Annotated in this window: 104 protein-coding genes and 1 tRNA gene (1 of these 105 running past the window's edge); 56 read left to right on the forward strand and 49 right to left on the reverse strand. The window is 60.2% G+C overall.

Annotation, left to right across the window (positions count from 1 at the left end; translation table 11 throughout):
* Positions 1 to 228: 228 nt before the first annotated feature.
* Complete coding sequence (tyrS, locus tag FJD34_RS22080) at positions 229 to 1,428, reverse strand: tyrosine--tRNA ligase (RefSeq protein WP_090292188.1); 1,200 nt, start codon at positions 1,426 to 1,428, stop codon at positions 229 to 231.
* Positions 1,429 to 1,637: 209 nt separating this feature from the next.
* Between tyrS and FJD34_RS22090 the strand changes: the two genes are divergently transcribed.
* Together FJD34_RS22090 and FJD34_RS22095 are read left to right on the forward strand one after the other, a co-directional pair.
* Positions 1,638 to 3,050 (forward strand): peptidoglycan DD-metalloendopeptidase family protein, encoded by a 1,413-nt coding sequence (locus tag FJD34_RS22090; protein ID WP_032858493.1) that lies wholly within the window; start codon positions 1,638 to 1,640, stop codon positions 3,048 to 3,050.
* 3 nt (positions 3,051 to 3,053) lie between these two features.
* The gene (locus FJD34_RS22095) at positions 3,054 to 4,145 is read left to right on the forward strand and encodes an anhydro-N-acetylmuramic acid kinase (protein ID WP_032858495.1); all 1,092 of its coding nucleotides are present in this window, start codon (positions 3,054 to 3,056) and stop codon (positions 4,143 to 4,145) included.
* Between the two features lie 67 nt (positions 4,146 to 4,212).
* On the opposite strand, the gene erpA is transcribed toward FJD34_RS22095, so the two are convergent.
* Positions 4,213 to 4,563, reverse strand: coding sequence for an iron-sulfur cluster insertion protein ErpA (erpA, locus tag FJD34_RS22100; protein ID WP_003176443.1), 351 nt, complete (start codon positions 4,561 to 4,563; stop codon positions 4,213 to 4,215).
* A 163-nt stretch (positions 4,564 to 4,726) separates the two neighbouring features.
* Positions 4,727 to 5,761: an N-acetyl-gamma-glutamyl-phosphate reductase gene (argC, locus tag FJD34_RS22105; RefSeq protein ID WP_032858497.1), complete on the reverse strand. Its 1,035-nt coding sequence runs from the start codon at positions 5,759 to 5,761 to the stop codon at positions 4,727 to 4,729.
* A 136-nt stretch (positions 5,762 to 5,897) separates the two neighbouring features.
* Here argC and hemJ point away from each other — a divergent pair, with 136 nt between their 5' ends.
* The 6 genes from hemJ (at position 5,898) to coq7 (ending at position 10,350) form a co-directional block, all read left to right on the forward strand.
* Positions 5,898 to 6,326 (forward strand): protoporphyrinogen oxidase HemJ, encoded by a 429-nt coding sequence (hemJ, locus tag FJD34_RS22110; protein WP_032858499.1) that lies wholly within the window; start codon positions 5,898 to 5,900, stop codon positions 6,324 to 6,326.
* Positions 6,327 to 6,361: 35 nt separating this feature from the next.
* Positions 6,362 to 7,324, forward strand: a complete 963-nt coding sequence (locus FJD34_RS22115; protein WP_032858500.1) for an NAD(P)H-dependent flavin oxidoreductase — start codon at positions 6,362 to 6,364, stop codon at positions 7,322 to 7,324.
* A gap of 69 nt (positions 7,325 to 7,393) precedes the next feature.
* Positions 7,394 to 8,356: a DUF805 domain-containing protein gene (locus FJD34_RS22120; protein ID WP_090292190.1), complete on the forward strand. Its 963-nt coding sequence runs from the start codon at positions 7,394 to 7,396 to the stop codon at positions 8,354 to 8,356.
* A 63-nt stretch (positions 8,357 to 8,419) separates the two neighbouring features.
* Complete coding sequence (locus FJD34_RS22125) at positions 8,420 to 9,205, forward strand: SDR family NAD(P)-dependent oxidoreductase (RefSeq protein ID WP_032858504.1); 786 nt, start codon at positions 8,420 to 8,422, stop codon at positions 9,203 to 9,205.
* A gap of 46 nt (positions 9,206 to 9,251) precedes the next feature.
* On the forward strand, positions 9,252 to 9,590 hold the full coding sequence (locus FJD34_RS22130) for a histidine triad nucleotide-binding protein (protein ID WP_032858506.1): 339 nt from the start codon (positions 9,252 to 9,254) through the stop codon (positions 9,588 to 9,590).
* A gap of 112 nt (positions 9,591 to 9,702) precedes the next feature.
* Positions 9,703 to 10,350, forward strand: coding sequence for a 2-polyprenyl-3-methyl-6-methoxy-1,4-benzoquinone monooxygenase (gene coq7, locus FJD34_RS22135; RefSeq protein ID WP_029296753.1), 648 nt, complete (start codon positions 9,703 to 9,705; stop codon positions 10,348 to 10,350).
* A 120-nt stretch (positions 10,351 to 10,470) separates the two neighbouring features.
* On the opposite strand, the gene FJD34_RS22140 is transcribed toward coq7, so the two are convergent.
* Entirely contained in the window at positions 10,471 to 10,893 is a 423-nt protein-coding gene (locus FJD34_RS22140) for an OsmC family protein (RefSeq protein ID WP_005792019.1), read from the reverse strand.
* A 234-nt stretch (positions 10,894 to 11,127) separates the two neighbouring features.
* Here FJD34_RS22140 and crp point away from each other — a divergent pair, with 234 nt between their 5' ends.
* Positions 11,128 to 11,775 (forward strand): cAMP-activated global transcriptional regulator CRP, encoded by a 648-nt coding sequence (gene crp, locus FJD34_RS22145; protein ID WP_032858510.1) that lies wholly within the window; start codon positions 11,128 to 11,130, stop codon positions 11,773 to 11,775.
* Here the strand turns inward: crp and FJD34_RS22150 are convergent.
* The 4 genes from FJD34_RS22150 to FJD34_RS22165 form a co-directional block, all read right to left on the reverse strand.
* Positions 11,772 to 12,467, reverse strand: coding sequence for a lipoate--protein ligase family protein (locus FJD34_RS22150; RefSeq protein WP_032858511.1), 696 nt, complete (start codon positions 12,465 to 12,467; stop codon positions 11,772 to 11,774). The two genes, crp and FJD34_RS22150, sit on opposite strands and share 4 nt — an antisense overlap.
* Positions 12,468 to 12,624: 157 nt before the next feature.
* Positions 12,625 to 13,461, reverse strand: coding sequence for an indole-3-glycerol phosphate synthase TrpC (trpC, locus tag FJD34_RS22155; protein WP_090292193.1), 837 nt, complete (start codon positions 13,459 to 13,461; stop codon positions 12,625 to 12,627).
* The gene (gene trpD / locus FJD34_RS22160; RefSeq protein WP_090292195.1) at positions 13,458 to 14,507 is read right to left on the reverse strand and encodes an anthranilate phosphoribosyltransferase; all 1,050 of its coding nucleotides are present in this window, start codon (positions 14,505 to 14,507) and stop codon (positions 13,458 to 13,460) included. Before trpD ends, trpC begins: the two co-directional genes overlap by 4 nt.
* A 9-nt stretch (positions 14,508 to 14,516) precedes the next feature.
* Entirely contained in the window at positions 14,517 to 15,110 is a 594-nt protein-coding gene (locus tag FJD34_RS22165) for an aminodeoxychorismate/anthranilate synthase component II (RefSeq protein ID WP_032858516.1), read from the reverse strand.
* A gap of 420 nt (positions 15,111 to 15,530) precedes the next feature.
* Here FJD34_RS22165 and estP point away from each other — a divergent pair, with 420 nt between their 5' ends.
* Positions 15,531 to 17,453, forward strand: coding sequence for an esterase EstP (estP, locus tag FJD34_RS22170; protein ID WP_090292198.1), 1,923 nt, complete (start codon positions 15,531 to 15,533; stop codon positions 17,451 to 17,453).
* Between the two features lie 136 nt (positions 17,454 to 17,589).
* On the opposite strand, the gene trpE is transcribed toward estP, so the two are convergent.
* From trpE to FJD34_RS22220, 10 genes are all read right to left on the reverse strand, one after another.
* Positions 17,590 to 19,071 (reverse strand): anthranilate synthase component I, encoded by a 1,482-nt coding sequence (trpE, locus tag FJD34_RS22175; protein ID WP_065942664.1) that lies wholly within the window; start codon positions 19,069 to 19,071, stop codon positions 17,590 to 17,592.
* Between the two features lie 68 nt (positions 19,072 to 19,139).
* Entirely contained in the window at positions 19,140 to 19,958 is an 819-nt protein-coding gene (locus tag FJD34_RS22180; RefSeq protein ID WP_065942665.1) for a phosphoglycolate phosphatase, read from the reverse strand.
* On the reverse strand, positions 19,955 to 20,629 hold the full coding sequence (rpe, locus tag FJD34_RS22185; protein ID WP_032858521.1) for a ribulose-phosphate 3-epimerase: 675 nt from the start codon (positions 20,627 to 20,629) through the stop codon (positions 19,955 to 19,957). Before rpe ends, FJD34_RS22180 begins: the two co-directional genes overlap by 4 nt.
* A gap of 84 nt (positions 20,630 to 20,713) precedes the next feature.
* Entirely contained in the window at positions 20,714 to 21,862 is a 1,149-nt protein-coding gene (locus FJD34_RS22190; protein ID WP_065942666.1) for an iron-containing alcohol dehydrogenase, read from the reverse strand.
* Between the two features lie 216 nt (positions 21,863 to 22,078).
* Entirely contained in the window at positions 22,079 to 22,906 is an 828-nt protein-coding gene (locus FJD34_RS22195; protein WP_032858524.1) for an ABC transporter permease, read from the reverse strand.
* Between the two features lie 12 nt (positions 22,907 to 22,918).
* Positions 22,919 to 24,166, reverse strand: coding sequence for an ABC transporter permease (locus FJD34_RS22200; RefSeq protein ID WP_032858526.1), 1,248 nt, complete (start codon positions 24,164 to 24,166; stop codon positions 22,919 to 22,921).
* Between the two features lie 140 nt (positions 24,167 to 24,306).
* On the reverse strand, positions 24,307 to 25,347 hold the full coding sequence (locus FJD34_RS22205; protein WP_032858528.1) for an ABC transporter substrate-binding protein: 1,041 nt from the start codon (positions 25,345 to 25,347) through the stop codon (positions 24,307 to 24,309).
* Between the two features lie 46 nt (positions 25,348 to 25,393).
* Complete coding sequence (locus FJD34_RS22210) at positions 25,394 to 26,506, reverse strand: ABC transporter ATP-binding protein (RefSeq protein ID WP_065942667.1); 1,113 nt, start codon at positions 26,504 to 26,506, stop codon at positions 25,394 to 25,396.
* Positions 26,507 to 26,758: 252 nt separating this feature from the next.
* Positions 26,759 to 27,388: a response regulator gene (locus FJD34_RS22215; protein WP_029296794.1), complete on the reverse strand. Its 630-nt coding sequence runs from the start codon at positions 27,386 to 27,388 to the stop codon at positions 26,759 to 26,761.
* A gap of 21 nt (positions 27,389 to 27,409) precedes the next feature.
* Entirely contained in the window at positions 27,410 to 29,803 is a 2,394-nt protein-coding gene (locus tag FJD34_RS22220) for a PAS domain-containing sensor histidine kinase (RefSeq protein WP_090292200.1), read from the reverse strand.
* 58 nt (positions 29,804 to 29,861) lie between these two features.
* Between FJD34_RS22220 and FJD34_RS22225 the strand changes: the two genes are divergently transcribed.
* Positions 29,862 to 30,839 (forward strand): alpha/beta hydrolase family protein, encoded by a 978-nt coding sequence (locus FJD34_RS22225; RefSeq protein WP_090292203.1) that lies wholly within the window; start codon positions 29,862 to 29,864, stop codon positions 30,837 to 30,839.
* Positions 30,840 to 30,952: 113 nt separating this feature from the next.
* Here FJD34_RS22225 and FJD34_RS22230 read toward each other — a convergent pair whose 3' ends face one another.
* From FJD34_RS22230 to FJD34_RS22240, 3 genes are read right to left on the reverse strand one after another with little or no spacing between them, the layout of a single operon-like run.
* Positions 30,953 to 31,720 carry a TerB family tellurite resistance protein gene (locus FJD34_RS22230; RefSeq protein WP_090292205.1) on the reverse strand — a complete coding sequence of 256 codons (768 nt, stop codon included), beginning with the start codon at positions 31,718 to 31,720 and terminating at the stop codon, positions 30,953 to 30,955.
* Position 31,721: 1 nt separating this feature from the next.
* A complete protein-coding gene (gene murU / locus FJD34_RS22235) occupies positions 31,722 to 32,396 on the reverse strand; it encodes an N-acetylmuramate alpha-1-phosphate uridylyltransferase MurU (RefSeq protein ID WP_090292206.1) in 675 nt (224 codons plus the stop codon).
* The gene (locus tag FJD34_RS22240) at positions 32,393 to 33,418 is read right to left on the reverse strand and encodes an aminoglycoside phosphotransferase family protein (RefSeq protein ID WP_090292208.1); all 1,026 of its coding nucleotides are present in this window, start codon (positions 33,416 to 33,418) and stop codon (positions 32,393 to 32,395) included. The genes murU and FJD34_RS22240 overlap by 4 nt, the downstream gene beginning before the upstream one ends.
* Before the next feature lie 130 nt (positions 33,419 to 33,548).
* Here FJD34_RS22240 and FJD34_RS22245 point away from each other — a divergent pair, with 130 nt between their 5' ends.
* The 11 genes from FJD34_RS22245 (at position 33,549) to FJD34_RS22295 (ending at position 47,634) form a co-directional block, all read left to right on the forward strand.
* On the forward strand, positions 33,549 to 36,326 hold the full coding sequence (locus FJD34_RS22245; protein WP_090292210.1) for an LPS-assembly protein LptD: 2,778 nt from the start codon (positions 33,549 to 33,551) through the stop codon (positions 36,324 to 36,326).
* Complete coding sequence (locus FJD34_RS22250; protein WP_174553293.1) at positions 36,307 to 37,641, forward strand: peptidylprolyl isomerase; 1,335 nt, start codon at positions 36,307 to 36,309, stop codon at positions 37,639 to 37,641. The genes FJD34_RS22245 and FJD34_RS22250 overlap by 20 nt, the downstream gene beginning before the upstream one ends.
* Entirely contained in the window at positions 37,638 to 38,627 is a 990-nt protein-coding gene (pdxA, locus tag FJD34_RS22255; RefSeq protein WP_090292214.1) for a 4-hydroxythreonine-4-phosphate dehydrogenase PdxA, read from the forward strand. The genes FJD34_RS22250 and pdxA overlap by 4 nt, the downstream gene beginning before the upstream one ends.
* Entirely contained in the window at positions 38,624 to 39,436 is an 813-nt protein-coding gene (gene rsmA / locus FJD34_RS22260) for a 16S rRNA (adenine(1518)-N(6)/adenine(1519)-N(6))-dimethyltransferase RsmA (protein WP_065942675.1), read from the forward strand. The genes pdxA and rsmA overlap by 4 nt, the downstream gene beginning before the upstream one ends.
* A 137-nt stretch (positions 39,437 to 39,573) precedes the next feature.
* Positions 39,574 to 39,954, forward strand: coding sequence for a Co2+/Mg2+ efflux protein ApaG (gene apaG / locus FJD34_RS22265; RefSeq protein ID WP_032858544.1), 381 nt, complete (start codon positions 39,574 to 39,576; stop codon positions 39,952 to 39,954).
* Positions 39,954 to 40,805, forward strand: coding sequence for a symmetrical bis(5'-nucleosyl)-tetraphosphatase (locus FJD34_RS22270; RefSeq protein WP_032858546.1), 852 nt, complete (start codon positions 39,954 to 39,956; stop codon positions 40,803 to 40,805). Before apaG ends, FJD34_RS22270 begins: the two co-directional genes overlap by 1 nt.
* Before the next feature lie 32 nt (positions 40,806 to 40,837).
* Positions 40,838 to 41,167 (forward strand): thiosulfate sulfurtransferase GlpE, encoded by a 330-nt coding sequence (glpE, locus tag FJD34_RS22275; RefSeq protein ID WP_032858547.1) that lies wholly within the window; start codon positions 40,838 to 40,840, stop codon positions 41,165 to 41,167.
* A 283-nt stretch (positions 41,168 to 41,450) separates the two neighbouring features.
* The gene (locus tag FJD34_RS22280) at positions 41,451 to 43,373 is read left to right on the forward strand and encodes a PrkA family serine protein kinase (protein WP_017739508.1); all 1,923 of its coding nucleotides are present in this window, start codon (positions 41,451 to 41,453) and stop codon (positions 43,371 to 43,373) included.
* A gap of 137 nt (positions 43,374 to 43,510) precedes the next feature.
* The gene (locus FJD34_RS22285) at positions 43,511 to 44,782 is read left to right on the forward strand and encodes a YeaH/YhbH family protein (RefSeq protein WP_016977872.1); all 1,272 of its coding nucleotides are present in this window, start codon (positions 43,511 to 43,513) and stop codon (positions 44,780 to 44,782) included.
* Entirely contained in the window at positions 44,779 to 46,341 is a 1,563-nt protein-coding gene (locus FJD34_RS22290; protein ID WP_032858548.1) for a SpoVR family protein, read from the forward strand. The genes FJD34_RS22285 and FJD34_RS22290 overlap by 4 nt, the downstream gene beginning before the upstream one ends.
* A gap of 63 nt (positions 46,342 to 46,404) precedes the next feature.
* Complete coding sequence (locus FJD34_RS22295; RefSeq protein WP_090292216.1) at positions 46,405 to 47,634, forward strand: multifunctional CCA addition/repair protein; 1,230 nt, start codon at positions 46,405 to 46,407, stop codon at positions 47,632 to 47,634.
* Positions 47,635 to 47,724: 90 nt separating this feature from the next.
* On the opposite strand, the gene folK is transcribed toward FJD34_RS22295, so the two are convergent.
* Complete coding sequence (folK, locus tag FJD34_RS22300; RefSeq protein ID WP_065942678.1) at positions 47,725 to 48,243, reverse strand: 2-amino-4-hydroxy-6-hydroxymethyldihydropteridine diphosphokinase; 519 nt, start codon at positions 48,241 to 48,243, stop codon at positions 47,725 to 47,727.
* Complete coding sequence (gene folB / locus FJD34_RS22305; protein WP_032858551.1) at positions 48,234 to 48,587, reverse strand: dihydroneopterin aldolase; 354 nt, start codon at positions 48,585 to 48,587, stop codon at positions 48,234 to 48,236. The genes folK and folB overlap by 10 nt, the downstream gene beginning before the upstream one ends.
* 74 nt (positions 48,588 to 48,661) lie before the next feature.
* Between folB and plsY the strand changes: the two genes are divergently transcribed.
* The gene (gene plsY / locus FJD34_RS22310) at positions 48,662 to 49,231 is read left to right on the forward strand and encodes a glycerol-3-phosphate 1-O-acyltransferase PlsY (RefSeq protein ID WP_090292218.1); all 570 of its coding nucleotides are present in this window, start codon (positions 48,662 to 48,664) and stop codon (positions 49,229 to 49,231) included.
* Between the two features lie 33 nt (positions 49,232 to 49,264).
* On the opposite strand, the gene tsaD is transcribed toward plsY, so the two are convergent.
* Positions 49,265 to 50,290: a tRNA (adenosine(37)-N6)-threonylcarbamoyltransferase complex transferase subunit TsaD gene (gene tsaD, locus FJD34_RS22315; RefSeq protein ID WP_032858553.1), complete on the reverse strand. Its 1,026-nt coding sequence runs from the start codon at positions 50,288 to 50,290 to the stop codon at positions 49,265 to 49,267.
* 203 nt (positions 50,291 to 50,493) lie between these two features.
* Between tsaD and rpsU the strand changes: the two genes are divergently transcribed.
* The 16 genes from rpsU (at position 50,494) to pqqE (ending at position 69,271) form a co-directional block, all read left to right on the forward strand.
* The gene (gene rpsU, locus FJD34_RS22320) at positions 50,494 to 50,709 is read left to right on the forward strand and encodes a 30S ribosomal protein S21 (protein WP_002551877.1); all 216 of its coding nucleotides are present in this window, start codon (positions 50,494 to 50,496) and stop codon (positions 50,707 to 50,709) included.
* A gap of 446 nt (positions 50,710 to 51,155) precedes the next feature.
* Positions 51,156 to 53,126 (forward strand): DNA primase, encoded by a 1,971-nt coding sequence (dnaG, locus tag FJD34_RS22325; RefSeq protein ID WP_032858554.1) that lies wholly within the window; start codon positions 51,156 to 51,158, stop codon positions 53,124 to 53,126.
* Between the two features lie 67 nt (positions 53,127 to 53,193).
* A complete protein-coding gene (gene rpoD, locus FJD34_RS22330; protein ID WP_032858556.1) occupies positions 53,194 to 55,044 on the forward strand; it encodes an RNA polymerase sigma factor RpoD in 1,851 nt (616 codons plus the stop codon).
* A 124-nt stretch (positions 55,045 to 55,168) separates the two neighbouring features.
* The gene (locus FJD34_RS22335) at positions 55,169 to 58,912 is read left to right on the forward strand and encodes an EAL domain-containing protein (protein WP_032858558.1); all 3,744 of its coding nucleotides are present in this window, start codon (positions 55,169 to 55,171) and stop codon (positions 58,910 to 58,912) included.
* 15 nt (positions 58,913 to 58,927) lie between these two features.
* Positions 58,928 to 59,004 (forward strand) — tRNA-Ile (locus FJD34_RS22340).
* Positions 59,005 to 59,248: 244 nt separating this feature from the next.
* Complete coding sequence (locus tag FJD34_RS22345; RefSeq protein WP_170233110.1) at positions 59,249 to 59,749, forward strand: hypothetical protein; 501 nt, start codon at positions 59,249 to 59,251, stop codon at positions 59,747 to 59,749.
* Positions 59,750 to 59,759: 10 nt separating this feature from the next.
* A complete protein-coding gene (locus FJD34_RS22350; protein WP_032858560.1) occupies positions 59,760 to 60,002 on the forward strand; it encodes a hypothetical protein in 243 nt (80 codons plus the stop codon).
* Between the two features lie 233 nt (positions 60,003 to 60,235).
* A complete protein-coding gene (locus FJD34_RS22355; protein WP_032858561.1) occupies positions 60,236 to 60,697 on the forward strand; it encodes an Lrp/AsnC family transcriptional regulator in 462 nt (153 codons plus the stop codon).
* 146 nt (positions 60,698 to 60,843) lie between these two features.
* Entirely contained in the window at positions 60,844 to 62,535 is a 1,692-nt protein-coding gene (locus tag FJD34_RS22360) for a flavin monoamine oxidase family protein (protein WP_032858563.1), read from the forward strand.
* An 11-nt stretch (positions 62,536 to 62,546) separates the two neighbouring features.
* Complete coding sequence (locus tag FJD34_RS22365) at positions 62,547 to 63,341, forward strand: carbon-nitrogen hydrolase family protein (RefSeq protein ID WP_032858564.1); 795 nt, start codon at positions 62,547 to 62,549, stop codon at positions 63,339 to 63,341.
* Positions 63,342 to 63,391: 50 nt separating this feature from the next.
* Entirely contained in the window at positions 63,392 to 65,791 is a 2,400-nt protein-coding gene (pqqF, locus tag FJD34_RS22370; RefSeq protein ID WP_032858566.1) for a pyrroloquinoline quinone biosynthesis protein PqqF, read from the forward strand.
* Positions 65,792 to 65,953: 162 nt separating this feature from the next.
* Positions 65,954 to 66,028 carry a pyrroloquinoline quinone precursor peptide PqqA gene (pqqA, locus tag FJD34_RS22375; protein ID WP_003194766.1) on the forward strand — a complete coding sequence of 25 codons (75 nt, stop codon included), beginning with the start codon at positions 65,954 to 65,956 and terminating at the stop codon, positions 66,026 to 66,028.
* Positions 66,029 to 66,103: 75 nt separating this feature from the next.
* Positions 66,104 to 67,015, forward strand: a complete 912-nt coding sequence (gene pqqB / locus FJD34_RS22380) for a pyrroloquinoline quinone biosynthesis protein PqqB (protein ID WP_032858567.1) — start codon at positions 66,104 to 66,106, stop codon at positions 67,013 to 67,015.
* A 108-nt stretch (positions 67,016 to 67,123) separates the two neighbouring features.
* On the forward strand, positions 67,124 to 67,876 hold the full coding sequence (gene pqqC / locus FJD34_RS22385) for a pyrroloquinoline-quinone synthase PqqC (RefSeq protein WP_032858569.1): 753 nt from the start codon (positions 67,124 to 67,126) through the stop codon (positions 67,874 to 67,876).
* On the forward strand, positions 67,873 to 68,148 hold the full coding sequence (pqqD, locus tag FJD34_RS22390; RefSeq protein WP_032858571.1) for a pyrroloquinoline quinone biosynthesis peptide chaperone PqqD: 276 nt from the start codon (positions 67,873 to 67,875) through the stop codon (positions 68,146 to 68,148). The genes pqqC and pqqD overlap by 4 nt, the downstream gene beginning before the upstream one ends.
* Entirely contained in the window at positions 68,141 to 69,271 is a 1,131-nt protein-coding gene (gene pqqE, locus FJD34_RS22395) for a pyrroloquinoline quinone biosynthesis protein PqqE (protein WP_229752130.1), read from the forward strand. The genes pqqD and pqqE overlap by 8 nt, the downstream gene beginning before the upstream one ends.
* 4 nt (positions 69,272 to 69,275) lie before the next feature.
* On the opposite strand, the gene FJD34_RS22400 is transcribed toward pqqE, so the two are convergent.
* From FJD34_RS22400 to FJD34_RS22415, 4 genes are all read right to left on the reverse strand, one after another.
* A complete protein-coding gene (locus FJD34_RS22400; protein ID WP_032858573.1) occupies positions 69,276 to 69,434 on the reverse strand; it encodes a YqaE/Pmp3 family membrane protein in 159 nt (52 codons plus the stop codon).
* Positions 69,435 to 69,532: 98 nt separating this feature from the next.
* Entirely contained in the window at positions 69,533 to 69,853 is a 321-nt protein-coding gene (locus tag FJD34_RS22405) for a helix-turn-helix domain-containing protein (protein WP_032858574.1), read from the reverse strand.
* The gene (locus FJD34_RS22410) at positions 69,837 to 70,202 is read right to left on the reverse strand and encodes a type II toxin-antitoxin system RelE/ParE family toxin (RefSeq protein WP_032858575.1); all 366 of its coding nucleotides are present in this window, start codon (positions 70,200 to 70,202) and stop codon (positions 69,837 to 69,839) included. Before FJD34_RS22410 ends, FJD34_RS22405 begins: the two co-directional genes overlap by 17 nt.
* 233 nt (positions 70,203 to 70,435) lie before the next feature.
* A complete protein-coding gene (locus FJD34_RS22415; RefSeq protein ID WP_090292220.1) occupies positions 70,436 to 71,716 on the reverse strand; it encodes an aspartate aminotransferase family protein in 1,281 nt (426 codons plus the stop codon).
* A gap of 206 nt (positions 71,717 to 71,922) precedes the next feature.
* On the opposite strand from FJD34_RS22415, the gene FJD34_RS22420 reads away from it, so the two are divergent.
* Entirely contained in the window at positions 71,923 to 72,843 is a 921-nt protein-coding gene (locus tag FJD34_RS22420) for a LysR family transcriptional regulator (RefSeq protein WP_032858579.1), read from the forward strand.
* Between the two features lie 226 nt (positions 72,844 to 73,069).
* Here the strand turns inward: FJD34_RS22420 and FJD34_RS22425 are convergent, their stop codons facing one another.
* The 10 genes from FJD34_RS22425 to bioB form a co-directional block, all read right to left on the reverse strand.
* Positions 73,070 to 74,848, reverse strand: a complete 1,779-nt coding sequence (locus FJD34_RS22425) for an acyl-CoA dehydrogenase C-terminal domain-containing protein (RefSeq protein ID WP_032858580.1) — start codon at positions 74,846 to 74,848, stop codon at positions 73,070 to 73,072.
* Positions 74,849 to 74,990: 142 nt separating this feature from the next.
* The gene (locus tag FJD34_RS22430) at positions 74,991 to 76,775 is read right to left on the reverse strand and encodes an acyl-CoA dehydrogenase C-terminal domain-containing protein (RefSeq protein WP_090292222.1); all 1,785 of its coding nucleotides are present in this window, start codon (positions 76,773 to 76,775) and stop codon (positions 74,991 to 74,993) included.
* Positions 76,776 to 76,865: 90 nt separating this feature from the next.
* Positions 76,866 to 78,158 (reverse strand): GGDEF domain-containing protein, encoded by a 1,293-nt coding sequence (locus FJD34_RS22435; protein ID WP_032858583.1) that lies wholly within the window; start codon positions 78,156 to 78,158, stop codon positions 76,866 to 76,868.
* Between the two features lie 207 nt (positions 78,159 to 78,365).
* Positions 78,366 to 80,171, reverse strand: coding sequence for a phenylacyl-CoA dehydrogenase (locus FJD34_RS22440; protein ID WP_029296902.1), 1,806 nt, complete (start codon positions 80,169 to 80,171; stop codon positions 78,366 to 78,368).
* A gap of 286 nt (positions 80,172 to 80,457) precedes the next feature.
* A complete protein-coding gene (locus tag FJD34_RS22445; RefSeq protein WP_029296904.1) occupies positions 80,458 to 80,739 on the reverse strand; it encodes a hypothetical protein in 282 nt (93 codons plus the stop codon).
* Positions 80,740 to 80,846: 107 nt separating this feature from the next.
* Positions 80,847 to 81,527 (reverse strand): dethiobiotin synthase, encoded by a 681-nt coding sequence (bioD, locus tag FJD34_RS22450; RefSeq protein ID WP_032858585.1) that lies wholly within the window; start codon positions 81,525 to 81,527, stop codon positions 80,847 to 80,849.
* Positions 81,524 to 82,336 (reverse strand): malonyl-ACP O-methyltransferase BioC, encoded by an 813-nt coding sequence (gene bioC / locus FJD34_RS22455; protein ID WP_090292224.1) that lies wholly within the window; start codon positions 82,334 to 82,336, stop codon positions 81,524 to 81,526. The genes bioD and bioC overlap by 4 nt, the downstream gene beginning before the upstream one ends.
* Complete coding sequence (locus tag FJD34_RS22460) at positions 82,329 to 83,060, reverse strand: alpha/beta fold hydrolase (RefSeq protein ID WP_090292226.1); 732 nt, start codon at positions 83,058 to 83,060, stop codon at positions 82,329 to 82,331. The genes bioC and FJD34_RS22460 overlap by 8 nt, the downstream gene beginning before the upstream one ends.
* The gene (gene bioF / locus FJD34_RS22465) at positions 83,053 to 84,231 is read right to left on the reverse strand and encodes an 8-amino-7-oxononanoate synthase (RefSeq protein ID WP_065942688.1); all 1,179 of its coding nucleotides are present in this window, start codon (positions 84,229 to 84,231) and stop codon (positions 83,053 to 83,055) included. Before bioF ends, FJD34_RS22460 begins: the two co-directional genes overlap by 8 nt.
* Before the next feature lie 145 nt (positions 84,232 to 84,376).
* Positions 84,377 to 85,432, reverse strand: a complete 1,056-nt coding sequence (gene bioB, locus FJD34_RS22470; RefSeq protein WP_029296913.1) for a biotin synthase BioB — start codon at positions 85,430 to 85,432, stop codon at positions 84,377 to 84,379.
* A 92-nt stretch (positions 85,433 to 85,524) separates the two neighbouring features.
* Here bioB and FJD34_RS22475 point away from each other — a divergent pair, with 92 nt between their 5' ends.
* From FJD34_RS22475 to rarD, 4 genes are all read left to right on the forward strand, one after another.
* On the forward strand, positions 85,525 to 86,262 hold the full coding sequence (locus FJD34_RS22475) for a ComF family protein (protein WP_032858592.1): 738 nt from the start codon (positions 85,525 to 85,527) through the stop codon (positions 86,260 to 86,262).
* Between the two features lie 65 nt (positions 86,263 to 86,327).
* The gene (locus FJD34_RS22480; protein WP_090292228.1) at positions 86,328 to 87,092 is read left to right on the forward strand and encodes a TOBE domain-containing protein; all 765 of its coding nucleotides are present in this window, start codon (positions 86,328 to 86,330) and stop codon (positions 87,090 to 87,092) included.
* Positions 87,093 to 87,268: 176 nt separating this feature from the next.
* Entirely contained in the window at positions 87,269 to 88,243 is a 975-nt protein-coding gene (locus tag FJD34_RS22485) for a serine/threonine protein kinase (RefSeq protein WP_032858595.1), read from the forward strand.
* A gap of 209 nt (positions 88,244 to 88,452) precedes the next feature.
* Positions 88,453 to 89,337 (forward strand): EamA family transporter RarD, encoded by an 885-nt coding sequence (gene rarD / locus FJD34_RS22490; RefSeq protein WP_090292230.1) that lies wholly within the window; start codon positions 88,453 to 88,455, stop codon positions 89,335 to 89,337.
* 222 nt (positions 89,338 to 89,559) lie between these two features.
* Here rarD and FJD34_RS22495 read toward each other — a convergent pair whose 3' ends face one another.
* Complete coding sequence (locus tag FJD34_RS22495) at positions 89,560 to 90,078, reverse strand: glycine cleavage system transcriptional repressor (RefSeq protein WP_065942689.1); 519 nt, start codon at positions 90,076 to 90,078, stop codon at positions 89,560 to 89,562.
* Between the two features lie 533 nt (positions 90,079 to 90,611).
* On the opposite strand from FJD34_RS22495, the gene FJD34_RS22500 reads away from it, so the two are divergent.
* The gene (locus FJD34_RS22500) at positions 90,612 to 92,789 is read left to right on the forward strand and encodes a malate synthase G (RefSeq protein WP_032858601.1); all 2,178 of its coding nucleotides are present in this window, start codon (positions 90,612 to 90,614) and stop codon (positions 92,787 to 92,789) included.
* 66 nt (positions 92,790 to 92,855) lie between these two features.
* Here the strand turns inward: FJD34_RS22500 and FJD34_RS22505 are convergent, their stop codons facing one another.
* On the reverse strand, positions 92,856 to 93,245 hold the full coding sequence (locus FJD34_RS22505) for a hypothetical protein (protein WP_032858602.1): 390 nt from the start codon (positions 93,243 to 93,245) through the stop codon (positions 92,856 to 92,858).
* A 129-nt stretch (positions 93,246 to 93,374) separates the two neighbouring features.
* The gene (locus FJD34_RS22510) at positions 93,375 to 93,821 is read right to left on the reverse strand and encodes a response regulator (protein WP_032858604.1); all 447 of its coding nucleotides are present in this window, start codon (positions 93,819 to 93,821) and stop codon (positions 93,375 to 93,377) included.
* Positions 93,822 to 94,067: 246 nt separating this feature from the next.
* Here FJD34_RS22510 and FJD34_RS22515 point away from each other — a divergent pair, with 246 nt between their 5' ends.
* From FJD34_RS22515 to FJD34_RS22555, 9 genes are all read left to right on the forward strand, one after another.
* Positions 94,068 to 95,990 (forward strand): putative nucleotidyltransferase substrate binding domain-containing protein, encoded by a 1,923-nt coding sequence (locus FJD34_RS22515; protein WP_174553294.1) that lies wholly within the window; start codon positions 94,068 to 94,070, stop codon positions 95,988 to 95,990.
* On the forward strand, positions 95,987 to 96,697 hold the full coding sequence (locus FJD34_RS22520) for a 3'-5' exonuclease (protein ID WP_090292236.1): 711 nt from the start codon (positions 95,987 to 95,989) through the stop codon (positions 96,695 to 96,697). Before FJD34_RS22515 ends, FJD34_RS22520 begins: the two co-directional genes overlap by 4 nt.
* Positions 96,698 to 96,825: 128 nt before the next feature.
* Positions 96,826 to 97,344: an RNA polymerase sigma factor gene (locus FJD34_RS22525; RefSeq protein WP_032858607.1), complete on the forward strand. Its 519-nt coding sequence runs from the start codon at positions 96,826 to 96,828 to the stop codon at positions 97,342 to 97,344.
* Positions 97,341 to 98,321, forward strand: coding sequence for a FecR domain-containing protein (locus FJD34_RS22530; protein ID WP_065942693.1), 981 nt, complete (start codon positions 97,341 to 97,343; stop codon positions 98,319 to 98,321). Before FJD34_RS22525 ends, FJD34_RS22530 begins: the two co-directional genes overlap by 4 nt.
* A gap of 146 nt (positions 98,322 to 98,467) precedes the next feature.
* Positions 98,468 to 100,906: a TonB-dependent siderophore receptor gene (locus FJD34_RS22535; protein ID WP_032858610.1), complete on the forward strand. Its 2,439-nt coding sequence runs from the start codon at positions 98,468 to 98,470 to the stop codon at positions 100,904 to 100,906.
* Positions 100,907 to 100,970: 64 nt separating this feature from the next.
* On the forward strand, positions 100,971 to 102,074 hold the full coding sequence (locus FJD34_RS22540) for a PepSY-associated TM helix domain-containing protein (protein WP_032858611.1): 1,104 nt from the start codon (positions 100,971 to 100,973) through the stop codon (positions 102,072 to 102,074).
* Positions 102,071 to 102,250 carry a hypothetical protein gene (locus tag FJD34_RS28515; RefSeq protein WP_090292238.1) on the forward strand — a complete coding sequence of 60 codons (180 nt, stop codon included), beginning with the start codon at positions 102,071 to 102,073 and terminating at the stop codon, positions 102,248 to 102,250. The genes FJD34_RS22540 and FJD34_RS28515 overlap by 4 nt, the downstream gene beginning before the upstream one ends.
* Positions 102,251 to 102,939: 689 nt before the next feature.
* On the forward strand, positions 102,940 to 105,411 hold the full coding sequence (locus tag FJD34_RS22550; protein ID WP_090292240.1) for an Ig-like domain-containing protein: 2,472 nt from the start codon (positions 102,940 to 102,942) through the stop codon (positions 105,409 to 105,411).
* A gap of 339 nt (positions 105,412 to 105,750) precedes the next feature.
* On the forward strand, positions 105,751 to 106,380 hold the full coding sequence (locus tag FJD34_RS22555; protein WP_032858615.1) for a glutathione S-transferase family protein: 630 nt from the start codon (positions 105,751 to 105,753) through the stop codon (positions 106,378 to 106,380).
* Positions 106,381 to 106,548: 168 nt separating this feature from the next.
* Here the strand turns inward: FJD34_RS22555 and creD are convergent, their stop codons facing one another.
* Genes creD through rloA2 form a run of 4 tightly spaced genes read right to left on the reverse strand, consistent with a single transcriptional unit; the run spans position 106,549 to position 110,649 of the window.
* Entirely contained in the window at positions 106,549 to 107,922 is a 1,374-nt protein-coding gene (gene creD / locus FJD34_RS22560; protein ID WP_090292244.1) for a cell envelope integrity protein CreD, read from the reverse strand.
* A gap of 51 nt (positions 107,923 to 107,973) precedes the next feature.
* Positions 107,974 to 109,413, reverse strand: a complete 1,440-nt coding sequence (creC, locus tag FJD34_RS22565) for a two-component system sensor histidine kinase CreC (protein WP_032858619.1) — start codon at positions 109,411 to 109,413, stop codon at positions 107,974 to 107,976.
* The gene (gene creB, locus FJD34_RS22570; RefSeq protein ID WP_032858621.1) at positions 109,413 to 110,090 is read right to left on the reverse strand and encodes a two-component system response regulator CreB; all 678 of its coding nucleotides are present in this window, start codon (positions 110,088 to 110,090) and stop codon (positions 109,413 to 109,415) included. Before creB ends, creC begins: the two co-directional genes overlap by 1 nt.
* 58 nt (positions 110,091 to 110,148) lie before the next feature.
* Entirely contained in the window at positions 110,149 to 110,649 is a 501-nt protein-coding gene (gene rloA2 / locus FJD34_RS22575) for a retropepsin-like aspartic peptidase RloA2 (RefSeq protein ID WP_032858623.1), read from the reverse strand.
* Positions 110,650 to 110,824: 175 nt separating this feature from the next.
* Between rloA2 and FJD34_RS22580 the strand changes: the two genes are divergently transcribed.
* A complete protein-coding gene (locus FJD34_RS22580) occupies positions 110,825 to 111,703 on the forward strand; it encodes an acyltransferase (protein WP_090292245.1) in 879 nt (292 codons plus the stop codon).
* Between the two features lie 41 nt (positions 111,704 to 111,744).
* Here FJD34_RS22580 and FJD34_RS22585 read toward each other — a convergent pair whose 3' ends face one another.
* Together FJD34_RS22585 and FJD34_RS22590 are read right to left on the reverse strand one after the other, a co-directional pair.
* Positions 111,745 to 111,990, reverse strand: coding sequence for a hypothetical protein (locus FJD34_RS22585; RefSeq protein ID WP_090292247.1), 246 nt, complete (start codon positions 111,988 to 111,990; stop codon positions 111,745 to 111,747).
* Between the two features lie 141 nt (positions 111,991 to 112,131).
* Positions 112,132 to 112,701 carry a DUF2780 domain-containing protein gene (locus tag FJD34_RS22590; protein WP_032858628.1) on the reverse strand — a complete coding sequence of 190 codons (570 nt, stop codon included), beginning with the start codon at positions 112,699 to 112,701 and terminating at the stop codon, positions 112,132 to 112,134.
* A 181-nt stretch (positions 112,702 to 112,882) separates the two neighbouring features.
* On the opposite strand from FJD34_RS22590, the gene FJD34_RS22595 reads away from it, so the two are divergent.
* Entirely contained in the window at positions 112,883 to 113,341 is a 459-nt protein-coding gene (locus tag FJD34_RS22595) for an anti-sigma factor domain-containing protein (RefSeq protein ID WP_032858629.1), read from the forward strand.
* A 62-nt stretch (positions 113,342 to 113,403) separates the two neighbouring features.
* Here the strand turns inward: FJD34_RS22595 and fdhA are convergent, their stop codons facing one another.
* Entirely contained in the window at positions 113,404 to 114,603 is a 1,200-nt protein-coding gene (gene fdhA / locus FJD34_RS22600; protein WP_032858631.1) for a formaldehyde dehydrogenase, glutathione-independent, read from the reverse strand.
* 198 nt (positions 114,604 to 114,801) lie between these two features.
* Positions 114,802 to 115,343, reverse strand: the 3' portion of a protein-coding gene (gene purU / locus FJD34_RS22605; RefSeq protein WP_029296961.1) for a formyltetrahydrofolate deformylase. Its footprint extends 316 nt past the window's final position; 542 of the gene's 858 nt are visible here — the last part of the coding sequence; its start codon lies off the right edge, out of view; it ends in the stop codon at positions 114,802 to 114,804.

Raw genomic sequence — 115,343 nt, forward strand, 5'->3', positions numbered from 1 at the left:
AACCACTTGCGCTTTCGATCTCTCGTCAGCGGGAGGCGAATTCTACAGCGTTACACGCTGCTGTCAACACCTCTTTTTCAACTTCCTTTTGGCTTCGATGAACTGAAGCAACCTGCTGCCGAAAACTTCGTAACTCATTGTTTACCAAGGAGTTTTCCGTTTCGACTGCGCCGGAAGTGGGGCGAATTATAGACAGATATAAATCGCCGTCAACCGTTAATTCCAGGTTTATTCGGATTTAAGCGTAATACGCGCAAATGCCTTCTTGCCGGCCTGGCAAACGTGGGTAGCACCCAGTTCGTATATAAAGGTGCGATCGACAACCTCACCATCTATACGCACACCGCCAGACCCCAGAAGGTCGCGCGCCACTGCCGAATTCTTCACCAGGCCCGCCTTATTAAGGACAGCAGCAATCGGCATCGCCTCGGCAGCAGTCAATTCAATCTCCGGCAGATCATCCGGCAACTCGCCATCCTTCATGCGATTGCCCGCAGCACGGTGAGCGCTGGCCGCAGCCTCTTCACCATGGAAGCGCGCAACAATCTCTTCCGCCAGCTTGATCTTGACGTCCCGCGGATTCGCACCCGCCTCTACGTCAGCACGCAATGCGTTGATCTCATCCATCGAGCGGAAACTCAACAGCTCGAAGTAACGCCACATCAACGCATCAGGAATAGAAACCAGCTTGCCGTACATCACACCCGGCGCCTCCTGGATACCGACATAGTTACCCAAGGATTTGGACATTTTCTTGATGCCGTCCAACCCCTCCAGCAAAGGCATGGTCAGAATGCACTGGGCCTCTTGCCCATACGCACGCTGCAACTCACGCCCCATCAACAGGTTGAACTTCTGGTCGGTACCGCCCAACTCGACATCGGCACGCAACGCCACCGAGTCATACCCTTGAACCAGCGGGTACAGGAACTCATGAATGGCGATAGGCTGATTGGTGGAGTAGCGCTTATCGAAGTCATCGCGCTCAAGCATGCGCGCAACGGTGTACTGGGACGTCAGGCGAATGAAGTCCGCCGGCCCCATCTGATCCATCCACGTGGAGTTGAATGCCACTTCAGTCTTGGCCGGATCGAGAATCTTGAAGACCTGGGTCTTGTAGGTTTCGGCGTTTTCGAGAACCTGCTCACGAGTCAGCGGTGGGCGCGTAGCGCTCTTGCCGCTCGGATCGCCGATCATCCCGGTGAAGTCACCTATAAGGAAGATCACCTGATGCCCCAGCTCCTGGAACTGGCGCAGCTTATTAATAAGCACCGTGTGACCCAGATGCAGATCCGGCGCCGTCGGATCAAAGCCAGCCTTAATACGCAGGGGTTGGCCACGCTTGAGCTTTTCGATCAGCTCGGCCTCGACCAACAGTTCTTCCGCACCACGTTTGATCAGCGCTAGCTGCTCTTCAACCGACTTCATAACAGACCCGCAAGGCTCAGATTCAAAGGGAACCAACCATACAAGATCAGGGACTAATTACAAGTTTTGCCCTGCAAACGGACACCATTCGGCGAGCCCGGCATTCGCAAGCTTGCGCCACAGATGATTTGGTTATATTTTATACAGTTATTTCATCTTCATCATGTCATTCATCTTTTCCATTTCATCTTTTCAAAGTCAAATTACCTATGACCACTGAACCGTCTAAAGCGCCGCCGCTTTACCCGAAGACCCACCTGCTCGCCGCAAGTGGTATCGCCGCCCTTCTCAGCCTGGCACTCCTGGTATTCCCTTCCAGTGACGTAGAAGCCAAACGAACGACTCTGAGTCTTGACTTGGAGAGCCCGATTGAACAACTGACACAAGATCAAGACGCTTCTGACGCGCAGCAAGCCACAACCGCAAGCGTCGAGTCTCCCTTTGCACAGATTGAAGACAGTGCGGACGAGACCAAGGAGACCGCCCAGGCAGCACCTGCACCCCAGGTAGCGAAAGGCCCGGAGCACCGCGAAGTGATCGTGGCCAAAGGTGACACGCTGTCGACGCTGTTCGAGAAGGTCGGCCTTCCCGCCACGACCGTTAGCGACGTACTGGCCAGCGACAAGCAAGCCAAGCAATTCACCCAGCTCAAGCGTGGCCAGAAGCTTGAGTTCGAGCTGAACCCGGAAGGTCAACTGACCACCCTGCACACTAAACTCAACGACCTCGAAAGCATCACCCTGACCAAAGGCGCCAAAGGCTTTGCCTTCAATCGTGTGACCACCAAGCCGGTGATGCGCTCTGCCTATATTCATGGCGTGATCAACAGCTCGCTGTCCCAGTCGGCGGCACGCGCAGGCCTGTCCCATAGCATGACCATGGACATGGCCAGCGTATTTGGCTACGACATCGACTTCGCTCAGGATATTCGCCAGGGTGACGAATTCGACGTGATCTACGAGCAAAAGGTGGCCAACGGCAAGGTCGTCGGCACCGGCAATATCCTGTCGGCGCGCTTTACCAACCGCGGCAAGACCTACACCGCCGTGCGCTACACCAACAAACAAGGCAACAGCAGCTACTACACCGCCGATGGCAATAGCATGCGCAAGGCCTTCATTCGTACTCCTGTTGACTTCGCCCGTATTAGCTCGCGTTTCTCCATGGGCCGCAAGCATCCAATTCTGAACAAAATCCGCGCGCACAAAGGCGTGGACTATGCCGCACCGCGCGGCACGCCGATCAAGGCTGCCGGCGATGGCAAGGTACTGCTGGCCGGGCGCCGCGGCGGTTACGGCAATACTGTGATCATCCAGCACGGCAACAGCTACCGGACGCTTTACGGCCACATGCAAGGCTTTGCCAAAGGCGTGAAAACCGGTGGCAACGTCAAGCAAGGCCAGGTGATTGGCTATATCGGCACCACCGGCCTGTCTACCGGCCCGCACCTGCACTATGAGTTCCAGGTCAACGGCGTGCACGTCGACCCGCTGGGTCAGAAGCTGCCAATGGCCGACCCGATCGCCAAGGCCGAGCGCGCGCGCTTCCTTCAGCAAAGCCAACCGCTGATGGCACGCATGGACCAGGAACGCGCCACCATGCTGGCTTCGGCGAAGCGTTAAGCGATGGCGCTCTATATAGGTGTGATGTCCGGGACCAGCCTTGATGGCCTGGACATTGCGCTGATCGAGCAGGACACCGCGGTCAAACTGATCGCCACGCATTACATTCCCATGCCTGAAACTCTGCGTGCGGAGCTGCTGGACCTTTGCGCCAGCGGCCCGGACGAGATTGCCCGCTCGGCGATTGCCCAGCAAAACTGGGTAACACTCGCCGCCCATGGCATTCATGCCTTGCTGAAGCAACAGCAGCTCACTCACCACGACATCCGCGCGATTGGCAGCCATGGGCAAACCATTCGCCATGAACCTGCCCGTGGTTTTACCGTGCAGATTGGCAACCCCGCACTACTGACCGAACTGACCGGGATAACCGTCGTCAGTGACTTTCGAAGCCGCGATGTGGCTGCCGGTGGCCAGGGCGCGCCACTGGTGCCAGCCTTTCACGAAGCACTGTTCGGCGAGGCTCGCGGCAACCGGGCAGTACTGAATGTCGGCGGCTTCAGCAACTTGAGCCTGATCGAGACCGGCAAACCGGTAGCGGGTTTTGACTGCGGTCCGGGCAATGTCCTGCTGGATGCCTGGATTCATCAGCAACAGGGCGTAACTTTTGACCGCGACGGCCAATGGGCAGCTGCAGGCAAGGTCGAGCCACTGCTGCTCAACGCCCTGCTCAGCGACCCTTTCTTCCTGACCCAAGGCCCGAAAAGCACTGGGCGCGAAGTGTTCAACCTGCCCTGGCTGCAACAGCATCTCGGCCAACTGCCAACCTTCAAGGCGCAAGATATCCAGGCCACGTTGCTGGAGCTGACAGCGCAGACCATCGTCGAATCGCTGAAAACCGCACAGCCGCAAACCGAAACCCTGCTGGTGTGCGGCGGCGGCGCTCATAACACGACACTGATGAACCGCCTCGCAGCCATGCTACCCGCCACCCACGTCAGCAGCACCGCCACCCATGGCGTAGACCCCGACTGGGTTGAGGCCATGGCCTTCGCCTGGCTGGCGCATTGCTGCCTCGAAGGCATCGCCGCCAACCGCCCAAGCGTGACAGGTGCCCGCGGCCTTCGCGTACTTGGCGCGATCTACCCCGCCTGAAACGCAGATAGCAAAACGCCGCTTGACCCCATAAGAGTCAAGCGGCGTTTTGCCTAGACGCTATCGATCAGATCGAGAACGACGAACCGCAACCACAGGTCGTGGTGGCATTCGGGTTCTTGATCACAAAGCGCGAGCCTTCCAAACCTTCCTGGTAATCCACCTCGGCACCTGCCAAGTACTGGAAGCTCATCGGATCCACGACCAGGCTTACGCCCTCGCGCTCGACAATGGTGTCGTCATCGGCCACATCTTCATCGAAGGTAAAGCCGTACTGAAACCCTGAACAACCGCCGCCCGTAACGAATACGCGCAGCTTCAAGCGATCATTACCCTCTTCATCGACCAGGCTCTTCACCTTGTGCGCAGCACCGTGGGTGAATTGCAAAGCCGTGGGGGTGAAGGATTCAACGCTCATGCTGATAATCTCCCGGCGTAGCGCCGCCATATGCGTGATGGCGGCCATTATCCGCTTCTCCTAGAAAAGCGGTCAACTATTGTTACGGTATATCAATCTGCGCAGCCGCCCTTAAAAACACAAAAGGCCCGATCAACGGGCCTTTTGCACAGCAGCCAACGTCTTAAGGCAGCATGCCGGCATGGGACAAGCCGAGCTTCTCATCGAGGCCGAACAAGATGTTCAAGTTCTGTACCGCCTGGCCTGACGCGCCCTTGACCAGGTTATCAATGACCGACAACACCACCACCAGGTCGCCATCCTGCGGACGATGCACGGCAATCCGGCACACGTTGGCGCCGCGAACACTGCGGGTTTCCGGATGACTACCAGCCGGCATCACATCGACGAACGGCTCATTGGCGTAACGTTTTTCAAACAATGCCTGCAAATCCACCGAGCGGTCCGTGACGGTTGCATAGAGTGTCGAGTGAATCCCACGGATCATCGGGGTCAGGTGCGGCACGAACGTCAGGCCGACGTCACTGCCGGCAGCCCGACGCAGGCCCTGGCGAATTTCCGGCAGGTGGCGATGCCCCTTAACGGCATACGCCTTCATGCTTTCCGAGGTCTCGGAGTACAAGGAACCTACGGCCGCACCACGACCAGCGCCGCTGACGCCCGATTTGCAGTCGGCAATCAGGCGCGAGGCATCTGCCAGGCCGGCTTCGAGCAGCGGCAGGAAGCCCAACTGGGTAGCCGTCGGATAGCAACCTGGCACGGCAATCAGGCGCGCCTGTCTGATCTGCTCGCGATTGACCTCAGGCAAACCGTAAACTGCCTCTTCAAGCAGCTCTGGAGCGCCATGGGGCTGGCCATACCACTTGGCCCACTCATCGGCATCCTGCAGGCGGAAGTCCGCCGAGAGATCAATGACCTTGGTCCCGGCGGCCAACAACTCGCCCGCCAACGCATGGGCAACGCCGTGGGGAGTGGCGAAGAACACCACATCGCAGGCGCCCAGGGTCTTGATGTCTGGCACGCTGAATGCCAGGCCATCGTAATGACCGCGCAGGTTGGGGTACATATCGGCAACGGCCAGGCCGGCCTCGGATCGGGAGGTGATGACCACCACCTCTGCCTGCGGATGCTGAGCCAACAGACGCAGCAATTCGACACCGGTGTAACCCGTGCCGCCGACGATACCGACCTTGACCATAAACCTGCCCTCAACGAACCCACTGGAAAGCCGTCGATAATAGGGGCCGTATCGTTCTGCGACAACCGTCAAGGTGACGCTTGGGCGCTCTAACCTCTACTATCTCCAGTTACCGTGAACCTGGGAATAACTAAAAATGCTTTATCTATGGCTCAAAGCTTTTCATATCGTCAGCATTGTCTGCTGGTTTGCCGGGCTTTTTTACCTGCCGCGCCTGTTCGTCTACCACGCACAAAGCCAGGATGCTGTCAGCCAGGAACGCTTCAGTATCATGGAGCGCAAGCTGTACAAGGGCATCATGCTGCCGGCGATGATCGCTACGCTGGTATTCGGCATCTGGCTGATCAGCCTTAACCCGAGCGTTTTCAGCCAGGGTGGCTGGATGCACGCCAAGCTGACCCTGGTGGTGATCCTGATCGGCTACCACCATATGTGCGGCGCCCAGGTAAAACGTTTTGCCCGTGGCGAAAACACCCGCAGCCATGTCTTTTATCGCTGGTTCAATGAAGTGCCAGTTCTGATATTGCTGGCTATTGTAATTTTGGTCGTCGTAAAGCCGTTCTAACTCTAATCAGCCGCACTTAATCCGGGGTACTTCCAATGTCGCTGCCCGCTCTGCTTGAACAACGCCTGCGCCTGCCTGTAGTGGCTGCGCCGATGTTCCTGATTTCCAACCCGCAACTGGTCCTGGCGTGCTGCCGCAATGGCGTGGTCGGGAGCTTCCCGGCACTCAACCAACGCGAAAGCAGCGGTTTCAAGGCCTGGCTGGAAGAAATCGAAGCGGGCCTGGCGCTGCTGGACAACCCCGCGCCCTACGCGGTCAACCTCATTGTGCACAACAGCAACCCGCGCCTTGAGGCTGACCTGGCGATCTGCGTCGAGCACAAGGTGCCGATCGTCATCACCAGCCTGGGGGCGGTCAAGGAGCTGGTAGACGCGGTACACAGTTACGGCGGCCTGGTGTTCCACGACGTCACCACCCGACGCCATGCCGAAAAAGCCGCCGAGGCCGGGGTCGACGGGCTGATCGCCGTAGCCGCAGGGGCTGGTGGCCACGCGGGCACCTGGAGTCCATTCTCACTGATCGCGGAAATTCGCCAGTTCTTCGACAAGACCCTGCTGCTGGCCGGCTGCCTGAACCATGGGCACGAGATCCTCGCCGCGCAATTGCTCGGTGCCGATCTGGCCTATTTCGGCACGCGGTTTATCGGCACCACTGAAAGCCACGCCCCCGATGCCTACAAAGAGATGCTGCTCACATCCCGCGCAGCCGATATCGTGCACACTCCGGCGGTGTCCGGCGTACCCGCGAGCTTTATGCGCCAGAGCCTGGAAAACGCCGGTTTCGACCTCGCCGCCCTGCAAGGCAAAGGTGAAGTCAACTTCGGCTCCAAGCTCAAACCTCTGAGCGACGAGGCAAAGGCCTGGAAGACGGTATGGTCCGCCGGCCAGGGCGTCGGTGAAATTGACGACTTACCCAGCGTCGATGAACTGGTTGCCCGCCTCGATGCCGAATACCGCAAGGCGCGTGAGCAAGCGGTACAATTGCGCTGGCCACGCTGACCCACCCGCCAGGCCTGCCGATTGAAGCTGGCCTGCATTACTCCCCTGAAAAGTGACAAGGATGCCCGCATGAGCGACAACCGTTTCAAGATTGTGTTTGATGGAGCCCTGCTCCCGGGTGTCGAAAGCACCACTGCCAAGCTGAACCTGGCCGACTTGTTCAAAAGCGAAGTCGAGGCAATCGAAAAGCTCTTCACCGGACGCCCGGTCGCCCTGAAGCGCGACCTGTCTCGCCCCGATGCCGAAACCTACCTGGCCGCGCTGAAAAACGCCGGGGTTGATGCACGTATCGAAGCCGAACAGCCCGTGGCCTTCAACCTGGCTGAAACCCACGAGACCGATTCCGGCGCCTCTGACTTTTCGCGCCCGGCCGCGTCGCCGTATGCACCGCCGCGCGCAGCCGTGGGGGATAACCTTCCTGAGTTTTCCACCCTCAAGGTCTTCACCATCAACGGGCGGATAGGTCGCCTGCGCTTCCTCGCCTGGACGCTGGTATTGAGCATGGTCTTGTCGGCCATCGTTGGCGCCCTGTTCACGGTCGGCCTGGGTGTTGCGGCCGTCTCCCCCACTACGGCAATCATCATTGGCTCACTGCTCGGTATCGCCCTGTTCGTGGCCTCTGTGTGGATCAGTGTCCAGATCACCGTGCAACGCCTGCATGACCTGGGCTGGTCCGGGTGGCTATGGTTCCTGAACCTGGTGCCAATCGTAGGCAGCATTTTCCCGATCCTGCTGATCGTGCTGCCAGGCAATGCGGGCGCCAACCAATATGGTGCGCCACCGCCACGCAACTCCACCGCAGTGAAAGTCCTGGCCACTCTGTGGCTGGCAGTCATCCCGCTGATATTCGCCGCCGCAGTGATGCTGGGCATGAGTGGCTATCTGGACCAACTGGAAAGCAGCGTGGACAGCGGCTACGAAAGCAGCACCATGACCACCGACGAAGAGGCTGACCAGAGCGTCATCGCCGGTGAAGAAGACGTGCAAAGTGCTGACGATGCGGCCGAACCTGTAGACTCTCCAGAAGAATGAAGAAACGCCCCACGCCTGTGACGCATCTGTCGCAGGCTAGGTGGCGTTGCGATGGAGAAACGCATGACCCGTTACGCTCTGATCACCGGTGCCTCCAGCGGCATCGGCCTGGCCTTGGCCGAAGCACTGGCCCGTCGCGGCCGCAGCTTGATTCTGGTGGCCCGCCAGCGTGATCAGTTGGAAAGCATTGCCATTGAACTGACCCAACGCTTTGGCGTCGAGGTGCTGTTCCGTGCCTGCGACCTGGGCGAGCCACTACGGCTTTCCGGGTTCCTGCTGGAACTGGAAGAGGGTGAGCGACAGATCGACTTGCTGGTCAACTGCGCCGGCATGGGCACCAGCGGCCCGTTTCTCGCCCAGGACTGGATGACCGAGCAGGACCTGATCGAAGTCAACATCCTGGCCCTCACTCGCCTGTGCCATGCACTGGGTAATTCCATGGCCCTGCAGGGTGGCGGGCAGATTCTCAACGTCGCGTCAGTCGCAGCCTTCCAGCCGGGACCATGGATGAGTACTTATTACGCCAGCAAGGCCTATGTACTGCACTTCTCCGAAGGCCTGCGCGAAGAGCTGAAGAGCTGCGGCATCAAGGTTTCAGTGCTTTGCCCAGGCCCGACACGCACCGCGTTCTTCGGTACTGCACAAATGGACACCGTCAAGCTGGAGCGCCAGCAACTGATGAGCCCGGAAGAAGTGGCGCTGCACACCGTGCGTGCCCTGGCAAAGAACAAAGCGATCATTATTCCCGGTCGCCGTAACCGCTGGCTGGCGTTCAGCCCGCGCTTGAGCCCGCGCTGGTTGACCCGCAAGATTGCCGGCGCCATCAACAAGGCCTATTGCCCGCGCTGACCGGCTGAGTACACTCACCCTGCACTTTCATAATGGAGAAACAGCTGTGGATACTCTGTTCACCAAGATCATCAACAGAGAAATACCCGCGAGGATTATCTACGAAGATGACCAGGTCCTGGCCTTCCACGATATTGCGCCAATGGCCCCCGTGCATTTCCTGGTGATTCCGAAAAAACCGATCCGCACCCTCAACGACCTCACGGAAGAAGACAAGGGCCTGGCCGGACATATCCTGTTCACTGCCCAGCGCCTGGCGGTGGAACAAGGCTGTGAAAAAGGTTTTCGCGTGGTGATGAACTGCAATGAGGATGGCGGCCAGACCGTCTATCACATTCATATGCATGTACTGGGTCAGCGCCAGATGAACTGGCCCCCGGGCTGAAACCCTATTGTAGGTGCCGGCTTGCCGGCCCCTACAAGAAGCATGACCCAGCGCAAACGCACGCCCCTCTCTTGCGGTAAACTGGCCGCCGAGATTTTTTCCGGAGGTCAGCATGACTACCCAACGTCACTACTCGCCGATTGACCGACTGTTGCTGCAAGCCGACACCGCCATGCGCACACTGCTGCCGTTCAGCGGCCAACCGTATCGCCCGTCACCTGCCATCGTGCAACCCGAAGCACAAATGAGCGAGACGGATACCCGTCATGTCGCCGGCCTGATGCGTATCAACCATACCGGCGAAGTCTGTGCCCAGGCGCTGTACCAAGGCCAGGCCCTGACCGCCAAGCTGCCGCAGGTACGCGCAGCCATGGAGCATGCGGCCGAAGAAGAAATCGACCACCTGGCCTGGTGTGAACAGCGCATCCGTCAGTTGGGCAGCCACCCCAGTGTGCTGAACCCGCTGTTTTATGGTTTGTCGTTTGGTATCGGCGCGGCGGCTGGCTTGATCAGCGACAAGGTCAGCCTGGGTTTTGTCGCGGCGACCGAACACCAGGTGTGCAAGCACCTGGATGAGCACCTGGAACAACTGCCGGCCGAGGACGAAAAATCCCGGGCGATTCTTGAGCAGATGCGTATCGATGAAGAGCACCACGCAGAAAGCGCGCTGGATGCTGGCGGTTTCCGCTTCCCGGCGCCGGTAAGGTTTGGCATGAGCCTGATGGCCAAGGTCATGACCAAAAGCACTTACCGCATTTAAACCTCACACGAACATTGTAGGAGCGAGCTTGCTCGCGAAAAACTCAAGGACACTGCGGGTAGCCTGACTAAACCCGTTATCGTTGGAGTTCTTCGCGAGCAAGCTCGCTCCTACAGAAGGTCAACCCAACTCAATGATCTCGTAATCATGAGTAATGGCCACACCGGCCGCGCCAAGCATGATCGAGGCCGAGCAGTACTTCTCCGCCGACAGTTCGATGGCCCGCTTGACCTGCGCTTCCTTCAGCGCACGCCCCTTGACCACAAAATGCATATGGATCTTGGTAAACACCTTTGGATCTTCAGTGGCGCGTTCGGCCTCCAGAAAGGCTTCGCAGCTTTCCACCGCCTGGCGCGACTTCTTCAGGATGCTGACCACATCGAAGTTGCTGCAACCACCCACGCCGAGCAGGAGCATTTCCATAGGCCGTACACCCAGATTGCGGCCACCGGCTTCCGGCGGGCCATCCATGACCACCACATGGCCACTACCCGATTCACCGAGGAACATGGCTTCGCCCGCCCATTGGATGCGTGCCTTCATCGCCCAGACTCCACTGCTAAAAAAGGGGCGCCAGCTTATCACAGCCCCCCGCAAGCGCAGTGTTCTGCCGGAATACGATCAACAGCAGGCCCTGATAGATAAATTCCCTGATCGAGTCAGAATGTGTCTGTTAAGCTGGCGCCAAATCAATGGCGCATTGCCATCCACTGGATGGACCTCGCTCGATAAAAAAACAAGTCCAACCACACCGTGCAGTCTTTTCGGGATACAACCATGGTTGCTATTACCCCCCTCACACCCAAGATCAAGAACCTCGACAAGTTGCTGACTCATTGTCAGCGGCGTCGCTATCCGGCGAAACAGAACATCATCTGCGCCGGGGAACGCTCGGAAACCCTGTTCTTCATTATCAAAGGCTCGGTCACGATCCTGATCGAGGATGAAGATGGCCGCGAAATGATCATCGCCTACCTCAATACCGGTGACTTTTTCGGAGAGCTGGGGCTGTTTGAGCAGGCCGGGAAAGAACAAGAACGCAGCGCTTGGGTGAGAGCCAAGATAGAGTGTGAGGTCGCGGAAATCAGCTACGCAAAATTTCGCGAACTGGCCCAACAAGATCCAGACATCCTCTATGCCCTGAGCGGTCAGATTGCCCAGCGCTTGCGCAACACCACGCGCAAAGTCGGCGACCTGGCGTTCTTCGACGTCACCGGGCGCGTCGCCCGCTGCCTACTGGAACTGTGCAAGCAACCGGATGCCATGACCCATCCTGACGGCATGCAGATCAAGGTTACGCGCCAGGAAATCGGGCGCATCGTCGGTTGCTCGCGGGAGATGGTCGGTCGAGTGCTCAAGGATCTGGAAGAGCGCAACCTGGTTCACGTCAAAGGCAAGACGATGGTGGTGTTCGGCACTCGCTAAGGCGCAAAGACCTGCGCCAGCATCTGCCGGTATAAACCGTCGAGGCGGCTGATCGCATCTGGCGCAGCAAAGGCTTCATGCAGGGCGATATGACTGTCGGCCCGAACCCGTTGCTCCAGGCCGCACGCCTGGTTAAAGCGATTGACCGCAGCAATCAGCTCCTCGCGATGGTTATCCAGCAACAGTGCGCCATGCACCAGGCCCACCGGGCGCCCACCACTCTGGCGCCAGCGCTGGGCGGTGCCGACCATCTTGCGTCCGTCGAGGTTGACGTTATAGCGGCCATCGCAAAAGGCGCCGTCGATTTCACCCACAGAGGCATCGCCCCCCAACTCGGTCAGCAAATCGCAGATGGGCTGACACAGACGCAAGTATCCGGTTTCAATCCGACCCTGGTCGCTCTCACTGCGCGGCGGGGCGTAGACCAGAGCGATATTGACCGTGGCGCTCGATTGCGGCACCGGTTCACCACCGGTTTCCCGTAGCAACACCGGCCAACCGTGGTCTGCCGACACTTGGCTCGCCGCTTCAAACGCGGGCAAGCGGCTCAGGCGGCGAGGCATCACCAATGCCTGGTCGCTGGGCTGCCAGAACAGCAGGCCGAAGGATTGCTCACCCGCACAGACGGCAGCCAGTAAGTCCTGCTCGGCGGCAAGGCCTGCTTCAACGGTCATCGCTACGGGCTGGATCATCGGGCATCTACCTCTCTGAATAAACACAAAAGCAAATGTGGGAGCTGGCTTGCCTGCGATAGCGGACTTTCAGTCAACACATTGGCGACTGATACATCGCTATCGCAGGCAAGCCAGCTCCCACACAAGCCAGCTCCCACAGTGACCGCGTTTCAAATCAATCCAGCGTCGAACCGCTGACCGGCAGGCCACGCTCCGGGAAAAACAGGCGCTGCAACTCAGCGCCTGGATTCTCCGCACGCATGAAGGTCTCGCCGACCAGGAACGAGTAGACGTCGCTGATTTCCATCAACTCCACATCCGCACGATTGACGATCCCGCTCTCGGTAATCACCAGTCGGTCGCGGGGAATGCGCGGCAGCAAGTCCAAGGTGGTTTCCAGGTTGACTTCAAAGGTGTGCAGATTGCGGTTGTTGACCCCAACCAGCCGTGTATCGAGGGTTTTCAGCGCTCGCTCCAGCTCGTCACCGTCGTGGACTTCGACCAGCACATCCAGGCCCACCCCTTTGGCAACTGCCGCCAGCTCGGCCATCTGTACGTCGTCCAGCGCCGAAACGATCAGCAGCACACAATCCGCGCCCAATGCCCGGGCTTCGACGATCTGGTACGGATCGATCATGAAGTCCTTGCGGATCACCGGCAACTTGCACGCAGCGCGGGCTTGTTGCAGGTAAGCGTCGGAGCCCTGGAAATAGTCGATGTCAGTCAGCACCGAAAGACAGGTCGCGCCGCCCTTCTCGTAACTGGCAGCAATCTCTGCCGGTACGAAGTGCTCGCGGATCACACCTTTGCTCGGCGAGGCCTTTTTGATCTCTGCGATCACCGCTGGCTGCTTGAGCTTGGCCTGGGTAATCAGCGCATTGGCAAAGCCACGCGGCGCATCGGCGCTTTTAGCCAGGCCTTCCAGCTCGGCCTGGCTCACACGGGCGCGGCGCTCGGCCACCTCCTCAACTTTGCGCGCGAGGATGTTTTCCAGGACTGTTGGCACGCTCATCCTTCATTCTCCATCTTGAATACGGCCGTGAATGCTCCCAGCTCTTCGAGTTTTTCGCGAGCCAGACCCGTATGCAGCGCATCGTGGGCCAAAGCGACACCTTCTGTAAGACTATAGGCGTGATCGGCTGCGTAAAGTGCCGCGCCAGCATTCAGAACAATCATCTCAGCCGCTTTCTGACCGTTTTCGGTCTTGCGACGCCCCAAGGCATCGCGAATCAATTCCAGGGAAGCCGCCGGGCTTTCCACCGCCAGGCCATGCAGGCTCTGGCTCTTCATGCCAAGGTCTTCTGGTTCGACCCAATACTCAGTGACCTCGCCGTTCTTCAGCTCCGCCACAAAGGTCGGGGCCGCCAGGCTGAATTCGTCCAGGCCATCCTTGGAATGCACCACCAGCACATGCTTGCTGCCCAGGCGTTGCAGGACTTCGGCCAATGGCCGGCACAGCGCCTGGCTGAACACGCCCACTACCTGATGTTTCACACCGGCCGGATTCGTAAGCGGGCCAAGCATGTTGAACAGGGTACGCAGGCCCAGGTCCTTGCGCGGACCAGCGGCGTGCTTCATCGCCCCATGGTGGGACTGGGCAAACATAAAGCCGATGCCGACGTTATCAATGCAGCGCGCCACCTGGACCGGGGTCAGGTTCAGGTAGATCCCAGCCGCTTCCAGCAGGTCGGCACTGCCGCTCTTGCCCGACACGGCGCGGTTGCCGTGCTTGGCTACGGTACAACCGGCCGCCGCCACTACAAAGGAAGACGCCGTCGACACGTTGAAGATGTTCGCACCATCGCCACCGGTGCCAACCACATCGACTACGCCATCGAGGGTCTTGAGTTCGACCTTGTCCGCCAACTCGCGCATCACCGAGACGGCGCCGACGATTTCGTCGATGCTCTCGCTTTTCATGCGCATGGCCATCATAAAGGCGCCAATCTGCGCATCGGTGCATTGACCGGTCATGATTTCGCGCATGACATCGCTCATTTCAGCGGTGCTCAGGTCCAGATGGCCGACGATACGGCTCAGGGCAGTCTTGATATCCATGGAAAGTCCTTAGCGCGTGCCGCCGCTCTGCTTGAGAAAGTTGGCGAACAGCTCGTAGCCCTGCTCGGTCAGAATCGATTCAGGGTGAAATTGCACCCCTTCGACATTCAGTGTCTTGTGCCGCAGGCCCATGATCTCATCGACCGAGCCATCTTCCAGTTGGGTCCAGGCCGTCAGTTCCAGGCACTCGGGCAAGGTTTCGCGCTTGACCACCAGCGAGTGGTAGCGGGTCACCGTCACCGGCAGGTTCAGGCCCTGGAACACACCCTGGTCATGATGGAACACCGGGCTGGTCTTGCCGTGCATCACCTGGCGGGCACGCACTACATCGCCACCAAACGCCTGGCCGATCGACTGGTGTCCCAGGCAAACCCCGAGAATCGGCAGCTTGCCGGCGAAATACTTGATCGCTTCAAGGGAAATACCCGCTTCGGTCGGCGTGCACGGCCCGGGCGAAACGACGATGCGCTCCGGGTTCAAGGCAGCGATCTGTGCCACGGTCATTTCATCGTTGCGCACCACCTTGACCTCGGCACCCAGCTCGCCCAGGTATTGCACAACGTTGTAGGTAAAGGAGTCGTAGTTATCAATCATCAGCAACATGTGGGTTCAAACCTCTTGAATTCACTGATTTCGAGTGACCGCCTTCCAAGAGAGTGACCCGCTGCCAGACGCACGTTCCGGTTGCCAGGGTCAGCCGGCAAGGGGCGTCAAACAAAGGGTGAAGAAGGCAAATCGGTACAGGTCCGGCCGGGCCGGCAGAGAAAATTCAGGCGCGCCAACGCCAACGGGCGTGTGCCTTGACTACGTGCATCAAGAGTTTGCTGATGATCAACACGGGGAGGGTCTCATTCATACGTTCAAACACAGTAACGTAGCCTCGCCAGCGGTGCAATATGGAGTAGCAAATACGGGGGCCATGACAAAGGGTTTGTAAGAAAATAACGATTTTCCTTACAGAGAACTCCCACTACATTGCTAGTGTTTCACTTCCGATACAAAAATAATCACATGGAATTTCGTATGCTCAGACCCTCTTTTGTCGCGCCCCTTGCCGGCTGCCTCTTGGCACTGGCCTGCACGCAAGCGTTTGCAGCACCTTCACCGTATTCAACCATGGTCGTTTTTGGCGATAGCCTGGCGGACGCAGGCCAGTTTCCCGATGGGTTGTCCGGCGCCACCCTGCGTTTTACCAACCGTACCGGCCCTACATTCCAGGGCGACTATGGCCAGGTTTCATCGACCCTATTGGGCTCGAAACTGGGCGTCGCGGCAAACGACCTGAATGCCTCCACCTCACCGGTTCGCGCGGCGCAAGGCTTGCCTGACGGCAACAACTGGGCGGTCGGCGGCTACCGTACCGACAACATCCTGGACTCCATCACCTCGGTATCCAACACGGCGATCCCACCTGGCAATGCGGGTGCTGGCACTGTTTTGCGCAGTCGCCAGGGCTATCTGCCGGCTAACGGCGGGCGCGCCGACCCCAACGCCCTGTATTTTCTGTCCGGTGGCGGCAATGACTTCCTGCAACAGCGCATCGGTAGCCCGGGCGACGCCGTTGCTGCCGGCGGGCGCCTGGCCGACAGTGCCCAGGCCCTGCAACAAGCGGGCGCACGCTACATCATGGTGTGGATGCTGCCTGACCTGGGCCTGACACCCGCCATCAACGGCACACCGCAGCAGGCAGCGACGTCCGCCCTGAGTAATATTTTCAACCAGGCATTGGTACAACGCCTGTCGCAGATCGATGCGCAGATAATCCCGTTGAATATCCCACTGCTGTTGCAGGAATCCTTCGCCGACCCGGGCCGATTTGGCCTGGCGACCGGGCAGAACCTTACCGGCACCTGCTTCAGTGGCAACAGTTGCACCGCCAACCCGGTCTACGGCATCGGCGGCACCAACCCGGATCCGACCAAGCTGATCTACAACGACTCGGTCCACCCCACCGTCGCAGGGCAACGCTTGATCGCCGACTACGCCTATTCGCTGCTCGCCGCCCCCTGGGAGCTGACCTTGCTGCCGGAGATGGCCCAAGGCACGCTGCGTGCCCATCAGGATGAACTGCGCAACCAATGGCAGGCTGACAACGGCAACTGGCAGGCTGTCGGACAGTGGCGGGCGATTGTCGCCGGCGGTGGCCAGCGTCTGGACTTTGATGGTCAAGACAGCTCGGTCAGTGGTGACGGTAGCGGCTACAACCTGAATGTCGGCACCAGCTATCGACTCGACGAGAGTTGGCGCGTAGGCGTTGCGGCGGGGTTGTATCGCCAGACCCTAGAAGCCGGCGCCAGCGACTCAGACTACAAGCTCAACAGCTACATGGGCAGCGCATTCGCGCAGTATCAGAACAATCACTGGTGGGCCGATGCCACATTGACCGGCGGCCGGCTGGACTTCGACAGCCTCAAGCGCAAGTTCGCCCTGGGCGTCAGCGAAGGCTCCGAAAAAGGCGACACCGATGGCTGGCTCTGGGCCTTGAGCGGCCGCGTGGGCTATGACATTGCCGGGGTCGGCAGCGATTGGCACCTGTCCCCGTTCATCAGCGCCGACTATGCGCGGGTCGAAGTTGATGGCTACTCGGAAAAAGGCAGCCGCTCCACCGCGCTGACGTTTGATGACCAGCAACGCGACTCCAGGCGCCTGGGTGTTGGCCTGCAAGGCAGCTACCGGATCACCCCGCAAACCCAGGTGTTTGGCGAAGTGGCTCACGAGCATGAGTTTGAAAATGACACCCAGAAGGTCAACATTTCGCTCAACAGCGTGCAGGGGATCGACTTCAAGCTGGACGGCTACACCCCTCGCAGCAACTCGGAGCGCTTGAGCCTCGGGGTCAGCCACAAGTTGACCCAGGATCTGGCGTTGCGGGCCGGCTATAACGTGAGGAAGGATGACAGCCTGACCCAGCAAGGGGTCAGTGTCGGGGTGAGCCTGGATTTCTAATGCAGTCGTAAGCCCAACAAAAAACCAATGTGGGAGCGCGGTGGATCAGTCAATACATGTACCGACTGATCCACCGCATTCGCGAGCAAGCCCGCTCCCACATAAGCTCGCTCCACAGTTGGATCTGGATCGGCCGTTAGTCCTGCGGGGTTTGCTCGGCCAACGCCACCGCACGGAACATCGCCCGGCGCTTGTTCAGGGTTTCTTCCCACTCAAGGGCCGGAACCGAGTCGGCAACAATCCCGCCGCCCGCCTGCACATGCAGTTCGCCGTCCTTGATCACCGCCGTGCGGATCGCAATCGCGGTATCCATGTTGCCGTTCCAGGCAAAGTAGCCCACGGCGCCGCCGTAGACACCACGCTTGACCGGCTCCAGTTCGTCGATGATTTCCATCGCGCGGATCTTCGGTGCGCCAGACAAGGTGCCCGCCGGCAGAATCGCGCGCAACGCATCCATCGCCGTCAGGCCGGCCTTTAGCTCGCCGGTGACGTTGGAGACGATATGCATCACATTGGAATAACGCTCGATCACCATTTTCTCGGTGAGCTTCACCGAGCCGATCTCTGAAACGCGCCCGGTGTCGTTACGCCCCAGGTCGATCAGCATCAGGTGCTCGGCAATTTCCTTGTCGTCGGACAGCAGGTCCTGTTCCAGGGCCAGGTCCGCCTCTTCGGTCGCGCCGCGAGGACGAGTCCCGGCAATAGGGCGTACGGTGATCAGGTTGTCTTCAACACGCACCAGCACTTCCGGCGAGCTGCCGACCACGTGGAAATCGCCAAAGTTGAAGAAGTACATGTACGGCGTCGGGTTGAAGCAGCGCAGTGCCCGATACAGATCAATCGGCGCGGCCTTGAAGTCGATGGACATACGCTGCGACGGCACCACTTGCATGCAATCACCGGCGAGGATGTATTCCTTGATGGTATCGACCGCGCGCTCGTAGTCATCCTGGGTAAAGCTTGAACGAAAGATCGGATCGGCCGCCGGCGGACGACTGAGGTCCAGGCCACGACGCGGGGTGATCGGCTGGCGCAGTTTTTCCAGCAGGGCTTCGAGGCTGGCCTGGCCTTGTTCGAACGCATCGGCCTGGGCCGGGTCGGCCAGGACAATCGCGTGCATCTTGCCGGCCAGGTTGTCGAATACCACCACCGCGTCGGAAACCATCAGCAGGATGTCCGGCACGCCCAACGGATCGGGGTTCGGGCATTTGCCCAGGCGCTGTTCCACATAGCGTACGCAGTCGTAGCCAAAATAACCGACAAGGCCGCCGTTGAAACGCGGCAAGCCGGGAATGGTCGGCACGTTGTAGCGCGCCTTGAAGGCTTCGACAAAGGCCAGCGGGTCTTCGACATCGTGGCTTTCGATCTCGACGCCATCACACGTGATGCTGACGTGATGGTCATGCACCCGCAGCACGGTGCGGCACGGCAGGCCGATGATCGAATAACGGCCCCACTTCTCGCCGCCCTGCACCGACTCCAGCAGGTAGGAGTTGGGCTCATCGGCCAGTTTCAGGTAGATCGACAGCGGCGTATCGAAGTCGGCCAGGGTTTCCCGGGCCATGGGGATGCGGTTGTAGCCGGCAGCGGCCAAACGCAGGAATTCTTCGCGGATCATGAGGTGCCTCGTGGCGTGAGGGTCTAACAGTCAGGTATGCAAACGTGCCGCAGCGCGGCCAGGATCAGTCAGGCGCGCCAACGCCAGCGGGCCAGGGCCTTGATGACTTTCATCCAGAGTTTGCGAGTGACCACCACGATGGGATTTCCAGAAGGGGATGGGACAGCGTCGGGCAACGTTATCTCAGCGCCCGCTCCCAAGCAACCGGGGATTAGCAGTCGCAGGTCATCAATGACCAGCGCCGGCGATTCCTCGGCGATCGGCCGGCCATGGTTGTAGCCGTAGCTCAAGGCCACGCACTGCACGCCCGCCGCTTTCGCCGCCAGCACATCACTGCGCGAATCGCCGACAAACAACGACTGGGACGCCGGGATGTTGGCCATTTTCATCACGAAGAACAGCGCCGCCGGATCAGGCTTTTTCTGCGGCAAGGTATCGCCACCGATGATCCAGCGGAAATACCGGCCGATCTTCATCTGGTCCAGCAGCGGCGCAACGAAGCGTTCCGGCTTGTTGGTGATCAGGGCCATTTCCACGCCCTGCTTATGCAACCACTTGAGGGTGTCGCGCACGCCGGGGTAAACCACAGTCAGTTCGTGGCCGTCTTCATAGGCGGCATTGAACAGCTCCAGCGCGTGCTCGGCCTCGACTTCATCGACACCTTCAGCCTCAATGTGATTGGCCAGGGCCCGGCGCACCAGCATCTGTGCACCGTTGCCGACCCAGTCACGCACCGACTCGATACCCACGGGCTTGCGCCCCAGTTTGAGCAGCATCTGGTCCACCGCAACGGCGAGGTCCGGCACCGAGTCGACCAGGGTGCCGTCCAGATCGAACATCACCAGCCGTGGCAATTTGCCGGGGAACAGCTGCTCAAAACCACTCATGGACGTGCCAGCGCCAGTTCTGCACGCATTTTGGCGATCACCGCCTGATAGTCAGGGGTGTTGAAGATTGCCGAACCGGCGACGAAAGTGTCGGCGCCCGCCGCCGCGATCTCACGTATGTTGTTGACGTTGACCCCACCGTCGATCTCCAGGCGGATATCGCGGCCAGAAGCATCGATCAGCGCCCGGGCTTCACGCAGTTTGTCGAGGGTGCCGGGGATGAATTTCTGCCCGCCGAAGCCTGGGTTGACGCTCATCAGCAGGACCATGTCGACCTTGTCCATCACGTACTTGAGCGTGTCCAGCGGGGTCGCCGGGTTGAACACCAGCCCGGCCTTGCAACCGCCTTCGCGGATCAACTGCAGGGAGCGATCGATGTGCAGCGTGGCTTCCGGGTGGAAGGTGATGTAGGTCGCGCCGGCTTCGATGAAGTCACCGATGATGCGATCCACCGGGCTGACCATCAGGTGCACGTCAATCGGTGCGGTCACGCCGTACTTGCGCAGCGCTGCGCAGACCATCGGACCGATGGTCAGGTTCGGCACGTAGTGGTTGTCCATGACATCGAAGTGCACGAAGTCGGCACCGGCGGCCAACACGTTGTCCACTTCCGCGCCTAGGCGGGCGAAGTCGGCGGAGAGGATCGATGGAGCAATAACGAAGGGCTGCATGACGCACCTTTTCTGAGCTAAATCACGATGGCGCGCATTGTATACCTCATGCTTTGCTGCGCGCACCGTGACCTGACTCAATGGCTAGTAGGCAGCGCGGTAGATTTTCTCGATATCCGCCGCGCTGAGCTTGCGCGGGTTGTTGCGCATCAGCCGCTCGATTCCCGCCGCCTCTGCCGCCATGCCCGGGATCGCGTCCTCAGGCACGCCGAAGCTGTGCAGGCCTTGGGGGATTTCCACTGCGGCACATAGCCGCGTCATCGCCTCCACCGCCTGGTCGGCAGCGTCGTTGATACTCAAACCGCTGACATTCACGCCCATGGCCTGGGCAATATCCTGCATGCGCTCGACACAGGCCAGCTTGTTCCAGTGCATGACGTAAGGCAGCAGCAATGCATTGCTCACCCCGTGGGCAATATTGAAGCGCCCGCCCAACGGGTAGGCCAAGGCATGCACCGCGCCCACCCCGGCGTTACCAAACGCCATGCCGGCCATCAGGCTGGCGGTGGCCATATCGTCACGCGCCTGCAGGTTGGCCGGGTTGGCGTAGGCCTTGGGCAGCGCATTGGCGATCAGCTTGATTGCACCGATGGCCAGGGCATCCGTGATCGGCGAGGCGTTCAGGGAAAGATAGGACTCGATGGCATGCACCAGGGCATCCACGCCACTGGCCGCCGTCACACTGCGCGGGCAGGTCAGGGTCATTTGTGGGCTGATCAGCGCGACATCCGGCAGCAGGTAGTCGCTGACGATGCCTTTTTTCAATTGCGCGGCCTTGTCCGACAGAATCGCCACATTGGTCACTTCCGAACCGGTGCCGGCCGTGGTCGGGATGGCAATCAGCGGCGGGCCTTTGCGCGGCACCTGGTCCACACCGAACAGGTCAGCCAGGGCGCCGTGATAACCGGCATAGGCGGCAACGCTCTTGGCAATATCGATGGCACTGCCACCGCCCACGCCGATCAGGCCATCATGCCCACCGTCGCGGTAGACCTGCATACAATCTTCGACGATGGCGATCTCCGGGTCGGGCTGCACGCGGTCGAAAATCTCAAAGGGACGATCACCCAACTGCGCCAACGCCAGTTGTACCGTGCCGGACTTGACCAGCGCGGCATCGGTGACGATCAGCGGGTTATCAACATCCAGCCGGGTCAGCTCAAAGGCCAGTTGCTCGATGGCGCCTGGGCCGGTGAGCAGTTTGTGGGCGATCTTGAATGAGGAAGTACTCATGTGCGCGGCCTCTTATAGGTTGGGGGGCTGGCACAAGAATAGCTGGGGAATATGGGTTGTCTGCCATTCAGCGGCTGAATGGTCAGATGACTCAAGGCGGGCACGTTCAATGTAGGAGCTGGCTTGCCTGCGATGGTATCGGCTCGGTGTGTCAGGTGTACCGAGGTGATGCCATCGCAGGCAAGCCAGCTCCCACAGGTGATCGGGTTTCAGCAGTCAGACCTGCGCGGTGCGCAGTTTTTCGCTACGGCCACGCAGCCATTCCAGGGTCAGCAGCAATACCACCGAGAAGGCAATCAGCAAGGTCGCCGCTGCGGCGATGGTCGGGCTGAGGTTTTCGCGGATGCCACTGAACATCTGCCGAGGCAAGGTCGCCTGCTCGGGCCCGGCGAGGAACAGCGTCACCACCACCTCGTCGAAGGACGTGGCAAAGGCAAACAGTGCCCCGGAAATAACTCCCGGCGCAATCAGCGGCAGCGTCACCCGGCGAAAGGCAGTCAGTGGCGATGCACCCAGACTGGCCGCCGCCCGCACCAGGTTATGGTTGAACCCCTGCAAGGTCGCCGACACGGTAATGATCACAAACGGTACGCCCAACACCGCATGCACCACGATCAGCGAAAAGAAGCTGTTGCCCAATCCCAGCGGAGCGAAGAACAGATAACTGGCCACGCCGATAATCACCACTGGCACCACCATCGGCGAAATCACCAGGGCCATCACCAGCGCCTTGCCGGGGAAATGGCCACGGGTCAGGCCGATGGCTGCCAATGTGCCGAAGATCATCGCCAGCACCGTGGCCGCCGGGGCGACAATGATGCTGTTCTTCAAGGCGCGCATCCATTCCGCCGAGGCGAAGAAGTCCTGGTACCAGTGCAACGAAAACCCCTGCAACGGGTACACCAAAAAACTCCCGGAGTTGAACGACAGCGGGATGATCACCAACACCGGCAGGATCAGGAACAACAGGATCAGGCCGCAGAGAATCCGCAAGCTGTAGAACCACACCCGCTCGATGGGTGACATGTAAGGACTGCTGGTCATTTCAGGCGCTCCTCAGCTCAGGCGCAGGCGGCTGGCGCCCACCAGCCAGTTGTAGATCAGGTACAAAACAACGGTCGCCAGCAGCAGCAAGCCGCCCAGCGCCGTGGCCATGCCCCAGTTGATGCTGGTGTTGGTGTAGAAAGCCACGAAGTAGCTGACCATCTGGTCGTTCGGGCTGCCCAGCAGCGCCGGGGTGATGTAGTAACCAATCGCCAGGATGAACACCAGCAGGCAGCCAGCGCCGACGCCGGCGTAGGTCTGCGGGAAGTACACCCGCCAGAAACTGGCAAATGGATGACAACCCAGGGAAATCGCCGCGCGCATATAGGTCGGCGAAATGCCTTTCATCACGCTGTAGATCGGCAGAATCATGAACGGCAGCAGGATATGCACCATGGAGATGTAGACCCCAAGCCGGTTGAACACCAGCTCCAGAGGTTTATCGATGATGCCCAGGCTCATCAGCGCGCCGTTGATCAGGCCGCCAGACTGCAACAGCACGATCCATGCAGCCACGCGCACCAGTACCGACGTCCAGAACGGCAACAGCACCAGAATCATCAGCAAGTTGCTTTGCCGCGCTGGCAGGTTGGCCAGCAGGTAGGCCAGCGGATAAGCCAGCAGCAAGCAGCACACGGTGATTACCAGGCCCATCCAGAAGGTACGGGCAAAGATATCGAGGTAGATCGCCTGATCCGGCGTGGCCGGCGCAACTTCGCCGAGGTCGTCGATACGGTGATCGACCGCCGCCAGCAGGTAATAAGGCGTCAGGCTGCTGGTGTTGCGGCGGATTGCCTGCCAGTACGCGGGGTCGCCCCAGCGTTCGTCGAGGTTTTCCAGCGCTTCTTTATAAGAGGCCGGTGCTTCGCTAAACGGCAGCGCCCGCGCGGTCTTGGTCAACAGGCTGCGATAGCCTGCCAGTTCCATGTTCAAGCGTTTGGACAAATCGCCCAGGGTCTGGTTTTTGCGGGCCTCGCCCAGGTCCTCGCTGATGGCCCGGTACACCGGCTCGTCAGGCAGGCCGCGACCATCCCACGCGGTTACCGCGACCACGGTACGCGGCAGGCCGGCGACCACTTCCGGGTTGCCGACGCTTTTGTAGAGCAGCGCAACGATAGGCACCAGGAACACCAGCAGCAAAAACACCACCAGCGGCGCAATCAAGGCCTGGGCCTTCCAGCGATTAAGCCGCTCGGCACGCGCCAGGCGCTGTTTCAAGCTGGGGGTGGTGACCTCGTTCGAGGGAACGGCGATGGCCATGGCAAACTCCGGAAAATCTACTGTTGAGACCTCTGTAGGAGCTGGCTTGCCTGCGATGGCAGCGCCTCGGTGTATCAGGTGTACCGAGGTGATTCGATCGCAGGCAAGCCAGCTCCTACAGGGTTATGCGGCGCGGCTTATTACTTGGCGGCCCAGGAATTGAAGCGCTGCTCCAGTTGCTCGCCGTTATCCGCCCAGAAGCTCACATCGATCTGCACCTGGTTGGCGATGTTTTCCGGAGTGGTCGGCATATCCTTGAGGACGTCCTTGGCCAGCAGCGGCACGGCTTGGGTGTTGGCCGGGCCATAGGCGATGTTTTCGGAGTAGATTTTCTGTTGTTGCGGGGCGACCGAGAACGCGATGAATTTCTTCGCCACTTCTGCGCGCTCCTTGCTCAGGCCCTTGGGAATCGCCCAGGCATCGAAGTCGTAGATGCCGCCGTTCCACACCACCTTCAGGTTGCTTTCTTTCTGCACTGCAGCGATCCGGCCGTTGTAGGCCGAGCTCATGACCACATCGCCCGAGGCCAGGTACTGCGGCGGCTGTGCGCCGGCTTCCCACCACTGGATCGACGGTTTGAGTTCATCGAGTTTCTTGAAGGCACGGTCCTGGCCATCTTTGCTGGCCAGCACTTTGTACACATCCTTGGGCGCCACACCGTCGGCCATCAGGGCAAATTCCAGGGTGTATTTGGCGCCTTTGCGCAGGCCACGCTTACCGGGGAATTTCTTGGTGTCCCAGAAATCCACCCAGCCGCCTGGTGGCGCTTTCAGCTTGTCGGCGTTGTAAGCCAGCACGGTGGACCACACGAAGAAACCCACGCCGCAGGGCTGGATCGCGCCTTTTACGTAATCTTCAGTCTTGCCGAACAACGCTGGGTCCAACGGTTCGAAGAGGTCTTCGTCACAGCCACGGGACAGTTCCGGCGACTCGACTTCCACCAGATCCCAAGACACGCTCTTGGTGTCGACCATGGCTTTGACCTTGGCCATCTCACCGTTGTACTCGCCAGCGATGATCTTGCCATTGCCCGCGCTTTCCCACGGGGCATAGAAGGCCTTGACCTGAGCCGCCTTGTTCGCGCCGCCAAACGACACCACTGTCAGGTCGGGACCTGCCATGACCTGTGAAGCACCCGCCAGGCCAATGGCCAGGGCGGTCAATTTCAGGGATCTCAACATTTATTGTTCTCTCCACGTGCAGGGTTGGGTGAAGCCAAGGGGGCGATCAATTCGCCTCTAGAAGTGGGTCGAGTGCGCGAACGTGCTCGACTTGCCAGCCAATCGGAACCACGTCGCCGACCGTCAGCGCCGGGTCCAGCTCGGCGATCGGTTGTTTCACAAAGAAATCGGCCTTGCCGCAGACCTCCAGGCGCACGCGTACGTGGTCGCCCAGGTAGATAAATTCCGCCACCCGGCCCGAGAAGCGATTGCTGCAGCTTTCGCTGGAACCGTTGAGACTGACCCGCTCCGGGCGCACCGACAGGGTCACCGGGCCACCGATCTGGCCGACGTTGACCGCCAGCGCCTCGACCTTCTCGCCCCGCGCCAACTCGACCACACACCGTTCGCCGGTATGGCTGTGCAGGCGGCCGTTCAAACGGTTGTTCTCGCCAATGAAGTTGGCGACAAAGGTATTTTTCGGTTCTTCATACAAGGTGCGCGGAGGGGCGATCTGCTGGATCTCGCCCTGGTGGAACACCGCCACCCGATCAGACATGGTCAGCGCTTCACCCTGGTCGTGGGTCACGTAGACCACGGTCACGCCGAGGCGCTGGTGCAGGTGCTTGATCTCCATCTGCATATGTTCACGCAGCTGTTTATCGAGAGCGCCGAGAGGTTCGTCCATCAGCACCAGTTGCGGTTCGAACACCAGTGCGCGGGCCAGCGCGACCCGTTGTTGCTGGCCGCCGGAAAGTTGCGCGGGGTAGCGCTGGGCGAAGGCATCGAGCTGGACCATGCTCAGCACACGTTTGACCCGCTCGCTGATATCGGTCTTGCTCAACCCCCTTACCGACAGGGGGAACGCCAGGTTCTCGGCCACAGTCATGTGCGGGAACAGCGCATAGTTCTGGAACACCATGCCAATGTCGCGCTTGTGCGGCGGCACATTGTTGATGGAGCGCCCGGCCAGCAGGATTTCCCCGGCTGTCGGGGTCTCGAAACCGGCGAGCATCATCAGGCTGGTGGTCTTGCCCGAACCGGACGGCCCCAGCAGGGTAAGAAACTCGCCTTTGCGAATGTCCAGGTTGAGGTCTTTGACGATCAGGTTCTCGCCGTCGTAGCTCTTCTGCACACCACGAAAGCTGACCAGCACATCATTTGAATCCACCTCGCTCATACCCGCACCTTTTTGTTTTGGACTGCTGTGGAGCTAGCGTAGTCCAGGCGCAAGCCCCCGGAAATCGGGGCGCAAGAGAGATTGGCATCAGCGCGATGGAAGGTTCGGGGTAGGGATTGCCCTACACGGATGGCGGGTAGGGAACAGTGCAGCGGCAAGCTTCAAGCGATAAGCCGCAAGCATGGGCTGCGGGGTGTTTCAGGAGTGTCGCAAATAGATACGTCCCCTGTAGGAGCATGGCAAGCCAGTCTCCTACAGGAGTTTGTGCTCCATCGCGTACTTCACCAGTTCTGCCAGGGAGGTGATGTTGAGCTTCTGCATCAACCGCGCCTTGTGGGTGCTGATGGTCTTGCTGCTCAAGGCCAGTTGCTGGGCGATATCGTTGACATTGGCGCCTTGGGCCAGGCGCTCGAACACCGAGAACTCACGCTCGGACAACAACGAGTGCAAGGGCCGGGCATCAGTGAGACCGACTTCAAACACCATGCGGTCGGCCAGGTCCGGGTCGATATAACGCCCGCCCGCGGCCACCTTGCGAATCGCCGTCAACAACAGGGCCGGATCACTGTCCTTGGTCGCATACCCCGCCGCGCCGACCTTCAGCGCCCGGGCGGCCATTTGCGCTTCGTCATGCATCGACAGCACCAGGATCGCCGGCGGATTGTTCAGCGCGCGAATCCGCGCAATGGCTTCCAGGCCGTTGACCCCGGGCATCGAGATATCCAGCAACACGACCTCACAGGGTGTATGGCGCAAGGCTTCCAACAGTTGCTCGCCATTCCCCGCCTCACCCACCACCAGCAGGTCCTTGGCCAGGCCGATCAACTGCTTGATGCCTTCGCGGACGATGGTGTGGTCTTCGGCTACCAATACGCGGATCACAGGACTTTCCTCTTATTGTGGTTAGGCATCCAGCGGCACTGTCACGCTCAGGGTGGTGCCCTCCCCCAGTTCGCTGTCGAGGGTCAACTGCCCGCCCATGATCAGCACGCGCTCGCGCATGCCCACCAGGCCAAACGACACCGGACGTCCTGGCGCAGAGACGAAGCCTGCACCATCATCACTGATGGTCAGTCGCAGGTTATCGCCGTCGACCACCAGGGTCAGCTCCACAGTATGCGCCTGGGCATGGCGCATGACATTGGTCAGGGCCTCTTGCAGGATGCGGAACAGGCCAATGGCCTTGGCGTCGCTCAGGGCTGGGAGGTTTTCCGGCACTTGCACCAGGCATGGAATCTGCGTGCGCGCCTCGAACCGCCGCGCCTGCCATTCGATGGCCGAGGCAATCCCGGCGTCGAGAATCGGCGGGCGCAGCGCGGTGGCCACATCACGGACCAGTTGAAACAACTGCGCGATCAAGCGTTTCATGCTGTTCAGGCGCTCGTGCAGGCCGGGGTCCAACTGCGCGTAGGCCAACTCGCACATAGAGGTTTCCAGCTTCAACACGGTGAGCATTTGCCCCAGTTCATCGTGGACTTCACGGGCGATGCGCGCCTTCTCTTCCTCGCGCACGGTTTCCAGGTGGGCCGACAGCTCGCGCAGTTGCGCCCGCGAGGCGTCCAGCTCCAACTCGATACGCTTGCTGTCGCTGATGTCCCAGACGATCCCGTCCCAGACCACCGCGCCATCGGCCAGGCGCCGGGTAACGGCCTTGATCTCGGCCCAGCGCTGCTCGCCCTGGCGAGTGAGGATGCGGCCCTGCCACGACCAGTTGCTCTCGCTGTCGATGGCGTGGTCCTGGGTCTGGTGATAACTGGCCCGGTCATCGGGGTGGACCAGGCTGCGAATTCCCACATCACGGTGGCTGAGGAAAGATGGCGAGTACCCCACCAGGCGCTCGCTGCCTTCGCTGATATAGGCAAAGTCGATTTCAGCACTCCGCGCCAACCGCTCCAGGCGAAATACCATCCCCGGTACATTGGCGGCGATGCCTTGCAGGCGCGCTTCACTTTCCTGCAGGGCGGCCAATGCCCGGCGGCGCTCGGTAACGTCGGTGAGGTACACCACCAGGTATTCGCCGTCGGCAAAACGCAGGAAACTCAGCGACACATCCGTGGGTAACAGACTGCCATCGGCGCGCAAGCACTGGGTGGCAAAGCTCTGTGGCCCGTCCTCGCTGGCCCGGGCGCGCTTCCATAGGTGCAGCCAGCGGTCCATGCTCAAGTTGGGTTCGAACTCGATCAGCGGTCGCTCGATCAGCGCGCCCGAAGCGTAGCCGAGCATGGCTTCGGCAGCGACGTTGGCGTAGCGAACGTGACTGTCCCAGTTGACCCAGAGGATGCCGACGGTGCTTTGGTCGATGGAAAACTGGGTCAGGCGCAACGCTTCGGCACCCGCCGCACGGGCGGCGCTTTCTTCACGGGTTGCCAGCAGTTCCTGTTCCAGCACACGCTGGTGGCGGCGCTGCCACAGGGCAACCGCCAGACAGGCGAGCAACAACAGGCCCAGCAACAGGCTCAGGTTCTGCCAGAACCCCGGCGATTCCGAGAGCCGTGGGTATTTGGGTTGCAGCCAGCGGGCGTGCAATTGCTCCAGCTCCCGGGCGGGAATCGCCCGCAGGCCGCTCTCGATAATGTCCGCCAAAGGCTGCCAGTCACGTCGAGTGGCCACCCGCAGCAACTGAGGCAAACCAATATCACCGACCACCGCCAGAGCCGCGAACTCAGGCTCGGCGGACAGACGACTCAACTGCGCCTCATCAATCACCGCATAGCGCGCCTGCTGGCTGACCAACAATTGCAGGGCCTGGCGCTCCTGGGGCACGCCTTGCAGGTTCAGATTGGGGTAATTGCTGCGCAAGTAATCGGCCACCGCACTGGGCATGCGCACGGCGACCCGGGAATGTTCGTCGAGTTTTTCCAGGTCTACCGCGCCGCTGCCGTCACGGATGCCCACGATATGCTGGGGCACACGCATATACGGGTCGGAAAACAGCCACAGGCGCAGCCCGGCCGGGGTTTGCAGCAGGCCAGGCGCGAGGTCGACCGCGTCTTCGCGCAAGGCCTCCTCCAACTGCTCTTGCGTGGGGAAGTTGCGCCAGGTCAGTTCGATATTCAACGCCTTGGCCAGCGCCTGCATCAGCTCGACATTGGCCCCGGACAACCGCTGCAGGCGCCGGTCGTATTGCGCGTAAGGTGCCTGCAACACCACGCCGACCCGCAGTTGCGGGTGCTGCGCCAGCCACTCGCGCTGCTGGGCGCTGAGCACCGCTGGCGGCACCACGGACGCAGGCGCGGCACTCGCCATCAAGGGAAAGCACAGGTAGCCGATAACCAGCAGACAGCGAAAAATCATCATTCACATCTCACATCCAACCCATTAGGCTGCCGGGATCACTTCTGGCCGGAATTGCACTATGCCCCTGCTTCACCATTCGACACTGCCAGCATTGTGCCTGTCGCTCCTGTTTACCAGCACCTTTTGCGTGCAGGCGGCGGACACCGAGCCGGCTACCGCCGAAAAACCAGTGCAACGCCTGCCTCTGCCCGAGCGCAGCCAGGAGGAAGCCAACGCCCTTGAGCGGCAACTGCCACCCCAGGAGCAGCAACAATTGCAGGCAGGCGACGAGTCGTTCCTGGCCCTGTGGAAGCCGGCCAACAGCGCCGAACCGCAAGGTGTGGTGATTATCGTGCCGGGTGCCGGGGAAACTGCTGACTGGCCGCAGGCAATCGGGCCTTTGCGCCAGAAGTTGCCGGATGCCGCCTGGGGCAGCCTGAGTCTGTCGCTACCCGACCTGAGCCTGGACACCCTGCCGCCTCGGGTCATCCAGGCTCCCGACGCGGCCGTCGACACCAGCAGCAAGGATGCCAGCACCGCCGCGCCCAAACCGATCGAACAGGCGGCCAGCGCCGAAGCCGAGGGCACCGACCCGGCCGTGGTTGCCGGCGTGGATGAGCAGGACAAGACCGATGCGACACGGATCTTCGCCCGTATCGATGCCGCCGTGGCCTTCGCCCAGACCCAGAGCGCCCGCAGTGTGGTGGTGCTGGGGCACGGCACCGGGGCCTGGTGGGCAGCCCGCTACCTGAGCGAAAAACAACCCACCCAGGTGCAGAAATTCATCATGGTCGCCGCGCAAACGCCGGTGGGTCGTCAACCGGACCTGCAACAGTTGGCGCCGACCTTGAAGCTGGCGACCGCCGATGTCTTCTACCAGGACAACGCCTTGGCAAGCAAAATGGCGCTGGAACGCAGCCAGGCGAGCAAGCGGCTGAAGAATGACAACTACAAGCAAGTGTCGTTGAAGACCATCCCCGGTAATAGCTCGGCCGGGCAGGAACAGTTGTACCGACGCATTCGCGGCTGGTTGAACCCGCAAAACAGCGGAAGCTGACCGCCCCCTTGTAGGAGCGAGCTTGCTCGCGAAAAACCTGAGGTCGCCGCGTTTAGCCAGAATAAACGCATTGAGCTTACGTTTTTCGCGAGCAAGCTCGCTCCTACAGGGGCTCAGCGGAAATTGCGCTGCTCGCGAATGATCGTGTAGGCACTATGCAGTTCCCGCGTACGTTCCGTGGCCTCGCGTACCTGCACGGGGCTGGCGCCGCTGCCGGCAATCTTGTCCGGGTGATGGCGGCTGAGCAGCCGTCGATAGGCACGCTTGATGGCCGCAGGCTCGGTAGTGGTGCTCACGCCGAGAATCTGCAGGGCTTCCTGGTAGGTGCCACCGCGAGTGGCCAGGGGTTTGCGCTCCGGCTCGTAATCTTGAGCCAGGGCCTGGATCTGTTGCGGCGTCCACCCCAGCCACTTACCCCAGAGTTCGATCAGGTCGCGCTCGGCATGGCTGGCCTTGCCGTCGGCCCAGACCATGCGCCAGCAGGCGCGCAGCACGCCTTCTGCCGCATGGGGCTGGGCCTTGAGCACACGCAGGTAACTGCGCACGCGATCGGTCCCCGACTTGCCCCGATTGAACGCCGCAATCGCACGGCGCTGGGCCGGCTCGGTCATATCCAGCGAACGCATTTCCACCCGCGCCTGCTGGATATGCCCGTCCACCACCCGCCCGTTGCTCTTGGCCAGACGACCCAGCAACACAAACAGCAATTCGTCATTACGCAGCGCCGGACGGCCGCCCAGGCGCTCGCGCAGGTGCGCCCAACTGCGCAATTGCAGGCGCCGATCCAGCGCCTGGCCCAATAACGCACCCAACATGGCCCCCGGAATGCTGGCGATGGCAAACCCCGCCCCGGCTCCGATCAGAGTCCCTGGCCACAGCATCTTACTGGCCCACGGTCAGCAGGTTTTCGACCTGCGCCAGGCGCTCCAGCGTACCGACGTCAATCCAGCGTCCATCCATGTGTTCCCCCGTGACCAAGCCTTGAGCCATCGCTGTGCGCAACAACGGCGCCAGCTTGAAGGCACCGGCACTGCAACCCGCGAACAGTTTGGGGTGCAACACCGAAATGCCACTGAAGGTCAGGTTATCGGCACCGGGCGCGGCATCATGAAGCAAACCGTCCTTGATATAGAAATCGCCACCGCTGGGATGATGCGCCGGGTTGTCGACCATCACCAGATGCGCCAGGCCGCTTGGGGGCTGCTTGAGGCGGGCAAAGTCGTAGTCGGTCCAGATATCGCCATTGACCACCAGGAACGGCTCGTCGCCCAGCAAGGGCAAGGCCTGGAAAATCCCGCCGCCGGTTTCCAGGGGCTCGCCTTCCGGGGAATAGCGGATCCGCAGGCCGAATTGCGCGCCGTCCCCCAGATAACTCTCGATCTGCTGGCCCAGCCAGGCATGGTTGATGACGATATCGGTGAATCCCGCTTTCGCCAGCGCCTCCAGGTGATACTCGATCAGGCGCTTGCCACCGGCCTGGACCAGTGGCTTGGGGGTGTGCAAGGTCAGCGGGCGCATCCGCTCACCCTTGCCTGCTGCGAGGATCATGGCCTTCATGCGTGGGCCTCGGCCGGTTGGCGCAGGCTGGCCAGCAACTCGCCCAATTCAGCCAGCTCCGGGCGATCCACCAACACCGCTTCTATATAAGCAAAGAAGCGCGGCACGTCCGCCAGGTAGCGCGGCTTGCCATCACGGTGGCAGATACGCGCGAAGATACCGATGACCTTGAGGTGACGCTGCACCCCCATCAAGTCGCTGGCACGCAGGAAGTCTTCAAAATCCGCCTGTACCGGGATGCCCAATTGGCCAGCACGCTGCCAATAGCCGCGCTGCCATTCACGCACCCGCGCCTGGGGCCAACTGAGGAAGGCGTCCTTGAACAGGCAGGTGATGTCGTAGGTGACGGGGCCGTAGACCGCATCCTGGAAGTCCAGCACGCCAGGGTTCGGAACGCTGATCATCAGGTTGCGCGGCATATAGTCGCGATGCACCAAGACCTTGGGCTGGGCCAGGGCGCTGTCGATCAACAATTGGCTGACCCGTTGCCACAGGGCCAGTTGCTGCTCGTCAAGCTCGATGCCCAGGTGCCGGCGCACGTACCACTCGGGAAACAGCTCAAGTTCGCGGCGCAACAATGCCACGTCATAGCTGGGCAACCCGGCGTCCATCGGCAATTGCTGGAAAGCCAGCAGCGCGTCGATGGCATCGGCAAACAATTGATCGGCATTTTCGCCGTCAATCACATCCAAATAGGTTTTTTGGCCAAGGTCGTTAAGCAAAAGAAAGCCCTGGGACAAATCTTCTGCATATATTTGCGGAACATTTATGTCTGATTTCGCCAGCATTCGAGCGATATCGACGAAAGGTTTGCAGTTTTCCTGGGGGGGCGGAGCGTCCATCACAATGAATGTGCGGCCCTCGCCCTCCCAGCGGAAGTACCGCCTGAAACTCGCGTCGCTGCTGGCCCCGGTCAATGTGGCCGGGGGCACGGCACCCCAACCCTGAGTCGCAAAAAGGATAGGTAACTGCTGATCAAGCCAGACTTTCAGGTGTTGCAAACGTAGATCTTGGTCGGGCATTACAAGGGTCTCCGACGGCGCTAGCCGTCAAGCGGGTCATGCTTTATTATCACCCATCTTTTTCAGACCATCGAGAGGCGTGCGGCCCACACCGCGGGCAGATGGCACGCAGGAAGCCCGGACTAATAAGATGGCATTGAAATCCCCCGCGTTTCGTAGAAAATTTCCGTTGCTGGTAACCGGCAGTCTGCTGGCCATGCAACCCTTCGCCACCTCATTCGTGGTCGCCGCGGAACAGTATGACTGCTCAGTCTCTGCTTCGGGTGCCTGGGATTGCGCGCCGAAAGCCAGCGCAGCCCCTTTGCCACCGCGTCCGGTGCATGACGGCAGTGCCGTCAGCTCGGCCAACAGCATGCCGCAAGGCGAAGCTGCAGGCGCCGAAGCCGTGCCGCAGACCAAGCTGGTCACCGAATCCAAGGGCCGTGGCCTGCGTTCGCGCAGCGCCGACTACAGCCACCTGGACTGGGTCCCTCGGGAAAACCTCACCGCCGCGCAACTGGCCGAAACCGGTCCTTATTGCGCCGGTGCGTACGTCGAGCCGATCCGTCCTGGCATGAACGACAAGACGAACAAGAGCGACGCGCCGACCTTCATCGGTGCCAAGGCCTCTCGTTACGAGCAGGAAACCCAAGTGGCCACCCTGGCCGGTGACGTGGTCATGCGCCAGGGCAGCATGCAGGTCGAGGCCGAAGAGGCCAGCCTGTACCAAGCTGAAAACCGTGGCGAGCTGAACGGCAACGTCCGCCTGCGCGACAATGGCGCGCTGATCGTCGGCGACCATGCCCAAGTCCAGTTGGACACCGGCGCCGCGCAGATCGACAACGCCGAATACGTGATGCACAAATCGCGCATCCGCGGTAACGCGCTGTACGCCAAGCGTGCCGAAAACGCGATCATCCGTCTCAAGGACGGTACGTACACCACCTGCGAGCCGGACAGCAATGCCTGGCAACTGCGCGGCAACAACATCACGTTGAACCCGGCCACCGGCTTCGGTACGGCGACCAACGCGACGTTGCGGGTCAAGAACATCCCGATCCTGTACACCCCGTACATCTACTTCCCGATTGACGATCGTCGTCAGTCCGGCTTCCTGCCGCCGAGCTTCAGTTCGGGCGGGGAAAGTGGCTTTACGCTGGTGACGCCTTACTACTTCAATCTGGCGCCGAACTACGATGCCACGTTGTATCCGCGCTACATGACCAAGCGTGGCTTGCTGATGGAAGGCGAATTCCGCTACCTCACCAAGTCCAGCGAAGGTCAGGTCGGCGGTGCTTACCTGAACGACGACAACGACGAACGCAGCAAGCAGACGGATTTCGAGAAAACCCGCTGGATGCTCAACTGGCAGCACAAGGGCGGCCTGGATTCGCGCGTCATGACTGAAGTCGACTACACCGACATCAGCGACCCGTACTACTTCCAGGATCTGCAGACTGATCAGATTGGTGTTGAGCGGCGTGATGCGCTTAACCAGCAAGGTGCGGTCAACTATCGTGGTGACAACTACAATGCGCGACTGAACTTGCAAGCGTATAAGTTGGCGACGATTTCCCAGATTACGCCGTATAACAAGCTGCCACAGATCACCTTTACTGGTTCGTTGCCGTACCATCCAGGCGGCCTGAACTTTGCGTATGAGACCGAAGCCGTAAGGTTTGACCGGGATCTTGAGACCGGGGACTTTATTGACAAGGATGGTGTGACCACTACCGCACGTCTTGACACAAACGTCAGAGGTCTTACCCGAGCCAATGGCACGCGACTGAATGCGGCGCCAAGCGTTTCGTTGCCAATGAACTGGAGCTACGGTTTCATCACGCCGAAGCTGAAGTACGCCTATACCAAGTATGATCTTGACCTTGATAATAGAGGCAAAGGACAAATGGTTGCGGCTGGCCAGACGTTCAATAGCTCTCAAGACCGCTCCATTCCGATTGCCAGTGTCGACAGCGGCTTGTATTTCGACCGCGCCACCCAGTGGTTCGGCAAGAACTACAACCAGACGTTGGAGCCGCGCCTGTTCTATCTCTATGTTCCAGAGAAAGACCAGTCCGACATTCCTGTGTTCGATACCAGTGAAAGCTCGTTCAGCTACAGCTCGCTCTTTCGCGACAACCGCTTCTCGGGTACCGACCGTATCGGTGACGAAAACAAACTGTCTCTGGGCGTGACCAGCCGCTGGATCGAAGAAAACGGCTTTGAGCGTCAGCGCGTTTCCGTCGGCCAGGCCTTGTACTTTAAGGACCGCGAAGTACAACTGCCTGGAATCGTGGCCGCAGACCGCGAAGACTCGCAGTCTGACGTCTCGCCAATCGCCCTCGACTACGAGTTCCGCTTCAACCGTGATTGGCGCGCCACTGCCGACTACAACTGGGACACTGAAAACCACAGTGCCCGTTCCGGCAGCGCGATGTTCCACTACCAGCCGGAAGACAACCCGAACAAGGTTATCAACGTCGGTTACCGCTATCGCAATGACCAGGTGGTTTACGACCAGTTGACCGGTAAATGGCAATTCGGTGGTGACTACGGCCAGGTAGGCGATGCGAACTACGTGAAGGATTACTACAAAATCCAGCAACACGACTTCTCGATGATGTGGCCGATCGTTCCGCAGTGGAACCTGATCACCCGCTGGCAGTATGACTATGCACGCAACCGTACCCTGGAAGCCTTCGGTGGTTTCGAGTACGACAACTGCTGCTGGAAACTGCGCGTGATCAACCGTTATTGGGTTTCCAACGACGAATACACCCAGATCGCCCCGCTGAACGAAAAAGGCGACCACGGGCTCTTCCTCCAAATCGTCCTCAAGGGACTCGGCGGCCTGACTGGCGCCAAGGTAGAGAGCTTCCTCGACAAAGGCATCCAAGGTTATCGTGAACGTGAAGATCAAGCTTTCTGATTGTCTGCGCCCGCTGATGCTGGGCGCGCTGTTCCTGGGTACTGCTGCGGCACACGCAGCAGTGCAACCGCTGGACAAGGTAGTGGCCATCGTCGATAACGACGTGATCATGCAGAGCCAACTCGACCAACGGGTCAAGGAAGTTCAGCAAACCATCGCCAAGCGTGGCGGTGGCGTACCGCCGACCAGCGTCCTGGACCAGCAGGTGCTGGAACGCCTGATCGTCGAAAACCTGCAATTGCAGATTGGCGACCGCTCGGGCATCCGCATCACCGATGAAGAGCTGAACCAGGCCGTCGGCACCATCGCTCAGCGCAACAACATGAGCATTGATCAGTTCCGTGCAGCCCTGGCTCGTGACGGCCTCTCCTATGAGGACGCCCGCGACCAGATCCGCCGCGAAATGATCATCAGCCGCGTGCGCCAGCGCCGTGTGGCCGAACGCGTGCAGGTCTCGGAGCAGGAAGTGAAGAACTTCCTGGCCTCGGACCTGGGCAAGATGCAGCTCTCCGAAGAGCTGCGCCTGGCCAATATCCTGATCCCGACGCCAGACAGCGCCAACGCCGAGCAGCTCAACGCCGCAGCGGCCAAGACCCAGGCGATCTATGACCGTCTCAAGGCAGGTGCTGACTTTGCCCAGATGGCCATTGCCCAGTCCGGCAGCGACAACGCCCTTGAAGGCGGTGACATGGGCTGGCGTAAAGCTGCTCAATTGCCACCACCGTTTGACCGTGAGCTGAGCGCCATGGAAGTGGGTGGTATCACCCAACCTGCGCGCACACCTGGCGGCTTCATCATTCTCAAGTTGCTGGAGCGTCGCGGCGGTGAGGCTTCGTTGAAGGACGAAGTGCATGTCCGTCACATCCTGGTCAAGCCAAGCGAGATTCGCACCGAGGCTCAAACCAAGGAACTGGCGCAGAAGATCTATGAGCGCATCGAAGGCGGCGAAGACTTCGCCACCCTGGCCAAAAGCTTCTCGGAAGACCCGGGTTCTGCCCTCAACGGCGGCGACCTGAACTGGATCGACCCACGAGCCCTGGTGCCCGAGTTCCAGCAAGTCATGAACGATACGCCGCAAGGCGTGCTGTCCAAGCCGTTCAAGACCCAATACGGCTGGCATGTCCTGGAAGTCCTTGGCCGCCGCGCCACCGACAACACCACCCAGGCCCGCGAGCAGCAAGCGCTGACCGTATTGCGTAACCGCAAGTACGATGAAGAGCTGCAAACCTGGTTGCGTCAGATCCGTGACGAAGCCTACGTGGAAAACAAGCTTCCTGGCGCCGAACCGACAGGCACCGACCAGGCAGCCCAGTGAAACCCCAGCGTTTCGCGTTGACACCCGGCGAGCCGGCCGGCATAGGTCCAGACCTGTGCCTGCTGCTCGCCTCGCACGCCCAGCCACATCCCCTGATTGCCATTACCAGCCGCGACCTGCTCCTTGAGCGGGCCGCGCAGTTGGGCGTGGCGGTCAACTTGTTGGACGCCGCACCGGGCAACTGGCCCGACCTGCCAGCACCCGCGGGCAGCCTGTATGTGTGGGACACCCCGCTGCAAGCCAAGGTGGTCGCCGGGCATCTGGACAAGGCCAATGCGGCGTTTGTGCTAGAGACCCTGACCCGTGCCGGGCAAGGCTGCATCAACGGCGACTTCGCCGGCATGATCACCGCCCCTGTGCACAAAGGCGTGATCAACGAATCGGGCATCGCCTTTTCCGGTCACACCGAATTCCTCGCCGAGCTGACGAACACTGCGCAAGTGGTGATGATGTTGGCCACGCGCGGCTTGCGAGTCGCCTTGGTGACCACCCATCTGCCGCTGCGCGAGATTGCCGATGCCATTACCGTCGAACGCCTGGAGCGTGTAACGCGCATCCTGCACGCCGACCTGCAACAAAAATTCGGCATTGCCCAACCGCGCATCCTGGTCTGCGGGCTCAACCCCCACGCCGGCGAAGGCGGCCACTTGGGCCATGAAGAAATCGACATCATCGAACCAACCCTGGAGCGTCTGCGCCAAGAAGGCATGGACCTGCGTGGCCCACTGCCTGCGGACACTCTGTTTACCCCCAAATATCTGGAGCACTGCGATGCAGTGCTGGCGATGTACCATGATCAGGGGCTGCCAGTGCTGAAATACAAAGGCTTCGGCGCCGCAGTCAACGTGACACTAGGCCTGCCGATCATCCGCACCTCCGTCGACCATGGCACCGCCCTGGATTTGGCGGGCAGCGGCAAGATCGATACCGGCAGCCTGCACGTGGCCCTGGAAACCGCCTATCAGATGGCCGAGACCCGTATATGACCGAGCATTACCAACACCGGGCGCGCAAGCGTTTCGGGCAAAACTTCCTGCACGATGCCGGCGTCATCGACCGCATCCTGCGCTCCATCCATGCCAAGCCCGAAGACCGCCTGCTGGAAATCGGCCCGGGCCAGGGCGCACTGACCCAGGGCCTGCTCAACAGCGGCGGGCAGTTGGATGTGATTGAGCTGGATAAAGACCTGGTTCCGATCCTCAACCAGCAATTCGCCGGCAAGCCCAACTTCAACCTGCACCAGGGCGATGCACTGAAGTTCGACTTCAACAGCCTCAATGCTGCCCCCCACAGCCTGCGGGTTGTCGGCAACCTGCCGTATAACATCTCCACGCCGCTGATTTTTCACCTGCTGAACAACGCAGGCATCATCCGCGACATGCATTTCATGCTGCAGAAGGAAGTGGTCGAGCGCCTGGCGGCCGGCCCAGGCGGCGGTGATTGGGGTCGCCTGTCGATCATGGTTCAGTACCACTGCCGGGTCGAGCACCTGTTCAATGTGGGCCCGGGCGCGTTCAATCCGCCGCCAAAAGTCGATTCGGCAATTGTGCGCCTGGTGCCGCACGCAGTCCTTCCGCACCCGGCCAAGGATCATCGCCTGCTGGAGCGGGTAGTACGCGAAGCATTCAACCAGCGGCGCAAGACCTTGCGCAACACGCTCAAGGCACTCTTGAGCAACGCCGAGATCGAAGCCGCCGGTGTCGACGGCAGCCTGCGCCCGGAGCAACTGGACCTGGCCGCGTTCGTGCGTCTGGCGGACCAGCTAGCCATCCAGCCAGCGCCCGTCGTCGACTGACCCACCGCCATCGCCGGCAAGCCGGCTCCTGCACGGGAGCGCACCAGGTCAGACAGCATGTCTGGCCTAGTGCCTACCTCATGGCCTAGACTGATCCGCATCTGCTGTCCTCCGCTTTTGCTCTTAAGGCCTCTTGCATGTCCGATCCTCGCTATCAGATCGACGTCAGCGTCGTCACCCGCTTCCTGGCGGAACAATCGCAACCCGAACAGAATCGCTATGCCTTTGCCTACACCGTCACGGTGAAGAACAATGGCCAGGTGCCTGCCAAGCTGTTGTCTCGCCACTGGGTGATCACCGACGGTGACGGCCATGTCGAGGAAGTGCGCGGTGCCGGCGTCATCGGCCAACAGCCACTGATCGGCAGCGGCGCAAGCCACACCTACAGCAGCGGCACCGTGATGACCTCCAAGGTCGGCACGATGCAAGGCAGCTACCAGATGCTTGCCGACGACGGCAAACACTTCGACGCCATCATTGCCCCCTTCCGCCTGGCGGTGCCGGGAGCCCTGCACTGATGGCAACCTATGCTGTCGGCGACCTGCAAGGCTGCCTGGAGCCGCTCAAATGCCTGCTTGACCGCGTAGCCTTCGACCCAGCCAAAGATCGCCTGTGGCTGGTGGGCGACCTGGTCAACCGCGGCCCGCAATCCCTGGAAACCCTGCGCTACCTGTATCGTCTACGCGATTCCCTGGTGTGCGTGCTGGGCAACCATGACCTGCACCTGCTGGCGGCCGGCAATAACATCGAGCGTCTGAAAAAGGGCGACACCCTGCGCGAAATCCTCGAAGCGCCGGATCGCGCCGAGCTGCTCGACTGGCTGCGCCGGCAGAAACTCGTGCATTACGATGAAAGTCGTAATACCGCCCTGGTACATGCCGGCATCCCGCCGCAGTGGACCCTCAAGAAGGCTCTCAAATGTGCCGCCGAAGTCGAAGCCGCCCTGGCCGATGACACCCTGTTCGCCACTTATCTGGACGGCATGTACGGCAATGAGCCGGTCAAGTGGGATAACGAGCTGACAGGCGTCGCCCGCCTGCGAGTCATCACCAACTACTTCACGCGCATGCGCTTTTGCACCGCCGAAGGCAAACTCGACCTAAAGAGCAAGGAAGGCGCAGAAACCGCCCTCCCCGGCTACAAACCCTGGTTCGCCCACAAGGAGCGCAAGACCCGTGAGACGAAGGTCATCTTCGGTCACTGGGCCGCCCTTGAAGGCCACTGCGACGAGCCCGGCGTATTCGCCCTCGACACCGGTTGTGTCTGGGGCGGCGCCATGACCCTGATGAACATCGACACCGGCGAGCGCCTGAGCTGCCAGTGCGAATCTCCCCTTCCCGTTACACTGCCGGCTGCCGCCAAGCGCTAGACGCCGCTTGCCGCCCGCCCAAGGAGCCCGCCATGAGCGAATTCAAACGTATCCCTCCCGAACAAGCCCAAGCCCTGCGTGAGCAAGGCGCCGTGGTGGTGGATATCCGTGACCAGCCTACTTACGCCGCTGCCCACATCAGCGGGGCCAAGCATTTGGACAACGTCAATATCGCCGACTTCATCCGTGCCGCCGACCTCGACGCACCGCTGATCGTCGCCTGCTATCACGGTAACTCCAGCCAGAGCGCGGCCGCCTATCTGGTCAGCCAGGGCTTCTCCGATGTCTACAGCCTGGACGGTGGCTTTGAGCTATGGCGTACGACCTATCCTGCAGAAATTGCCACAGGCGATTCGCAATAATTTTTTTCAAACCCCGCTACCCCGCGTCAAGCTTGGGCTCGCGCCGTTTCTGACGAACGGTGCGCCCAAACTAATTCGGCATCTCGCCTTGACCTCCCGGATTCCCAACTATCATTAAGCGCAGGCCATCCAAAACAGGGGAGAGCCGGTACACCGGCGTGCGGGTCATCGGTAGCGTTTCAGGGTGTTCTGGGGGGAAATGGCCACGGCAAGCGCCACTGGCTGCCAGCATCGACTGATTGATCCGGCGTCGGCTCCACGTATCGAGCGAGGTGACGACGTCATGAGTATTTTTAGCCACTTCCAACAACGCTTCGAGTCCACACAGCAGGAAGAACTCACACTGCAAGAGTATCTTGAGCTGTGCAAAAAAGACCGCAGCACCTACGCATCTGCCGCCGAGCGCCTGCTACTGGCGATTGGCGAGCCTGAGCTGGTAGACACCTCCAACAACTCGCGGCTGTCGCGAATATTCTCCAACAAGGTGATCCGCCGCTACCCGGCCTTTGAAGACTTCCATGGCATGGAAGAATGCATCGACCAGATCGTCTCCTACTTCCGCCATGCCGCCCAAGGCCTGGAAGAGAAGAAACAGATCCTCTACCTGCTCGGCCCCGTGGGCGGCGGTAAATCTTCCCTGGCCGAAAAACTCAAGCAACTGATCGAAAAGGTGCCGTTCTACGCGATCAAGGGCTCCCCGGTGTTCGAGTCGCCCCTTGGCCTGTTCAACGCCACGGAAGATGGCGCAATCCTCGAAGAAGACTTCGGCATCCCACGGCGCTACCTCAATACCATCATGTCGCCCTGGGCCACCAAGCGCCTGGCCGAGTTTGGCGGCGATATCAGCCAGTTCCGGGTGGTGAAGCTCTATCCGTCAATCCTCAACCAGATCGGCGTCGCCAAGACCGAACCGGGGGATGAGAACAACCAGGATATTTCGGCACTGGTGGGCAAGGTCGATATTCGCAAACTGGAGGAGTTCCCACAGAACGACGCCGATGCCTATAGCTACTCAGGCGCGCTGTGCCGGGCCAACCAGGGCCTGATGGAATTCGTGGAGATGTTCAAGGCGCCGATCAAGGTGCTGCACCCACTGCTCACCGCGACCCAGGAAGGCAACTACAACAGTACCGAAGGCCTGGGGGCGATTCCGTTCACTGGCATCCTGCTGGCCCACTCCAACGAATCGGAGTGGCACACCTTCCGCAACAACAAGAACAACGAAGCCTTCATCGACCGGATCTATATCGTCAAGGTGCCGTACTGCCTGCGGGTCAGCGATGAAATCAAGATTTACGACAAGCTGCTGTTCAACAGCTCCCTGGCCAAGGCCCATTGCGCCCCAGACACCCTGAAGATGCTCGCCCAGTTCACCGTGCTGTCGCGCCTCAAGGAGCCGGAAAACTCGAACATCTACTCGAAAATGCGCGTCTACGACGGGGAAAACCTCAAGGACACCGATCCCAAGGCCAAGTCGATCCAGGAGTACCGCGATACGGCGGGCGTGGATGAGGGCATGAACGGCCTGTCGACCCGCTTCGCGTTCAAGATCCTGTCCAAGGTCTTCAACTTCGACCCCCATGAGATCGCGGCCAACCCGGTGCACCTGCTCTATGTACTGGAGCAGCAGATCGAACAGGAGCAATTCCAGGCCGAAACCCGCGAGCGTTACCTGCGCTTCCTCAAGGAGTACCTGGCACCGCGCTATATCGAGTTCATCGGCAAGGAAATCCAGACCGCTTACCTGGAGTCCTATAGCGAATACGGGCAGAACATCTTCGATCGCTATGTGCTTTACGCAGACTTCTGGATCCAGGACCAGGAATACCGCGACCCGGAAACCGGCGAGATCCTCAACCGCGTGGCCCTCAACGAGGAACTGGAGAAGATCGAAAAACCGGCCGGCATCAGCAATCCGAAGGATTTCCGCAACGAAATCGTCAACTTCGTGTTGCGCGCCCGGGCCAACAACAACGGCAAGAACCCTACCTGGCTCAGCTACGAGAAGCTGCGGGTGGTCATCGAGAAGAAAATGTTCTCCAACACCGAGGATCTGCTGCCGGTCATCAGCTTCAACGCCAAGGCCAGTAAGGAGGACCAGCAAAAACACAACGACTTCGTCACACGAATGGTCGAGCGCGGCTACACCGACAAACAGGTACGCCTGCTCTCCGAGTGGTACCTGCGGGTCAGAAAATCCCAGTAAGGCAGCGACAGGCGGCACGCTGCAGGCCACTGGCGCCTCGATTGGGGCGCCTTGGCTGCGGCAGCCGACCGCTTGTCTTTAAGCTTCCAGCTTGGCGCTTGAAGCTTGTAACTTGAAGCTGCCCGGAGGGCTCCACCATGAGCTATGTGATCGACCGACGCCTCAATGGCAAGAACAAGAGCACGGTAAACCGCCAGCGTTTCCTGCGGCGCTACCGTGACCACATCAAAAAAGCCGTCGAAGAGGCGGTGAGTCGCCGTTCCATTACCGATATGGAGCATGGCGAGCAGATCAGCATTCCCGGTCGTGATATCGACGAACCGGTGCTGCATCACGGCCGCGGCGGCAAGCAGACTGTGGTTCATCCGGGAAACAAGGAATTCACCACCGGCGAGCATATCCAGCGTCCTCAAGGCGGCGGGGGCGGTAAAGGCCCAGGCAAGGCCGGCAACTCCGGCGAAGGCATGGACGAGTTCGTATTCCAGATTACCCAGGAGGAATTTCTCGAATTCATGTTCGAGGACCTGGAACTGCCCAACCTGGTCAAGCGCAACCTGACCGGCACCGATACCTTCAAGACCGTACGCGCCGGCATCAGCAACGAGGGCAACCCCTCGCGGATCAATATCATCCGCACCCTGCGCTCGGCCCATGCGAGGCGTATCGCCCTGTCGGGCAGCAGTCGCGCCAAACTCAAGGAGGCCAAGGAAGAGTTGGCGCGCTTGAAGCGCGAAGAACCGGACAACTTCGGCGATATCCAGGAAATCGAGGCAGAAATCGAGAAACTCAGCGCGCGTATTCACCGCGTGCCATTCCTTGACACCTTCGACTTGAAATACAACTTGCTGGTCAAGCAACCCAACCCCAGCTCCAAGGCGGTGATGTTCTGCCTGATGGACGTTTCCGGCTCGATGACCCAGGCGACCAAGGACATCGCCAAGCGCTTCTTTATCCTGCTGTACCTGTTTCTCAAGCGGAACTACGACAAGATCGACGTCGTCTTCATTCGCCATCACACCAGTGCCCGCGAGGTCGACGAAGAAGAGTTCTTCTATTCCCGGGAGACCGGCGGCACCATCGTCTCCAGCGCGCTGAAACTGATGCAGGAAATCATGGCTGAGCGCTATCCCGCCAACGAATGGAACATCTACGCCGCCCAGGCTTCCGATGGCGACAACTGGAACGACGACTCGCCCATCTGCCGCGACATCCTGATCAACCAGATCATGCCGTTCGTGCAGTACTACACTTATGTGGAGATTACCCCCCGCGAGCACCAGGCCCTGTGGTTCGAATACGAGCGCATCGGTGAAGCTTTCGCCGATACTTTCGCCCAGCAACAACTGGTCTCGGCCGGCGATATCTATCCGGTCTTCCGTGAACTCTTCCAGCGCAGGTTAGTGACATGACCGCCAAAGAGCATAAGCGCCAACCCATTTCCACGGGGTCCGAATGGACCTTCGAACTGATCCAGGCCTATGACCGGGAAATCAGCCGCATTGCGGCCGGCTATGCCCTGGATACCTATCCCAACCAGATCGAAGTGATCACCGCCGAGCAGATGATGGACGCGTATGCCTCGGTGGGCATGCCCCTGGGCTATCACCATTGGTCCTACGGCAAACACTTCCTCAGTACCGAGAAGTCCTACACACGTGGCCAGATGGGCCTGGCCTACGAGATCGTGATCAACTCCGACCCGTGCATTGCCTACCTGATGGAAGAAAACACCATCTGCATGCAGGCGCTGGTGGTGGCTCATGCGTGCTATGGCCACAACAGTTTTTTCAAGGGCAACTATCTGTTCCGCACCTGGACCGACGCCAGCTCGATCATCGATTACCTGGTGTTCGCCAAGCAGTACATCATGCAATGCGAGGAGCGCCACGGGATCGATGCGGTGGAAGACCTGCTCGACTCCTGCCATGCCCTGATGAACTACGGGGTGGACCGCTACAAGCGCCCCTACCCCATTTCCGCCGAGGAAGAACGGCTGCGGCAGAAGGATCGAGAAGAGCATCTGCAAAAACAGATCAACGACCTGTGGCGCACCATTCCCAAACGGGCCGACAAAAACAGCGACAAGGACAATGCACGCTTCCCCGTCGAACCCCAGGAAAACATCCTCTACTTCCTGGAAAAACACGCCCCGCTGCTGGAGCCGTGGCAACGGGAAATCGTGCGGATCGTGCGCAAGATCGCCCAGTATTTCTATCCACAGCGCCAGACCCAGGTGATGAACGAGGGTTGGGCCACGTTCTGGCATTACACCCTGATGAACGACCTCTATGACGAAGGGCTCGTGACTGATGGCTTCATGATGGAGTTCCTCACCTCCCATACCAGCGTGGTCTTCCAGCCGGGCTTCGACAGCCCCTACTACAGCGGCATCAACCCCTATGCACTGGGCTTTGCCATGTATCGGGATATCCGGCGTATGTGCGAACACCCAACCGAAGAGGATCGCCGCTGGTTCCCGGAGATCGCCGGCAGCGACTGGCTATCGACCATCAAGTTCGCCATGAGCAGCTTCAAGGATGAGAGTTTTATCCTGCAGTACCTGTCACCCCAGGTCATCCGCGACCTCAAACTGTTCAGCATCATGGATGACGACCTCAAGGACGACCTGCTGGTACCCGCGATCCATGACGAAGCCGGTTACCGCACCATCCGCGAGACCCTGGCGGCCCAGTACAACCTGGGCAACCGCGAGCCCAACGTGCAGATCTACAGTATCGATATGCGCGGTGATCGCTCCCTGACCCTGCGCCACCAGCAACATGACCGCAAACCCCTGGGAGAGTCCACGGACGAGGTACTCAAGCACTTGCACCGGCTATGGGGGTTCGATATTCATCTGGAAACGCTGCAAGGCGATCAGGTCATGAAGACTCACCACGTGCCACCGCGCAACGAACACAACGACAACGATTACGGCCGCCTGGACCTGGCCGTCATTCACCTTTGACGCAGCATTGCCTCCATTGGCCAGGCACAGGCGTTATCCTGTAGGGCTAATGGAGGCTTTTTCATGCGAATTTACAAAGTCGGCGGTGCGGTACGTGATCGCCTGCTGGGCATCCCGGTTACCGATATCGACCGCGTCGTCGTAGGTGCCACCACCGAAGAAATGCTCGCCAGGGGCTACAAGCCTGTGGGCTCTGACTTCCCCGTGTTCCTTGACCCGAGCAATGGCGACGAATATGCCCTCGCCCGCACCGAGCGCAAGAGCGGCCGGGGTTATGGCGGTTTTGTGTTTCACGCCAGCCCCGATGTCAGCCTGGAAGAAGACCTGATCCGCCGCGATCTGACCATCAACGCCATGGCCGAAGACGACGACGGTAACCTGACCGATCCGTACCACGGCCAACGCGACCTTAAAGCCCGCGTTTTACGCCACGTTTCCCCGGCATTCGCCGAAGATCCCCTGCGAGTCCTGCGGGTCGCACGGTTTGCCGCACGTTATGCCGGACTTGGTTTTACCGTCGCCCCCGAAACCCTCGAACTCATGCGCCAGCTCAGTGACTCCAGCGAACTGGAAGCCCTGACACCCGAGCGGTGCTGGAAGGAAATTTCCCGGGCACTGATGGAAGATCAGCCCCAGGTGTTTATCCAAGTGCTACGCGACTGTCACGCCCTGAAAACCTTGCTGCCGGAAGTGGATGCGCTGTTTGGCGTGCCACAACCCGAAGCGCACCATCCAGAAATTGATACCGGCATTCACACCTTGAGCGTGCTGGAACAGGCCGCCCTGCACGACCAACCCTTGACCGTGCGCTGGGCTTGCCTGCTGCATGATCTGGGCAAGGGCCTGACGCCTGTGGATAAGTTGCCCCGACACATCGCCCACGAACAGAGGGGCCTGAAGCTGATCAAGGCGGTCAATGAGCGCTTCAAAGTACCGAAAGACTGCCAGGAGCTGGCGCTGCTGGTAGGTGAATACCACACCCACGGTCACCGGGCGCTGGAGCTCAAGGCCTCGACGCTGCTGGAGTTATTGCAGAATTTTGACGTATTCCGCCGGCCACAGCGCTTTGAAGAGTTTATCGTCGCTTGCGAAATGGACGCGCGGGGCCGCAAGGGTTTTGAGCAGAGAAGTTATCCACAGGCGGATTATTTACGGGCCGCCGCGCAGGTGGCGCGAGGTGTTGCAGTGGCGCCGCTGCTGGAGAAAGGCTTCAAGGGCCCGGAACTGGGCGAAGCCCTCAATCGCGAACGGCTCAAGGCCCTGAAAACCTACAAAGAACAACATTCACTGTAGGAGCGGGCTTGCCCGCGAAAAACGCCAGAACGACACAGTAAACCTGAATGCCCGCGTTATCGTTGACGTTTTTCGCGAGCAAGCTCGCTCCTACAGAAGAACGTCCGGGGTCAGTTGCAGGTCGCGCCATTTGAAGACAACAGGAGCCAGCACCTGATCGATCTGTGCATCGCGCCACAACGCGGCAAACGTTTTGCCCACTACAGGATGCACACGTTCCGGCGCCATCAACGACAGCGGCCACAACACAAAGGCGTTCTTCAGGATTTCCGCCCGCGGCAACACCAGACCATCGAAATCACCGGTCAGGTCGCCATACAACAGCACATCAATATCCAGTGGCAGCCCCTTGCGATCCGGGGCATAGCGGCCATTATCAGCCTCGATCGACTTCAACCGCCGATCCAGTTCCGCCAACGATAAATCGGTATACGCCGACACCACCAAATTGAAGAACGGTCCACTCTTGATTCCCACCGGCTGGCTTTCGAACACGGCGGAGCAGCGCAAATCCGTCAAAAAGCCTGAGAGCGCGTCAAGGCCCGCATGCAAATGAGACTCGCGCTCGATATTGCTGCCAAGACCAAGGTAAACCTGAGTTAGCGACATCCGCGCTCGATCTCCACGCCCACGCCCTTGGCAGCCGGGACGGCACCGGGCTTGGTCAACTTGAGGTGCAGCCAGGGAATCTGGAACTCTTCCATCAAAACTTGCGCCAGGCGCTCGGCAAACGTTTCCACCAGCTGGAATTGCGCCTGCGCGGCAAAGGCCTGGATACGTGAGGAAACACTGGCGTAGTCGAGCGCCAGGGTCAGGTCATCACCGGCCGCGGCCGGGCGATTGTCCCAGGCGAAACTCAGGTCCAGGCGCAGGCACTGACGGATACCTCGCTCCCAGTCGTAGGCCCCGATCACGGTGTCGACTTCCAGGCCTTCGATAAACACTCTGTCCAAGCACTCTTCTCCACAGCACGACAAGGGCGCAATGCCCCGTTAGAATCAAGGCGTCCTCGCCCGGAATAGTTAGCATGTCTTGGTTACTGGCGACCCTCGCCTACCTGCTCGGCTCGCTGTCCTTTGCCATCTTGCTCAGCCGCCTGACGGGAAATCCCGACCCGCGAATGAGTGGCTCAGGCAATGCCGGCGCCACCAATATGTTGCGCCTGGCCGGTAAAAAACTCGCCGTACTGACGTTGTTCGGCGACGTCTGCAAAGGCCTGTTGCCGGTACTGATCGCCGATCTCGCTGGCCTCTCCCTGCAACAACAAGCCTGGATTGGCGTATGCGCCGTGCTCGGCCATCTGTTCCCACTGTACTTTCGCTTTCGCGGCGGCAAGGGCGTCGCGACGGCAGCCGGCATGCTGCTGGGGATCTACCCGCCAGCGGCGCTACTGGCCATTGCCGCCTGGCTGCTGACGTTCTACCTGACCCGCACCAGCTCCCTCGCAGCGTTGATCGCCACCCCCCTGACCCTGCCGCTGCTGGCCTGGCAGGAGCCGGCAGCACTGCTACCGATAAGCGTGCTCACCCTGCTGATCGTCTGGCGCCATCGCGGCAATTTACGCGACCTGTTTGCCGGGCGCGAACGGCATTTTTAAATACGCCCGGTGAACCCGGCTCATGTTCGTCGATCACAACGGCGGCAACTGCTCCATCGGCCAGCGCGCCTGCACACTGATAGCCAGGCTCTCGTGCTGACCTGCCTGCAAGCGCTGGCAACCGGCAAAAGCGATCATCGCGCCGTTATCGGTGCAAAACTCGGGGCGCGCGTAAAACACATCGCCCTTGAGGTCGCCGAGCATTTTCTCCAGCGACAGACGCAACGCCTGGTTGGCGCTGACACCGCCAGCAATCACCAGGCGCTTCATGCCCGCCTGCTTCAAGGCGCGCTTGCACTTGATGGTCAAAGTCTCCACCACCGCCTGCTGGAACGCCAGAGAGATGTCGCAACGGACTTGCTCACTGTCGTCCCCGGCGCTGACGCTTTGCTGCCAGGTGTTCAAGGCCGAGGTTTTCAAGCCACTGAAGCTGAACATCAGGCCAGGGCGGTCACACATGGGACGCGGGAAGGTATAGCGCCCTGCCACACCTTTTTGCGCCAGGCGCGCGATTTCCGGCCCACCGGGATAATTGAGGCCCATCATCTTGGCAGTCTTGTCGAAAGCTTCACCGGCGGCATCGTCCAGGGTTTCCCCCAGAAGCGTGTACTGACCGATTGCATCGACCTGAACCAACTGCGTATGGCCGCCCGAAACCAACAAAGCGACGAACGGGAACCCGGGTGGGTTTTCTTCCAGCATGGGTGCCAATAAATGGCCTTCCATATGGTGCACGCCAAGGGCTGGAATACCCCAGGCAAATGCCAGCGCCTGGGCGCAGGAAGCCCCAACCAGCAGGGCCCCGACCAATCCAGGGCCGGCGGTGTAGGCAATGGCATCAATCTCGGTCGCGACACAATCGGCCTCGTCCAACACCTGACGGATCAATGGCAGCATGCGTTTGACGTGATCACGGCTGGCCAGCTCCGGCACCACGCCGCCATAGGCCCGGTGCAAGTCGATCTGACTGAACAGTGCATCGGCCAAAAGCCCGCGTTCACTGTCGTAAAGCGCGACGCCGGTCTCGTCGCAGGAGGTTTCTAAGCCCAGTACTAACATGGGTTTGCGCCTTGTAGAGGCTGAATTCGAAGGCGCGCATAATAGTCGCCACTTCCGGCCCCGACCAGCGGTTTTCGATCAGAGGCTTTGCATTCCGGTCAATGAGGGGTTAACATCCGCAACCCTTAAAAACCGACGACCTCAGCCGCGAATTTTTTGCGACGAGAACGTTGATTCCCGGTAATGAAAGAAGGTAGCTCTGGATGCCAGCCGTCAAAGTAAAAGAGAACGAACCCTTCGACGTAGCTCTGCGTCGTTTCAAGCGCTCCTGCGAAAAAGCCGGTGTTCTGGCTGAAGTTCGTAGCCGCGAATTTTATGAGAAGCCAACTTCTGAGCGTAAGCGTAAAGCAGCAGCCGCTGTTAAGCGTCACGCCAAGAAAGTTCAGCGCGAACAGCGCCGCGCCGTTCGTCTGTACTAATACACAGACGTTCGTAGCAAGCTTCTGCCAAGCCCGGCCCTCAGCCGGGCTGTTGGCATTTGCGGATATCGCTTGATGCTTCACCGTCGACGCCGCACACGCGACCGAGACAAAGCTTCACACGTCAGGACTGGCTCTTTTGCCAGCGGTGCACGTCTCTTCTGACGAGCCTATCAAGGCTACTGACGAGCACACCTATTTTTCAGGCAGACGATCAATAGATCGGCTGTGCCCCACGATGAGCCTCCGAGGCCGCCATTGGCCGTGACCGGACTCCAGGGCAACACTTTCAAACACGTCGAAGACTGATTGGAACTAACGTCAGTGAACGCTCGACAGATAGACTTCCTGACAGCCCAAACAGACAATCGATGATCAAGACGCCGCCAAGTGCGCCTTGAGTGTGTCGCGGGCCCTCATTTACACGCAGTGATGACGAGAACGCCATGGCCGGGCTAATTCCCCAGAGCTTTATTGACGACCTTCTGAACCGCACCGACATCGTCGATGTTGTCAGCTCGCGCGTGCAAATGAAAAAGGCTGGCAAGAACTACACCGCCTGCTGCCCGTTCCACAAAGAAAAAACCCCATCATTCAGCGTCAGCCCCGACAAGCAGTTCTATTACTGCTTCGGCTGTGGCGCTGGCGGCAACGCTCTCGGCTTTATCATGGACCACGACAACCTGGATTTCCCCCAGGCCGTCGAGGAACTGGCCAAAGCCGCTGGCATGGAAATCCCTCGCGAAGAAAGTGGCCGGCCGCACAAACCGCGCCAGCCCACCGACTCGCCGCTGTACCCGCTGCTCACCGCCGCCGCCGAGTTCTACCGCCAGGCACTGAAAAGCCATCCCCAGCGCAAAGCCGCCGTGAACTACCTCAAGGGCCGCGGCCTGACCGGGGAAATCGCCCGCGACTTCGGCCTGGGCTTCGCCCCGCCGGGCTGGGACAACCTGTACAAGCACCTGAGCAGCGACACCCTGCAGCAAAAAGCCATGATCGACGCCGGCCTGCTGGTGGAAAACGCCGAGACCGGCAAGCGTTATGACCGCTTCCGCGACCGGGTGATGTTCCCGATCCGCGACAGCCGTGGCCGCATCATTGCCTTTGGTGGCCGGGTACTGGGTGACGACAAGCCCAAATACCTGAACTCCCCGGAAACCCCGGTATTTCACAAGGGCCAGGAACTCTACGGCCTGTTCGAAGCGCGCAAGAACAATCGCAACCTCGATGAAATCATCGTGGTCGAAGGCTATATGGACGTCATCGCACTGGCCCAACAAGGTCTGCGCAATGCCGTGGCGACCCTCGGCACCGCCACCAGTGAAGAACACATGAAGCGCCTGTTTCGCGTGGTGCCCAGCGTGCTGTTCTGCTTCGACGGTGACCAGGCTGGCCGCAATGCCGCCTGGCGCGCCCTCGAAGCCACGCTGTCGAGCCTGCAGGATGGGCGCCGCGCGCGCTTTCTGTTCCTGCCCGAAGGCGAAGACCCGGACACCCTGGTGCGCTCCGAAGGCACCGATGCGTTCCGCGCGCGCATTCATCAGCACGCACAACCGCTGGCCGATTATTTCTTCCAACAATTGACTGAAGAGGCTGATCCGCGCTCCCTCGAAGGCAAGGCCCACATGGCCACCCTCGCGGCACCGCTGATCGACAAGGTACCCGGCGCCAACCTCAAGGCCCTGATGCGCCAGCGCCTGCTGGAAATCACCGGCCTGAGCGGCGAGGCAGTCAGCCAACTGGTGCACAGCGCGCCACAGGATGCGCCACCGGCTTACGATCCAGGCTTCGACTACGACGCCATGCCGGACTACGCTGACTTTCACCAGCCTCAAGAAGCCTTTGCGCCTCAACAGGAGTGGACGCCGAAGAAACCCGGCGATGGCGGCAAAAAGTGGGACAAGAAACCCTGGAGTAAAAACGGCAAGCGTGGTGATCGCGACGAGTCATACGCCCCCCGCACGCCGGTGGCCGTGGAAGCCCCGACGCTGATTGCCCTGCGCACCCTGATCCACCACCCGCAACTGGCGGGCAAGGTAGAAAGTGCCGAGCATTTTGCCAACGAGAGCAATACCTACGCTCAGGTGCTAATCGCCCTGATCGAGGCCGTGCAGAAAAATCCTAAGCTAAACTCAATCCAGTTGATGGCCCGCTGGCACGGAACAGAACAAGGGCGATTATTGAAAGCCCTCGCCGAAAAGGAATGGCTAATTGACGGCGATAACCTTGAACAACAGTTTTTAGACACCATTACTAGGTTATCCGCGGGCCAGCATACGCAGACCCTCGATGAACTTATCAAGAAAGCAAGGCAGCCGGGATTGTCGGCTGAAGAGCAAATTCAGATAGCAAAACAGATGCGCGACCTCTTAAAACAGAATGTTTGCGCATCAAACCCGACCTCAACTGGCGCGTGAGGTCATAGCTCGGGTATAATCCTCGGCTTGTTTTTTGCCCGCCAAGACCTTCAGTGGATAGGGTGTTATGTCCGGAAAAGCGCAACAGCAGTCTCGTATCAAAGAGTTGATCGTCCTTGGTCGTGAGCAGGGTTACCTGACTTACGCGGAGGTCAACGACCACCTGCCGGAGGATATTTCAGATCCGGAACAGGTGGAAGACATCATCCGCATGATTAACGACATGGGGATCAACGTATTCGAAGCTGCGCCAGATAAGGATTCTCTTATGCTGGCGGACGCCGATACCGACGAGGCCGCCGCTGAAGAAGCTGCTGCCGCGCTGGCTGCTGTGGAGACCGATATCGGTCGTACCACCGACCCTGTGCGCATGTATATGCGTGAAATGGGTACCGTCGAGCTGCTGACACGCGAAGGCGAAATCGAAATCGCCAAGCGTATCGAAGAGGGCATCCGTGAAGTGATGGGCGCAATCGCGCACTTCCCAGGCACGGTTGACCACATTCTCTCCGAGTACACCCGCGTTACCACCGAAGGTGGCCGCCTGTCCGACGTCCTGAGCGGTTACATCGACCCGGACGACGGCATTGCGCCGCCTGCCGCCGAAATACCGCCGCCTGTCGATCCCAAAGCCGCGAAAGCGGACGACGAGACCGACGACGACGAGGCTGAAGCCAGCACCGACGACGAAGAAGAAGTCGAAAGCGGCCCGGATCCGATCATCGCAGCCCAGCGCTTTGGCGCAGTCTCCGATCAGATGGAACTGGCGCGCAAGGCCCTGAAGAAGCACGGTCGTGGCAGCAAGCAGGCAACCGCCGAACTGCTGGCCCTGGCTGAGCTGTTCATGCCGATCAAGCTGGTGCCCAAGCAATTCGAAGGCCTGGTTGAGCGGGTTCGTAGCGCCCTTGAGCGTCTGCGTGCACAAGAGCGTGCGATCATGCAGCTCTGTGTTCGTGATGCGCGCATGCCGCGTGCCGACTTCCTGCGCCAGTTCCCGGGCAATGAAGTTGACGAAAGCTGGACCGACGCACTGGCCAAGGGCAAAAGCAAATATGCTGAAGCCATTGGTCGCTTCCAGGCCGACATCGTTCGTTGCCAGCAGAAGCTGACTGCATTGCAGACCGAAACCGGTCTGACGATTGCCGAGATCAAGGACATCAACCGTCGCATGTCGATCGGCGAGGCCAAGGCCCGCCGCGCGAAGAAAGAGATGGTTGAAGCGAACTTGCGTCTGGTGATCTCCATCGCCAAGAAGTACACCAACCGTGGCCTGCAATTCCTCGACCTGATCCAGGAAGGCAACATCGGCTTGATGAAAGCGGTGGACAAGTTCGAATACCGTCGTGGCTACAAGTTCTCGACTTATGCCACCTGGTGGATCCGTCAGGCGATCACTCGCTCGATCGCCGATCAGGCCCGCACCATCCGTATTCCGGTGCACATGATCGAGACCATCAACAAGCTCAACCGTATTTCCCGGCAGATGTTGCAGGAAATGGGTCGTGAACCGACCCCGGAAGAGCTGGGCGAACGCATGGAAATGCCTGAGGATAAAATCCGCAAGGTATTGAAGATCGCTAAAGAGCCGATCTCCATGGAAACCCCGATCGGTGATGACGAAGACTCCCACCTGGGTGACTTCATCGAAGACTCGACCATGCAGTCGCCAATCGATGTCGCCACCGTTGAGAGCCTTAAAGAAGCGACGCGCGACGTACTGTCCGGCCTCACTGCCCGTGAAGCCAAGGTACTGCGCATGCGTTTCGGCATCGACATGAATACCGACCACACCCTTGAGGAAGTCGGTAAGCAGTTTGACGTGACTCGCGAGCGGATCCGTCAGATCGAAGCCAAGGCGCTGCGCAAGTTGCGCCACCCGACGAGAAGCGAGCATTTGCGCTCCTTCCTCGACGAGTGATCACAAAACCCCCAGGCCCTGGCCTGGGGGTTTTGCTTTGTGCAGATTAAATCTCCCCCGCTTTACCCCCCCTCGCAATGCCCGTCTACACTCGAAACATTCCCCGTGCCATAACGAGACCGTTATGCCCAGACTGCCGGCCGTGCTACTGCTGTCGCTGCTGACCTGGACCGCAACGGCTGGCGCGTTGACTCTCACCGATGAAGAGCATGGCTGGTTGGCGGCCCACCCAGAATTGCGCCTGGGCGTTGATGCTTCGTGGCCGCCGTTTGAATACCGCGATGAAGACGGCCGCTACCAGGGCCTGGCCGCCGACTATGTGCGGCTGATCCAGGAACGCCTGGGCATCAAGATCAGACTGATCGAGCCCGCCAACTGGAGCGCGCTACTGGAGCAGGCCCGGAACAACCAGCTCGACCTGTTGCCAGGGATTATGTCCACCCCGGAGCGTCAGGGTTTCCTGGCATTTTCCCGGCCTTACCTCGACTTCCCCATCGTCATTCTTGCCCATGAAGGCGGTGCCCAACCCCGCTCCCTCAAGGACCTGTATGGGCTGAAGATCGCGGTGGTGGAGAACTATGCCCCCCACGAATTGCTGCGCACCCACCATCCCGACCTGAACCTGGTAGCGATGCCCAACGTCAGTTCGACGTTGCAGGCCCTGGCCACTGATGAGGTAGACGCCGTCGTCGGAGACCTGGCCTCCAGTGTCTGGAGCCTGCGCCAGCTCAAGCTCGACGGTTTATACGTCAGCGGCGAAACACCGTATCGCTACCAACTGGCAATGGGCGTGCCCCGCCAGAACAAAATGCTGATAAGCATTCTGGATAAAGTACTCGCCGACCTGAGCCCCAGCGAAATCAACGAGATCCAGGAACACTGGGTCGGCAATGTCATCGATCATCGGGCCTTCTGGGCCGACTTGCTGCTCTACGGCCTGCCTGCCGTGCTGCTGTTGAGCACCGTGCTGGCCATCGTGATCCGAATCAACCGCCGACTCAGCTCGGAAATTTCCCGCCGGGTAGCCCTGGAGCAAGAGCTGCGCAGCAGCGAATACCATTACCGTGGCCTGGTGGAAAGCCTGTCGGCCATCGCCTGGGAAGCGGACATCGCTGACTTCACCTACAGCTATGTGTCACCCCATGCCGAGGAACTGCTGGGCTATCCACGGGCGCATTGGCTGATCCCGGGCTTCTGGCGCAACATCATCCACCCCGCCGACCTGACCCGCGCCGAAGCCTTCTGCCAGCGTGAAACCCGCGCCAACCGCGACCACAGCATCGACTACCGAGTGATCACCGCCGACGGTCGTTGCCTGTGGGTCAGGGACATTGTCAGCCTGATCAAGCATGGGCATGAGCCGGTCATGCGTGGGCTGATGATCGACATCAGCGAGGCCAAGCGCACGGAGGAAGCGCTACAACTTTCGCAGGAGAAGTTCGCCTCGGTGTTCCAGCAATGCCCGGACATATTGGTGATCGCCCGCCTGTCCGATGGCTGCTTGCTGGAGGTCAACAAGGCCTTCGAGGACCAGATTGGCCTGAGCGCCGCCGAGGTCATCGGCAAGACCGCCACCGAGCTGAATATCTGGGGCATCCAGGGCGTGGGCCCCAACCTGCTCAAGCGCGTACAGACCACCAGCATTCGCAACCTGGAGATGCCGTTCCTGCGCAGTAACGGCCAGGCGTTTACCGGGCTGATTTCTGCCGAACCCTTCCAGCTCGATGCGACCGAAGCGTTGGTGGTCGTGGTGCGGGACATCACCCAACTGAAAGAAACCCAACAACTGTTGCAAACCTCCGAAGAGAAGTTCGCCAAGGCCTTCCATGCCTCGCCCGACGGCTTATTGCTGAGTCGCCAGCGCGATGGCCTGCTGCTGGAAGTCAACGAAGGCTTTAGCCGTATCACTGGTTTCAACAGTGCAACGTCCCTGGACCAATCGACCCTGGACCTGGGCATCTGGGTGGACTTGAACGAACGCAAGCACATGCTTGACCTGCTGCAGCGCGACGGCCTGGTGCGTGATTTCGTCTGCCATATCCGGCGCAGTGACGGCCAAATTCGCCTGTGCGAAGTGTCCAGTCGCCCACTGCCCATTGGCGACGAAGACTGCATGCTGACCATCGCCCGGGACATCACCGAACGCCAGTTGATGCAGGAAAAACTGCAACAGGCTGCGACGGTTTTCGAAAGCACCGCCGAAGGCGTGTTGATCACCGATACCCGGCAGAATATCAGCGCCGTCAACCGCGCCTTCAGCGAGATCACCGGCTACAGCGAAGCCGAAGCCCTCGGCCACACCCCGCGCCTGCTGGCCTCCGGGCTGCACGACAGCGCGTTCTACGCCGCCATGTGGCACCAACTGACGGCCAACGGCCATTGGCAAGGCGAGATCTCCAACCGGCGCAAGAACGGCGAGCTGTATCCCAGTTGGCTGACCATCAGCGCCGTGCGCAACCCCGACCAGTCAATCACCCACTTCGTCGCGGTGTTTGCCGACATCTCCAGCCTCAAGCACGCCCAGGCGCGGCTCGACTACCAGGCACATCACGACCCCCTCACCGGCCTGCCCAACCGCACTCTGTTTGAAAACCGCCTGCAAACCGCCCTCAACAATCAACCGGGAACGGCCAGCCAGGGTGCGGTGCTGTTTCTCGACCTCGACCGCTTCAAGCACATCAACGACAGCCTCGGCCACCCGATTGGCGACCTGCTGCTCAAAGACATCGCCGTGCGCCTCAAGGAACAACTGCGCGATATCGACACCGTGGCCCGCCTGGGCGGTGACGAATTCATCATCCTGCTGCCCGGCCTGCAACAAGCCAGCGACGCCCAACACCTGGCCAATAAACTGCTGGCCTGCTTCACCCTGCCCTTCCAGGCAGGCGAACACGAGTTTTTTATCAGCGCCAGTATCGGTACCAGCCTCTATCCGCAGGACGGTATCGACGTCGCCACCCTGGTCAAAAACGCCGATGCCGCCATGTATCGCTCCAAAGCCAAGGGCCGCAACCGGGTCGAACGCTACACCCAGGACCTGACCGCCCAGGCCAACGAGCGCGTCGCCCTCGAACACGAACTGCGCCGGGCCATCGAGCGCGAAGAACTGTTTCTGTATTACCAGCCGAAATGGAGCCTGGAAACCCAACAACTGATCGGCGCCGAAGCACTGATCCGCTGGCGCCATCCGACATTTGGCGATGTGCCTCCCGAGCACTTCATCGCCCTGGCCGAAGAGAACGGCATGATCCTGCAAATCGGCGACTGGGTCCTGGAACAGGCTTGCCGCCAACTGCACCTGTGGCGCAAATCCTATGACGACTTTGGCCCGCTCTCCGTCAACCTCGCCGGCGCCCAACTGCGCCACCCCAACCTGCTGGGGCGCATCGAGCAACTGCTGCAGGACAACCGCCTGGAACCGGGCTGCCTGCAACTGGAAATCACCGAAAACTTCATCATGAGCCAGGCCGAAGAAGCCCTGGAAGTGCTGCATCAACTCAAGCGCCTGGGCGTGCAACTGGCCATCGACGACTTTGGCACCGGCTACTCATCCTTGAGCTACCTCAAGCGCCTGCCCCTGGATTTCCTGAAAATCGACCAATCCTTTGTCCGCGGCCTGCCGGACGACCCCCACGACGCCGCCATCGTGCGCGCCATCATCGCCCTGGGCCACAGCATGCAATTCACCATCATCGCCGAAGGCGTGGAAACCCCCGCCCAGCAAGCCTTCCTCACCGCCGAAGGCTGCGAACAAATGCAAGGCTACATCGTCAGCCTGCCCCTCCCCGCCGACATCTTCGCCGCGACCTTCCTTCACATGACCCATTCGGATTTTTCGGATAGCACAGTGGAGAAACCATCGTTATAATCCGCGACCTACTGAGGGCCTATAGCTCAGTTGGTTAGAGCAGGGGACTCATAATCCCTTGGTCGTAGGTTCGAGTCCTACTGGGCCCACCAACTCCAAAGCCGCGCATTGCGCGGCTTTCGTGTTTCTGGATGGACCACCGCAGATACAGTCTGAATCCCCTCGGCCTAACGTCTCCAAAACCGACGCGCTCGATGAGTTGTTAGCGGGGAGTTGGCTTCTGGCGATGAGCCCCATGCAGACGTCAAATTCCACGGGGCCTCACATCAAAGACTGTTTGCATCTTAGTCACCGCTTGTAGAAAATCGTCGTCTTTTTGCACGAATGGATACGCGCATGAAGTTCGAGAAGACCACGCAGTACAGGTCCGAGGAAGGGATCGTCTTCAATCTGTCTCAAATCACCCTCATGGAAAGCGACCGAGGTCGCCTGCGCGAGCTGCACTTTGGCGAAGCGAAACGCGCCCATTACCAAGTCAACAGCATGGTCGTCGATATGTACGACCGAATGCAGGCTCGAAACCTGCCATGCCTGCTGACAGTCTGCATTTCCAATCCCCTCATCCGGCAGCAGGCCGATGCTATCAACACTATGCGCGGCAACGCCGCCAAGGGAATTGCTGCGGCCTCAGGTGGCGTTGCCGGGAAGGTAGGTGCGTTCGGTGGGCCGCTCATTGGCTGGGCTTCAGGTGCAGTCGTGACGACAGGTGTCAACTGGTACCTCAAAGGGGCCCTGCCGAACCTGCATGCAGGTGACGTGCTGGTCAGCATCGAGGGAGAGGTCCATGGCGGGATTGGCCCACAGCGCTCTGTCGTGACGCTGGTCATCAAGGTCTGAGGAACTGCACATGCCCTACATCATGCAAACTGTCGTCCTTCTGGTGCTGGGCGCGATCCTCGTTCAGTTTCTGAAACCATACCCGCTGCGCAAGTGGCTGGGTTTGGCGCTGCTGGCAACGGGCTTGATCAGCCTCTTCAAGGTGGGTGAGCAGCAGGCGCTGGGCTTTGATCTGGAGCTGCTAGCACTGCTGGCCGTGCCGCTGGGCGTAGTGCTTTTCCTGACGCGGCGGCGGTTCACGGAGGGGGACTGAAGCCCTGGCACGATTTCTCGGTGCCGTCTCTGGTACTCAGCTTGAACAACCTTCTCAAAATTACGCTTAACACCACGTATTACAGGGCCTCCAGCGGGTTCGAGTCCTACTGGGCCCACCCTCTTTAAAAGCCGCGCACTGCGCGGCTTTTGCGTTTCTGGCGGTCGCCCTAAGCACCCGCGAACACGAGCCTGTAACATGCTCCCTCATTGCCACCCACGCCGGAGCCCATCTTGTCCGCCACCCGCCCTCCCGTCCTCGATGAAATCGACCGCCAGTTGATCGCAGCCTTGCAGATCAATGCCCGTGAAAGCGTGGCCATGCTCGCTCGGCAATTGGGGATTGCCCGCACCACTGTGACCTCGCGCCTGGCGCGCCTGGAAAAGACCCAGGTGATTACCGGCTATGGCGTGCGCCTTGGTCAGCGTGTGGTGGATGGTGGGTTGCAGGCGTATGTGGGGATTACCGTGCAACCGCGTTCCGGCAAGGAAGTGCTGCGTCGCCTCAGCGCCATGGCGCAGGTCCAGCAGCTGTGTGCGGTCAGTGGTGAGTTTGATTATGTGGCCTGGCTGCGCACCGACTCGCCGGAACAGCTGGATCAGTTGCTGGACCAGATCGGCAGTGTCGATGGGGTGGAAAAGACCACCACTTCGATCATCCTCAGTAACAAACTGGATCGCGGACAACCAGTTTGACCACCAATATCGTCACTTCGACTGAAAACAATTCAATTCGACGACACATTGCGTCTTATTAACGAGCGCTACGCTCCCTAGAATGGCTGCCATCTTTTCCTATACTCAACGGGTCGTGCCCCGTCGAGTTGCCAGCAAGGTCAGCCATGAACGCCACCCACAAGAACAATCGCCACCCTGCAGACGGTAAAAAGCCCATCACTATCTTTGGCCCGGATTTCCCGTTCGCCTTCGATGACTGGATTGAACACCCGGCTGGACTGGGCAGTATTCCCGCCGCCAACCACGGGGCCGAAGTGGCGATTGTCGGCGCAGGTATCGCCGGGCTGGTGGCCGCCTACGAGTTGATGAAGCTCGGTCTCAAGCCAGTGGTGTATGAAGCCTCGAAAATGGGTGGGCGCTTGCGCTCCCAGGCGTTTGAAGGGGCCGAAGGCATCATCGCGGAGCTGGGTGGCATGCGCTTCCCGGTGTCGTCGACGGCGTTCTACCACTATGTGGACAAGCTGGGCCTGGAAACCAAGCCATTCCCCAACCCGTTGACACCGGCCTCCGGCAGCACCGTGATCGACCTGGAAGGCCAGACTCATTACGCACAGAAAATCTCCGACCTTCCTGCGCTGTTCCAGGAAGTGGCTGACGCCTGGGCCGACGCCCTGGAGGCCGGCTCGCAGTTCGGAGATATCCAACAAGCGATTCGCGACCGTGACGTGCCACGGCTCAAGGAGCTGTGGAACAAGTTGGTGCCGCTGTGGGACGACCGCACCTTCTATGACTTCGTCGCCACCTCCAAGGCGTTTGCCAAACTGTCGTTCCATCACCGCGAAGTGTTTGGCCAAGTGGGTTTCGGCACGGGTGGCTGGGATTCGGACTTCCCCAACTCGATGCTGGAAATCTTCCGCGTGGTGATGACCAACTGCGACGACCACCAGCACCTGGTGGTCGGTGGCGTGGCGCAAGTGCCCATGGGTATCTGGCGCCATGTGCCTGAGCGTTGTGCACACTGGCCGCAAGGCACCAGCCTCAGCTCCCTGCACCATGGCGCGCCACGGGCCGGGGTCAAGCGCATTGCCCATGCGGCCGACGGGCGTTTCGCGGTGACCGACAACTATGGCGACACTCGTGAATACGCCGCAGTGTTGACCACCTGCCAGAGCTGGCTGCTGACCACCCAGATCGAATGCGACGAGAGCCTGTTCTCGCAAAAAATGTGGATGGCCCTGGACCGTACGCGCTACATGCAGTCGTCGAAAACCTTTGTCATGGTTGACCGGCCTTTCTGGAAAGACAAAGACCCGCAAACCGGCCGCGACCTGATGAGCATGACCCTCACTGACCGCCTGACCCGCGGCACCTACCTGTTCGACAACGGCGACGACAAGCCCGGGGTCATTTGCCTGTCCTATTCGTGGATGAGCGACGCGCTGAAAATGCTCCCGCAGCCCATCGATAAACGAGTGAAGCTGGCCCTCGACGCGCTGAAAAAGATCTACCCGAAAGTCGACCTCAAGGCGCGCATCATTGGCGACCCGATCACCGTTTCCTGGGAGGCCGATCCGCATTTCCTCGGCGCATTCAAGGGCGCGTTGCCGGGCCACTACCGCTACAACCAGCGGATGTATGCGCACTTCATGCAAAAGGACATGCCGGCCGAGCAGCGCGGGATTTTCATCGCTGGCGACGATGTATCCTGGACACCTGCCTGGGTCGAAGGCGCAGTGCAGACCTCACTGAACGCGGTTTGGGGCATCATGAGCCACTTCGGTGGCAGCACTCACCCAGAGAACCCGGGACCGGGGGATGTGTTCGATGAAATCGGCCCCATCGCCCTGGCCGAATAAGGAGTCAAGCCATGCGTGTCGCCCTGTATCAATGCCCGCCATTGCCGCTGGATGTCGCTGGCAATCTCAAGCGTCTGCATAGCGTCGCCCATGAAGCGTGCGATGCCGACGTGCTGGTGCTGCCGGAGATGTTCCTCACCGGCTACAACATCGGTGCAGAAGCGGTGGGGGCGCTGGCCGAAGCGCAGGACGGGCCGTCGGCGCAGACCATTGCCGAACTGGCAAAGAACACCGGCCTGGCGATTCTCTATGGCTACCCGGAACGCACCGAGGACGGTCAGATCTACAATGCCGTGCAATTGATCGACGCCAATGGCCAGCGCCTGTGCAACTACCGCAAGACGCACCTGTTCGGCGACCTCGATCACTCGATGTTCAGCGCCGGCGGCGACGAATTCCCTGTCGTCGAGCTGAACGGCTGGAAGCTGGGATTCCTCATCTGCTACGACCTGGAGTTCCCGGAAAACACCCGACGCCTGGCCCTGGCGGGTGCCGAGTTGATCCTGGTACCGACGGCCAACATGGTGCCCTTCGACTTCATCGCCGACGTCACCGTCCGGGCACGGGCCTTTGAAAACCAGTGCTACGTGGCCTACGCCAACTATTGCGGGCATGAAGATCAGATCCAGTATTGCGGGCAAAGCAGCATCGCCGCGCCGAATGGCCAGCGTGTCGCCCAGGCGGGCCTCGATGAGGCGTTGATCGTCGCCACCCTCGACCGCCAGTTGATACACGACGCGCAAGCCGCCAATCACTACCTGGCGGACCGTCGCCCCGAGCTTTATGCAGCGTTGCACAAGCACTGACGGCCGCGCTTTGCGCTAGCATAGGCACTTCCTACGTTCTGGAAGTGTCCATGCCTGTGCCGGCCCACCCTCATCACCTGCAACTGACCCTGGCCAATGGCCTGCGGGTTTCCCTGCGTCATGCCCCACATCTGAAGCGCTGTGCAGCAGCCTTGCGGGTAGCGGCCGGCAGCCATGACGTGCCGCTGGCCTGGCCGGGGCTGGCACACTTTCTGGAGCACCTGCTGTTTCTTGGCACCGAGGCTTTTCCTGCATCTGATGGCTTGATGGCCTACGTGCAGCGCCACGGTGGGCAGGTCAACGCCAGCACCCGCGAGCGCACCACTGACTTTTTCTTCGAAGTGCCCAAGCAGGTATTGGGCGAAGCGCTGCAACGCCTGGCCGATATGCTCGCTCAGCCGCGCCTGGCCATGGACGATCAACTGCGCGAGCGTGAAGTGCTGCAGGCAGAATTTGTCGCCTGGTCCCAGGATGCCGAGGCACAACATCAGGTTGCGCTACTCGAAGGCCTCGCTGCCGGGCATCCGCTACGGGGTTTCCATGCGGGCAATCGCGACAGCCTGCCGGTTCCACACGAGGACTTTCAACAAGGGTTGCACACGTTTTACCAAGGTTTCTATCACACCGGGCAGATGACCTTGAGCCTTGCCGGCCCACAGTCGCTGGAGGCGCTGCAAGTCCTGGCCCAGCGCTTTGGCGACAGCCTGCGCCCAGGGCCGCTGCGCCCACAGCAAGCACCACCGGCATTGATGAGCGGTGATAAACACCGCTACTCACACCTCGAAAAAAACCGCTTGCATCACATCATTGCCTGCAACACGCCCCGTGAAGCATTGCAGTTCCTTTGCACCTGGCTGAATGCTGCGGCGCCGGGCGGTTTGCTTGCCGAGTTGAAAACCCGCGGATGGGCGAGTGCGTTGCACGCCAAGGTGCTGTACGCGTTTGCCGGGCAGGCACTGCTGGATATTGAGTTCACCCTGGGGCCCAAAGGGGCGCAACAAGCCCCGGCAATCGAAGCACTGTTGAATGACTGGCTGAGCTTTTTTGCTCACAGCGATTGGACTGCGCTGCGTGCAGAGTACGCCCTGTTGGTCGCCCGCCAGCAGCAAACCCGGGGCGCCCTGGCCCTGGCACGGCAGGAAACGCCGCAGTTGTGCGAAGAGCATTGCCAGACCCTTCAGGCGATGCTGGATGCACAGCACCTGACGCCCGCCGAACAAGCCTGGAAGTTGCCGCCAGCCAATCCATTCCTGCAACAGGCATCCAAAGAGCAACGCCCCGGACTGATTCGCGGCCAGACCAGCGCCCATCGCGGGTTACGGAGCTTTGCCCAGGATCGCTCCCGTGGCAGACGGGACCTGCCAGCCCTGACGTTCAGCAGAGCATTGCCAGACGACAATGACGAAGGCGCCCTTTACCTGCGCTGGCAGTTCGATTCATCCGAGCATGGAGCGTTTTTCCCACGCTTGGCCAGCAGCCTCCAGCCGCTGCGAGAAAACGCCCGTCAGGCCGGCGTGGAAATATCCTTCGAGGCCATAGGCAATGACGGGCTCCTGAGGATGACCGGGCTGCATGAGCCCATGCCACTCATCGTCGAACAACTGGCACGCGACCTGGCTCAACCCGACGCGAGCCTTTGGCAAGAGACGCCTGCCAGCCCGGCACCACAGATGGCCATTCGCGAATTGCTCAAGGCATTGCCGGCCTCTACTGCGGACACCGGGCTCATCGCTGATCTCAACGTGTTACCCGACCTGTGGGCCACCGCCCACTGGCAAGGCCTGGGCGTCGGCCTGCCGGCCGCCTGTGAAATGGCGATCAAAAGTGCGGCGGCACGCCTGCCCGGGCAATGCGCCGACGTTGAACACAAGACCCAGCCCATCAACGGCCAACATCGCTGGCAAACAGTAAACACCGCTGGCGATGAAGCCGCCTTGCTGCTGTTCTGCCCGGCACCGAGCCAGTCTCTCGCCGACGAGGCCGACTGGCGATTGCTCGCCCACCTGGCCCAGACCCCGTTCTACCAGCGCCTGCGCGTCGAGCTGCAAGTGGGCTACGCCGTATTCAGCGGTATCCGACAGCTCAATGGGCAAACCGGCTTGCTGCTTGGCGTACAGTCGCCCAGCGTGGCGCTTGAGGGGTTGCTCACTCACATCCGGGCCTTCCTCATGCAACTGCCGGCCTTGATCAATGCCGACGAGAACATGGGCAACGCGGCCCTGGCCGAGCAGTTTTCGCCACACGCACTGCCGATACCCCAAGCCGCCGAATGGCTCTGGCAGGCCCGCCTGGCAGGGCATGGCGCGGACTATCTTGAGCAGTTGCAACAGTTGATCCAGACCCGCACACGCCAGCAGTTGATCAACGCGGCGCAACAACTCAACCAAGCCGCCGGCGGCTGGCTCTGCCTGGCCAATGGGGCTGCGGTGGGCGATCCCTGGCAGCTATGAGCTGATCGTTGCTGATGCTGCAACAGGCTTTTTCCACCAAGACAGCGCTAGCTCGACGAGAAATGAGTAATATTCCCACACACATCTGAACATCTCCGCCTGGAGGTGGACTATATGTATTACTTGGTAGTAAACGTCCCATCCCTTCGTAGGAGTATGAATATGACTTGGTCCAAACCTGCTTACACTGATCTGCGTATCGGTTTTGAAGTCACCATGTACTTCGCCAGCCGCTGATTGCTTTTGTATTGCAATGCAACGCCTCGGCTCGCCGGGGCGTTTTTATTTTGAGTCTTGTGTGAAGGAGCGGCGATGTTTGTCCAGATTCTAGGTTCGGCTGCCGGTGGTGGGTTCCCACAGTGGAACTGCAACTGCGTGAACTGCGCCGGCTTTCGCGACGGCAGCCTGCGCGCCCAGGCGCGCACCCAATCGTCCATCGCCCTGTCCGATGATGGCGTGAATTGGGTGCTGTGCAACGCCTCGCCGGATATCCGCGCCCAATTGCAGGGCTTTGCGCCGATGCAACCGGGCCGAGCCCTGCGCGATACCGGGATTAGCGCAATCATCCTGATGGACAGCCAGATCGACCACACCACTGGCCTGCTCAGCCTGCGCGAAGGCTGCCCGCACCAGGTGTGGTGCACCGACATGGTCCATGAAGACCTGAGCACCGGTTTCCCATTGTTCACCATGCTGACCCACTGGAATGGTGGCCTGGATTGGCAGCGCATCGAGCTGGATACCAGCTTCACCGTCCCTGCCTGCCCCAACCTGCGCTTCACCCCGCTGCCCCTGCGCAGCGCTGCGCCGCCCTACTCGCCCCATCGGTTCGACCCGCACCCCGGTGACAATATCGGCTTGATCGTCGAAGACCTGCGCACCGGCGGCAAGCTGTTCTATGCCCCTGGCCTGGGCAAGGTCGACGCGCCGTTGCTGGAGATCATGGCAGGCAGCGATTGCCTGCTGGTGGACGGCACGATGTGGGATGACGATGAAATGCAACGGCGTGGCGTCGGCACCCGTACCGGCCGCGAAATGGGCCACCTGGCACAGAACGGCCCCGGCGGCATGCTGCAAGTGCTGGAGCAATTGCCCAAGCAGCGCAAGGTGCTTATCCACATCAACAACACCAACCCGATCCTCGACGAGGACTCGCCCGAACGGGCCGAGTTGGCGCGGCGCAACGTGGAAGTAGCCTACGACGGCATGAGCATCAAACTGTAGGAGCGAGCTTGCTCGCGAAAAACGTAAGAGCAACGCATTTATCCACAATGCCCACGTCATCGTTAACGACCATCGCGAGCAAGCTTGCTCCTACAACGGAGAGCCCCAATGACCGATACACCGCTGACCCCCGCCGAGTTTGAACAGGCCTTGCGAGCCAAAGGCGCCTTCTACCATATCCATCACCCCTACCACGTGGCGATGTATGAAGGCCGCGCCACCCGCGAGCAGATCCAAGGCTGGGTCGCCAACCGGTTCTACTACCAGGTGAATATCCCACTGAAGGACGCCGCGATCCTTGCCAACTGCCCGGATCGGGAAGTCCGCCGCGAGTGGATCCAGCGCCTGCTCGATCATGACGGCGCCCCCGGCGAAGACGGCGGCATCGAAGCCTGGCTGCGCCTGGGCCAGGCGGTGGGCCTGGACCCGGATCAACTGCGTTCCCAGGAACTGGTGCTGCCCGGCGTGCGGTTTGCCGTGGATGCCTACGTCAACTTCGCCCGCCGGGCCAGTTGGCAGGAAGCCGCCAGCAGCTCGCTGACCGAGCTGTTTGCCCCACAGATCCACCAATCGCGCCTCGACAGCTGGCCCCAGCATTACCCGTGGATCGATCCTGCCGGCTATGAGTATTTCCGCACCCGCCTGGGCCAAGCCCGACGGGATGTCGAGCACGGGCTGGCGATCACGCTTGCGCACTATACCAGCCGCGCCGGCCAGGAGCGGATGCTGGAGATTCTCCAGTTCAAACTCGACATTCTTTGGAGCATGCTCGATGCCATGAGCATGGCCTACGAACTGAACCGCCCGCCCTATCACAGCGTGACTGCGCAGCGGGTCTGGCATAAAGGGATCACCCTATGAGTTTCGACCGCAGCAAAAAACCGACCTGGCGCCAGGGCTACCGCTACCAGTACGAGCCGGCGCAGAAGGGCCATGTGTTGCTGTACCCCGAAGGCATGATCAAGCTCAATGACAGCGCCGCGTTGATTGGTGGCTTGATCGACGGAGAGCGCAGTGTGGCGGCCATCATTGGCGAGCTGGAGCAGCAATTCCCCGGCGTACCCGAACTCGGTGAAGACATCGAGCAATTCATGGAGGTGGCGCGTGCAGAGCACTGGATCGAACTTGCCTGAAAAGCCCGAGATTGGCCTGCCGCTATGGTTGCTTGCCGAGCTGACCTATCGCTGCCCGTTGCAGTGCCCGTACTGCTCCAACCCGCTGGACTTCGCCGAGCAGGGCAAAGAGTTGAGCACCGAACAGTGGATCAAGGTGTTTCGCGAGGCCCGGGAAATGGGCGCGGCACAACTGGGGTTTTCCGGTGGTGAGCCGCTGGTGCGCCAGGACCTCGCCGAACTGATCAGCGAAGCGCGCAAGCTGGGGTTCTATACCAACCTGATCACCTCCGGTATCGGCCTGACCGAGCAAAAGATCAGCGACTTCAAGAAGGCGGGCCTGGACCATATCCAGATCAGCTTCCAGGCCAGCGACGAACAGGTGAACAACCTGCTGGCCGGCTCCAAAAAAGCTTTCGCGCAGAAGCTGGAAATGGCCCGGGCGGTCAAAGCCCATGGCTATCCGATGGTGCTGAATTTCGTTACCCACAGACACAATATCGACAAGATCGATCGCATCATCGAGCTGTGTCTCGCCCTTGAAGCAGATTTTGTCGAACTCGCTACCTGCCAGTTCTACGGCTGGGCGCAACTCAATCGCGTTGGCCTGCTGCCAACCCAGGAACAACTGACCCGCGCCGAACGCATCACCAACGAATACCGCGCCAAGCTGGAAGCCGAAGGGCATCCGTGCAAGCTGATTTTCGTCACGCCGGACTATTACGAGGAACGCCCAAAGGCCTGCATGAATGGTTGGGGCAGCATCTTTCTGACAGTCACACCAGACGGCACCGCCCTACCTTGTCACGGTGCCCGACAAATGCCGGTGCAGTTTCCCAATGTGCGCGATCACAGCATGCAGCACATCTGGTACGACTCGTTTGGTTTCAACCGCTTTCGTGGTTATGACTGGATGCCCGAGCCCTGCCGCTCGTGCGACGAGAAGGAAAAGGACTTCGGCGGTTGCCGCTGCCAGGCGTTCATGCTCACGGGGGATGCCAGCAATGCTGACCCGGTGTGCAGCAAATCCGCCGACCACGGCATCATCCTTAATGCCCGTCTTGAAGCCGAACACGCCACGCAGACCATCGAGCAACTGGCTTTTCGCAATGAGCGAAACTCCCGGCTGATCGCCAAAGGCTGACCGATCAGCGCTTGGCGATGATGTACACCGCATGCACGATGCCTGGGATGTAGCCGCACAGGGTCAACAGAAGATTCAGCCAGAACGCGCCGGCGAAACCCACTTGCAGGAACACACCCAGTGGCGGCACCAGAATGGCGATGATGATACGAATGATATCCATGGGTTCAGCTCCGAAAAATCGGCTCGTGTGAGCCGTACAGCTAATCGACCCTGGGCGTGCGCGAGGGTTCAGTAGAATCTGGCACGGGGCCATCTTCCTCAGGCAAGGATATCCAACCCATGCTTTTGCACGATACTCAGCAACTTGAGCGCCATGCCGCTGGGCTGCTTCTCACCGGATTCCCATTGCTTGACTGTCGAGGCGCTGGTGTTCAGGTAACGGGCGAACACCGGTTGGCTGACATGACTGCGCTCGCGCAGTTGCTTGATCTGGTCGGCAGGTATCTGTGCCGGTACAGGCGCAATGCACAGCTCATCGAATTCACGAAGGGTGGTCTTGCTGATGGCGCCAATCGAATGCAGCGCGCTGGCCGATTGGTGAATGGACTCCAGCGCTTGGCTTTCATATTTTCTGGTCATGATGTATCTCCACAAACTCCCTGAGATCCAGTAATTGCTGGATCTGTATTTCGTTTAAGCCTTCATAGGCCTTTGCCAACGCCCGAAACCCAGTCAATTCCTTGTGACTGATATTGCTTTGATCTTGCTTGGCGAACAGAAACTGGTAAACCCAGTAATGCCTGCCCTTCGCCAGGACGATGGAACGATGCCGGTTGTGATTGAGGCGTTTCTTCCAGACTCCACCGCCCAGATTGTCCGCCTGGCCCCTGAGCATTTCGCCAAATGCCTCTCCTAATTCCGAATCGCAGATCCAGGCCTTGCTGGCGGCATCAGCAAAATGCCGGCTTTTGAATAGTCGCAGCTTCATAGGCATCCCTTCCCCACAAACATACCACCCAGTGGTACAGATTAGAAATAGGGCTCACAAAAAATCTTTGCGCCCTACCGGCACTCCCTGCCGGTGCCCGCTAAAAAGCCATTTTTCTCGATAAGCCTCAAGCATCCTTTTCAATCCAGAAATGACACACAAAAAAACGCCCCCAACCAAAAAAATCAAGCTGGAGGCGCTGCGTATACCGCGAGACGGTTCAGGAAAAAGGGTTAAACGGCGATGCCCTTGCGGCATTGCAGTTGGGCGCTTTGCACGCGGGAGAATGCGCGAGCCAGGCGCAGTAGCATTTCGTCGATATTGCTCTTGCTTAACGTCAGTGCCGGGGTAAAGCGCAGGCAGTTGGGTTGTGGGGCATTGAGGATAAGGCCCTCATAAAGCGCCGCTTTTACCACCGCATCTGCCGAATCATCTGACAAGCTCAGGCCCAACAACAGGCCATGCCCTCGCAGTTCGCCCTGGCCGTAGCGGTGGGCAAGGCGCGCCAGGCCTTCGCCCAAGTACTGGCCGGTATCACGCACGTGTTCGAGGAAGTCGTGGCTCAGCACGCTTTCGAGCACGGCAACTCCAGCAGCAGCCATCAGGGCATTGCCGTGATGGGTACCTTCCAGCTCACCCAGTTCAAAGCAGCAGGCTTTACCGCGAGCCAGCAGGGCAGCCAATGGCACCCCGCCGCCCAACCCCTTGCCCAGGGTGACGATGTCGGCGCGCACGCCGTAGCGTTCTTCTGCCAGCAAGGTGCCGCAGCGGCCCATCCCGGTCTGCACCTCGTCGAGAATCAACAAAATGCCCAGCTCCCGGCACAAGCGCTCAACCCCCTTGAGATAATGCTCGGTGGCCGGGATGACACCGGCTTCGCCCTGGATCGGCTCCAGCATGATCGCCACGGTTTGCGCATCGACTGCGGCATGCAAGGCTGGCAGATTGTTGAACGGCACATGGCAAAAGCCCGGCAGTTGCGGTTCGAAACGATTGTCACCAGCCCCCGCCGAGGCCGCCAGCGTGGTCAGGCTGCGGCCGTGGCAGGCGTTGCTCGCGGTGATAATCCGATAGGCGCCGCCCCGGTGCACTTGGCCCCACTTGCGCGCCAACTTGATGGCCGCCTCGCAGGCTTCTGCACCGCTGTTGAGCAGGTAGGCCTGGTCGCTGCCAGTGCTGTGGCACAGGCGCTCCACCAGGTTCAATTGGCTGCGGTTGTGCAGCCCTATGCCGGGGTTGATAAGCGCCTGCGCCTGGTCGGCCAATGCGCGCACCAGTACCGAAGGGCTGTGGCCGAGGCTGTTGGCGGCACCGCCCTGGGTAAAGTCCAGGTAGGCACGGTCTTCGCTGTCCCACAGCCAGGAACCCTGGCCACGTACGAAAATCTGCGGCGGACGGGCCACGGTCGGCATCAGGGATTGGCTGGAAAGCTCATCGCGCAGCATCGGGGGCTTCGTGTCCAGTAGCAGATCATCCAGGCTGGGTGCCGGGCGGCGCAGGTTGAACAGGTTCATGCCTGCACACCCCACAGGCGGTTGGCAACCTCAGGTTGGCGGGAGCTCGGCCAGTGGTTTTTTGCCTTGCCTATGTAAACACCATCACTGTAAACGGTATTCATCGCGCGTCTTGGCCCTGTAAGCCCTTTGAATAGGCGCTAGACTAGGCGCCTTGAGGGCGTACAGCCATTTCGATTTTCCAGCTTTTTCGATAAGCGTTACTTATGGATTTCAAGCAACTGCGTTATTTCGTCGCGGTGTACGAAGAAGGCCATGTCGGCCGGGCCGCAGAGCGCCTGTCGATCTCCCAGCCGGCGCTGTCACAGCAGATCCGCCAGCTGGAGCAGCACCTGGACGTGAGCCTGTTCGAACGCAGCAGCAAGCGCCTGTTGCCGACCCTGGCCGCCCACACGTTGTACAACCACGCCCTGCCGTTGCTCGATGGCATGCAGCAAGCCGTCGAGGCCCTGCGACACTTCAAGGGCCAGGCGCTGCGTACCCTGGCCATCGGCGTGCTGCAAACCGTGCATACCAGCCTGGTGCCGCAGATGCTCGAACGTGTGCGTAAAGCCCAGCCACACTTGGTGGTGCAGATCTACGAACTGACGGGCCTGGAGATCGAACGCCGCCTGCTCAATGGTTCTCTGGACATTGGCATCAGTTACCTGCCCGCGCGTCAGCCCGGTCTGCACGGCGTATTGCTGTATGAAGATGAACTGAAAGTAGTCATCCCGGCTGACCATCCTTTGCGTGAATTCAAGAAGGTTTCCCTCAAGCAAGCGGCGGAGTTGCCCATGCTGTTACTGGGGGAAGAGTTCCAGGTCAGGCAGATCTGGCAGGCGCAGTTGGCGAACCTGGGGCGCCGGCCACAGGTCCAGGCGGAACTGAACACCATGGTGGGGATTCTCGACAGCCTGCCCCATACCCGGCTGGCAACCGTTCTGCCCGGCCGCTCACAGGACGAACACAGCAGCCAGGCGCTCCTGTGGAAACCCTTGAGTGAGCCACGGGTACCGCTGAAGGTCGGATTGGTGTGCCGGGATATACAAAGGCAGCAGGCAACGCTTGAACTACTGCGCACCTTGCTCGAAGACGTGATGAATGGCCCGCATGGACCGGCGGCCACGGTAGACGGGCTGGCTTGAACTTTTTCACGGGCAATAAGAAAACCCCGCCGAAGCGGGGCTTTGCAGACTGTTTCCCTGACATCCATTTCACTCCGCCATCCTGGCAGAATCCTACGTGTCCCTGTTGTTGCTTTGCGCTTCCTGCGCGACGTCCATGTGAAGTAGATTAGCTGTGGATCCAATCTTGCGATAGAGGACGATTAGCAGCACGTCATGTAAGAGAATGCTTACACGCCCTCCCCACTTAGAACTGTGCTTCGTCCAGCAAGAACAGCGATTCACTACCGGCCTTCACCGAGGCGCTCAGGGAGTGAATTCGCGGTAGCAGGCGGGCAAAGTAGAAGCGCGCCGTCCCCAGTTTGCTGGCGTAGAAATCTTCCTCGGTTTCTTTACCCAAGGCCGCCTTGGCCATCAGTGCCCACATGTAGGCGTAGGCCATGTAGCCAAAAGCGTGCAGATACTCCACCGAGGCCGCGCCGATTTCATTCGGGTTGGTCTTGGCGCGATCCAGCACCCAAGCGGTCAAGGTATCGAGCTCATCGACGGCAACACCCAGCGGTTGGGTGAACTCGGCCAGGTCGCTGCTTGCGGTGGCGATGAAATGGCGGATCTCATCGGCGAACAGGGTGTAGAACGCCCCGCCGCTGCCAACGATCTTGCGCCCCATCAAGTCCAGCGCCTGGATGCCGTTGGTGCCTTCGTAGATCTGGGTGATACGCACGTCACGCACCAACTGCTCCTGGCCCCACTCACGAATATAGCCATGGCCGCCAAAAATCTGTTGGCCGTGCACGGTGGTTTCCAGGCCCAGGTCCGTGAGGAACGCCTTGGAAACCGGGGTCAGCAGCGCCACCAGGTCATCCGCGCGCTTGCGGGTCGCGGCGTCTTCGCTGAACTTGGCGGTGTCCAGTTGCATCGCCACATAAGTGGAGAACGCACGACCGCCTTCGTTCGCCGCCTTCATGGTCAGCAACATGCGCCGCACATCAGGGTGGTTGATGATCGGGTCGGCGATCTTGTCCTTGGCCTTGGGGCCAGTCGGCGAGCGGCTTTGCAGGCGATCACGCGCGTATTCCACAGCGTTCTGGTAAGAGCGCTCGCCAGTCGCCAGCCCCTGGATGCCGACGCCCAGGCGCTCGTAGTTCATCATGGTGAACATCGCCGCCAGGCCACGGTTCGGCTCGCCCACCAGGTAGCCGACGGCTTCGTCGAAGTTCATCACACAGGTGGCGGAGGCCTGGATGCCCATCTTGTGTTCGATCGAACCACAGGTCACCGGGTTACGTGCCCCCAGGCTGCCATCGGCATTGACCATGAACTTGGGCACCAGGAACAGCGAAATGCCCTTGGGCCCCGCTGGAGCGTCCGGCAACTTGGCCAGCACCAGGTGGATGATGTTTTCGGTGAGGTCGTGTTCGCCACCGGTGATAAAGATCTTGGTTCCGCTGACCTTGTAGGAACCGTCCGCCTGAGGCTCAGCCTTGGTACGAATAATCCCCAGGTCGGTGCCGGCATGAGGTTCAGTCAGGCACATGGAACCAGCCCACACGCCCGAGTACATATTCGGCAGGTAGGTGGCTTTAAGTTCATCGCTGGCGTGGGTATTGATCGATACGCAGGCGCCGGACGTTAGCATCGGGTACAAGCCAAACGCCAGGCCCGATGAGTTGATCATTTCTTCAACCTGGGCCGACACGGCCTTGGGCATGCCCATGCCGCCGTAGGCCGGATCGCCACCTACGCCCACCCAGCCACCTTCGGCATAAGTCTTGTAGGCTTCGGGGAAGCCGGCCGGGGTGGTGACCACGCCGTTGTCCCAGCGGCAACCTTCCTCGTCCCCGTTGCGACTCAGCGGGGCGATGGTCTTGGCCGTGACTTTGCCAGCCTCTTCAAGGATTGCCTCGACGGTTTGGGCGTCGACGGTCTCGGCCAGGGCCGGCAATTGCGCCCACAGCTTGGCAACCTCGAATACTTCGTTGAGGACGAAGCGCATATCGCGCAGCGGCGCTTTGTAGTCAGCCATGGCAAACCTCGTAGGAACGTTAAAAGTGATTCGGTAGGATCGGTTTCACAGACCCTGAGTGTAACCGAACAACTTTTGTGACACATAGGGTCTGCTTGTGACCGACAAGTATTTTTCAGTCACGCAACCCTCACTCCTACCGCTACAGGGCGAACATCTCGGCAGGCAGACTCATCAAGCAATCACTGCCCGCCTCCACCGCCGCACGATGGGCACTGGTGCGCGGCAACAGACGCTTGAAGTAAAACTCGCAGGTCGCCAACTTGCCACGGGCGTAGTCCGCATCGCCCTGGCCTGCATCCAACTGCGCCTGGGCCACCAGCGCCATGCGTAGCCACAGGTAGGCATGGATGATGTAGCCGCTGTACATCAAGTAATCCAGGGCCGCAGCACCGACTTCATCGGGGTTTTTCATCGCGGCCATGCCGACCTTGGTCGTCAACTCGCCCCATTGCTGGTTCAACTCATTGAGCTGCGCGACCTGGGCCTTGAGTTGTGGATGCTCGGCATTCGCCGCACAAAACTTATGCACGATTTTGGTAAAGCCGCGCAGCAGCTTGCCTTGGCTGCCCAGCACCTTGCGCCCCAGCAAATCCAGGGCCTGGATGCCGTTGGTGCCTTCATAGATCGGTGCGATCCGACAGTCGCGCACCAACTGTTCCATGCCCCATTCGCGGATAAACCCGTGGCCGCCAAACACCTGCATGCCGTGGTTGGTCACCTCCAGGCCGGTTTCCGTCATAAAGGCTTTGCAGATCGGGGTGAGGAACGCCAACAGATCCTCAGCCTGCTGGCGCTGCTGCGGGTCGTCGCTCAGGTGCGCGGTATCCAGCAGTTGTGCGGTGAAGTACGTCAGGGCGCGGTTACCTTCATTGAAGGCCTTCATGGTCAGCAACATGCGCCGCACATCGGGATGCACGATGATCGGGTCCGCCGGTTTTTCCGGGGCCTTGGCGCCCGTCAGGGCGCGCATCTGCAGACGGTCGTTGGCGTACTTGATCGCGCCCTGGAAGCTCGCTTCACCCAGGCACAACCCCTGCATGCCCGTGCCCAGGCGCGCATGGTTCATCATGGTGAACATGCAGTTCAGGCCCTTGTTGGCCTCACCGATCAGGTAGCCCTCGGCACCATCGAAATTCAGCACGCAGGTGGCCGAGGCCTTGATCCCCATCTTGTGCTCGATGGAGCCGCAACTGACCCCATTGCGCGCGCCGGAATCGGCGAGGAACTTGGGCACGATAAACAGCGAAATCCCCTTGGTGCCAGCAGGCGCGTCCGGCAACTTGGCCAACACCAGGTGGATGATGTTTTCACTCATGTCGTGCTCGCCGGCAGAGATGAAGATCTTGCTACCGGTCACCGCATAGCTGCCGTTGGCCTGGGGCACAGCGCGGGTCTTGATGATGCCAAGGTCGGTGCCACAGTGGGCTTCGGTCAGGCACATGGTGCCCGTCCACTGTCCGGCGGTGAGTTTGCTCAGGTAGGTGTCTTTCTGCTCTGCGGTGCCGTGGGCGTGAATCGCCGACATGGCACCGTGGGTCAGGCCAGGGTACATGCCCCAGGAGGTGTTGCTGGAGCCGATCATCTCGCTGAGCACCAAGCCCAGGGAAGACGGCAGACCTTGGCCGCCGTAGGCCGGATCCGCTGCCAGGCCATGCCAGCCGCCCCCGACGTATTGCGCGAAGGCTTCCTTGAAACCTTTGGGTGTGGTCACCACGCCGTTGTCAAAATGGCAGCCCTCTTCATCACCTGGACGGTTCAACGGGGCCAGCACGTTTTCGCAGAACCGGGCGCCCTCTTCGAGGATCGCGCTGACCATATCCGGGCTGGCCTCGGTGGCCCCCAGGGCAGCGTAATGAGCAGGGAAGTCAAACACGTGATCGATCAGAAAGCGCATGTCGCGCAGGGGAGCTTTATAGGCAGGCATGGTGATGTCTCCGGCGGCAGATGGCTTCAACCTACTGCTGCCGATGGCCCTGGACAATCACTGTACAGGCGCTGAATACACCGCCATCACTCAACCGGCAGCGCCCTGCATACGCACCGCGCCACGGCGGTTCTGGCCGGCGGCCACCACGCAGTTACGCCCGGCGCCCTTGGCGTTGTACAGCGCCTGGTCCGCGGACTTGAGCACTTCTTCCGGGGTGCGTTGCTCGGCCTGGCGCTCGGCGACGCCGATGCTCACGGTCACCGACACGCTGGAATCACCGCCACCCGAACGGCGCTGACGCCCCTGGTGATCGTCCTGGGGGCGGTTGTCCTGGTTGCGCAACTTGATGTGGTAATTGGCGATGATCTCGCGAATTTCTTCCAGGTGCGGCAGGCATTCATCCAGGGTCTTGCCGGCAAACACCACGGCAAACTCTTCGCCGCCATACCGATAGGCCCGGCCACCGCCGCTGACTTTCGACAGCTTGCTGGCCACCAGCCGTAGCACCTGGTCGCCAACGTCGTGGCCGTGGGTGTCGTTGAAACGCTTGAAGTGATCGACGTCGCTCATCGCCAGCACATAGTTGCGCCCCAGGCGCTGCATGCGCTCGTTGAGGGCGCGGCGCCCCGGCAGGCCGGTGAGTTCATCGCGAAAGGCCATCTGATAGGCCTCATGGGCCACACCCGCGGCGATCATCAACATCACCTGGCTGCACATGATGTTCAGGGTGAACGGCAGGATAAAAGTCTGCGGCAACATCCAGAACATCCCCAGCAACCCCACCAACTGCGCGGCATGCAACGGCCGAGGCTCACGCCAGTACTGGGCTGCCAGTGCGACAAAACCCAGCAGGAACATCGGGTACGACAGCTGGATCAGACTCATCCACGCGCCATGCAACGCAGGCCAGCGAATCTCCGCCAGCCAGTTGAGCAACGGCCCCGGATAACTCTGCTCCAGGCCCAAGGCCACGCTGCCTACGGCAAGCAGCACCGCGCAGCGTGCGACAAAGTCGCGGAACAAGTGAGTCTTCTCCTGCCAGAGTGCATAGATGCTGAACAACATCGGCAGGAGCAGGCACACCAGATGAAACACCACGGCGGCGTCTTCACGCACGCGGCCATGGTCGCGGTAGAAATCCGTCTGGGTATCCAGCAAGAAGTAGGCGACGTACACGGTAATCATCAGGAACAGCTCACGCTGCCTGCGGTACACCGCGCAATAGGCACCGCCCAGCAGCAACACCAGGGTCGGCAGGACGTTGAACAAGGAGGTGAAGAAGACGTTGAGGTCCTTGACGTAAGCAGCCGACAACCCCGCCAGCAATAACAGCAACGATGGTAGGAAATGACTGAAACGTACAGCAGACGCGCGCGACAAGGGTAAAGCTCCGACCCACAAAAAAAGATGGCACAGTGCCTTCACTGTTCACAGTTAAGCACATTCAATGTGACCTGCATCACATTGCCATCACTGTAACGGCAGCAAGGCGTAATCCCTGAGCGCGCCACTCAGGTTTTTTCACCCGTCCACAAAAAAGCCGCCGCTCCCGAAAGAGCGGCGGCTTGGCAGTGAACCCGCCGGGGCTTAGTAGCCCAGGTCGAAGTTCTCTTCTTTCATGTCCATCAGGTTGTTGGCACCCGACAGCATGGTTGCTACGTGGGTGCGGGTACGCGGCAGGATGCGCTGGAAGTAGAAGCGCGCAGTCTGCAGCTTGGCGGTGTAGAAGCCTTCTTCGCTGGTGCCGGCAGCCAGTTTTTCGGCAGCCAGGCGCGCCATGTCGGCCCAGAAGTAAGCCAGGCAGGCATAACCGGAGTACATCAGGTAGTCCACGGAGGCGGCACCGACTTCTTCACGGTCCTTCATGGCAGCCATGCCGACCTTCATGGTCAACTCGCCCCATTCCTTGTTCAGTGCCGCCAGCGGTGCGACGAACTCGCTGACCGCTGCGTTGCCTTCGTTGGCCTGGCAGAACTTGTGCACGATCTTGGTGAAGCCCTTGAGCGCTTCGCCCTGGGTCATCAGCACTTTACGGCCGAGCAGGTCCAGCGCCTGGATGCCGGTGGTGCCTTCGTACAGCATCGAGATGCGGCTGTCGCGAACGTTCTGCTCCATGCCCCACTCGGCGATGAAGCCGTGGCCACCGTAGATCTGTACGCCGTGGTTGGCGGATTCAAAACCGACTTCGGTCATGAACGCCTTGGCGATTGGAGTCATGAACGCCAGCAGGCCATCAGCCTGTTTCTTGGCTTCGTCGTCGGTGCCGTACTTGACGATGTCTACTTGCTTGGCAGTGAAGTACACCATCGCACGGTTGCCTTCGGCGAAGGCTTTCATGGTCAGCAGCATACGACGCACGTCCGGGTGGACGATGATCGGGTCAGCGGCCTTGTCCGGCGCTTTCGGGCCAGTCAGGGAACGCATCTGCAGGCGGTCACGCGCATATTTCAGGCCACCCTGGAAACCGATCTCGGCATGGGACAGGCCTTGCAGCGCGGTACCCAGGCGAGCGGTGTTCATAAAGGTGAACATGCAGTTCAGGCCTTTGTTCGCCGGGCCGATCAGGTAACCGGTGGCCGCGTCGAAGTTCATCACGCAGGTGGCGTTGCCATGGATGCCCATCTTGTGTTCCAGGGAGCCACAGGACACCGCGTTGCGCTCACCCACCGAACCATCGGCGTTGGGCAGGAACTTAGGCACGATAAACAGCGAAATACCTTTGGTGCCAGCCGGAGCATCCGGCAGGCGGGCCAGTACGATGTGGACGATGTTGTCGGCCATGTCGTGCTCACCGGCCGAGATGAAGATCTTGGTCCCGGAGACTTTGTAGGAGCCGTCGGCCTGAGGCTCGGCCTTGGTGCGCAGCATGCCCAGGTCGGTGCCGCAGTGCGGTTCGGTCAGGCACATGGTGCCGGTCCACTCGCCCGAGACCAGTTTGGTCAGGTAGGCGTCTTGCTGCTCGGGGGTACCGTGCTCGGAAATGGTGTTCATCGCGCCATGGGACAGGCCTGGGTACATGCCCCACGACCAGTTGGCTTCACCGACCATCTCGCTGACAGCCAGGCCCAGGGATTCCGGCAGGCCTTGGCCGCCGTGCGCCACGTCGTGGGCCAGGCTCGGCCAGCCGCCTTCGACGAATTGCTTGTAGGCTTCTTTGAAACCAGTAGGGGTTTTAACGCCTGACTCGCTCCAGGTGCACCCTTCGATGTCACCGACGCGGTTCAACGGGGCCAGCACTTGCTCACAAAACTTGGCGCCTTCTTCGAGAATGGCGTCAACCATGTCTGGGGTAGCGTCCTGGCAAGCCGGCAGACTCTGATAGTGCGCTTCGTAGCCGAGCAGTTCGTCACGAACGAAGCGAATATCACGCAAGGGGGCCTTGTAGTCAGGCATAGCGATAAACCTCTGCTGATGAATCCTGGAATGAACAACCGCGTGGATTTGTTGTAGCGGTCAAACAGTTGTTTGAAACATACGTTTACGACCAATCCTTGTCAAGCGCCCAGCAGATGCCGTTTGTCATGACGCAGGTCAACGCCAGGCGCGACGAGGCCTGCAGCGTGATGCCGCACAGAATTTCAACGGGAGATAAATGTAGGAGCCGGCTTGCCGGCGATAGCGGTGTGTCTGGCACGCCGCAATCGCCGGCAAGCCGGCTCCTACAGGAGAATCGGGGGGATCAGGCGTAGGTGTCGATCAACGTGCCGAGCATTTCGTCGGAAGCCTTGGCGACTTTCGCACCCAGCTCCACTTGAAGCTTGCCTTCAGCCAGTTCCACCATATTGCTTGCGGAGCTGGTCGGCTGGCCGCGATTGACCGCCTGCAAGCGGTCATTCTGCGCATCCGAAGGCTGGCTGGTGGCAGCACTGGCGATTTTGCCGGCGGCCTGGTCGACGCGGTTTTGCCCGGCCTGAATCGTGCTCAGGCCTGAATAAAACGCACTGCTTCCAGAGATTTCCATGGCGTGAACCTGCCTTGCAATAAATCGTGAATCCTTATTGAAGCAGACAATCTGGCAAAAGGCCCGTCAATAACACTAATGGCATAATGCCTTATCGCTAGGAAAAACTAATCAAGCAAGTCCAATTGCAGGTACTCGGCCACCGCTTCGGCCGTGGGCTGCTTGAGCCTCGGCACCCGCCCCAGGCATGGCGCGGGCAGGCGTTCGGCCAAGGTGGCGAGGTTTTCTTCCAGACGGGAGGTCTTCGGGTCGATGATATTGGCCACCCATCCTGCCAACGGTAAACCGTCCCGGGCGATGGCTTCGGCGGTCAACAAGGCATGGCTGATGCAACCCAGGCGTACGCCCACCACCAGAATCACCGGCAGCTTGAGCGCCTTGGCCAAGTCTGACAGGTTGTCCTGGTCGGCCAGCGGCACGCGCCAGCCGCCTGCGCCTTCGATCAAGGTGAAGTCTGCTTGCTTGCCGAGGATATGTTGCATCGGCTTGAGCAAGGCTTGCACAGTCAGCGCCACACCGGCTTCACGGGCCGCCAGGTGCGGCGCAATGGCGGGTTCAAAGGCCAGTGGATTGACTTCGGCGTAGGTAAGCGGCAACGAGCACTCGGCCAGCAAGGCCAGGGCATCCGCGTTGCGCAAGCCACGGCTGGTCACTTCGCACCCAGAGGCCACAGGCTTGCCGGCGGCGGTGCTCTTGCCGGCCTGTCGGGCGGCGTGCAGCAGGCCGGCGGCGACGGTGGTCTTGCCGACATCGGTGTCAGTGCCAGTGATGAAATAGGCAGCGCTCATAATGGTTTCTCCAGTACGGCGTACACAACTTGATAGGTTGCCGGCAGGCCCCGGGCCTGGCGGAACTGCTCATAGGCCTGCACCAGTGCAACAATCCGCGCCCGGCCCGTCAAGCCACCGGGGCGCCCCGGGTTCAGATTGTGCGCCCCCAATGCTTTCAATTCGTGGGTCAGGCTGCGCACATCCGGGTAATGCAGCACGTGGGGGCACTGTTCCAGGCTCACCACGCGCAAACCACTGGCGGCGCACATCTGTTGATAAGCACTGAACGGGCGAAAGCGATTGACGTGCACCAGGCCGTCCGCCGCCCGCCAGCTTTCGCGCAGCTCATCCAGCGTACCGACGCACAGGCTGGCAAACGCCAGCACCCCGCCAGGCTGCAATACGCGTCGGGCTTCACTGAGCACCGCGGTGAAGTCCGCGCACCACTGCACCGCCAGGCTGGAGAAGATCAACTCACAACGGCCATCCTGTAACGGCAAGCGTTCGGCATCCCCGGCGATAAAATGCTCGGCACCGCCCAAGGGTCGCGCGTGATGGAGCATACCTTCGGCGATATCCAGCGCCAGGCCCTGGCTCTGGGGAAACGCCCCATTCAATGCGCGACTGAAATACCCGGTGCCGCAGCCCAGGTCCAGCCAGCGCCCAGGCAGTAGCGACGACGGCAAGCGCCTGAGCAACTCGCCGCCGACGTCACGCTGCAACTGGGCAACGCTGTCATAACTGGCCGCCGCCCTGGAAAACGACGCCGCGACCTGGCGCTTGTCGGGCAAGGCGCCCGGCAGTGGAGGATGGGACAAATCAGTCATCACCGCACTCATGCAAGAAAGCCTGGATCGCCCCCGCCACTCCATGGGGGTTATCCAGTAGGAAAGCGTGGCCGGCTTGTTCAATCAGGCCGATCTCAACATCAGGTAACAACTTCAGCAACTCGGTTGCCGCCTCACAGGGCACCAGCTCGTCCAGGCCGGCAAACAGATGCAACTGCGGACCACGAAAAGCCTGCAAGGCCTCGCGGGTGTCCAGTTGTGCGAGCAGTTCAAGGCCGGCCATCAACATGCTGGACGGGGTAGCCGGCGCGCTGCTGACCAGCAAGCGCGCAATGCCCCGTGGGTCTTGCGTGCCCTTGGCACACAGCAAGCCGAAGCGTTTGAGGGTGACTTGCGAGTCGGCATGGCAACCGGCCAGGAACGCATCAAAGGTCTCAGCCGGCATTGCGCTGGGCCAGCCCTCATGGGCAACAAAACAGGGGTTGCTGGCCAAGGTCAGCAAGCCGCAGCAGCGTTCACCGCGCCGTGCCGCCAACTCGGACGCGAGCATCCCGCCCAGGGACCAGCCGCCCAGCCAGACGTTATCTGGCAAGGTGGCGTCGAGTTCGTCGAGCCATTCATCAAGATCGCTGCCGGCGAGCGCTGGCAACGGCTCGATATCCACCCGCAGATGCTCATCCAGACCACGCAGGGCAGCAGCCAGGGGTTCCAGTGGCGATACGCCCAGGCCCCAACCGGGAAGTAATATCAGTCGGTCACGCATGGTCGGACTCCCGGCCTGACAAGCGGAAACACTCGTCCAGTGCGTCTAACAATAGTCGCACCTGCGCCTCGTTGTGGGCGGCACTCAAGGTCACGCGCAAACGGGCACTGCCAGCCGGCACAGTGGGCGGGCGGATTGCCGTGACCATGATCCCGCGCTCACGCAGCATCTGCGACAGACGCACCGCCCGAGCACTGTCGCCAATCATGATCGGCTGGATCGGTGTGAAGCTGTCCATCAACTCCAAGCCGATCTGCTCGGCACCCTCGCGGAACTGGCGGATCAACGCATTCAAATGCTCACGCCGCCAGTGTTCGCTGCGCAGCAACTCCAGGCTTTTGAGGGTGGCGCAGGCCAGCGCCGGCGGCTGGCTGGTGGTGTAGATGTAGGGGCGGGCAAACTGGATCAGGCTTTCGATCAGTTCCTCGCTGCCGGCAACAAACGCCCCCGCGGTACCGAACGCCTTACCCAGGGTGCCGACCAATACCGGCACATCTTCCTGGCTCAGGCCGAAATGTTCGACGATCCCACCACCCTTGGCGCCCAGCGGGCCGAAGCCGTGGGCATCATCAACCATCAGCCAGGCGCCCCTAGCCCGTGTTTCGCGGGCCAGGGTCGGCAAGTCGGCAAGGTCACCGTCCATGCTGAACACGCCGTCGGTAACCACCAGGGTATTGCCGCAGGCTTTTTCCAGGCGTGTGGCCAGGCTGGCCGCATCGTTGTGCAAATAACGATTGAACCGCGCACCAGACAGCAAACCCGCGTCCAGCAGGGACGCGTGGTTGAGCCGGTCTTCCAGCACCGTATCACCCTGCCCCACCAGCGCGGTGACGGTGCCGAGGTTGGCCATATAACCGGTGGTGAACAGCAAGGCACGCGGGCGCCCGGTGAATTCGGCCAATGCCTCCTCCAACGCATGGTGCGGCGTGCTGTGGCCGACCACCAAGTGTGAGGCGCCACCGCCCACGCCCCAACGGGCAGCACCAGCCTGCCAGGCTTCGATCACTTGTGGGTGATTGGCCAGGCCCAGGTAATCGTTATTGCAAAAGGCCAATAACGGCTGGCCGTCCACCACCACCTGCGGGCCTTGCGGGCTTTGCAACAGCGGGCGTTGGCGATAGAGATTATCGGTACGGCGGGCAGCGAGGCGCGCGGCGAGATCGAAAGACATGCTGGCCTCTTACTCAAGGGATTGAACTCAATCAAAAATGTGGGAGCGGGCTTGCTCGCGATGACGGTGTGTCAGTCAACATATGGGTTAGCTGACACTGTGCAATCGCGAGCAAGCCCACTCCCACAGTTGGATGGCATTTCAATCAGACGACAGCGTTGTAGAACTGCTCGCTACTTTTCTGCTCGACCAACGCCTGCTCAATCGCCGCCTGGTGGACCTCATCGGCGTGCTCTTCACGGGCTTCCGGCAAGATGCCCAGGCGTGAGAACAGCTGCATGTCCTTGTCCGCCTGCGGGTTGGCGGTGGTCAGCAATTTGTCGCCGTAGAAAATCGAGTTGGCACCGGCAAAGAACGCCAGGGCCTGCATCTGCTCGTTCATCGCTTCACGGCCGGCGGACAGGCGCACATGGGATTGCGGCATCAGGATGCGCGCCACGGCGAGCATGCGGATAAAGTCGAACGGATCGATATCCTCGGCATTCTCCAGCGGCGTACCCGCCACCTTCACCAGCATGTTGATCGGCACCGATTCCGGATGCTCCGGCAGGTTGGCCAACTGGATCAGCAGGTTGGCGCGGTCGTCCAGGGATTCGCCCATGCCGAGGATGCCGCCCGAGCAGATCTTCATCCCCGAATCACGCACATACGCCAGGGTTTGCAGGCGCTCGCTATAGGTGCGGGTGGTGATGATCGAGCCGTAGAACTCCGGCGACGTATCCAGGTTGTGGTTGTAGTAGTCCAGGCCTGCCTGGGCCAGGGCCTCGGTCTGGTCCTGGTCCAGACGACCCAGGGTCATGCAGGTTTCCAGGCCCATGGCCTTCACGCCTTTGACCATCTGCAACACATAGGGCATGTCTTTGGCCGATGGATGCTTCCAGGCGGCGCCCATGCAGAAGCGGGTCGAGCCGATAGCCTTGGCACGTGCCGCCTCTTCGAGGACTTTCTGCACTTCCATCAGCTTTTCTTTTTCCAGGCCGGTGTTGTAGTGGCCCGACTGCGGACAATATTTGCAATCTTCCGGGCAGGCACCGGTCTTGATCGACAGCAACGTGGAAACCTGCACCCGATTGGCATCGAAATGCGCGCGGTGCACGGTCTGCGCCTGGAACAGCAGGTCATTGAACGGCTGGACGAACAGGGCTTTGACTTCGGCCAAAGACCAGTCGTGACGCAAGGTGGCAGTGAGGCTGGCGCTCATGGGCGATTCCTTGTTTATGCTTGGGCAAGCGCTGTGGGAAGGGCAATACCCACAGGCACGACACGGATGCTCGGCATATTTAAGGAAGATTCATGCACTGTCAACCTGACTACAAACACAAGGTTTACATCTGGTTAAAAAGCAATCAAATCTGTTTGATCTGTGATGAAGCCACTGACTCGGCCGCGACGTTGTGCAACGCCTGCGAAATCGACCTGCCGTGGCTGACACAGGGCTGCCAGGTGTGTGCCCTGCCCTTGCCAGCCAGCGGGCTGATCTGCGGCCAATGCCAGCGGTCACCGCCCGCGTTCAACCAAGTGGTGGCGCCGTGGACCTACCACTTTCCCGTGGACAGCCTGATCAGCCGCTTCAAGCACCAGGGCAAATGGCCCCTGGGGCATTTGCTGGCGAGCCTGTTGGGAGAATGCCTGCAACATCGCTTCGACAATGCCGAACTGTCACGGCCCGAGCGCTTGCTGGTGGTGCCGATGGCCACCAAACGCTTGCGCCAACGCGGTTACAACCAGGCCGCCATGCTCGCCCGTTGGCTGAGCCAGGACCTCGACCTGCCCCTGGATGAACAGGCGCTGCTACGCCCCCATGACACCATCGCCCAGCAGCAACTGGACGCCAAGCAGCGCCAGCGCAACCTGCTCAAGGCCTTTGCCCTGGCACCCGGCGCGCGGGTCCAGGGCCAACATCTGGCGCTGGTGGATGATGTGCTGACCACCGGCGCCACCGCCCACAGCCTGGCGCGCTTGCTGATGGACGCCGGCGCGCGCCAGGTCGACGTGTATTGCCTGGCGCGCACACCCAAGCCCGGCACATGACTTGACTCTGGCGACGCCTGCCCGCAACGTCCTGTGCATTCCAAGCCAGTGTGCAGCCGTTCGCCATGCCTTTACCGTCTCTGTTGAGCCAACATATCGTCCGTCGCCCGCAGCGCATCGCCTTGCTGCAACATATCGCCGAACAGGGCTCCATTACCCGCGCCGCGAAAAGCGCCGGTTTAAGCTACAAGGCCGCGTGGGATGCCATCGATGAGTTGAACAACCTGGCGCAAAAACCCCTGGTCGAACGCAGCGTCGGCGGTAAGGGCGGCGGCGGTGCGCGGCTCTCGGCAGAGGGTGAGCGGGTGTTGCGCCTGTATCAGCGCCTGCAAACCCTGCAAGCCCAGGTACTGGAGGCCGCTGAAGACGCCAGCGACTTCAACCTGCTGGGCCGCCTGATGCTGCGCACCAGCGCGCGTAACCAATTGCATGGCCAGGTGATCACCATCGATAGCCATGGCCGTAATGATCGGGTGCGCCTGGAACTGGCCGGTGGCCTGACCCTTGATGCACAGATCACCCATGACAGCACCCTGCGCCTGGAGCTGGAAATTGGCACTGAGGTGGTCGCGCTGATCAAGGCCGGCTGGCTGGAGTTGATCGCGGCGGACCTGGCACCTGAGCCTGGATTTAACTGCATGGGCGGCGTGGTCGAGGCCATTCTTGATGCCGATGATGGTCCCAGTGAGGTGCGCATTGTCTTGCCGAATGGGCTGGTGCTGTGTGCACTGGCGGCGCCCGAGCAGCTCAAGGCGCTGGGGGCGGGTGAAGGCACGCTGGTACAGGTGCAGTTTGCGCCGAGCAATGTGCTGTTGGGCACGCCGGTTTAGGTGATCTTTAGGGCCTCATCGCGGGCAAGCCCGCTCCCACATTTGACCGGTGTACACAGAAACATTGTGGGAGCGGGCTTGCTCGCGAAGGCGATAGTACACACACCACCTATCTCCAGCCCGGTGCGCTACCATACCCGGCCGGACGCGGCGACCTGCTGCGCGCAGGAGTTCGCATGGCCCACCCGTTTGAAACATTGACCCCCGACCTGGTTCTTGACGCTGTCGAAAGCATCGGCTTCCTCAGCGACGCCCGCGTATTGGCGCTCAACAGCTACGAAAACCGCGTCTATCAGGTCGGCATCGAAGACAGCGAACCGCTGATCGCCAAGTTCTACCGGCCCCAGCGCTGGACCAACGAGGCGATCCTCGAAGAACACCGCTTCACCTTCGAACTGGCCGAGTGCGAAGTGCCGGTCGTGGCCCCGATGATCCATAACGGCGAAAGCCTGTTCGAACACGCGGGTTTTCGTTTCACCCTGTTTCCCCGCCGTGGTGGCCGGGCGCCGGAGCCGGGCAATCTTGATCAGTTGTACCGCCTCGGGCAGTTGCTCGGACGCTTGCATGCGGTCGGTGCCACCCGTCCCTTCGAACACCGCGAAGCCCTGGGCGTGAAGAACTTCGGCCATGACTCCCTGAACACCCTGCTCGAAGGCAATTTCATTCCCAAGAGCCTGTTGCCCGCCTACGAGTCCGTAGCCCGCGACCTGCTCAAGCGCGTGGAAGACGTGTACAGCGCCACGCCGCACAAGAACATCCGCATGCACGGCGACTGCCACCCCGGCAACATGATGTGCCGCGACGAGATGTTCCATATCGTCGACCTCGACGACTGCCGCATGGGCCCGGCGGTGCAGGATTTGTGGATGATGCTCGCCGGTGATCGCCAGGAATGCCTGGGGCAACTGTCGGAACTGATGGACGGCTACCAGGAGTTCCACGATTTCGACCCTCGCGAGCTGGCGCTGATCGAACCCTTGCGCGCCTTGCGCCTGATGCATTACAGCGCGTGGCTGGCACGGCGCTGGGATGACCCGGCGTTCCCCCACAGTTTCCCGTGGTTTGGCAGCGAGCGGTATTGGGGCGACCAGGTGCTGGCGCTGCGCGAGCAATTGTCGGCGCTTAACGAAGAACCGTTGAAGTTGTTTTAAATGAAATCACGCGCGCTCAGCATGTAGGAGCGAGCTTGTCTCCGGGCGGCGTTCCGACGAAGGTCGTTAACGATAACGCGGGAAACCTGACACCCAGCGGTGCCCTCAGGTTTTTCGCGAGCAAGCTCGCTCCTACAAAAAGCCAACCCATCGATAGACAAACTTCCTTACAATCACGGCTTTGTTAGCTGCCTATGCAAGGATTCTGCATGCAAGCCGCCAACCCGCGTCGCGGGTACATCCTGGGCCTGAGTGCCTACGTCATCTGGGGCCTGTTCCCGCTCTACTTCAAAGCCATCGCCAGCGTGCCGGCTGCCGAAATCATCGTCCACCGCGTGCTGTGGTCGGCGCTGTTCGGCGGTTTGCTGTTGCTGGTGTGGAAACACCCCGGCTGGTGGCGTGAACTGCGGGACAACCCCAAGCGTCTGGCGATCCTGGCGCTGAGCGGCTCGTTGATCGCGGGCAACTGGCTGACCTATGTGTGGTCAGTCAACAGTGGGCGCATGCTCGAAGCCAGCCTGGGTTACTACATCAACCCGCTGGTCAACGTGCTGCTGGGCATGCTGATCCTCGGCGAACGCCTGCGCCGCCTGCAATGGGTGGCCGTCGGGCTGGCCGCCGTGGGTGTGGCGCAACAGGTGTGGCAGGTCGGCAGCTTGCCGTGGGTGTCGCTGGTACTGGCGCTGACCTTTGGCTTCTATGGCTTGATCCGCAAGCAGGCGCCGGTCAAGGCGCTGCCGGGGTTGGTGGTGGAAACCTGGATGCTGGTGCCGATTGCCCTAGCGTGGTTGCTGCTCAATCCGACAGCCCACAGCGCGAATATGGCGTTCTGGAGCACCTCCGAGGCCTGGTGGCTGGTAGCCGCAGGCCCGGTGACCTTGATCCCGTTGGTCTGCTTCAACGCGGCGGCGCGGCATTTGCCGTACACCACCCTGGGATTCCTGCAGTACCTGGCGCCGACCCTGGTGCTGCTGCAAGCCGTATTGCTGTTCGGCGAACACATGACCCCCGCCAGCCTGGTGGCGTTCGTGTTTATCTGGGCTGGACTGGCGGTCTACAGCATCGATGCGTGGCTGAGCCTGCGCAAACGCTGATCAAATAACGTACAACCCCCTGCATACCACAGCCGGCGTGGCTTGCAGGGTTTCACCCCAAGGTTATCCACAGCCTGATCCCCGGTGTTTGTGCACAAGCCGTTGAAATTGCTCGTTTTTTGCTCAGCGCACGGAGAGCCCCGGCCGGCGTGGCCTGGCGCCGGGTCTCTACAGCTTATCCACAGGCCCATGCAAGATTTCCATGAACAACCCTGTGGACGGTTATTCCTCGCTGCGCAGTTGCAATTCCACCATCAAATCGTCGGCCAGGGTTTCCAGCGCAGCCTGCAACTCATCCAATGCCAGGGTGGAGGGCACCGCCAGCGCAGCTTCGGCGTGAAACAACGGGTCGCTGCTCATTGGCGCCGGACGCACGTCGGTGCTCAGGCGTTCCAGGTTGACTCCTTGCTTGCTCAACAGCGCGGTGATTTCGCGCACGATGCCTGGCCGATCATTGCCCACCAGGGTCATCAGGATCGGCTTGCTCGCGCTCGCCTGCCCGCCACTGCTCTCACCCACCAGCACCCGAATGCCATGGGTGGACAGGTCCTCCAGGGCGCTGACCAATTCGCTGCGGTTTTCCATCGGCACACTGACCCGCAGGATCCCGGCAAATTGCCCGGCCATATGGGCCATGCGGCTTTCCAGCCAGTTGCCACCGCGTTCGGCAATGCAGTGGGCAACACGTTCGACCACACCGGGTTTGTCGGCGGCGATGACAGTGAGTACGAGATGGTCCATGGCAACAGTCCTCTGGTGATGAATACTCGATTATAGGCACCTGCCTGTAGGAGCGAGCTTGCTCGCGAAAATCGCTAGCGATGACGCGGGCATCCTGGATGTACGCGGCGCACTTGAGTTTTTCGCGAGCAAGCTCGCTCCTACAGGGGATTTGGCTAAGCGAAAAACAAATCGTGTACCATTTTTATATTTATCTGGAACAATCCATTAGTTTTTTGAGAACATCCCATACCCCGCTGTGACCGTACAACCAAAGTGGGTCGCTAAACGACGTATTTAGTCTAATTTTCACAACCGCAACTCATCATGTAGTATGCCTCGGCGCGCACTACATAACGTTAGGTCGATGTCTGCCCAGGCGCCGTCGTAACCCCGAACACCCCGTCAGCAAGCCTTGCGCCGTTGATTGGAACCACCCAGCCGCCGTTGATGGCATGTACTGGTGCCTTGGGTTTGTGGTTTAAATGGCCGAAGGCTTCATTGGTAAATTGAAAAGCTGAAAAGCGAATTAGCTCCGCAGAGTGAGGCAAGCAATGACTGAACACGTTCAAGTCGGTGGCCTGCAGGTCGCCAAAGTCCTGTTCGACTTCGTAAACAACGAAGCCATTCCCGGTACCGGCCTGACCGCCGACCAGTTCTGGGCCGGTGCCGACAAGGTCATTCACGACCTGGCACCGAAGAACAAAGCCCTACTCGCCAAACGCGACGATTTCCAAGCGCGGATCGATGCCTGGCACCAGACCCACGCCGGCCAGGCCCATGACGCGGTGGCCTACAAGGCCTTCCTGCAAGATATTGGCTACCTGCTGCCAGAAGCGGCGGACTTCCAGGCGACCACACAAAACGTCGATGACGAAATCGCCCGCATGGCCGGCCCCCAGTTGGTGGTGCCGGTGATGAATGCGCGGTTCGCCCTCAACGCCTCCAATGCCCGCTGGGGCTCGCTGTACGACGCGCTGTATGGCACCGACGCCATCAGCGAAGCCGACGGTGCCGAGAAAGGCCCGGGCTACAACAAGGTGCGTGGCGACAAGGTCATCGCCTTCGCCCGCGCCTTCCTCGACGAAGCCGCACCGCTTACCGCCGGCAGCCACGTTGACTCCACCGGCTACAAGATTGTCGATGGCAAGCTGATTGTCAGCCTCAAGGGCGGCAGCAACAGCGGCCTGCGCGACGATGCGCAACTGATCGGCTACCAGGGCGATGCGGCCCAGCCAATCGCGATCCTCCTGAAAAACCACGGCTTGCATTTCGAAATCCAGATCGACGCCAGCACCCCGGTCGGCCAGACCGACGCAGCCGGCGTCAAAGACATCCTGATGGAAGCCGCGCTGACCACCATCATGGACTGCGAAGACTCCGTCGCCGCCGTCGATGCCGACGACAAAGTGGTGATCTACCGTAACTGGCTCGGCCTGATGAAGGGCGACCTGGCCGAAGAAGTGGCCAAGGGCGGCAAGACTTTCACCCGCACCATGAATGCCGACCGCAGCTACACCGGCATCGACGGCAATGCCGTGACCTTGCATGGTCGCTCGCTGCTGTTCGTGCGTAACGTTGGCCACCTGATGACCATCGACGCGATCCTCGACGCCCAGGGCAATGAAGTGCCCGAAGGCATCCTCGACGGTCTGATCACCAGCCTGGCAGCGGTCCATAGCCTCAATGGCAACAACAGCCGCAAGAACAGCCGCACGGGCTCGGTGTATATCGTCAAGCCAAAGATGCACGGCCCGGAAGAAGCCGCGTTTACCAACGAGCTGTTCGGCCGTATCGAAGAGGTACTGACCCTGCCGCGCAACACTCTCAAGGTCGGGATCATGGACGAGGAGCGCCGCACCACGGTCAACCTCAAGGCCTGCATCAAGGCGGCCAGCGAGCGCGTGGTGTTTATCAACACCGGCTTCCTCGACCGTACCGGCGACGAAATCCACACCTCCATGGAAGCCGGCGCGATGGTGCGCAAGGCCGCGATGAAGGCGGAAAAATGGATCAGCGCCTACGAAAACTGGAACGTCGATATCGGCTTGAGCACCGGCCTGCAAGGCCGCGCACAGATTGGTAAAGGCATGTGGGCGATGCCCGACCTGATGGCCGCCATGCTCGAACAGAAAATCGCGCACCCACTGGCCGGCGCCAACACCGCTTGGGTCCCATCACCTACCGCCGCGGCGCTGCACGCACTGCATTACCACAAGGTCGACGTATTTGCCCGCCAGGCCGAACTGGCCAAGCGCGAGCGTGCTTCGGTGGACGACATCCTGACCATTCCCCTGGCGCAGAATACCGACTGGTCCGAGGAAGAAATCCGCAACGAACTGGACAACAACGCCCAGGGCATCCTCGGTTACGTGGTGCGCTGGATCGACCAGGGCGTGGGTTGCTCGAAAGTGCCGGATATCAACGATGTGGGCCTGATGGAAGACCGCGCCACCCTGCGTATCTCCAGCCAGCACATTGCCAACTGGCTGCGCCATGGCGTGGTCAGCCAAACCCAGGTCATGGAAAGCCTCAAGCGCATGGCGCCGGTGGTGGATCGGCAGAATGCCGGGGATGCGCTGTACCGTCCGTTGGCTCCGGATTTTGACAGCAACATCGCGTTTCAAGCCGCGATTGAGCTGGTGATTGAAGGGACCCAGCAGCCCAATGGTTATACCGAGCCGGTGTTGCATCGCAGGCGTCGGGAGTTCAAGGCCAGGAATGGCCTGTAACTCACAACTGAAATAAAGAAGCCCCGGTCATATGGCCGGGGCTTTTTATATAGCGTGTAGAAAGATTTAGCTGACAATAATGACGTAGGTCCCCGAAAGCAGAGCCTGAGCCCCAGCCCCAGAACCCGTTCCGTCAACTTTTACACCGGTCAATGTGCCCATATGCACGTTACCGACAACCTTCACCTGGATGGTGCCTGCAACCGGGTGTGTAAAGGTGCGCCCAGCAGGGTCCAGATAATCTATCTGAAATTGCGTATGCGTTAAATTGTGAGTCCCCTGTCCCAGGGACTGGCCATAGTCAATCTCCAGGTGCGTGGTATCACTGCTAGCGACCAGCTTGACCCCAGACGAACTGCCAGAAAATTGATTCGGGAAAAAGCCTTGATCTTGCCCATCGATACGCACCGAGATGTTTGCTTCGACCGTGGTGGTGCTATTACATACATTACTCATGGTGAACTCCTGTTCGCAGCATTGAGGGGCGCCGATCCCAAGCCAGCACCCTCCCAACGATTAAACAGGCCCCCCTCAAAACGCCGATACTGTGAAATCTGACAGTCCCGACCAACGGCCCAACCCCGCCTACTGCGCCATCCCCAACTCGCGCTTGACCATCTTCGCCAACTTCACGCTATCAATCGGCTTGAGCAGAAAGTCCACCACGCTCAAGTGCATCGCATCAATCACATCCGGTGCCTCGGCATCCCCGGACATGATGATGATCGGCAACGCCGCCCGGGTGGACTCGCGCACCCGTCGGATCAATTCCAGGCCGTTGCTGGGAGCCATGCGCAGATCGGTGATCAATAACCCGATGGACGTGTTGGAGTTGAGGAGCTGCCACGCCGCCTCGCCACTGTCCGCCGTCATGCAACGAATGCCGTCCAGCCCAAGGATTTCGGCCAGTAATTCACGGGCGTCTTTATCGTCATCAACGATCAGCACCCGTTGCGGCGGTAGATCAGGCTCCAGCATCACGGCGCTCAGCGCCTCGCGCTCGGCATCACTCAAAATATCTTGGTCGGGCATAGGTTTCTCGGCAGTTCAACTCAATCTCCCAGCACAGAAGTCAGACATCACCGGAAGGGCGAACAATGTGCACTTCGTCGGATAGTTTTCCTAGTGGGCGTTCTACGGGTCTGGACGATATTCATGTAAGGTTTTTCCTTAGTCATTGAAGGCCTTATAGCTACCTAGACTTACGTCCAATGGGCACCCGTCGCGTGGGGGTCGACCATGAGGCACGATAACGACAAAAAAACTGCGGTCATGGTTATGAGTAAAGCTGATGCTTTCACCCAGGCAGGGAAAACTGCGGTGTTGCAGAACATTCACGGCACCCTGCAATTCCTGCAACGGTTCCCGCCCTTCAACCAGATGGAAAACGCCCACCTGGCGTTTCTGGTGGAGCAGTGCCAATTGCGCTTCTACGGCCCCGGCGAGAGCATCCTCAAGCCGTCGGCAGGCCCGGTGGAGCACTTCTATATCGTCAAGCAGGGGCGTGTGGTTGGCGAACGCCCGGACTCGGCCGAAACCACCTTCGAAATCACCACCGGAGAATGCTTCCCCCTGGCCGCCCTGCTGGGGGAACGGGCCACCCGCACGGAGCACAAGGCCGCCGAAGACACCTTTTGCCTGCAACTGAACAAGCCGGCGTTTATCAAGCTGTTTGCCCTCTCCGGACCGTTCCGCGATTTTTCCTTGCGCGGGGTCAGCAGCCTGTTGGATCAGGTCAACCAGCAAGTCCAGCAAAAAGCCGTAGAAAATCTTGGCACCCAGTATTCATTGAATACCCGCCTGGGCGAGTTGGCCATGCGCCACCCGGTGACGTGCAGCCCGCTGACGCCGCTGCGTGAAGCGGTCACATTGATGCATGAGCAGCAGGTCGGCAGCATCGTGGTGGTGGATGAGCACAAGACGCCCCTGGGGATTTTCACCCTGCGTGACCTGCGTCATGTGGTGGCCGACGGCATCAGCGATTTCACCCAGGCCATCGAGCGCCATATGACCCAGGCGCCGTTCTTTTTAAGCCCCGATCACAGCGCCTTCGACGCGGCGATTGCCATGACCGAACGGCACATCGCCCACGTGTGCCTGGTCAAGGACCGGCGCCTGTGCGGCGTGGTGTCCGAGCGCGATCTGTTCTCCCTGCAACGGGTCGACCTGGTGCACCTGGCGCGCACCATCCGCAATGCGCCACGGGTGGAGAACCTGGTGGCGATTCGCGGGGAGATCGGCCAATTGGTCGAACGCATGCTGGCCCACGGTGCGTCGTCCACCCAGATCACTCAGATTATTACGTTGCTCAACGATCACACGGTGTGCCGGGTGATCGAGTTGACCCTCGCCGAGAAAGGCGACCCCGGCGTGCCCTTCAGTTGGCTGTGTTTCGGCAGCGAAGGCCGCCGCGAGCAGACGCTGCATACCGACCAGGACAACGGCATTCTGTTCGACGCCAGGGACGCCGCCCACGCCGCCGAGATTCGCGGCCTGCTGTTGCCGCTGGCGCAGCAGATCAACCAGAGCCTGGCGCTGTGCGGCTTTACCCTGTGCAAGGGCAATATCATGGCCGGCAACCCCGAGCTGTGCCTGTCCCGTGCCGAATGGGCCCGGCGCTTTGCGGCGTTTATCCGCGAGGCGACGCCGGAGAACCTGCTCAAATCCAGTATCTACTTCGACCTGCGGGTGGTCTGGGGCGATGAACAGGGCTGTGAGCAATTGCGCCAGGGCCTGCTTGAGCAGGTCGCGGACAATCGCCTGTTCCAACGGATGATGGCCGAGAACGCCTTGCGCCAGCGCCCGCCGGTGGGGCGTTTCCGTGATTTCGTGCTGACGCGCAAAGGCGCGGACAAGGCCACGCTCGACCTCAAGGTGCAGGGTTTGACACCCTTCGTCGATGGCGCCCGCCTGCTGGCCCTGGCCAATGGGATCGCCGCCAACAACACCCTGGAACGCTTGCAGCAACTGGTGGACAAGGAGGTGATCGAACGCCTGGACGGCGCAGCCTACGAAGAGGCCTACCACTTTATCCAGCAAACCCGCATGCAGCAGCACCAGTTGCAGACCCGCGAGAACCAGCCGTATTCCAACCGGGTCGATCCCGACAGCCTCAACCACCTGGACCGGCGCATCCTGCGTGAATCCCTGCGCCAGGCCCAGCGTCTGCAAAGCAGCCTGGCCCTAAGGTATCAGCTGTGAGCCTGTTCAGTTGGCTGCGCCCTTCCCGTCCGGGACTGGATGAGCATCAACAAGCACGCCTGCAGCAATTGCCAGCAGCGCCCGCAGTGCTCGGCGAAACGACCCTGCGCGACCAGCGCTGGGTCGTCCTGGACCTGGAAACCAGCGGCCTGAACCTCAATCGCGATCAGGTACTGTCGATTGGCGCGGTGGTGATCGAAGACGGTGCCGTCGATTTTTCCCAGCAGTTCGAGCGCACCCTGCAACGGGCGCAAACCAAACTCAGCCCCAGCGTACTGATCCACGGCCTCGGCCCCAGTGCGATCGCCGCTGGTTGCGACCCAGCCGAGGCGTTGCTGGACTTCATGGCCTTTGTCGGCGACAGCCCACTGTTGGCGTTCCATGCACCGTTCGACCAACACATGCTCGGCCGCGCGCTCAAGGACAGCCTGGGTTATCGCCTGGCCCACCCATTCCTCGACGTGGCAGACCTGGCGCCGCTGCTGTGCCCGCAAGCGCATATCCGCGAAGCCGGCCTGGATGACTGGATCGCCCACTTCAACCTGCAGGTCGGTGAGCGCCATCACGCCAGCGCCGATGCCCTGGCCACCGCTGAGTTGATGTTGATTCTGTTCAGCCGTGCCCGCCAGCAAGGGCTGGACAGCCCCGCTGCGTTGCAGCAACGCCTGAACCAGTGGAAACGTCGCAAGCAAGCCCCTTCCTTCTAAACACCGCAACCGGCTCCGGCAATGGGTTGTGGTGCCATCACCCGACCAACGCCAATTGCGCCCATTCCGCGCCTCTGCCACAATCGCGAATAATTCTCGTTAGTTTAAACTTCTCGATTGGTGATGCCTTGTCGTCAGCCCAAAGTCCCCACAGTGAGCTTGTTGGCACGTTGTACCGTGACCATCGCGGCTGGCTGCTGGCATGGCTGCGGCGCAACGTAGCCTGCCCCAGTCGGGCCGAAGACCTGAGCCAGGACACCTTCATGCGCCTGCTGGGCCGTGAAGAACTGCGTGCGCCCCGTGAACCGCGGGCGTTCCTGGTGGCCGTCGCCAAGGGCCTGCTGTTTGACTATTTCCGCCGCGCCGCGCTGGAACAGGCCTACCTCAGCGAACTGATGCTGATCCCGGAAAGCGAACACCCGTCCCCGGAAGAACAGCACCTGATCCTCGAAGACCTCAAGGCCATCGACCGTCTGCTGGGCAAGCTCTCCAGCAAGGCTCGCGCCGCCTTCCTCTACAACCGCCTGGATGGCCTGGGCCACGCCGAAATTGCCCAGCGCCTGGGGGTTTCCGTGCCACGGGTGCGGCAGTATCTGGCCCAGGGGATTCGCCAGTGCTACATCGCACTGTATGGCGAGCCGCTGTGAGTCAGATCAGTTCAAAACCGGTTTCTGCGCGAGTGCTGGATGCCGCGATTGCCTGGCAACTGTCCCTGGATTCCGGGGATGGCAGCGCCGTGGAGCATGAAGAATTCAATAAATGGCTGGCCAGCAACGAAGAACATGCTCGCGCCTGGCGCCAACTGGGCATGCTCGATCAGCGCTTTTGCGTAGCCAGCGGCCCGGCGCGGGCGGCGCTGCTGCAATCGCGTGAAAGTATCCGGCGACGGGTGCGCAAGCTCGGCAGTGGCCTGGCCAGTGTGGTGCTGGTCTGCGGCCTGGCGCTGTTCGCCGGCCAGCGCTACGTGCCCATCAACTATTGGCTGGCCGACCAACGCACCGCCACCGGCGAACAACGCACGCTGAAACTGGCGGATGGCACGCTGATCAACCTCAACACCCACAGCGCCATTGACGTGCGCTTTGACGAAAAGCGCCGGGTGATTGTGCTGCAGGACGGCGAGATCCTCGTCGAGACCGGTCACAACGATGCACGCCCCTTTGTCGTCGAGACCCGCGACGGCAGCCTGCGCGCCCTGGGCACGCGGTTTATCGTCAAACGCGAGGACAACGGTACGCGGCTCAGCGTTTTGCAGTCGGCCGTGGCAGCGCAGCCTGAGGCGTTGCATCAAGAACAGGTGTTCAAGGAAGGCCAGCAGGTCCTGATGCGCCATGACGGCCTCGGTCCACTGCTGACGGTCACTCCCGGCTCCGATGCCTGGACCCGCGGCATGCTGGTGGTCGACAACGCGCGGCTGGGGGATGTGGTCGAAGAACTCGGCCGCTACCGCAGCGGCTACCTGGGTGTGGATAAAAACGTGGCCGACCTGCGCATCACCGGCAGCTTTCCGCTGCAGGACACCGACCTGGCCTTGAATGCGCTGCTGCCGACCTTGCCAGTGCAGATCCAGCAGCGTACGCCGTGGTGGGTGACGGTAGTGCCAAAGGTCGCGGGTAACCCTTAGGGCCCTATCGCAGGCAAGCCTGCGATAGGGCTCTGAACCCCCCCATTTCCTCCCAGACAAAAAATATTTCCCCCCAGCCCTATCACTTTTTGATTCTCGCTCGGCACACAGGCAATTGAGAAATATTTCCATTCAGGAGCCGCCCTATGTCCCGCACGCTAGACACCTTGTTGCGCCCCAGCCTGTTAGCCGTGGCCATTGCCCTCAGCGCCCCGCTGGCCAGCACTGCGCTGATCGCTGCCGAACAGGCGTCTAGCGTACGTGCCTATAACCTGCCGGCCGCCCCCCTGGCCAGCACCCTGAACCAGATCGCCAGCCAGGCCGGCCTGGCCCTGACCCTCAACCCCGCGCTGGCAGCGGGCAAGACCTCGGCCCCGGTCAAGGGCCAGTTCGACGCCCAGGGCGCCCTGCGTGAAGCCTTGCGCGGCAGTGGTCTGCAGTTGGAGCAGAGCAGCGCCGGCACGTTCAGCCTGGTGCCGGTCCCGGAGGGTGTGGTTGCACTGCCAGAGACCAGCATCATTGGCCAGGGCAATTATGAAAGCGCCTGGGGGCCGGTGGAGGGGTATGTGGCTACGCGTACGGCGGCGGGGAGCAAGACGGATACACCAATTGCCGAATTACCGCGTTCCGTGACGGTAATCACCCGTAAACAAATGGAAGACCGCTCTGTTCTCAACCTCAATGACGCCCTGCGCTATACCGCTGGGGTGCAGAGCAGCGGCTATGGTTCTGACTCGCGCAGCGATTGGTTGCTGGTGCGCGGTTTTGTACCGACCCAATTCCTCGATGGCCTGCCTTTGCCAAAGGGCAACTATGCCACGCCAAAAATCGATACTTGGAGCCTGGAGCGTATCGCCGTACTGCGCGGTCCGGCTTCGTCTGTCTACGGCCAGACGCCTCCCGGCGGCTTGCTAGATATGGTCAGCCGTCGTCCACAAGCTGAAAGCAGTAACGAGGTCGAGGTACAGACCGGCACCAATAATCACAAGCAGATCAGCTTCGACAGCACCGGAAAAATCGATGACGAAGGTCAATTCCTTTACCGCATTGGTGGCGTAGTGCGTGACAGCGATACAGCGGTCGATCACATCCCCGACAAACGCTACAACGTCGCGCCCAGCCTGACTTGGAATATCAACGACGACACCAAACTGACCTTGCTCTCGCAGTTCACCCGCGACGACACCGGGATCACTGGCCAGTTCTTGCCGCTGCAAGGCACCAAATTGTCTTCGCCGGCTGGCAAAATTTCCCACCACAAAAATCTGGGTGATCCTGACTGGGAATTCTACGACCGTACTTACTACGCGCTCGGTTATGCGTTTGAAACTCGTCTGAACGATACCTGGCAGTTCCGTCAAAACCTGCGCTACACCAAAAATGACCTGTCATTCCAAGGCATTACTGCAGGTGGGAGTTTTTGGCCAAACGGGCCAGAGTTGGCTGTAGACGCCGATGGCAATGTGAGCCGCTCAGCCGGCAAAGTCGATGAAAACATCGGGCAGTTTGCCGTCGACAACAACTTCCAGGCCGACTTCCAGACGGGGGCTGTAAGCCACACCTTGCTGCTGGGCCTGGACCACCAGCGCTCTGATGCCGATGCTCGTTGGCTGTGGGGTTCTGCCGGTGTTCCTACCATCAACTTCAATCGACCGGTGTACGGCCAGGACTTCTCCAAAGTCCAATACTTCACCATGTATGACTACACTCAGAAAACTCAGCAGACCGGCCTCTACATCCAGGACCAGATGGCCCTCGACAACTGGCGCCTGACGCTTGGCGGGCGTGAGGACTGGGTACACACCGGGACTACCTTCCACAATCAGAACGACGCCACCAACACCCAGCGCGACAAGAGCTTCAGCGGTAACGCGGCGCTCAGCTATGTGTTCGACAACGGCATCACTCCCTACCTGTCTTACGCCGAATCATTCCAGGCGGGCTCCGGTACGCAAGTGCTCAGCACAGGTGCATTCAAGCCTACCGAGGGCAAGCAATACGAAGCCGGTATCAAGTACCAACCACCTGGCACCAAGGCGTTGCTGACCGCCGCTGTGTTCGATCTGACTCAGACCAACACCTCGGTGACAGAAGGCGGCATTACTCGCCAAGTGGGCGAGGTACGAGTGCGTGGCCTGGAGTTGGAAGCCAGTGCTGACGTTACCGAAAGCCTCAAGCTCGTGGGTTCGTACACCTATAACGACAGCGAAATCACCAAGGGCACTGCCGAAGAAAAAGGCAACCGCATGAATCAGGTACCTCGCAACCAGGCCACCGCCTGGGCCGACTACACCTGGCACAGCGGCCCACTGGATGGCTTTGGCGTTGGTGCGGGCGTGCGCTATGTCGGCGACACCTACGGCAATGCTGCCAACACCGACTGGGGCCATGTAGGCTCCTACACGGTGTACGACGCCTCGGCCCACTACGATCTTGGCCGCGTAAGCAGCACCCTGAAAGGAGTCACCGTGGCGGTCGATGCCAAGAACATCTTCAACAAGGACTACCTAGCCACCTGTGATGGTTTCTACTGCTACTACGGCGACCAGCGTAACGTCGTCGCCAGCGTGAATTACAAATTCTAAGACGGTTAAAAACCGCAGATGAAGGGCCGCCCCAATTGCGGCCCTTTTGCCTTTTGGAGCCGTGATGAAAAGCACAACCATCCGCCGCTGGTCCTTCATCCACACCTGGACCAGCCTGATCTGCACCGTGTTCCTGCTGATGCTGGCGCTGACCGGCCTGCCGTTGATCTTTCACCATGAGATCGATCACCTGCTGGGCAACGAGCCCGAACTCCAGCAGATGCCAGCCGATACCCCGCAGCTCAACCTTGAGCAACTGGTGGCCAAGGCCCAGGCCCATCGCCCTGGCGAAGCCATGCAGTACCTGGCCTGGGATGAAGACGACAAGAACGGCGTGATCGCGATCATGGCGGCCACCGCCGGCACCGAGCCGAACGCGTCCCACACTTTCATGCTCGACGCCCGAACCGGGGACAGTGTGGAGATGCCCTCGGCCAATGGCGGGCTGACGATGTTCCTGCTACGCCTGCATGTGGATATGTTCGCCGGGTTGCCGGGCAAGTTGCTGCTGGCGTTCATGGGCATACTGTTTGTGGTCGCGATCATCTCCGGCACGGTGCTGTACCTGCCGTTCATGCGCCGTTTGAAATTCGCCACCGTGCGCCAGGACAAGTCCACACGCCTGCGCTGGCTCGACCTGCATAACCTGATCGGCGTCGTCACCCTGACCTGGGTGCTGGTGGTGGGCGTCACCGGGGTGATCAGCGCCTGTGCCGACCTGATCATCGCCGCCTGGCGCAATGACAGCCTCACCGCGATGATCGAACCCTATAAGAACGCGCCGCCGCTGACCTTGCGTGCGCCGGCGACCGACCTGCTGAAGATCGCCGAACAGGTCGCGCCGGGCATGACGCCAGACTTTATTGCGTTTCCCGGTACGCGGTTTTCCAGTGAGCACCATTACGCGGTGTTCATGAAAGGCAGCACGCACCTGACCTCGCACTTGCTGACGCCGGTACTGATCGACGCCAGCGACCTGAGCGTCACCGCCGTCGCCGGGCGGCCGTGGTACATGGACGCCATGGGCATGTCCCAGCCCCTGCACTTTGGCGACTACGGCGGCATGCCGATGAAAATCCTCTGGGCGGTGATGGATGTGTTGACCATCATCGTGCTGGGCAGCGGTGTGTACCTGTGGCGGGTGCGGCGCAAGGCGGCCAAGCCATGAGGCCGCGGCAGTCGAACTTCTGGAAGGTGTTTGGGGTGCCGCTGGGGATCGGGTTGCTCAGTGGTGCGGGGTTGTTTGCGGCGCTGTTGGGGGATGGAGTTAGGGACTCCCTTAGCTGGATTGGGTTGGGGATCCCGGCGGTAATCGGTGTATGGGGGTTGGTGCGGCGGCCTTGAGAACGCTTTCGCGAGCAAGCCCGCTCCCACATTCGACAGTGTTCACGGCATATCAGAACTACAGGACAAGATTTATCTGCTTACATGCCGTCACACCTATTTAGATCATCCTTACACGTGAGTCGAGAAGCATAAGCGAAGCAAGCTGCTATCGAAACCGGAGGGGGCGAAAGATTCGCAAGGTATGTTTACCGTACGCTTACCTATCAGGAGCGTTGCTTGAAGTATTACTTGTATGTTCCGTTTTTAGAAAAGTGCTCTGCTTTGCCGAAGCGAACAGATAATCCGAGAACAAATAACTAATCAGTAGAGTTAACGGCCCAAGCTTTACCACGACGCACACCATAAGGAAATTTAAACTAGCTGGAGCGCCATGATATTTATCGGGTCTGGGCCGTCATATAAGATCTATCTTAACTCAACTCAGCAGAACGCCTTAGCCGATAAATGGAGCTCAATCCGACACTCATGCCCCTTGCACAAGACGAGGGCAAGCACATACGTAACGACAGAAAAACAAGACACTCCTCAAATATCTTTCAAGTCAGTGCCCATTACGGAATTCAATCAAAGTTATATCGTTACAGCCGTGTAATTTTTCCCCATTTTCAAACTCTCCTATCAGCAGGGTCGTTTCAATCCCCCTCTAAACCTGCAGGTTTCCGCCATCCTCCTAGGAGTAACTAAGCATGCCTACAAAAAAACGCATCATCGAGACTGCCACAGTGAACTCGGATATATCCCAGTTTCAAGATGCTGCTTCGATGACACCAGGTGTTACCCCTACCTTGAGCGAAGATAGCGTCACTTCGTCCACAGACATCACTTCCACCCCCGCCATCACGAAGGTATTCGACAACGTCGGAGAAAGCGTAGGCTTGCGTGGCAGTAGCAGCAGCACAGATGACGCTCGGCCTACCTTCCAAGGCATCGCCGAACCCAATAGCTTGGTGACTGTCCGTGACAACGGTGTATTACTCGGGACAGCCCAGGTCAATGCCTCCGGCGAGTGGAGTTTCACTCCCGCCATCGACCTGAGCCCAGGTGACTACAATCTGCGTGTCAGTGACTCTTTTGGCCAGAGCGAGGTGTTCGTGTTACGTATTCTGGGACCGGGAGAAGCTGCACCCGAAGTCGGCATCACGTACTATTTCGATGATACCGGCGTACAACAGGGGTACTTCCCCAATAACACCAGCACCGACGATGCCCGCCCTACCTTCGGTGGAGTTGCTCAGCCCAAGGCCATCGTCACGATATATGAGGGTGATCAGGTCATCGGTTCAGCTCAGGCTGATGCCAAGGGTAAATGGCAATTCACACCAACCAATGACCTAAGTGTTGGCGCTCATAGTTTCACGGTGATCGATGCCAGCGGTCAGCATAGCGACGTCTTCAACGTACAGATCCAAGACCCGACGCAAGCGCCGGATCCAACACCTCGCATCAGTTGGGCCGTTGATAATGTAGGTTCAAGTCAAGGTAACCTCGGTAACGGCGCCAGCACTGATGACAACTTTCCGGTATTGTCCGGCCACGGCACGCCCAACAGCGTACTCAATGTATATGCCAATGGCACTTATCAGGGGGGGGCTAACGTTGATGCCAGCGGCAACTGGTCCTTCAGCTTCAGCCAACCACTACTCGAGGGTAATCAGATCCTCACTGTGGAGGACATCACCGACGGCTTGATCAGCGCGGACTTCAACTTACATATTGAATCCTTTCCAGCGTTACCTCAGCCGCCAAACATTGAATCGGTCTTTGATAATGTCGGCTACAGCCAAGGCAGCCTGGCCAGCGGCGCCAGCACCGATGACCTGCGCCCACAGTTGCAAGGGAAAGGCTCCCCCAATAGCGAGCTGCATATCTTCGATAACGGCATCTACCTGAACTCGGTCAAAGTCGACAATGGCGGCAACTGGTCACTCAACACCTTCAAGGATTTGAGTGGCGGGACTCACAGCTTCACCGTGGTGAATGCTGCCGGACAGAGCAGCCAACCCTTCGAGCTGAATGTCATAGCCCCGCCCGAGCCGAGTATTGACTCGGTCTTTGATAATGTCGGCTACAGCCAAGGCAGCCTGGCCAGCGGCGCCAGCACCGACGACTTGCGCCCTCAGTTGCTAGGGAAAGGCTCCCCCAATAGCGAGCTGCATATCTTCGATAACGGCATCTACCTGAACTCGGTCAAAGTCGACAATGGCGGCAACTGGTCACTCAGCACCTTCAAGGATTTGAGTGATGGGACTCACAGCTTCACCGTGGTGAATGCTGCCGGACAGAGCAGCCAACCCTTCGAGCTGAATGTCATAACCCCGCCCGCGCCAAATCCAAGTATTGGATCGGCCCAAGACAATGTCGGTGGTGAACAGGCATTTCTCACCAATGGCGCCAGCACCGATGACGCTCGCCCAGGCCTGTATGGGGAAGGCCGACCTAACTCGGTTATCACGATCTATGACGGTGAGCAGGAGATCGGCTCGACAATCAGTAACACTGGAGGTGATTGGTACTTCAGCCCACGTACCGAACTGTCCTTGGGTGATCACCATTTCGTAGCTGTCGACAGTGCTGGCGAACGTAGCGAGACCTTCTCACTGACGGTAGAACCTCAGGCCCCCTTTATCAGCTACTTTATCGACAACGTTGGTATCGAAACGGGTTACTTTGGTGATGGAGACGCTACCGATGACGCTACGCCTACGTTCACTGGCAGCGGCATACCTGATAGCCTGATCACTTTCTACAGCGACGACCAAGTCATCGGCTCGACTCAAGCCTCCGCTGACGGCCAGTGGCGGTTCACACCGGCACAGCCTCTGAGTGAAGGTGATCACAGCATTAGCGCGATAAGCACCAATGGCGTGATCAGCAATACATTCGAGCTGACAGTTACCCCTCTGACGGGGTTGAACAATCCGTTGGGGCTGACCCTGTCCGATGTCATGAGCGACACCAGTAAAGACTTCTTTGTCACAGCAGCACCTGAAGTCAGCAGCGGATTCTCCGTACCGGTCCTGGCGTTTGATGCACAACTGTTTGCTCAAGACAGCACATTATCGCCAATCCCCTCCACCGATTACGGTGTAACCGTTCAGGCCGACCTGACGATGGTGAACTTGATGGAGCAAATGCAGCTGCATCAACCAATGACATAAAAACGATAAAAGTCTCAACTTAATCTGAAATCCCCCCTGAAAAAACGGGGCTGCCGGGCTGGATGATTGTGTGAGCGATCACCAGTCCAAGAGGTGTAGCCCCGCCTGGAAGCTGTCGGCGCATCTGGGCTTATTAAACATACCCGTCGCCAAGTCGTTGATCTTGAACCCGCGATTTTGTCCGAAAAAGGTGTCAAGGAGGAGCTCACGACCCAGTGATATCCCCAGATCTAAATGTGGGGGCTTGCTCGCGATGAGGCCCGCAAAAACACCGTAATGTCCCTCGCCAGCCACCCAACAACTGTCTAGTCTATGGCCGACCTTTTCCGAGGATTGCCCATGTCCGCGCCTAGCATGACGTTGTTCCAACATCCCGCTTCGCCATTTGTCCGCAAAGTCCTGGTCCTGCTCCACGAAACCGGCCAGCAAGACCGGGTCGCGCTGGAGACCGTGCAGGTCACGCCGATCAGCCCGGTCCCGGCGCTGAACGAAGGCAACCCGGTGGGCAAGATCCCGGCCCTGCGCCTGGCCGATGGCAATGTGTTGCACGACAGCCGGGTGATCCTCGACTACTTCGACCACCAGCATGTCGGCAACCCGCTGATCCCCCGTGATGGCTCGGCCCGCTGGCGGCGCCTGACCCTGGCCTCGATGGCTGACGCGGTCATGGATGCGGCCGTACTGATGCGCTACGAAACCGCCCTGCGCCCGGCCGACAAGCAGTGGGACAGTTGGCTGCAAGAGCAGCGCAACAAGATCCGCCGCGCCCTGGCCGAGCTGGAGCGGGACGCTATCGCTGAGTTGGCCTGCCATTTCGACATCGCCTCAATCAGCGTCGCCTGCGCCTTGGGTTATGTGGATTTCCGCCACCCGGGCCTGCAGTGGCGCTCCAGCAATCCAAAACTGGCAGCCTGGTACGCCGAGGTCAGCCAACGGCCTTCGATGCTGGCGACTCAGCCTCCGGCCTGACCGGCGCCCCCCTGTAGGAGCGAGCTTGCTCGCGAAGGTATTGCAGGCGCATTGCCGAGGTGGATGTACCTTTTGCGCGAGCAAACTCGCTCCTACAAGGGGCGGGGAGCAAGGCGATGATCATCGCCACCAACTCTCCCCTCACCTGCTGATCCTCACGCAGCCCGATCATTGCACCGCCTCCAGGTCAAACGCCAACGGCTCGGCCGCCTTGCGCTTGCCCACGCCATACCAGTCCAGTTTGCGTGTCAGCACCATCACCGTGCCCAACAGCCCGAACAGCAACAACGAGCCCATCAACAGCGCGTAATCCTCGGCACTCAGCAGCCCGTACAGCAAGCCGTACAGCGCCGCCAACCCCGCCGAGAACCCCAGGCCGTGGGCCACGCTGCGCAGCACATGGCACACATAAAAACCGATCAACAACACACAAGCACTGGCCGAGATCAGGTACGCCAGGGCAAAGCCGATATGCTCGGACAGCGACAGCAGCAGCAGGTAGAAAAACGCCAGGGCCACCCCCACCAATGCATATTGGATCGGGTGCACCGCCAGGCTCTTGAGCACTTCGAACAGGAAGAAACCGGCGAACGTCAGGGTGATAAACAGCAGCGCATATTTGATCGCGCGGTCACTCTTGAGGTACTGGTCCACCGGGTCGATAAAGTTCACGCCAAAGCTGCGTTCGTTGAAGTCATCACAGCGACTGCCAACCACGCAGCCGTACAGCGCCTCCTCAAGGTTGGTGGAGAAAAACGACGTCTGCCAATTGGCGGTAAACCCCTGGTCAGTGACCTCGCGCTGCACCGGCAGGAAGTTGCCGACAAAACTCGGATGGGGCCAGTTGGAGGCCAGCTTGACCACGCTGGTCTTGCCCACCGGCAGCACTTGCAGTTGCTCGGTACCTTGCAGGCGCAGGTCGAAGGCGAAATCCAGCGGTGCGGGGTTCTTGCTGTCTTGGGCCGGCAACGCTACATGCACGCCGGCACCGAGGAAGCTGACCTGGGTGCCCGGGGCAAACTCCAGGCGTTGGCTGCCCAACTCCAGCTTCAGGGCGTTTTCAATCCCACGGATGTCGCTGATGCCGACCGCCAGGAACGCCTGCTCAAACGTGTAATCGGCAAAGTTTTCCTTGATCCCCATCTGCGCCGGCAGCACAAACCGACCGCTGATACGGTTGTCGGCATGGAACAGCCGCGCCTGGTAAATCCCCCGCGCCCGCAGCTCGGTCTGCACCTTGCCGTCGAGTTCGAAATGCTCCGGCAGGAAGTACAGGCGCCCGTGTTCTTCGCTGAGCACTTCATAGCGTTTGTTGAGCTTTTCATTGAGCTTCCATTCACGCACGGTCTTGCGATACGGCACCACCATCAACGGCCCACTCACCTGCTGGCTGTAGCTGGAGCTGCGGGCAATGTCCATCAATACGCCGTCGCGCATCTCCTGGCGGTCGTTAATGATGCCGTCAATCATCAGCAACGGAATCAGCAATAGCAGGATCAGCAGCGCAATGGCGCCCAGTTTGAATAGCAGGCTGCGGTTCATGGGTCTCTCCCTGTTTGGATGGGGAGAGTCTGGTGGTGGCGTGTGGGGGATTTATGAGGGCAATGTGGAGACTGTGTGGAGATGCAGCACCACTTGCACACCACCGGGCACATTGCCGATCTGCAATGAGCCGCCATGCAGCTTCATCACTTCCTCGACAAAATTCAGGCCCAGGCCGGTGCTTTTGCGCCCGCTGGCCGGGCGTGGCAAGGAGTAGAAACGCTCGCTCAAGCGTGGCAAGGCATACTCGGGGATTGGCTCGGCCTGGTTGAACAGGCGCACATGCACATCCTCATTGTGCACCTGGGCACTGAAGCGCAGGATGCCGCCGGGCGGGGTGAAATCCAGGGCGTTTTCCAGCAGATTGCCCAGGGCCTGGCGCAGCAGGAACGGCTCGCCATACAGCTTCACGTCAGCTTCGATCAGGCGCTCGACCTGCAACCCGGCCTGTTCGATCCGCGCACATTGCGCCTTGAGCACCTCATCCACCAACGCCGCCAACGGCACCGCCGATTGCTGCTCCAGGCCCTGGCGTTGTTCGACCTGGGCCAGGTTCAACAGGCGCTCGATCAACTGCTGCAACCGCGCGCTTTCGCTGGCGATATTGCCGACAAACCGTTGCTGCTGGACCGCTGTCATTTCACCCTGCAACAACTCCGCCGCACCACGGATCGCCGCCAGCGGGCTTTTCAGTTCATGGGTCAAGGTGTGTACATAACGCTCGACGTAGGCCTTGCCTTCCAGTTGTGTACGCATGTGCTCCACCGCCGTGGACAGCTGTTCCAGCTCACCGCCGCGATAATGCGGCAACTCGGCGCGCCGCCCTTCGCTGACGGCCTGGGCATAGGTGGTCAGGCGCCGCAGCGCAGCACTCAGCCACCACGACAACAGCGCCCCCAGCAATAAACCCAGCGCCACCAGGCCCGCGCCGTACCACAGTAAACGGCGCTCGGTACGGTCGACATAGGGTTGCAGCGAACTGTTGGGCTTGGCCACGGTAACCGCGCCGATGATCTGCCCGTTATCGCGGATCGGTGCGCCGACGTGCATCACCGACGAGGCCGGGTCATCGGCATCACTGCGGGTCGAACGGGCGCCATATTCGCCGCGCAGGGTCAGGTACACGTCGTTCCATTTCGAGTAGTCCTGGCCCACGGCTTCACCGGTGGAGTCCAGCAGCACAATGCCCTTGGCGTCGGTGACATAGATACGGTGGTTGACCTGGTTCTTCGCCAGCCCCCAGATCGTCGCGCCGGGCTGGCGCTCGCCATAGGCCTTGAGCACCGTCGGCCAGTGGCTTTGGCCCAGGGTGCCGTTCTTCACATCCTCACGCAGGATTTCCGCCAGCAGGTTGGCGGTGTCCACCAGGGTTTCCTCGGTGGACTGGCGCACGCCGGGGCGGATTTCCTTCATCACCGTGTTGAGCACAAAGTAGCCGGTCAAGCCGATAAACAGCGCATACACCAGGAAAATCCGCAGCCCCATGCGCATCAGGCGTGGCTCGGGCTGTAGCTGTAACCCAGGCCGCGATGGGTCTGGATCGGCTCGGCATCGGCCGCCACACTGCGTAGCTTGCTGCGCAGGCTTTTGATATGGCTGTCGATATTGCGCTCGTAGCCGGCATCGGCGGCCACACCGACAGCATCCAGCAGTTGCTCACGGCTGAACACCCGCTCGGGCTGCTCCAGCAGGCAGTTGAGCAGGCGAAATTCATGACGGGTGAGGTTCAAGGGCAGGCCACGGTAGTGGATCTGTACCCGCTCGTGATCGACCTGGAACAGTTCGCTGCTGGGCGGCGCCACGACCGGCATCACCCGCTTGAGGATCGCCTTGACCCGCGCCGCCACTTCCCGGGGGCTGAAGGGCTTGACCACATAATCATCGGCACCGATCTCCAGGCCCACCACGCGATCGATCTCACCGTCGCGGGCACTGAGGAACATCACCGGCACTTCACTGAAGCGGCGCAGTTGCTTGCAGGTTTCAAAGCCGCTGATGTCCGGCAGGCCGATGTCGAGGATCAGCATATCTGCCGGGGTCTGCCGTTGATGCTCCAGCGCCGCCTGGCCGAGGGTCAGCCAGGTGGTGGTGAAACCTTCGCCCTGCAGGGCAAAAATCAGCGTGTCGGCTATCGCCGCTTCGTCTTCGACAATCAGGATATGAGGCATGGCGTCCGAGCACAGGGAGCTAAAGGTGAACGGTGCCCCATGCCTTGTGCGGCGTCAATCAGCAGTCGGGTTTGTCGGCGGTATAGCGGCGGGCCGGGTTCACGGCGGCGCCGAATTCACGCAGGGCCTTGGCACCGATCAGCAGCGGGTAGTTGAAGCTGCTGCGATCGGTCAGGTTGACCTCGACGGTGCGCTTGACGTTGCCCAGGCACATTTCCAGGTCCACCACCGGGCGTTTGGCGACGCTGGTTTCTTCGCCGTCTTCATCTTCGTCAGCACGGTTCTTGATCTTGCTGATGCGCGCCACTTTGTGTTCGTAGACCTTGTTGCTCACATCCTTGCCACTGAGACGGAAGCGCACCCAATCCTCACCATCGCGGGTGAAGGTCTCGATGTCACGGGCCGACAGCGAAGCCGTCAGCGCGCCGGTGTCCATCTTGGCCTTGAAGGTTTCACCGATCTCCGGCAACTGGATGTATTCGTAGCGCCCGTACAGGGTCGGCTCGGCGGCCATCACCGGCAGGGCAGCCAGGGCTAACAGAGCAAGGAGAGATTTCACGTCGGGGGGTTCCTTGAAGTAAGTAGGCCAATACTAGACTGCAAATACAGCCCGAAGTTGGATCATTACTTACCATACACAACACAAAGTGAAACATTCGTCAGGCGATTTGCGATTTGGCCTCTAGACTCAAGCTGCTTATGATGGCCCGTCCACCCGCTTGCAAGAGTTCCTTATGCGCCGCCTGCTCACCGGCTGTTTTGTCACACTGCTGCTGTTACTCAACACGCTGATCCTGATCGGCCCCCTGTTGGTATTCGCCCTGCTCAAGCTGGTGGCGCCCGGTCGTTCACGGGACTACGCCTCCGCCGCAGTGATGTGGATCGCCGAGACCTGGGCCGAGATCGACAAGCTGATATTCGCCTGGTGCATTCCCACCCAATGGGACATTCGCGGCGATACCGGCTTGCGTGGCGACACGTCCTACCTGGTGATCAGCAACCACCAATCCTGGGTCGATATCCCGGCGCTGATCCAGACCCTCAACCGGCGCACGCCGTTCTTCAAGTTCTTCCTGAAAAAGGAACTGATCTGGGTACCGTTCCTGGGCCTTGCCTGGTGGGCCCTGGACTACCCGTTCATGAAACGCTACAGCAAGGCGTTTCTGGCCAAGCACCCGGAACTGGCGGGCCAAGACCTGAAGATCACCCAACAGGCCTGCGAGCTGTTCAAGCGCCAGCCGGTGACGGTGGTCAACTACCTGGAAGGCACGCGGTTCACCCAAGCCAAGCGGGCACAACAGGATTCACCCTTCACCCACCTGCTCAAGCCCAAGGCCGGTGGCGTGGCGTTTGTGCTGGCGGCCATGGGCGAACAGCTGGACGCGATCCTCGACGTCACGGTGGTTTATCCACAAGACAGGATCCCGGGCTTCTGGGACTTGATCAGCGGCGCAGTGCCCCGCGTGATTGTTGATATCCGCACCCGCGAGCTGGATCCAGCGCTGTGGCAGGGCGATTACGAGAACGATCCGGCGTTTCGCCAGACCGTCCAGAACTGGGTCAACCAGCTCTGGATGGAGAAGGATGTGCGCATTGATGAGTTTGCCAGGTAACTCGTTGCCGACAGCGATTACCCCCAGACAAACTCACTCGTTTAAAACTCGACCGAAGCACTGCTACCTGCACTGAAACCAATACCGCCAACGCTCCCCGAGGCGTGCGCACCACCGGAGGCATTACCCGCTCCCGACTCAGGTTTGTTACCGTTTGTCATTTCAGAGAAAGACATGAACTTCATACCGCTGGCCTTCTCAAACTCCTCCTTGGTCATTTTTTCGTTGGCGCTCTGGGGTTGCACGAATGACGAGACTGGGTTGCGCGATATTGTTGATTCACTCATTGAAAGATCTCCATGAAGGTAATGACACCCGTCCTGGCACTCCCTCACAGGAATAAGAAGAAGCCGGGTTCCAAGCGAGTGTTGATCAGTGGTACAGACCGACCGCTCAGTTCCCAGGACAACTTCACAGCGAGATGTTTCTCAGCTCCCCGCCCCCCAGATGCCGGCGAGCTTGCCCAGTACAGAAGTGCTTGCACCCTGGCCACCCAGATACTGCAGGATCACCGGGGCAAACTGGCCGATCATGCCGCTGTCCATGCCCAGGGCGCTGAAGGCGGTGTTCAGGTCGTTGGTGTCTTTGACGTTACCCAGCAGGCCATCGAGGCCGCTGGTCTTGCTGCCGCCGGTCTGGCCGAGCATGCCGCTCAAGGCGCCGAGACTGCCCAACGCATTGTTGCCCGACAGCTTGTCCAGGCCCGGTACGCTCTTGCTCAACTGCGAGTAATCACTGCCGCCCAACTGGTTCTTGGCCAGGCCCAACATAGCGCCGGTACCACCGACCGCCTGCTCCGGGGTGATATTCAACTGCTTGGTCAACGCCCCCAGCAAACCGGCGGTTTCTGAAGTCGGTGCGGCAGCGGCGGCCTTGTTGGTACCTTGCGCGCCGGACACGGCGTTGGCCACATCGCCCAGGCTGAAGCCTGCTGCGAATACCGGGCTGGCAGCCACGGTCAGGAGGCAGGACAGGGCAAAACCGCGTGAAATCTTCATGGGGACAACCTCTAAAATTAGGAGCTAAAGCAGCCGTTGGACTCAGCATCCCGTAGGTTGTTCCGCCGCGCAGATTTGTTCAGATAGGCGACAAAAACCGACGCAATCAAATTGCCACTAGGAACCCATCACCGCTCATAGGGTCAATCAAGACACTACAAAATTTGTCAGGAAGAGCCTTATGACTGCGTCCCAACCTCCAGTGATCGAGCACAAGCCCTCATTCTGGACCCGCTCACGCCTGTTCATCGGCGCCTGTGTGGTGGTGGTTGCCGGCATTGGCGGCGCGCTCTACACCCAGGACAGCGTAAAAGCCGCTGCAACGCTGGTGAGCACTACGCAACAACCGGCTGCGCAAATCATGGCGCACAAGGATTACCTGGAAGTCCAACCGATCGCCAGCACTGCGCCGGAACCGGATCGCAGCCTTGAACTGTGGGCCCTGCCCGCTGGAGGCACACCGGTGTCCCTGGGCCTGTTGCCGGAGGATGGCAAAGGCATCATTGGCCTTAATCCGCGCCAACAGGAAACCATCAGCCAGCCGGTAGAGTTGATGGTCAGTTCGGAAACCAAGGGTGGCTCGGTGAGCAAGCAGCCTACCGGCCCGACGGTGTACCAGGGCGCGCTGGCAATCCGCTAACGCTCAAACACCACAAAACCAATGTGGGAGCCAGCTCCCACATTGGCTATTGGTGGCGGTGATTACGCCGCGCTGAACAACTTGTGCGGGTCAATCACAAACTTCTTCGGCACACCGGCATCGAACTCGCCATAACCGCGTGGCGCGTCGTCCAGGCTGATCACCTGTACGCCCACGATTTCGGCGATGTTGATACGGTCCCACATGATCGCCTGCATCAACTGGCGGTTGTACTTCATCACCGGGGTCTGGCCGGTGTGGAAGCTGTGGGACTTGGCCCAACCCAGGCCAAAGCGAATGCTCAGGCTGCCCATTTTCGCGGCAGCGTCCACCGCACCCGGATCTTCGGTGACGTACAGGCCGGGGATGCCGATCTTGCCCGCCACTCGTACCACGCCCATCAGTGAGTTGAGCACCGTGGCCGGGGCTTCCGCCTTGACGCCGTCGTGGCCGTGGCCGCGTGCTTCAAAGCCCACACAGTCGACGGCGCTGTCCACTTCCGGCTCGCCGAGCAACGCAGCGATTTGTTCGTGCAGCGGAGTGTCAGTGGACAGGTCGGCGATTTCAAAACCCTGGGCCTTGGCATGGGCCAGGCGGATCGGGTTGACGTCGCCGATGATCACCACCGCCGCACCCAGCAGGCGAGCAGAGGCCGCAGCGGCCAGGCCAACCGGGCCGGCGCCAGCAATGTAGACGGTACTGCCAGGGCCAACGCCTGCGGTGACCGCTCCGTGATAGCCGGTCGGCAGGATGTCGGAGAGGCACGTCAGGTCGCGGATCTTCTCCATGGCCTTGTCGCGATCCGGCAGCTTGAGCAAGTTGAAGTCGGCGTACGGCACCAGCACGTATTCCGCTTGCCCACCCGTCCAGTCACCCATGTCCACGTAGCCGTAGGCACCACCGGCACGGGCCGGGTTGACGGTCAGGCACACACCGGTGTGTTGCTCTTTGCAGGAACGGCAGCGCCCGCACGCAACGTTGAACGGCACCGATACCAGGTCGCCAAGCTTCAGGTTCTCGACGTCGCTGCCTTTCTCGATCACCTCACCGGTGATTTCGTGACCCAGTACCAGGCCGGTCTGGGCGGTGGTACGGCCGCGCACCATGTGTTGGTCGGAGCCGCAGATGTTGGTGGAGACCACGCGCAGGATGACGCCGTGTTCGATCTTCCTGCCACGGGGATCCTGCATTTTGGGATAGTCGATTTTCTGTACTTCGACCTGGCCGTTGCCCAGATATACGACACCACGATTACCAGACATGCTTTCACCTCGCTGTTGTTTTTATGGAACTGCGCGGCCCTTGGGTTGGGCTGCGCGTTTAAGTGCTCGGGTTGCAAATGCTGTTATTGCGTTGTTAGTAAGGGCCTCTTCGCGAGCAAGCCCGCTCCCACATTCGACCGTGTTCCAAAGTTGGAATGCAGTCGAATGTGGGAGCGGGCTTGCTCGCGAAGGCGTCCATCAGAGCACCACCGTCCTATTGGCGTTCAAGAATACCCGCCGCTCAATGTGATACCCCACCGCCCGCGCCAGGGTCAGGCCTTCAATATCCCGCCCCTTGGCAATCAAATCCTCGGGATAATGACTGTGGTCCACCACCTCCACGCCCTGGGCGATGATCGGGCCCTCGTCCAGGTCGTTATTGATGTAATGCGCAGTGGCGCCGACCAGCTTCACCCCTTTGTTGTAGGCCTGGTGATAAGGCTTGGCGCCCTTGAACCCCGGCAGCAACGAGTGATGGATATTGATCGCCTTGCCATCGAGCTTGCGACACAACTCTGGCGACAGCACTTGCATGTAGCGCGCAAGGATCACCAGTTCGGCGCCCGCCTCTTCAATCACTTGCCACACCTGACGCTCCTGGGACGGTTTGTCGTTGGGGTCGAGGGGGAAATGGTAGTAGGGAATCTGGTGCCAGTCGGCCAGGGGCTTGAGGTCGGGGTGGTTGGAGACCACCGCGACCACATCCATCGACAGTTGACCGATACGCTGGCGGTACAGCA

It is taken from the genome of Pseudomonas brenneri (assembly GCF_007858285.1).
GTDB lineage: Bacteria > Pseudomonadota > Gammaproteobacteria > Pseudomonadales > Pseudomonadaceae > Aquipseudomonas > Aquipseudomonas brenneri.

Excerpts from the sequence above, each read along its gene's own strand:
- rpe (WP_032858521.1), bottom strand. The coding sequence starts at position 20,629 with ATGCAGCCCTTCGTTATTGCTCCATCGATCCTCTCCGCCGACTTCGCC.
- FJD34_RS22350 (WP_032858560.1), top strand. The coding sequence starts at position 59,760 with ATGCCCTACATCATGCAAACTGTCGTCCTTCTGGTGCTGGGCGCGATC.
- FJD34_RS22555 (WP_032858615.1), top strand. The coding sequence starts at position 105,751 with ATGTCCGCGCCTAGCATGACGTTGTTCCAACATCCCGCTTCGCCATTT.
- pqqC (WP_032858569.1), top strand. The coding sequence starts at position 67,124 with ATGACCGATACACCGCTGACCCCCGCCGAGTTTGAACAGGCCTTGCGA.
- FJD34_RS22430 (WP_090292222.1), bottom strand. The coding sequence starts at position 76,775 with ATGCCTGCCTATAAAGCTCCCCTGCGCGACATGCGCTTTCTGATCGAT.
- FJD34_RS22230 (WP_090292205.1), bottom strand. The coding sequence starts at position 31,720 with ATGCTGTGGCCAGGGACTCTGATCGGAGCCGGGGCGGGGTTTGCCATC.
- coq7 (WP_029296753.1), top strand. The coding sequence starts at position 9,703 with ATGACTACCCAACGTCACTACTCGCCGATTGACCGACTGTTGCTGCAA.
- bioB (WP_029296913.1), bottom strand. The coding sequence starts at position 85,432 with ATGAGCGCCAGCCTCACTGCCACCTTGCGTCACGACTGGTCTTTGGCC.
- rarD (WP_090292230.1), top strand. The coding sequence starts at position 88,453 with ATGCAAGCCGCCAACCCGCGTCGCGGGTACATCCTGGGCCTGAGTGCC.
- plsY (WP_090292218.1), top strand. The coding sequence starts at position 48,662 with ATGTCTTGGTTACTGGCGACCCTCGCCTACCTGCTCGGCTCGCTGTCC.
- hemJ (WP_032858499.1), top strand. The coding sequence starts at position 5,898 with ATGCTTTATCTATGGCTCAAAGCTTTTCATATCGTCAGCATTGTCTGC.
- FJD34_RS22585 (WP_090292247.1), bottom strand. The coding sequence starts at position 111,990 with ATGAGTGAATCAACAATATCGCGCAACCCAGTCTCGTCATTCGTGCAA.
- FJD34_RS22095 (WP_032858495.1), top strand. The coding sequence starts at position 3,054 with ATGGCGCTCTATATAGGTGTGATGTCCGGGACCAGCCTTGATGGCCTG.
- crp (WP_032858510.1), top strand. The coding sequence starts at position 11,128 with ATGGTTGCTATTACCCCCCTCACACCCAAGATCAAGAACCTCGACAAG.
- FJD34_RS22415 (WP_090292220.1), bottom strand. The coding sequence starts at position 71,716 with ATGAACCTGTTCAACCTGCGCCGCCCGGCACCCAGCCTGGATGATCTG.
- tsaD (WP_032858553.1), bottom strand. The coding sequence starts at position 50,290 with ATGTTAGTACTGGGCTTAGAAACCTCCTGCGACGAGACCGGCGTCGCG.
- trpE (WP_065942664.1), bottom strand. The coding sequence starts at position 19,071 with ATGATCCGCGAAGAATTCCTGCGTTTGGCCGCTGCCGGCTACAACCGC.
- FJD34_RS22335 (WP_032858558.1), top strand. The coding sequence starts at position 55,169 with ATGCCCAGACTGCCGGCCGTGCTACTGCTGTCGCTGCTGACCTGGACC.
- FJD34_RS22420 (WP_032858579.1), top strand. The coding sequence starts at position 71,923 with ATGGATTTCAAGCAACTGCGTTATTTCGTCGCGGTGTACGAAGAAGGC.
- trpC (WP_090292193.1), bottom strand. The coding sequence starts at position 13,461 with ATGAGCGTGCCAACAGTCCTGGAAAACATCCTCGCGCGCAAAGTTGAG.
- FJD34_RS22220 (WP_090292200.1), bottom strand. The coding sequence starts at position 29,803 with ATGATGATTTTTCGCTGTCTGCTGGTTATCGGCTACCTGTGCTTTCCC.
- FJD34_RS22505 (WP_032858602.1), bottom strand. The coding sequence starts at position 93,245 with ATGAGTAATGTATGTAATAGCACCACCACGGTCGAAGCAAACATCTCG.
- rpsU (WP_002551877.1), top strand. The coding sequence starts at position 50,494 with ATGCCAGCCGTCAAAGTAAAAGAGAACGAACCCTTCGACGTAGCTCTG.
- folK (WP_065942678.1), bottom strand. The coding sequence starts at position 48,243 with ATGTCGCTAACTCAGGTTTACCTTGGTCTTGGCAGCAATATCGAGCGC.
- bioC (WP_090292224.1), bottom strand. The coding sequence starts at position 82,336 with ATGACTGATTTGTCCCATCCTCCACTGCCGGGCGCCTTGCCCGACAAG.
- dnaG (WP_032858554.1), top strand. The coding sequence starts at position 51,156 with ATGGCCGGGCTAATTCCCCAGAGCTTTATTGACGACCTTCTGAACCGC.
- FJD34_RS22200 (WP_032858526.1), bottom strand. The coding sequence starts at position 24,166 with ATGGCCATCGCCGTTCCCTCGAACGAGGTCACCACCCCCAGCTTGAAA.
- FJD34_RS22140 (WP_005792019.1), bottom strand. The coding sequence starts at position 10,893 with ATGAAGGCACGCATCCAATGGGCGGGCGAAGCCATGTTCCTCGGTGAA.
- FJD34_RS22285 (WP_016977872.1), top strand. The coding sequence starts at position 43,511 with ATGAGCTATGTGATCGACCGACGCCTCAATGGCAAGAACAAGAGCACG.
- argC (WP_032858497.1), bottom strand. The coding sequence starts at position 5,761 with ATGGTCAAGGTCGGTATCGTCGGCGGCACGGGTTACACCGGTGTCGAA.
- FJD34_RS22090 (WP_032858493.1), top strand. The coding sequence starts at position 1,638 with ATGACCACTGAACCGTCTAAAGCGCCGCCGCTTTACCCGAAGACCCAC.
- FJD34_RS22245 (WP_090292210.1), top strand. The coding sequence starts at position 33,549 with ATGGCATTGAAATCCCCCGCGTTTCGTAGAAAATTTCCGTTGCTGGTA.
- pqqB (WP_032858567.1), top strand. The coding sequence starts at position 66,104 with ATGTTTGTCCAGATTCTAGGTTCGGCTGCCGGTGGTGGGTTCCCACAG.
- FJD34_RS22550 (WP_090292240.1), top strand. The coding sequence starts at position 102,940 with ATGCCTACAAAAAAACGCATCATCGAGACTGCCACAGTGAACTCGGAT.
- FJD34_RS22210 (WP_065942667.1), bottom strand. The coding sequence starts at position 26,506 with ATGAGCGAGGTGGATTCAAATGATGTGCTGGTCAGCTTTCGTGGTGTG.
- FJD34_RS22190 (WP_065942666.1), bottom strand. The coding sequence starts at position 21,862 with ATGAGTACTTCCTCATTCAAGATCGCCCACAAACTGCTCACCGGCCCA.
- FJD34_RS22590 (WP_032858628.1), bottom strand. The coding sequence starts at position 112,701 with ATGAAGATTTCACGCGGTTTTGCCCTGTCCTGCCTCCTGACCGTGGCT.
- FJD34_RS22460 (WP_090292226.1), bottom strand. The coding sequence starts at position 83,060 with ATGCGTGACCGACTGATATTACTTCCCGGTTGGGGCCTGGGCGTATCG.
- FJD34_RS22295 (WP_090292216.1), top strand. The coding sequence starts at position 46,405 with ATGCGAATTTACAAAGTCGGCGGTGCGGTACGTGATCGCCTGCTGGGC.
- estP (WP_090292198.1), top strand. The coding sequence starts at position 15,531 with ATGCTCAGACCCTCTTTTGTCGCGCCCCTTGCCGGCTGCCTCTTGGCA.
- FJD34_RS22400 (WP_032858573.1), bottom strand. The coding sequence starts at position 69,434 with ATGGATATCATTCGTATCATCATCGCCATTCTGGTGCCGCCACTGGGT.
- FJD34_RS22540 (WP_032858611.1), top strand. The coding sequence starts at position 100,971 with ATGAAAAGCACAACCATCCGCCGCTGGTCCTTCATCCACACCTGGACC.
- FJD34_RS22495 (WP_065942689.1), bottom strand. The coding sequence starts at position 90,078 with ATGGACCATCTCGTACTCACTGTCATCGCCGCCGACAAACCCGGTGTG.
- FJD34_RS22290 (WP_032858548.1), top strand. The coding sequence starts at position 44,779 with ATGACCGCCAAAGAGCATAAGCGCCAACCCATTTCCACGGGGTCCGAA.
- FJD34_RS22485 (WP_032858595.1), top strand. The coding sequence starts at position 87,269 with ATGGCCCACCCGTTTGAAACATTGACCCCCGACCTGGTTCTTGACGCT.
- rpoD (WP_032858556.1), top strand. The coding sequence starts at position 53,194 with ATGTCCGGAAAAGCGCAACAGCAGTCTCGTATCAAAGAGTTGATCGTC.
- creD (WP_090292244.1), bottom strand. The coding sequence starts at position 107,922 with ATGAACCGCAGCCTGCTATTCAAACTGGGCGCCATTGCGCTGCTGATC.
- FJD34_RS22195 (WP_032858524.1), bottom strand. The coding sequence starts at position 22,906 with ATGACCAGCAGTCCTTACATGTCACCCATCGAGCGGGTGTGGTTCTAC.
- bioF (WP_065942688.1), bottom strand. The coding sequence starts at position 84,231 with ATGTCTTTCGATCTCGCCGCGCGCCTCGCTGCCCGCCGTACCGATAAT.
- FJD34_RS22425 (WP_032858580.1), bottom strand. The coding sequence starts at position 74,848 with ATGGCTGACTACAAAGCGCCGCTGCGCGATATGCGCTTCGTCCTCAAC.
- FJD34_RS22225 (WP_090292203.1), top strand. The coding sequence starts at position 29,862 with ATGCCCCTGCTTCACCATTCGACACTGCCAGCATTGTGCCTGTCGCTC.
- fdhA (WP_032858631.1), bottom strand. The coding sequence starts at position 114,603 with ATGTCTGGTAATCGTGGTGTCGTATATCTGGGCAACGGCCAGGTCGAA.
- FJD34_RS22580 (WP_090292245.1), top strand. The coding sequence starts at position 110,825 with ATGCGCCGCCTGCTCACCGGCTGTTTTGTCACACTGCTGCTGTTACTC.
- bioD (WP_032858585.1), bottom strand. The coding sequence starts at position 81,527 with ATGAGCGCTGCCTATTTCATCACTGGCACTGACACCGATGTCGGCAAG.
- FJD34_RS22475 (WP_032858592.1), top strand. The coding sequence starts at position 85,525 with ATGCACTGTCAACCTGACTACAAACACAAGGTTTACATCTGGTTAAAA.
- FJD34_RS22410 (WP_032858575.1), bottom strand. The coding sequence starts at position 70,202 with ATGAAGCTGCGACTATTCAAAAGCCGGCATTTTGCTGATGCCGCCAGC.
- trpD (WP_090292195.1), bottom strand. The coding sequence starts at position 14,507 with ATGGATATCAAGACTGCCCTGAGCCGTATCGTCGGCCATCTGGACCTG.
- FJD34_RS22240 (WP_090292208.1), bottom strand. The coding sequence starts at position 33,418 with ATGCCCGACCAAGATCTACGTTTGCAACACCTGAAAGTCTGGCTTGAT.
- FJD34_RS22595 (WP_032858629.1), top strand. The coding sequence starts at position 112,883 with ATGACTGCGTCCCAACCTCCAGTGATCGAGCACAAGCCCTCATTCTGG.
- FJD34_RS22205 (WP_032858528.1), bottom strand. The coding sequence starts at position 25,347 with ATGTTGAGATCCCTGAAATTGACCGCCCTGGCCATTGGCCTGGCGGGT.
- creB (WP_032858621.1), bottom strand. The coding sequence starts at position 110,090 with ATGCCTCATATCCTGATTGTCGAAGACGAAGCGGCGATAGCCGACACG.
- FJD34_RS22165 (WP_032858516.1), bottom strand. The coding sequence starts at position 15,110 with ATGTTGCTGATGATTGATAACTACGACTCCTTTACCTACAACGTTGTG.
- FJD34_RS22535 (WP_032858610.1), top strand. The coding sequence starts at position 98,468 with ATGTCCCGCACGCTAGACACCTTGTTGCGCCCCAGCCTGTTAGCCGTG.
- FJD34_RS22500 (WP_032858601.1), top strand. The coding sequence starts at position 90,612 with ATGACTGAACACGTTCAAGTCGGTGGCCTGCAGGTCGCCAAAGTCCTG.
- FJD34_RS22360 (WP_032858563.1), top strand. The coding sequence starts at position 60,844 with ATGAACGCCACCCACAAGAACAATCGCCACCCTGCAGACGGTAAAAAG.
- FJD34_RS22180 (WP_065942665.1), bottom strand. The coding sequence starts at position 19,958 with ATGAGTGGTTTTGAGCAGCTGTTCCCCGGCAAATTGCCACGGCTGGTG.
- FJD34_RS28515 (WP_090292238.1), top strand. The coding sequence starts at position 102,071 with ATGAGGCCGCGGCAGTCGAACTTCTGGAAGGTGTTTGGGGTGCCGCTG.
- pqqF (WP_032858566.1), top strand. The coding sequence starts at position 63,392 with ATGCCTGTGCCGGCCCACCCTCATCACCTGCAACTGACCCTGGCCAAT.
- FJD34_RS22150 (WP_032858511.1), bottom strand. The coding sequence starts at position 12,467 with ATGATCCAGCCCGTAGCGATGACCGTTGAAGCAGGCCTTGCCGCCGAG.
- tyrS (WP_090292188.1), bottom strand. The coding sequence starts at position 1,428 with ATGAAGTCGGTTGAAGAGCAGCTAGCGCTGATCAAACGTGGTGCGGAA.
- erpA (WP_003176443.1), bottom strand. The coding sequence starts at position 4,563 with ATGAGCGTTGAATCCTTCACCCCCACGGCTTTGCAATTCACCCACGGT.
- creC (WP_032858619.1), bottom strand. The coding sequence starts at position 109,413 with ATGCGCATGGGGCTGCGGATTTTCCTGGTGTATGCGCTGTTTATCGGC.
- glpE (WP_032858547.1), top strand. The coding sequence starts at position 40,838 with ATGAGCGAATTCAAACGTATCCCTCCCGAACAAGCCCAAGCCCTGCGT.
- FJD34_RS22480 (WP_090292228.1), top strand. The coding sequence starts at position 86,328 with ATGCCTTTACCGTCTCTGTTGAGCCAACATATCGTCCGTCGCCCGCAG.
- FJD34_RS22365 (WP_032858564.1), top strand. The coding sequence starts at position 62,547 with ATGCGTGTCGCCCTGTATCAATGCCCGCCATTGCCGCTGGATGTCGCT.
- FJD34_RS22115 (WP_032858500.1), top strand. The coding sequence starts at position 6,362 with ATGTCGCTGCCCGCTCTGCTTGAACAACGCCTGCGCCTGCCTGTAGTG.
- FJD34_RS22515 (WP_174553294.1), top strand. The coding sequence starts at position 94,068 with ATGAGTAAAGCTGATGCTTTCACCCAGGCAGGGAAAACTGCGGTGTTG.
- FJD34_RS22270 (WP_032858546.1), top strand. The coding sequence starts at position 39,954 with ATGGCAACCTATGCTGTCGGCGACCTGCAAGGCTGCCTGGAGCCGCTC.
- FJD34_RS22440 (WP_029296902.1), bottom strand. The coding sequence starts at position 80,171 with ATGCCTGACTACAAGGCCCCCTTGCGTGATATTCGCTTCGTTCGTGAC.
- pqqD (WP_032858571.1), top strand. The coding sequence starts at position 67,873 with ATGAGTTTCGACCGCAGCAAAAAACCGACCTGGCGCCAGGGCTACCGC.
- FJD34_RS22125 (WP_032858504.1), top strand. The coding sequence starts at position 8,420 with ATGACCCGTTACGCTCTGATCACCGGTGCCTCCAGCGGCATCGGCCTG.
- FJD34_RS22510 (WP_032858604.1), bottom strand. The coding sequence starts at position 93,821 with ATGCCCGACCAAGATATTTTGAGTGATGCCGAGCGCGAGGCGCTGAGC.
- FJD34_RS22405 (WP_032858574.1), bottom strand. The coding sequence starts at position 69,853 with ATGACCAGAAAATATGAAAGCCAAGCGCTGGAGTCCATTCACCAATCG.
- apaG (WP_032858544.1), top strand. The coding sequence starts at position 39,574 with ATGTCCGATCCTCGCTATCAGATCGACGTCAGCGTCGTCACCCGCTTC.
- FJD34_RS22345 (WP_170233110.1), top strand. The coding sequence starts at position 59,249 with ATGAAGTTCGAGAAGACCACGCAGTACAGGTCCGAGGAAGGGATCGTC.
- rsmA (WP_065942675.1), top strand. The coding sequence starts at position 38,624 with ATGACCGAGCATTACCAACACCGGGCGCGCAAGCGTTTCGGGCAAAAC.
- FJD34_RS22120 (WP_090292190.1), top strand. The coding sequence starts at position 7,394 with ATGAGCGACAACCGTTTCAAGATTGTGTTTGATGGAGCCCTGCTCCCG.
- murU (WP_090292206.1), bottom strand. The coding sequence starts at position 32,396 with ATGAAGGCCATGATCCTCGCAGCAGGCAAGGGTGAGCGGATGCGCCCG.
- FJD34_RS22445 (WP_029296904.1), bottom strand. The coding sequence starts at position 80,739 with ATGGAAATCTCTGGAAGCAGTGCGTTTTATTCAGGCCTGAGCACGATT.
- FJD34_RS22280 (WP_017739508.1), top strand. The coding sequence starts at position 41,451 with ATGAGTATTTTTAGCCACTTCCAACAACGCTTCGAGTCCACACAGCAG.